Source organism: Streptomyces sp. NPDC002886, assembly GCF_042888445.1.
Lineage (GTDB): Bacteria > Actinomycetota > Actinomycetes > Streptomycetales > Streptomycetaceae > Streptomyces.
The window spans coordinates 57672-173014 of sequence record NZ_JBIAPV010000001.1 but is presented as its reverse complement, the minus strand read 5'-3'; the positions used below and the strand labels follow the sequence as shown (position 1 = coordinate 173014).

Below are 115343 nucleotides of genomic sequence, written 5' to 3'. Positions count from 1 at the left end.
CCGGCCCGTCCGCGTGGACCACGTGGAACTGCGCGAGGACCTCGCCCGGGGGCAGCGCGTGGACGGCCACGAGGTCTGGGCGGACGGCCGGCTGATCGCCTCCGGCCACACGGTGGGGGTCCGGCGCGTGCACCGGGTGGAGCCCCTCACCGTGCGGGAACTGCGGATCCGGCTCACCGGAACCGGGGCCCGGCTGGCCTCGGTGAACGCGGCCGGACCGACAGCGGGACCGGCGGCCGGACCGGCGGCCGGACCGGCCGCCGGTCCCGCCGCCGGGGTCAGCTGATCTGCCAGCGCTGGTAGACCGAACCGGCGTTGGCCTGCTGGCTCGCCAGGGCCCCGTCCGTGCCGGACGCGGTGGTCAGGAGCAGCCCGCTCCTCTTGTTGGCCACCGTGTAGTCGCCGGAGCCGAGCGGAGTGAGCACCCAGCGCTGGCTGTCCCCGCTGCCGCAGGCGCTCTGGACCACGGCCGCGCCCGCGGCGGTGGAGCCGCCCGCCACGTCCACGCAGAGCCCGGACGTGCCGTTGGCCAGGGTGTAGCCGCCGTCGGCGGTCAGGGTCAGCCGCCACTGCTGGTTGGGGCCGCCGTGCGGGGTCCAAGTGATCAGCTGGGTGCCGGAGGCGGTGGAGCCCGCCGGGTCGTCGAGCGCCTTGCCGGCCGCGGTGAGGGTCCGGGTCCCGCTCAACTGGCCGCCGTACACCTCGAACTCGAACAGCGAGTAGCCGTAGGTGGTGCCGCGCTGGGTGCCGTACACCCGGATGTAGCGGCCGGAGCCGGACAGGCCGGTCAGGTCCTGGACGCCGCCGGTGCCCGTGGTGGTGGAGTACAGGGTGCGCCAGGTGCTCTGGTCGTCGGAGACCTGGACCTGGAAGCCCTTCCCGTACGCGGCCTCCCAGCGCAGCACCACCCGGTTGACGGCCTGGGCGGACCCGAGGTCCACCTGCAGCCACTGCGGATCGGTGTACGCGCTGGACCACCGGGTGCCGGGATCGCCGTCGGTCGCCAGCGCGGCCGGGAAGTTCGCCGTCTCCGTGCTGGACGCGGTGGTGGGACGGTTGCGGGCGAGGTTGCCCGGCTGGACGGCCCCCGGCCAGCCGGGATGGTGCCCGATCGCGGCCACGATCGGCGTGAACGCCGCGTAGGTGGCCACCGGCTTGGGCGAACCCCAGGTCTGCTGGGCGAGTGCGCGCAGCGGGTACATGATGCCGGCGGCGATCTGCGTCTCCGTCTCGGCGTTCGGGTTGTCGCACCACACGTGGATCAGCGAACCGCGGTTCTTCGCGGGGTCGGTGATGGTGTTGCCGCCCTCGAACCGGTCCGGGGTCCAGGTCTCGTACATCCACTTGGTGTCCGGCTTCGCGCCGCCGAGCACGTAATAGGTGGGCGTCCAGGACTCGTTGGCGATCGTGTGCCCGGCGTTGACCAGCTGCTGGGGGGTGAGCCCGTAGCTGTACCAGTACTCGACGAGGATGCGGGCGTCGGGGGAGAGCGTCCCGTCCCCGGCCTTGATGCCGTCGTTCCACATCCGGGTGGTCTTGCCGGCCGAGCGGACCAGGGCGTCCGACCAGTTCACGAACCCGTAGTAGGTGTCCTTGGCGGTGGCGTTCGCGCCGTAGTGGGTCCGGGCGTAGCTGAGCAGCTGCGGGTACCTGGCGTAGTCGGTGACGTACTCGTCGGCGCCGATGTGCCAGTACGGGGCGGGGAACAGCGGCAGGTACTCCTCGACCAGGTCCTTGATCAGGGTGTACGAACCGGGCAGGGACAGGTCGATGAACTCGGAACTGACCGCGCCCGAGCTGTCCTTGAGCTTGAGCTCCGGGTGGGCGGCCAGGATCTGGTTCATGTGCCCCGGGGTGTCGATCTCGGGCACGATCGTGACGTGGTACTTCTGCCCCAGCGCGATCAGGTCCGCGATGTCCTGCTTGGAGTAGTGGTCGGCGGAGACGATCTCCGGGTGCGTCGCGCTCTCCAGCCGGAATCCGAAGGTGTCCGACAGGTGGAAGTGGAAGTAGTTGAGCTTGAGGTAGGCCAGCTCCTTGATGTGCTGCTTGACCCAGTCGACGGTGAAGAACTTCCGCCCCTGGTCGATCATCAGCCCGCGCTCGGCCTTGGCCGGCCAGTCCACGGCCGTTCCGGCCGGTACGGAGGCCGACTGGCGCAGCAACTGCAGTACGGTGCGCGTCCCGTTGAACGCTCCGGCATCAGTCCCCGCCTGGACGGCGAGGGACGTGCCGACGGTCATCCGGTACCCCTCGGCGGGCAGCGAGCCGTCGCCCAGACTCAGGGAGATGTCGCCGGGGGAGGCGCTCCCGGTGACGACGGCCACCGGACGGCCGGCGAGTGCGCCCAAGTCCTCGGCGAACGTGGCCGCTTCGTCGGAGAGCTGCGCGGTGTGGGCGGGATCGACGACGATCCGGCTGGTGCCCGTGAAGCCGTACGTCCCGCTGCCGGCCGTCCACTGCCGCAGGGCCGGCACGGTCTGCGGCGCCGCGGCGGCGACGGCCGCCCCGGCCCGCAGGGGCTCGGCCCCGGCGGCGGACGGCAGGGACAAGGCGGCTAATGCCAGGGCGGAGGCGGTCAGCGATCTGAGCAGACGCATGGCGAGTCCCCAGGTGTTCACGGGTGTTCACGACGGCATCTCCCTCCGGCCGTGACTGCCGGAGGGAGTGGCCACAGTGCAACGCACTGTCAGGTCTATGTCAAGAGATGCTCGAAGTGCCGTCCGAATGAGCATCATCGAGCATCACCGCGCGTCGGTCGCTCCCGAAACCGCCACCGGCGACGATCCGCCCGCGACGGACATCCGGGGTGCTCCGGTGCCGTCGGCGGGGACGGTCCAGACATCGCTCGCGCGACCTTCCGCGCCCGGCAGGGCGTAGGCGACCGTCCCGTCGTCCGTCCAGGCCGCCTGGTCGTCCACGTTCCGCGTCTCGGCGAGCGCGGTCTCGGCCATCGTCCGCAGGTCGAGGACGTACAGCCGCCAGGGTGCGGCGGGGTCGTCGGACACCTTCTTCTTGAAGGCGAGCCGCGTGTTGTCGGGCGACAGGGAGGGGCATTCGACGTTCTCCCGCAGCGTCTTCGCCGACCAGTCGGACATGTTCCCCTCGACGAGGTACGTACGCCCCTTGGTGGAGACGGTCGCGTAGAAGCGGCTGTCGTCCCGGGCGAAGCTCACGCCCCAGTAGTTGACGTCGGGGGAGTGGTGGCGGACGCCGTCGATGGTGAGCGGTATCTCCTCCAGGGACTTCACCAAGTACCCCGTGCGCAGGTCGAGTACGGCCGTGCGGGTGGAGAAGCCGGTGGTGGAGTACGAGTCCCCGGTCGCGAACACCGTCCAGGCGAGCATCTGCCCGGACGCGGACACCCGGGCCCGGGTCGGAACCCCCGGCACGGTGGTCCGGCTCACTTCGCGCAGCTGCCGGTCGAGGACGACGGCGTACGTCTTCGGCAGTACCCCCGGCTCGGCGCGCAGGCACAGGGCGGTGCCCCCGGCGGCGTGGAACCGGTCGCAGACGGGGCCGCCCCCGGTGCGCTCGGCGCCGCCCGCCGTCGCGGGGAGGGGCCGGTGTGCCACCCGTCCCGTGGCGGTGTCCCGGAAGTACAGGGCGGGACCGGTGAGGGCGAAGGAGGCGTCGGCGACGCCCCGTTGGCCGGCCGGCCGGTGTCCCGCGTGCAGGGCGTACCCGGCGGTGGAGCCCGCGAGGAGGACGACCGCGGCGACCGTGAGGGCGGTACGGGCCCGGGCGGCGGGCCGGCGTGCGGGAGCCGCCGGCTCGGTGAGCTGTGTGGTCATGGGGTGCTCCGCTCACTGGTGGGGGACTGTACGGACTCCACGGCTACGGCTCCCGGCGTGCCGGAATCGCGCGGCAGCAGCGCCCGGCCGCCCGCCAGCGCGGCGAGCAGCACCGCCGCGGCCCCCCACAGCGCGGGGCGCGGCCCCCACACCGTCCACGCGGCGCCGAAGCCCGCCGCGGCGAGCATCCGGGCCAGGGCCTGGCCGGTCTGGAGCACGGCGAGCCCGCCGGCCCGGCCCCCGGCGGGCAGCGCCGGCCCGGCGAGGGCCATCAGCACCCCGTCGGTGGCCGCGTAGAACACCCCGAGCAGGGCGAGGACGGCCGCGAGGAGGAGGGGGGCAGGCCAGCCGGCCGGGGCGAGCAGGACGAGGTAGGCGCCGAGCAGGGCGAGGTGTCCGTAGAGGAACGGCCGCCGGCGTCCGACCCGGTCGGCGATCCGGCCCACCGGGACGGCCAGGAGCAGGTAGCCCGCGGCCGCTCCGAGCGGCAGCAGCGGGAACCAGCCGGGGTCCAGGCCCAGTCGGCGCTGGAGCAGGAGGTAGACGAAGGCATCGCCGATGGTGGCGCCGCCGAGCAGGGCCGCGGCCCACAGGATCCGCCGGAAGGCGGGGTCGCGCAGCGCCGCGAACGCCTTGCTTCGGGCCGGAGCCGGGCCGGTCCGGGCGGTCGTGGCGGCCGGTGCGGCCGGGCGGTGGTGGCCGGGGACGTACAGGACCAGGATCAGCACGCCGAGCAGACCGGCGCAGAAACTGGCGACGAACACCGCGTCGTACGCGCCCGCGGTCGCCCAGAGCAGGGCGAAGGCGGCGAGCGGGCCGAGCAGGGCGCCGGTCGTGTCCATGGCCCGGTGCACGCCGAAGGACCGGCCGAGCTCCTCGGGAGGGCTGCTGAGGGTGATCAGGGCGTCGCGGGGCGCCGTGCGGATGCCCTTGCCGACCCGGTCGGCGGCCAGGGCCGCCGCGATCCCGCCGGTGGCCCCGCCCGCGAGCAGCAGGCCGAGCCGGGAGCCGGCCGAGACGGCGTAGCCGATGCCCGCGACCTGCTTGTACCGGTGGCCGCGGTCGGCGAGGTGCCCGCCGAGCAGCCGCACGACGGCGCCGGCTGCTCCCATCAGACCGTCGAGGAAGCCGAATTGGAGGGGGGAGAGGCCCAGACCGAGGACGAGGTAGAGCGGCAGCACCGCACTGACCATCTCGGAGGAGACATCGGTGACGAGGCTGACCGTACCGAGCGCGAGGACGGCGGCGGGGACACGCCGGCCCGCCCCCGTGGTGGGGGGCGGGGCCGACGAGGCCCGGCGGCCTGTGGTGGCCAGGTACATCAGTGGCAGGTGTACTTCGGGCTGGTGTCCTTCGTCGTCCCGTCGGTGGCGACGTAGCTCCAGCTGTAGCCGGCGTCGGTGAGGTCCAGCTTGAGGACCCCGTAGGTACCGCTGATCCGCTTCTGGCTGTTGGGCTGGACGTTCTCGATGTCGTAGGGCTCGGCGCCGCCCATGCCGCCGACGATCTCGGTGATCCCGTCCGCGGTGGCCTTCCCGCTCGGGTCCTGCGGGGCGAACCGCTCGTAGTGGTGGTCGTGCCCGTTCAGCACGAGGTCGGCCTTGGCCCCGTAGAGGATGTTCCAGACCGGCTTGCTCACCGGGTCGTTGCCGTGGCCGCCCGAGGAGTACAGGGGGTGGTGCCAGTAGGCGGCGATGCAGCCCTTGGAGTTGGCGGCGAGGTCGGCCTTGAGCCAGTCGATCTGGGCCTTCTGGTCGAAGGAGTTGGAGTCGAGGGCGATGAAGTGCCAGTTGCCCTCGTCGAAGCTGTAGTAGCTCTTGCCCTGGGGGTAGGCGATGGCGCCGAAGTACGCCTTGTAGCCGGCGAGGGAACCGGCCGGGTCGTAGGTCTCGTGGTTGCCCGGCACCGGGCGGGTCTTGTCCTTGAACGCGCCCCACGAGGTGTCGTAGTAGGCCCGGTAGTCGGATATCCGGGCGTCGTCGTACTGGTTGTCACCCATCGTCAGATAGAACTTCGGGTTGATCTTCTGGGCCTGCGCCGCCGTCTTGGGGTGGGCGCAGGAGCTGTCCGAGGCGGTGCACTGGGCGGCGATGTCACCGGCGGCGACCACCGTGAAGGCGCCACCCGGAGGGGGAGTCCCTCCGTCGGGGGTGCCGTACACCTCCACCTCGTACAGGGAGTACCCGTAGGCGGTGCCGCGGGCGGTTCCGTACACGCGCAGGTAACGGCCCTTGCCGGACAGGCCGGTCCAGTCGTCGGTGCCGCCGTTCCCGGCCGTCTCGTTGGCGAGGCGGGTCCAGGTGGCGCCGTCGGCGGAGATTTCGACCCGGTACGTCTTGGCGTACGCGGCCTCCCAACGCAGCGCCACCCGCGTGACGTTGGAGTTCGCCCCGAGGTCGACGCGGATCCACTGCGGGTCCTTGCCCTCGGCGCTGGCCCACCGGGTGGTGGAGCTGCCGTCGAAGGCGTTCTGCGGGCCGAAGCCCGAACTCTCGGTGGAGGAGGCGGTGGCGGTCTTGCCGCGCGAGATGAGCGGGTCGGCGGCGGCGCCGGCCCGCTCGGGGTAGGCGAGCAACAGGCCGCCTACGAGAAGGAGTACGGCGGCGAGGACCACGCCGACCGTGCGGGGTGATGTGGAAACATGGGGTGTGCTGGGGGTGTTCAGGCGCATTCCTGACTCCCTGGCCTGGTGGGTGGCGAGAGCTGGCACCGGTACGAGACCCCGTGCCCCTGCCCGGGTGCGGGCAGGGGCGGGCGTGGTCACAGCGGCCGGGTCAGAGCTCTCGCTGAGCGCGTCATGCCCGTGGGTACGGGCACCGCGCCGAGCCGCCGAAGCGGGATGCTAGCAAACAGGAAACTTTCCTACCAGACGTGGGGAAGGGTCTTCCACGGCCGTTCAGGAGATCGCGTACCACTGGCTGGCCCAGCCGGTGTTGATCGTGCTGGTGGACTGCTCGGCGAGGTTCACGGTGGCCGGGAGCGAGCTCTGACCGGTCAGGACGGTGCTGTAGCGCAGACTCGGCGGGTTCAGGCCCGCGTTCACCGAGATCCCGGCGCCCGTGGCCTTGAGGGTGAGGACGTTCGTGGCCCAGTCGCCGTTGAGGAGCAGGGCGACGAAGTAGGTGCCGGGGGCCGCGGGGAACGGCTTGGCGAGGGGGAACGGCTTGGCTATCGCGTCCGTCATGAGCTGCGGGGAGATGTCGGCGGTGGACGCGACCAGGGTGCCCCGGGCGTCGTACACGCCGAGGTAGCAGTTCGACAGCCGGGCGTTCGGGTCGATGCCGGCCAGCCCCAGCCAGATGTTGGACCAGGTGAGCTGCTCGCGCAGCACCATCCGGACCAGGGTGACCCGTCCGCCGACCCCGGCCGCGGACTGGGCCGTGACGTGCCCCGCGTCGTTCGGATCCCCGGTCCAGGCCAGCAGGTTCTGGTCCTGCGGCCGCGGCCCTTGGTACCCGCCGCCGCCCGGCACCGCGGGGGACGCCGGTGCCGAAGGACCGGTCCCCGCCCCCTTCCCGGGCTTGCTCCCACCGGGCGACGCCGAGCAGCCGGTCAGGACGAGGGCTGCCGCGAGCAGGGCGGCGAGGCCGGCCGAGGCGGTGGTGGTACGGGTGCGCATGGTCCCCCCATGAGGTGCTGATGTACGAAGGAAGCCATGGTCACACGGGTTGCGCCCGTACCCCTCAGAGGGCCAGGAGGACCAGGATCAGCAGGGCGGGCGGCAGGAACAGGGTGAGCAGGTGGACCACCGCGGTCCGGGTCATCCCCAGGGCGAGGAACAGCACCAGCCCGCCCGCGAGCCAGCAGCCGAAGACACGGATCGCGAGCTCCTGCGCCGAGGTTTCCTGCGCCCGCGTCGTGGCTTCGAAGAAGGGTCCGCCGATCGCCATCGAGAACAGCGCGCAGCTCAGGAGCAGGTTGACCGCACCGACGGCGACCGAGGAGGGGTCGTCGCCCCGGCGCGCTCGTCTCCACAGCTCCATGACGCTCATGAGGCGAAAGCCTATCCAGCCACCCGCGGCCCGGTCCCGGTCGACCGGCCACCGGCCGACCGGCCCCCGACCGGCCCGCCCCCGGTCACTGGCCGACCCTCCCGTCGACGCACTCGCGCAGCAGGTCGGCGTGCCCGCAGTGCCGCGCGTACTCCTCGATCCGGTGCACCATCAGCTCCCGCACCGAGATCCGGTCCTTGCCCAGCCGCTCGCCCAGATCCGGATGCTCCGCCAGCGCGGCGTCGGTCGCGCCCTGCTCGCGCTCCAGATCGGCGTACGCGCCGTCGACCACGGCCTGCTCGGCGACGGCTCCGTCGAAGTCCCCGTCGCGCTCGCCGTACAGATTCGGCAGCGGATCGCCCTCGGTGATCCAGTTCTGCCAGTCCCGTTCCACCTCGGCGAGGTGCCGCAGCAGGCCGAGCAGCGACATCGTCGACGGTGGGACCGACCGGCGGGCGAGCTGCTCCGGATCCAGGCCCTCGCACTTCATGCGCAGGGTCAGGCGGTAGTCCGAGAGGAAGTCGCGCAGGGTCGCGAGCTCGCCCTCCGCGCTGTTCGCACCGCTGTTGCGGGGGTCGTCATCCGGGTCCGCCCACATGTCGGGGTAGATGGTCGACCGGGTCCATCGCTCGCCTTGATCGTTCATGCGCTCCATGCTGGCCCACGAGGGAACCGGCTCGCCAGCTGATTTCTCCCGGGAACGCAGAATGGCAAGGAGGTTTCCTCACTCCTTGCCACTCTCAACTTATAGCGCACCGGGGGGCTTGCGGCAAGACCCTGGTGGTGACGCAGAATCACTGGCCGATGGCGAAACCTGCGGAAACGGTGACTGCGTGATGACTGAAGTACCCCACACGACCGACCTGAAGGACGTGACGGACGTGACGGACGCGACCGACGTGGCCCGCACGACCGACGCGACCGACACCACCGACGTGATCGTCGTCGGCGGTGGACCGACCGGCTTGATGCTGGCCGCCGAGTTGCGCCTGCACGGTGTCGGCGTCGTCGTGGTGGAAAAGCTGACCGAGCCGAGCGGAGAGTCACGCGGCCAGGGCCTGCACACGCGCAGCGTGGAGCTGATGGACCAGCGCGGCCTGCTGGACCGATTCCTCGCGGCGAGCGAGAAGTTCCAGGTCGGCGGCCTGTTCGGCGGCATCATGAAGCCGTGGCCGGACCGGCTCGACACGGCGCACCCGTACGGCCTCGCCATCCCGCAGCCCGTCACCGAGCGGCTGCTCGGCGAGCACGCCCTCGAAGTCGGTGCCGAGATCCGGCGCGGCCGCGAAGTCGTCGGCCTGAGCCAGGACGAGGACGGGGTGACCGTCGGGCTGGCGGACGGTACGCGGCTGCGCTCGCGCTACCTCGTCGGGTGCGACGGCGGCCGCAGCGCGGTGCGCAAACTGCTCGGCGTCGGCTTCCCCGGCGAACCCGCCACGGTCGAAACCCTGTTGGGCCACATGGAGGTGACCGCGGATCCGGAGACGATCGCCGCGGTCGTGGCGGAGGTCAACAAGACCCAGCTCCGCTTCGGCGTCCACGCGGGCGAGGACGGATCGTGCCGCGTCATCGTCCCCGCCGACGGCGTGTCCGAGGACCGCAGCGCGCCGACCCTGGAGGAGTTCAAGCAGCAGCTACGGGCCTTCGGCGGCACGGACTTCGGCGTGCACTCGCCGCGCTGGCTGTCCCGCTTCGGTGACGCGACCCGGCAGGCCGAGCGCTACCGGGTCGGCCGGGTCCTGCTGGCCGGCGACGCGGCGCACATCCACCCGCCGACCGGTGGGCAGGGCCTCAACCTCGGTGTGCAGGACGCCTTCAACCTCGGCTGGAAGCTCGCGGCCACGGTCAACGGCTGGGCCCCGCAGGACCTCCTGGACAGTTACCACTCCGAACGCCACCCGGTGGGCGCCGCCGTACTGGACAACACTCGCGCACAGATCACTCTGATGGGGAGCGACGCGGGTCCCACCGCGCTGCGGGCGCTGTTCGCGAAGCTGATGGACTTCGAGGAGGTGAACCGGTACGTGACGGGGTTGATCACCGCGGTCGGGGTCCGCTACGACTTCGGCGAGGGCCACGAACTGCTCGGCAGCAGGCTGCGGGACGTGGAACTGAAGGGCGGGCGTCTCTACGCGCTGATGCACACCGGCCGTGGACTCCTGCTCGACCAGACCGGCCGGCTCTCCGTCTCCGGGCTGGCCGACCGGATCGATCACGTCGTCGACACCAGTGAGGAACTGGACGTGCCCGCCGTGCTGTTGCGCCCGGACGGCCACGTCGCATGGGTCGGCGAGGACCAGCGGGACCTCGACGCCCACCTGTCGAAGTGGTTCGGCGCCGCCACCATCTGAGCCCGCCCGGCGACCGGCGGCCGCGTCGCCCCTCCCCGGCCGGCCGCTGCTACCGGTACTGGTTCCGGTACTCCTCGCCCGTGGGGCCGAGGTCCATGAAGGGAGTGGCGAAGAACGCGACGAGGAGGAGCAGGCCGAGGATGCCCGCGGACAGGGGGAGGATCCCGGGTAGCCACCGCCCCGTGCCGTCGGCGCGGACGGCCTTGTCGGGGTCACGCGGGTCGTAGCTGACCTCGACGCTGGGACGGCCGCTCGAATCGAGGTACCTCCGGACGTTCCCGTCCAGGTCCGAGTACAGGTAGAGCCACGGCTGCGCGGAGTCGCGGGCGTGGTCGGCCGTCACCGTGATGCCGTGCCGGGGCAGGCGCCAGGGCCTGAGGCCCTCCGGCGCCAGCAGCCAGGCCGCGATCGTGAACGTGAAGCCGACACCGCCGGAGAGGACGGTGAAGACGATGTTGACGGGGTCCGCGACGAACCCGACGAGCACGCTCATCGCGATGATCGCGAGGAACGAACCCGCCACGAGCCACTTGAGCTTGCGGTACAGCGCTTCCCTCGGGGTCCTGGCCTCCGGCCCGCGCTCGGCGGCGCGGATCCTGACAAGGGTGGACCCGTCGACCACGACGGAGCCGACGGCCGGCGGGAGCGCGGCGTTCACCGCTTCGGCGAAGACGGAGGCGGCCGCCTCGCTGACGTCTTCGACCCGGTAGACGGTCGGCGCGGTCGCGGCGGGCGCCGTGAGCCTGATCTCCACGGCCCGCCCTTCCGCGTGGACGCGCGCGATCGCCGGGAAGGGGATGTGGTGTTCCTGGTGGTGCGCCCGGCGAAGGATCAACTCCTCGTCGCGGACGCGGAGATCGGTTCCTTTCCTGCCGTGGAGGATGGGTATGGAAGGTGTGATCGACATGGCCGGATTCTATGCACGCGCCGTACTCATCCGGCTGCGGACGGCCGCGGACGGCCGGTGCCGGATCGGTCCGCTGACGCTCAGTCGTCGGCGATCTGCAGGGCCAGCGCGAAGTGCTCGCCGTCCGTTCCCGCGAGCAGGCTGTCGAGCAGTGGGGTGAGCCCGTTCACGGCGCCACACCCGGCGTCGTGGTTGGTCCACCAACTGGCCTCCGGTCCGAGCAGGGACACCACCCGCTCCGCCGCGCGCGCGGCGGCCTCGACGGGCAGGTGCAGGTGATCCGGCCAGAGCAGGTCGACGGCCGCGATGCCGGCCAGGAACGCGGCGGCCCCGTGCGTTTCGACCGGCTCCAAGGCGGCGCAGATCTCGGGAACGGACGGCGGGGCGTACCCGGGCAGGAAGCGCCGCCAGGCCTCGTCCGCCGCGACCCCGGCGAGCAGTGTGCGGATCCGGGCCGCCAGCTCCGGCAGGTCGGGGTCCGGCTCGGTGAACCGCCCGGCCGCCACGTACACCCGCGTCGGCGTCGACAGCTCCGCCATGGCGGCTTCCAGCCCGGTCGGTACCCCCGTGGACGTCACAGCCGGATTCTGTCGTACGTCCTCACGGCGTTCCCCACGGCGTTCCCCCCACGGTGTTCCCCGCGGCCTTCCCCACAGTGGGGTCGGCTGCGGGAAGCGGAACGGGCGGGAACGGTCCGTAGTGCCTGCTCCACCTGGCGTAATGCCTTGACGTGCATGTCGAACAGACTATCGAATACGGTCTACGCTGGAGAGACCGGACGGGGAGTCGGGTGTCGACGATCGGGGGGCTGATCAGGAGCTGGAGGTGGTGACGCGATGTTCGCGCACCTGCACGTCGCCTCCGGCCATTCGGTGCGCTACGGCGCCGCGCTGCCCGGCCGGCTGGCCGAGCGGGCGGCGGAGCAGGGCCTGCGGGAGCTGGCGCTGACCGACCGGGACACGGTGTCCGGGGCGGTCCGGTTCGCGCAGGCCTGTGCGAAGTCCGGGATCCGACCGCTGTTCGGCGCGGATCTCGCGGTCCCACTCCTCGGCCCGGCCGGCCCGGCGCCGGCGAAGGGCCGGACCCCGGCCCGGGGCGGTGCCTTCGTCGCGGACTCCGCGCCCCGGGTCACCCTGCTGGCCCGCGACGCCACCGGCTGGGCCAACCTGTGCGCGCTGATCACCGCCGCCTGGGCCGCCCGGCAGCAGGCCGGCGGCGGGCAGCCGATCGTCCCCTGGCCCGCGGTCCAGCGGCACGCCGAAGGGCTGACCGTACTGCTGGGACCGGCCTCCGAGCCGGTACGGGCGCTCGCCGACGGCCGCCCCGACCGGGCGGCCGAGCTGCTCGCACCGTGGCGGGAAGCCTTCGGACAGCACCTCCGGCTGGAGGCCGTGCACCACCGCCGCACCGGCTCGGGGCCCGGCTCGCTCCGGCTGGCCGCCCGTACGCTCGGGCTGGCCGCCGACCTCGACCTGCTCGCCGTCCTGACCAACGCGGTCCGCTACGCGACCCGGGACCAGGCGCCGGTCGCCGACGTACTGGACTCGGCCCGCCTGCTTACCCCCGTCCGGCCCGGCCACACCTGCAACGGCGAGCGGTCGCTGAAGAGCGCCACCGAGATGGGCGAGCTCGCCGAGGAAGTCGCCCGGGCGGCCGGACAGGAGAACGGCGGGGCCGCACACCTGCTGGCCACCACCACCCGTACCGCCTCCGAGTGCCGCCTCGACCCGTACGCCGACCTCGGGATCGGCCGGGTCCACTTCCCCGAGGAACACGTCATCGGACTGGCCCCCGGCACCTCCGCCCGGACCCTGCGCGAACGGTGCGAGGCGGCGATGGTCCGCCACGGCTACGACCGCTCCGCCGCCATGCGGACCCGCCTGGAGGAGGAGCTCCGGGTGCTGAACACGCTCGGCTGGCCCTCGTACGCCCTGACCGTCGCCCAAGTCGTCGACGACATCCGGGAAATGGGCATCCGGGTACAAGCCCGGGGCTCCGGCGCCGGTTCCCTGGTGGTGCACCTGCTCGGGATCTCCTTCGCCAACCCGCTGGAGCACGGGCTGCTGATGGAGCGGTTCGTCAACCTGCGCCGCCGCACCCTGCCCGACATCGACATCGACGTGGAGTCCGCCCGCCGCCTGGACGTCTACCGCCGGATCATGGACCGGTTCGGCACCGAGCGGGTCTGCACCCTCAGCATGCCGGAGACCTACCGGGTGCGGTGGGCGATCCGCGACGCCGGGCTGGCGCTCGGCCTGCCCCCGGACGAGGTCGGACGCCTGGCCAAGGCCTTCCCGCACATCGCCGCTCGCTCGGCCCGCATCGCACTGCGCGAACTCCCGGAACTGCGGCAGGTCGCCGCCCACGCGGAGCGTTACGGGCGGCTGTGGGACCTCGTCGAAGGCCTCGACGCGCTCCCGCGCGGCACCGCGATGCACCCCTGCGGCGTCATCCTCTCCGACGCCACCCTCCTCAAGCGCACCCCCGTCGTCCCCACCGCCACCGAAGGCTTCCCCGCCACCGTCTTCGACAAGGAAGACGTGGAAAAGGACGGCCTCGGACTCCTGAAGCTCGACGTCCTGGGCGTGCGGATGCAGAGCTCGATGGCGTACGCGGTCCGCGAGATCGAACGCACCACCGGCGAGCGGATCGACCTGGACGACCGCACCCAAGTGCCGCTGGACGACCCGGCCGCCTACGAACTGCTGCGCGAAGGCGAATCGCTGGGCGTCTTCCAGCTGGAATCACCGGGACAGAAGGACCTCCTCGGCCGCCTGCAGCCGGAGAGCTTCTCCGACCTGGTCGCCGAGATCTCGCTGTTCCGTCCGGGCCCGGTCCAGGCGGACATGATCCGCCCGTTCCTCCTCGGCCGGCACGGCAAGAAGCCCGTCACCTATCCCCACCCGGACCTGGAGCACTGGCTGAGCTCCACCTACGGAGTGGTCATCTACAACGAGCAGGTGGCGGGCCTGTTCGCCACCATGACCCGGAGCGACCTGGCCATGGGCGAGGAAGCGCGCCGCGCCCTGGCCCAGCCGGAGCGCCTGGCGAACCTCCAGACCTGGTACCGGGAGAGCGCCACCGCGGCCGGCTACCGGCCGGAGGCGATCGACAGGGTGTGGCGGATGCTGGAGAACATGGGGGCCTACGGCTTCGCGAAGGCGCACGCGACCGCGTTCGCCCTGCCCACCCTGCAGTCCGCCTGGCTGAAGGCGCACTACGCGGCGCCGTTCTACGCCGGGCTGCTCGAGCACGACCCCGGCATGTACCCGAAGCGGCTGGTGCTGTCCGACGCCCGCCGCCGCGGCGTGCCGATCCTGCCGCTCGACGTCCAGTACTCCGCCACCAGCTACCGCACCGAACGCCTCCCGGACGGCAGGCTGGGCCTGCGGGTGTCGCTGGCCGACGTCCGCGGCATCACCGAGGAGCAGGCGGCCCGGATCGAAGCGGGCCGTCCGTACACGGACCTCGCCGACTTCTGGGCCCGCTCCCGGCCCGCCCACCCGGTGGCCGATCGCCTCGCGCGGATCGGCGCCTTCGCCACCCTCGCCCCCGGAACCGGCCGCCGCGACCTGCTCCTGCAGATCGAGGAGCTCCACCGCCACCGGCGGACCTCCACGGGCGCCGGTCAGCTCACCCTCACCCCGGCCACCGCGGGCCCGTACCCCGGGCCGAGCGGTCTGCCGGTGATGACGCCGGGCGAGGAGCTGGACGCCGAGCTGGAGGTCATCGGCATGGACGCCTCCCGGCACCTCATGGAACCGATGCACCCGCTGCTGGCCGAGCTCGGCGTCACCCCCTCCCACCGGCTGAAGGACCAGCCGTCCGGCGGGACCGTGCTCGTGGCCGGCGCGAAGGTCGCCATCCAGACCCCGCCCATGCGCTCCGGACGGCGCACCATCTTCGTCTCCCTGGACGACGGCAGCCCTGCCGGTCAGATCGACCTCACCTTCTTCGACGACACCCACGAGCAGGCCGCACACCCGTTGTTCCACCACTTCCTGCTGCTCGCGCGCGGCACCGTCTCCCGTCGCGGCAAGTCCGTCACCGTCATCGGCACCCACGCCTGGAACCTCCAGGACATCGCCGACGCCCACCGCGACGGCGGTCCCGCCGCCGTCCGCACGCTGCTCGCCGGCGAGCCCCCGCACTCCGACGGCGACGCCGTTTCGGCAGCCAGGCCGGCTCCCGGCGGGCAGGGCGGCGGCGGTGCCGGGCGGCTGTGGCACGCCAGCCAGGGGAGCGCCGGATGACCAGTACGAGCACGAGCACGAGTGCCGGTACCGGTACCAGGGTGACCACCGTCCACCTGCGCTTCCACCGCGTCGGCTTCGAGACCTACCGCGAACTGTTCACGGTGCTCGGCGACATCACCCCCGTCGTCCAGGCGCTCCCACCGGACGGCGCGCTGCTGGACCTGGCCGGTGCCACGCGCTATTTCGGGCAGTCCCCGGCTCAGCTCGCGGACCGGCTCCAGACGCGGCTCGCGGCCCGGTACGGGCTGGTCAGCACGGGCGGGATCGGCCCGAACCGGATCCTGGCCACCCTCGCCGCCGACACCGCCCCGCCCGGCACCGTCCGGGTGCTGCCCGACGATCCGGCCGAACAGGAGCGGTTCCTGCACGGCTGCCGGGTGCGGGCACTGCCCGGGGTCGGGTCCGTCCTGGAGCGCTCGCTGCTCCGGTACGGGATCGAGACGATCGGTGACCTGGCCGCGCTCCCGCTGTCCACGGTGCAGCGGATCGCCGGCGCCTCCGCCGGCCGCCTCCTGCACGAGCGGGCCCGGGGGATCGACCGCCGCACCGTCACCCCGGCCGGACCTCCCGCCACCATCGCCAGCGCCCGGCGCTTCGACCGGGACGTCCTCGACCCGGCCGAGATCCGCCGCGCCCTGCTCGGCGCCGCCACGGACCTCGGAGCCCGGCTACGGATCGCCGGGCAGGTCGCCCGGACGGTCGAGCTGCAGGTCACCTACGCCGACCGGTCGACCACCACACGCTCGCGCACCCTGCCCGAACCCACCGCCCACACCCCCTCCCTCCAGCAGACGTTGTACGGATTGTTCTCCGCGCTCGGGCTGCAACGGGCGCGGGTGAGGGCGGTGTCCGCCCGGGTCGGCGAGCTGACCGGCTCGGCCGGCGCCGCCGAGCAACTGACCTTCGACCGGCCCACGGAGAACGCCCGCGCCCTGGAGCCGGTCATCGACCGGGTCGGCCGGCGCTTCGGCGCGGGCGCCGTACACCCGGCCTCGCTCCTGGCCCCGAGGCCGGCGCCGCGGCGGGCCTTATCGGAGCCGTCCGTCCGGCCGGCCGCACGTCGGGCGCGAAGCGGAGCGGAGCCTGGAAGCGGGCCCGGCTCCCCGGGGGCTCAGGCCGCCGGCGGTGGCCAGGGGCCGGCGAGCAAACGCCCGGCCTCCGCGACGATGGCTCCGGCCAGTTGCCCACGTGCGCCGCGGCGGACCGCCTCCCAGTCGTTGTAGGCGTCGACCGTGTCGACCAGCGGGCGGAGCGACCGGGGCCGGGCCAGTGCGCCCCAGCCCTCGTACGTGATCAGGTCACCGCCGGCCCCGGGGGCGAGACTCCCGTTCACGATCAGTCGGAGCCACCAGCGCACGAGTTCCCAGCGTGCCGCCTCCCAGGGCAGATCGGTGTCATCGGCGGGAAGGCCCTCCGGTAGCCCCAGCTCGGCCAGCACCCGGTCGAACAGCGCATCGGCGTTCTCCTGCTCGGCGCGCGACAGCCCGGCGAGCAGCGGGAGCGACTGCGTCTCGACGTCGAGGAGCAGTGCCGTGAGCCCTGCCTCGATCAGCTGGTGCGGGTGGTGGCGGCGGCCGATCAGGCGTTCCAGCGCCAGCATCCGCAGGCACTCGACGGCCTCCTGCGCGGTGACGGCGTAGGGGGTGTGCGGGGTGGGCAGGTCGGTGTCGGTGCCGGGACCGCCGTGGAGGAAGTACGACCAGAAGCCGACGGTCGAGTGGGCGGGAGGGCCGCTCGCCCGGCCGGTGAACTCGTGCCGGACGTAGTCGGCGAGGTCGTTCCCGTAGAAGATGACGTCGGTCTGCTGGACGGACAGGACGGGGTGGCCGTGCTCGCCCGCCGTGCCGGGCAGATAGCGGTGGCTGTAGACGGGGACCAGCTGCGGGACGGCCGCCAGCTCGGTCCGTGCGATCCGCAGGGCCTCGGACGTCCCCGTGGGCTTCGGACTCCAGGCGGGGTGCCAGAAGCCGTTGTGCTCCACGTCGAAGAGGACGCCCTCGACCGGTCGGGAGAGCCGCCCTGCCAGGTCCTCGGGGTCGCCGCTCCGCCAGTCGGGCCAGTTCCGGGACCCGCGCGGAAGCCCGGCGGACAGGAAGACCCTGTGGTCGGCGGAGAAGGTGAACCCGAATCGCCTCTCGACCGCGTCGAGTTCCCGCTCGCCGAGGCCGGGCCCGATCTCGGCGCGGAGCATGTTCTGAAGGTCCCGGGCGGCTTCCAGGGTCAGCGGAGGGGGCGACGGTGCGGTCATTCCGGCAGCGTAGTGACCGTTTTTGGACGAACCGTCGGCGGGCCAGGCGCTCAACAGGCTTTCCCTACAACTCGTTCGTCCCGATCGAGCCGGGCTCCGGGAGGAACCCGCCATTTCCGTCCGGAGGAGGTCCGGGCGGGCCGGTGCGAGGTTAGCGTCCCTCAATGTCTTCGAACACACAGACGCATTCCGCCGGTTCGCCCAGCCGTCGCGTCCTCCTGCGCACCGCCCTGGCCGGCACCGCGGTCGTCGGCTCCGCCGGCTCCGTCATCGGGCTGGGCTCCGTCTTCCCCGCCTCCGCCTCGGAGGCCTCCGCCGAACTCCTGGACGGGGCACGTCCGCAGACCCCGCAGGAGGCGCTGCGCCGCCTGGCGGACGGCAACCGGCGCTGGGCTGCGTACCGCCAGCGGCATCCGCACGAGTCGCGCTCCGTACGGCTCCAAGTGGCGCGGGAGCAGCACCCCTTCGCGATCGTGCTGGGCTGCGTCGACTCCCGGGTGCCGCCGGAGCTCGTCTTCGACCAGGGGCTCGGTGATCTGCTGACCGTACGCGCGGCGGGCGAGGTGCTGGACGAGGCCGTGCTCGGCAGCATCGCGTACGGGGTCCTGGAGCTCGACGTCCCCCTGGTCCTTGTCCTCGCCCACCAGTCGTGCGGGGCCGTCGGCGCCGCGGTGCACGCCGACGAGACGGGTGCCGAGCTGCCCGCCCACATCCAGTACCTGGCCGACCGGATCCGGCCCTCTATCGACCGCGGTCAGCACGGCGAGGCCCGCGTCGCCGCCACCATCGACGCCCACGCGCGCCGGACCCGGGACCTGCTGGCGGCGGAGCCGGACCTGGCCCGGAGGATAGCCACCGGCCGGCTCGCCGTGGCGGTCGCACGCTACGACCTCGTCGATCAGAGGGTCCGCATGCTGCGCACCGAGTGAATACCGCCGCTCTATCGGCACCACGCAAAAACACCCCGGACCGATTGACGGCCGGGGTGTTTGTCTGCGTATATTTGATGTTTCACATTGAGGCTGAGCCGGAATGTGAAGAAGCTTATGAGGACACCGTACCGCGTCAGGAGTGGAATTGTCAACCGAGTCACCCGAGTCGCGTGAGCCGACCGATTCGACCGAGCCGACCGAAGAATTCCGGAATGAACAGCAATTCATCACGGCTCTCTACGTACGCCTCGATGACCTGCGAGAGCAGGCCGATCGTGCCGTGCGGGGCGCGCTCGGCGAGGCCGGCAGCGGGTTCCAGGCGAGGCTGGAACGGGACATCGTGGTCGCCGAACAGTCCGGTCTGCTTTCCGCTCTGAACTCGGGCGAAAGCGGCCTGTGTTTCGGCAGGCTGGAGTTCTCCGACGGTTCGGACCACCACATCGGCCGCATCGGAATCAGGCAGGACGACCGGGAGCGCACCCCTCTCGTGCTCGATTGGCGGGCGGATGTCGCACGCCCGTTCTATCTCGCGACCGGCCATTCCCCCATGGGGCTGCGCAGGCGCCGCCACATCACCACCCGGGGCCGCGAGGTCACGGCCCTGCACGACGCGATCCTCGACCTCGCCGACACGGAGCGCACCGGCCACGAGGGCGCCGACGCGGACGCGGTGCTGCTCTCCGCGCTCGACGCGGCCCGGACCGGCCGGATGCACGACATCGTGCGGACCATCCAGGCCGAGCAGGACCGCATCATCCGCTCCACCCACCGCGGCGTCCTGGTGGTCGAGGGCGGCCCGGGCACCGGAAAGACCGCCGTGGCCCTGCACCGGGCCGCCTACCTGCTCTACGCGCACCGCGAGCTGCTCGCCAAGCGCGGCGTACTGATCGTCGGGCCGAACCCGGCCTTCCTCGGCTACATCGGCGAGGTCCTCCCGGCCCTCGGCGAGACCGGGGTCCTGCTCGCCACCCCGGGCGAGCTGTTCCCCGGCGTGCGCGCGAGCGCCGCCGACCGCCCCGGCGCCGCCGCCGTCAAGGGGCGCGCCGAGATGGCCGGGATCCTCGCCCGCGTCGTGAGCGACCGCCAGGCCCTGCCGGACACCGTGCCCGCGGGCAGCGGCGAGGACGCCGACGTGGTCCCCGAACCGGCCCTGGTGATCGACCACGACGACTACGGGACGCTGCTGCTCGACCGGACCATGGCCCACGAGGCCCGGGACCGGGCCCGCGCCACCGGACTGCCGCACAACCTCGCCCGCCCCTACTTCGCCTTCCGGGTCATCGACGCGCTCACCGAACAGCTCGCCGACCGGCTCGGCGCCGACCCCTACGGCGGCCCCAACCTGCTGGGCCCCGACGACATCGCCCAACTGGGCAAGGAGATCGCGACCAGCGCCGAGGTGCACACCGCCATCGACACGCTGTGGCCCCCGCTCACCCCGCGGCAGCTGATCTCCGACTACCTCGCCGAGCCCACGTACCTGTCCGACGGGGACGCCGCGCTGATCCGGCGTTCGACGACGGGCGAGGCGGACTGGACCCCGGCCGACGTCCCGCTGCTCGACGAGGCCGCCGAACTGCTCGGAGCGGACGACACCGCGCGGCGCGCCGCCGAGGAGCGCGAGCGCCTCGAACGCGTCGCGTACGCGCAGGGCGTCCTGGACCTGTCGGCCGGCTCGGACTCCTACGAGTTCGAGGACATGGAGAACGAGTTCCTCGCGGCCCACGACATCATCGACGCCGAGCGGATGGCCGAGCGGCAGGAGGAGGCCGACCACCGCAGCGCCGCCGAACGCGCCGCCGTGGACCGCACCTGGGCCTTCGGGCACGTGATCGTGGACGAGGCGCAGGAGCTGTCCGCCATGGCCTGGCGCCTGCTAATGAGGCGCTGCCCGACCCGTTCCATGACGCTGGTGGGCGACCCGGCCCAGACCGGCGACGAGGCCGGCTGCGGTTCCTGGCAGCAGATCCTGGCGCCCTATGTGGAAGACCGCTGGGAGCTGGTGCGCCTCGCCGTCAACTACCGTACGCCCGCCGAGATCATGGAGCTGGCGGCAGCCGTTCTCCGGGCCCGCCACCCCGGTTTCGAGCCGCCGGCCTCGGTCCGCTCCACGGGGCGCCGCCCCTGGGTGGCACGGGCCGACGACCTGGCCGCGGCGGTCGCCGACGCGGTACGGGAGGGCGCGCCGGCCGGGGGCCGCCTGGCGGTCATCGCCCCGCGCCCGCTGCACGAGGCCCTGGCGGCCGCGCTGCCCGGCGTCCGGGCGGGGGAGGAGCCCGACCTCACCCACCCCGTGGTCCTGCTCGCCCCGCGGCAGGCCAAAGGGCTGGAGTTCGACACGGTGATCGTCGTGGAACCCGCGGACCACGAGCCCAGCGATCTCTACGTCGCCCTGACGCGCGCGACCCAGACCCTGGGAGTGCTGCACACCGGCCGGCTGCCGGAGGGGCTGGACGAACAGCCGTAGCCGGGACGGGCCGGGGGCCGGAGGGCCGGCCGCATCAGGGGCCGGGGCGGGCCCTACGGGAGGAACTCGCCCGGCCACCCGGGTGAGTTCAGGAGGAGATCCCTGCGGCAAGGGTCCCGGTCCCGCTACAACCGGGGCGTGACCGAGAAACAGACGGCGCGCGGCCTGTCCGTGCTCGCCGCGACCCTGACGGCCGTGCTCGCGGCGGCCCTGACCTCCGGCCCCGTGCGTGCGGCCGAGGGGCCGCCCCGTACCGGCTTCGAGGCCACGGACGGTACGCACTGGACCAGCGAGTCCCAGGAGCGGGAGCTGCTCCACGCGATCGGCCGGCCCGGCGGGCGCGCCACCGTCCGGACCATCGGCGAGACCCCGCGGGGCCGCCCGCTGCACCTGGTGAGCCTGGGCCGGGGCCCCGTCACCGTCCTGCTGGTGTGCAGCCAGCACGGGGACGAACCGGCGGGGCGCGAGGCCTGCCTGACCACCGTGCGGGACCTCGCCCACGCCCGGGACGCGGCGGCCCGGCGGCTCCTGGAAGCGGTCACCCTGCTCGTGGTCCCGACGGCCAACCCGGACGGGCGGGCGGCCGGTACCCGTGCCAACGCCGGGGGCACCGACATCAACCGCGACCACATGGCCCTGACTTCACCGGAGGCACGCGCGATCGCCGCCGTGCTGCGCGACCACCGGCCGCACCTCGTGTACGACCTGCACGAGTACCGGGCGACACCGGGGACCTACGACAAGGACCTCTTCGACCTCTGGCCGCGCAACCTCAACACCGACCCGGCGGTGTACGCGCAGTCCCGCGCCCTGTCCGAAGCCTACGTACGCGGCGCGGCCCACGCGGCCGGCCATTCCACCGGGACCTACGGCATCCGCACCGACCCCGTGACCGGGGCCCCGGTCGGGCAGTCCGCCGGTGACGGCCAAGAGCGGATCCTGCGCAACACGGCGGGTGTCAAGCACGCGGTCGCGCTGCTGATCGAAAGCCGCGTCGAAGCACCCTCGGGCCCGGCCGGGGAAGCCGAGCGGGCCGACCCGGCCCTCAACCACCGCCGCCGGGTCGGCTCCCAACTGGCCGCACTGAGCGGGCTGTTCGCTTACGTCTCCACGCGTACGGGCCCCCTGGCGGCGGCCTCGGACGGCGCGCGCCGGGCAGCCGGGAGCGCGGTGGGCCCGGTCCTGCTGGGCGGCGCGGACAACGCTCCCGCGACAGTGGGGGAGATCCTCGCCGACCCGCCCTGCGGCTACCGGCTCACTCCCGCCCAGTACGCGCGGACGGGCAGCCTCCTGGCCCTGCACGGCGTACGGGCGGTACCCGCCGCGGGCGGCGCGTTCGTTCCGCTGAACCAGCCCCTGCGGGCCCTCGCGGTGCTCCTCCTCGACGGCCGGGCCCCGCACCGGATCACAACAGGGCAGTCCGTACAAGGCTGCTGACGTTCCATCAGGCGGTGTGGCCGTCGCGGAGCCGGTGCGCGCCGAAGGGCGCCGCGCGCGTCCGTGCGGCCTGCCGAGCGGGGAAGCACGCTGGTCAGCCGGATGCCGTGAGCTATGTTGGGATCACGGAGCGGCACGAAAGGGAGGACCGCCGGTGTCATCGGGGCAGCAGGCGCGCGCACAGGCGGCGGCGATCACGCCGGGCGGGCAGCCGGTCGACCACGAGCGGGCCCCGGCGGACCGGGTCCGGGCGCTGTTCGACGGGTACCCGCTCTCGCCGGGCCAGCGCCGGATCGCACAGTACCTCGTCGACCACCTCACCGAGGCGGCGTTCCTCTCCATCACCGAGCTCGCGGAACGGGCCGGCGTGAGCCAGCCCTCCGTGACCCGCTTCGCCGCCGCCCTCGGCTTCAGTGGCTACCCGGCTCTGCGCGAGGTGCTCCAGCCGATCGCGCTCAGCGCGGTGGCCGGCGCCCCCGACAGCCCCGCACAGACCCGGCGCAACGAACTGCAGGCAGCCGTCGACGCCGAGATCGAGAACCTGCGCACCGTCCGCCAGCTGCTCGCCGACACCGACCAGGTGCTCGACATCGGGCGCGAGCTGGCCCGGTCGGTGCCGCTGACGATCCTCGGGCTGCGGATCTCCGTCTCGCTCGCGGAGTACTTCGCCTACGCGGCCCGCCGGATCCACCCCGACGTGCGCCTGGTCACCGGCGGCGGCAGCGTCGCCTCCGACGCGCTGCTGCAGGCCCGGGCGGCGGGCGGCAGCTGGGTCCTGGCCTTCGCGATGCCCCGGCACGCCAAGGAGACCCTCGCCGCGCTGCGGGTGGCCCGCGGGGCGGGGCTGCGGATCGCGCTGATCACGGACCGCACGCTCGGGCCGCTGGTGGACGAGGCCGACGTGGCGCTGACGGCGGGCACCGGATCGCGGCTGGTCTTCGACTCCTATGCGGCGCCGGGCGTCCTGTCCGCGGCGCTGCTCCAGGCGATGGCGGACGCGGACCCCGAACGGACGCAGACCCGGCTCGAGAGCTATGAGCAGGCCGCGGACCAGCACGGCTTCTTCCTCTAGCCCTCAAGCCCTCTAGCCCTCCAGCCGCCGAGCCCCCGTCCGGCGGCAGGCGACCGCCGCCGCCCACCGTCACGGGCGCCGTGGCCGTGGTCCGGCGGCGGCTCCGCCCGCGCCCCACCGGACTACTCGCCGAGCTCGTAGTCGAACCAGATCCGGTGCGTGCTGTCCGCCTCGACCGCGAGGCCGCCGCTCCCGGTGATCCCGGCCAACGCACCCGTTCCACTGGTCGGCACGATGGCGAAGAACTCCTGCTGCCTCCCTTCGCCCAGGGTCGTCGCGGAGTGCGCGAAGTTGAACGCGCCCGCCCGCCCGTGGAGCGTCCCCTCGAAGGACTCCATCGCGACGTACGTCCCCGCCCCGGAGGACTGGTCGAACGCGGCGGTGAACAAGGTGGCGGAGCGCCCGGTGACCTCGCCCCCGTACGTCTTCCGCATCGTGGCGACACCGACCGGCAGCGCCGTCTCGATCTCGGTGCCCGGCACCGGCGCCGGGGTGAAATCGGCAACTTCGAACGTTCCTGAGGCTCGCATCCCCGGATCGTATGCCGCACTACCGACATCGCCACCGCGCGCTCCGCCCGCGATCCGCCGAACACGAGACAGGCGGGATCTTCTCCATGGATCCACCCGTGACCTCATGAAGTGGCACGAGGTGTCATATTCACCCGACCCTCACACATGAATATTTTCATACCCTTGCTTACTCAACGGTATATATGTTTACTGATGGCGGCGCGGTCATCCGTCAAGATGCCGAGGGCGGTGTCCCCACACCGTCTTTGAACAGACACCCGACGTGACGTTTCTCCTCCTCACGTGACGCCTGGTGTCCCGTCCGGCTTTCGGATCCCGCAGCGCCTCTGCGGCCTCGGCCAACCCCTGGGCCGAGGCCGCGCCATACGTCTCCCTCGGCGTTCGACACCTCGTGGAAGCGGCAAGAATGTCTCAGACGGCTCTCAGCACCCGCACTCAGGACTGGCCCCAGCAGGTCAAGAGGCCCGGGAACCACGACTGGGAACGCACGGCCACCAACTGGCTGCGCGATCTCCTGCCGGCCCGCTACGCCGGCTACGCGACCCTGACCCGGAGCCCCGTACTCCTCGCGCGCCACGCCCAGCTGCAGGTCCAGCACGAGATGCGGGCCGTACGGGTGGCCCTGGAAACCGGCCGGGCCCAGCTCCCCTCCCTCGGGGTGACCGAAGGGGTCATCGAGACCTCGATCCGGATGTACGCCGCCGAGCTCCAGCAGCTCTCCCGGCTGGCCCGCGCCATCCGCGTCGTCGCCGAGGCCCTCGCCGCGGGCGCGGGCGCGGCCCGCGCGCGCTGAGCCGGGCCCGGCCGACGCGGCGCGCCCCGCGGTCCGATTCGTCCGATCGGTTGGCTCTCGGCCCGGCCCGGCCCTGTGGCGGGACAGACGGGCGGCGCCTCTCTAGGTTCGATGGTGCTCAGTGCCGCCACCCGAACCTTCCGAAAGGTGCATCCATGCGTTCCGTACGCTCCGTGCTCTCCCTCGTCGCCGCCGGTGTCATCGTCCTCGGCTGCGCCTCCGCCGCTTCCGCCGACGTGACGGTCAACGCCCCGTCCGAGAAGTCGTACACGATCGTCTTCGGCGACTGGCTGCAGTTCGCCGCCGACGACGTGTTCAACGCGGGCCTCAACAACACGGTGGGCTCCAACAACTGAGCACGGGCCCCGCTCCACACCCGGGTCCCCGTTCGTCCGGCCTCCCGCGCCGGACGGCCGGGGACCCGGCGCGTACGGTGGCCCGGTACGGGAGGTACGCCACCACACGCAGGGGAGCCGGGCCATGAACGCGGTCGACTACCGGGGCCAGACCACACTGATCACGGGCGCGAGCTCCGGTCTCGGCGAGGAGTTCGCCCGCCGGCTGGCCGCCCGCGGATCCGGCCTCGTCCTGGTCGCCCGCCGCGCCGACCGCCTGGAGCGGCTGGCCGCGGAGCTCTCGGCGGAGTACGGGGTCCAGGCCACGCCCGTCCCGATGGACCTCGGAGCGGACCGGATCGGCGATGCGCTCCTCGAAGAGCTGGAGCGGCGCGGCATCACGGTCACGAGCCTGGTCAACAACGCCGGCTTCGGCACCTTCGGCCCGCTCCACCAGGAGGATCCCGCACGGCTGCGCCAGGAACTCGCCGTCAACGTGGGCGCGGTGGTCGACATCAGCCGCGCCTTCATCGGCCCGCTGCGCGCCCACGGCAAGGGCGTCCTCGTCAACGTCGCGAGCATGGCCGCCTACCAGCCCATTCCCCAGATGGCCGTCTACGGCGCGACCAAGGCCTTCGTACTGAGCTTCACCGAAGCGCTCTGGCACGAATCCCAAGGCACCGGACTACGGGTGCTGGCGCTCTCGCCCGGCGCGACGAAGACCGAGTTCTTCGACGTCGTCGGGACCAGCGAGGTGGGCGGCGGCACCCGGGTCCAGACGCGCGAGGAGGTCGTCCGCACGGCGCTGGCGGCGCTCGACCGCAGGAATCCGGGCCCGAGCGTGATCTCCGGCGCCCTCAACCGGGTGTTGGCCGTCGGCGGCCGGCTGCTCAGCCGCCGGCAGATGGTCAACTCGGTCGGCCGGCTCATGCCCGCGGCAGAGCCGGCCTCCTGAGTCTCCCTAGCTTCCGGGGTCTCCTGACCTTCAGCCCGTGGTGACACCGGCGAGCTGCTCCGCGATGGTGTCCGCGGAGGGGAACCTCATGCCGAGGGTCCCGACGTGCTTCCAGTGCAAGGTGCCGTCCGGGGCGATGACGAAGACGGAGCGCCGCAGGCCGATCACGGGAGCCGCGATGCCGAAGGCGCGGGCGACCGCGCGGTCGGTGTCGGCGAGCAGCGGAATCCGCAGGCCCCGGGCCCGGGCGAAGGCCTCGTGGCTGTCCACGTCCTGCGGGCTGATGCCCCAGACCTGGGCGCCGCACGCGGAGAGCGCCTCCAGCCCGTCGGAGTAGGAGCACAACTGCGTCGTGCAGACCGGGGTGTTGTCGCCGGGGTAGAAGGCGAGAACGACCGGGTTCCCGCGCTGCTCGCCGAGCGTGTACCGCCCGCGCGTGAAGGCGTCCTCGCTCAGCAGGCCGCCGGGGAGCGAGAACTCGCCCACCACATCGCCCACGTCCGGGATTCGGGTCACGATGGCCGCACCTCTCTGTCGTCGAGGGGCGTACGGTACCCGACCGCGGCGGCTCAGCGGCGGTGCATCGTGTGCAGGGCCTCGAGGAGCACCCGGGGATCGTGGCCGCCCTTGTAGACCGGCGGCGGCTGCCGGTCCAGGTGCAGCAGCCGGGCCACGGCGGTCCACGCGGTGCGCACCGAGTACTCGACGGTGAACACCACGTCGTCGGGGACCTCGGCGTACTGGCCGATGAAGGCCAGGTTGGTGGAGCCCTCCGGGACGACCTCGGGCCGGTCGCCGCCCTTGCGCACCAGGAACTGGCTGGTGATGTACGGCATCAGGGCCGGCACGACGATGGAGGACTCCAGGATCTGCTCGCTCTGTTCGAGGCGCAGGTGCCCGAGCACCTCGGTGAGGATCTCGCGGCCCGTGCACTCGGCCATCGTCTTGCCCACGTGGTCGCCGGCCTTGTCGGGGAAGAGGGCGTACCCCCACCAGACGTAGGTTCCCTCGGGCTGCTCGTGGAAGTGCGGCTGGTGGTTGAGGACGATGGTCAGCAGCCAGCCGGAGTCCTTGAAGGTGATCAGGCCGCCCTTGCCGGCCTCGCTGCCGGAGAACTCCTCCATGGCCTTGAAGAAGGTGGGGTCCTGGCTGGTGACGGTGAAGGAACCCCAGGTGGAGTCCGAGACGGAGGAGTCGAACACCGAAGGGTCGCCCAGATGGGGGCGCTTGGCCGCCAGGGTCTGCCACAGGCGCCAGGAGGCGTCCGGCGCGGAAGTGTCCAGTACGGCGGGGGTGTCGGTGGATCCCAGGGTCGAGTTCGCGGTCATCGACCCGTTGGTGACGAACACCAGGTCCTCGGCGGCGACCGGGATCCGCAGGTCAGCGCCCTCCCGGGTACAGGCGAGGGCGGTGACGGTGGTGCCTTCGCCGTCGGCGAGCTCCACGTCGGTCACGGTGGTGTTCATCGTGAACACGACGCCGTTGCTCCACAGCCAGCTCTGGAGCGGTCGCACGATCGAGTCGTACTGGTTGAAGCGGGTGCGGTAGATGCCCGACATGGTGTCGAAGGTCTTGAAGAGGTGCACGAACCGGTTGAGGTAGCGCCGGAACTCGATCGCCGAGTGCCAGGGCTCGAAGGCGAAGGTCGTGCACCACATGTACCAGAAGTTGGTGGTGAAGAACTCGGGGGTGAAGCAGTCCGAGATGCGCTTGCCGTCGAGCCGGGACTCGGGCGAGGCCACGCACGCGACCAGGTCCAGGCGGTCGCGCTCGGAGAACCCCATGGAACGGGTGTCGACCCGCAGACCGGCGGAGTCGACCAGGCGGGCCTTGTCGTTCCAGGCGAAGTCCTCGTGGAAGGCGAAGGTGTCCTCGGTGACCGAGGTGCCCGGAGCGTCCAGCGAGGGGATCGAGCGCAGCAGGTCGTACGTGCACTCGAAGTGCAGCTCGAACATCCGGCCGCCGCGCATGGTGTAGCCGTTCTCGGGGTCTCCCGTGGCGTCCAGGCTTCCGCCGGTACGGCCCTGGGCTTCCAGGATCGTGATGTCCGAGCCCGCGAACCCGCCCTCCCTGATCAGCAGCGCCGCCGCCGACAGGGAAGCGATGCCGGCACCCACCAGATAGGCCTTGGCCACGACGTGTCTCCTCACCCCGGCCGCACGGGCCCCGGTCGGCCGCACGGTCACCCGGCCAGACCATCACCCCGCCGGGCGGGTCGCGACCGGGGTGCGCCATTGGGCGGGCTCGGGTCGAGGGGCGCGTCCGTGGTGTGCGTCCGTGGTGTGCCTACGCGGTGTGCGTGCGCGGGGTGCCCCCGATCCGCTTGCAAGAGATTTGCGCCCGTGGGACTGTTTTTTGCGCACCCGACTGGTAGCTTGACCGCGTGAGCACCCAGAGGCTAGCCCAAGTGGCCGAGATGGCCGGCGTCAGTACGACTACGGTGAGTCGCGTCCTGAACGGCAACAGGGACGTGGCGCCCGCCACCCGCGAGGCGGTCCTGACGGCCGTGGACGTGTGCGGCTTCGAGCGCCCGGCGGAGTTCCGCAGGGAACGGGCCCAGCTGATCGGACTGGTGGTCCCCGACCTCCAGAACCCCGTCTTCTCCGCGGCCGCGGAGGCGCTCGCCGGGCTCCTCAACGGCCAGGGGCTGGTCCCCGTGCTGTGCACGCGCACGGCCGACGGCGTCTCGGAGTCGCACTACGTGGACATGCTGCTCGGGCAGAACGTCGGCGGGATCGTCTTCGTCGGCGCCAGCTACACCGACATAGGCGAGGCCCAGGGGCGCGAGCTGCGCCGCCGCGGGATCCCGGTCGTCCTGGTCAATCCGGCCGACGAGAACCCCGGCGTCGCACAGGTCTCGGTGGACGACGCCGGAGCCGCCGAACAGGCGCTGGAGCACCTGTCGGCGCTCGGCCACGAGCGGATCGGCATGATCGTGGGCCCCTCCGGCCACGTCCCTTCGGTCCGTAAGCTCGCTGGTTACGCGGCTTTCAACGCCCGGCGCGGGGTCCCGGCCCAGGAGTGGCGGCCGCTGGTCGCCCACGCGCTCTTCTCGATGGAGGGCGGCGCCACGGCGATCACCCAGCTCCTCCCGCACGGGGTGACGGCGGTCGTCTGCGCCAGCGACGCCCTCGCCCTCGGCGCCATTCGCGGGGCGCGCCGGCGGGGGCTGGAAGTCCCGGCCCGGCTGTCCGTCGTGGGCTTCGATGACTCCCTCTTCATGGTGGCCACCGATCCGCCGCTGACGACGGCCCGCCAGCCCGTCGCCGCCATGGCCTCGGCCGCGGTGCAGTTCCTGGCCGAGCAGATCCGTACGGGGGTGGGCCTGTCCTCGGAGATCCTCTTCGACACCGAACTCATCGTCCGCTCGTCCACCACGCGCCCGTCTTCGGGGCGCTGACCGGGGGAGCGGGGGACGGCGCGAGAAAAGAGGGCCCGGCGGTCGCCGGGCCCTCTTTTCGTGTCCGCTGCTGCCGTCAAGGTGACAGCGGCCCCGTCACGATCCGTCACATAGCTGAATCTCTATGCGTAATGTCTTGCGTAACATTATTGACTTCTTGCGTTCACGGCTTCTACTGTCACGCCATCGAAGCCCGACCCGCCCGGAAGGCCTGTTCCCATGGATGGCATCACCAGACGTCGTGCCCTGTTCCTCTCCACCGCCCTCGTGGCGAGCCTCGGCCTCACCGCCTGCGGCGGCACACCCGCTCCGGCCGGCGACAAGGCCGGCGGGGTGGTGACGATCACGGTCAACGGCATGCCGGCCAAGACGCAGGCCGACGACCGCAAGGACTTCGAGGAGCTGGTGAAGCAGTTCGAGGCGGCGCACCCGAAGATCAAGATCGATGCCCGCGAGGGCCAGATGGATCCCAAGACCTTCGCGGCCAAACTCGCCGGGGGCCAGCTCGAAGACGTCTACTACGTCTACTTCACCGACCCGGCCGGGCTCATCCAGCGCAAGCAGGGCGCCGACATCACCCCCTACCTCGCCGACGTCCCGTACCTGTCCGACATACGCCCCGAGCTCCAGAAGGTGTTCAAGGACAAGGAGGGCAAGACCTACGGGCTGCCCACCGGCAACTACTCCATGGGACTCGTCTACAACCGCGAGCTCTTCCGCAAGGCCGGACTCGACCCCGACAAGCCCCCGACCACCTGGGAAGAGGTCCGGGCCGCCGCGAAGAAGATCAGCGAGCTCGGCGAGGACACCGTGGGCTACGCCGACTACAGCAAGAACAACCAGGGCGGCTGGCACCTGACGTCCTGGCTGTACTCCATGGGCGGCGAGGTGGCGACCGAGGAGAACGGCAAGTGGAAGGCCGCCTTCGACAGCGACGCGGGCCGCAAGGCGCTCCAAACCCTGCACGACATGCGCTGGACCGACAAGAGCATGGGCACCCGCCAGCTCCTGGAGATCGGCGACGTCCAGAAGATGATGGGCTCCGGCAAGCTCGGGATGTACATGGCCGGACCCGACAACATCCCCACCATCGTCAAGCAGTTCGAGCGCAAGTACGAGGAGTTCGGCCTCGCGGCCCTCCCCGGCACGGCCACCCTCGGCGGCGGCGACGGGTTCATGTTCAACCCCAAGGCCACACCCGAGAAGATCAAGGCCGGCCTGCAGTGGGTCCAGTGGAAGTACCTCAACCCCGACCGGGAGGAGGAGAACGTCACCAAGTTCTCCGGCCTCGGCGTCCCGATCGGCCTGCCCCAGCCCAACCTCTTCGGCGGCGCCGCCCAGCAGAAGATCGACGCCATCCACATCGCGCACGCCAACGTGCCGCAGGCGAACTACAAGCCGTTCGTCGACCGCAGCCCCCAGGTCGAGGTCAAGGTCGAGCCGCCGAACGCGCAGCAGATCTACACCGTCCTGGACGGTGTCATGCAGTCCGTCCTGACCAAGGAGGACGCGGACATCGACACCCTGCTCAAGCAAGCCGCCGCCCGCACCGACACCATCCTCGCCACGGTGAAGTGACATGTCCGCACTCCCCACCCCCGCGGCCCCGGGCCGGCGCGCACGCCGCCTCCGGGACCTCCGGCGGACCGGAGCCGAGGGCGAGACCCCGGCCGCGAGCCGGGTGCCGGCCGCCGGCCGGGCCCGCCGGCTGCGGGAGAACCTCGTCGCCTACCTCTTCCTCTCCGCCGCGCTGATCTGCTTCGCCCTCTTCGCCTGGTACCCGATCGTCCGCGGCGTCCTCCTGGGCTTCCAGCAGGTGACCTTCGCCCAGCCGGCCGAGTGGGTCGGCCTGGACAACTTCCGCCGCCTCTTCGCCGATCCGCTCTTCGCCACCGCCTGGCGCAACACCGGCTACTTCACGCTCCTGGCACTCGTCTTCGGCTTCGCCGCCCCGTTCGTCACGGCCGTCGTCCTGAACGAACTGCGCCGCGGCCAGTCGTACCTGCGGCTCACCGTCTACCTCCCGGTGATGCTCCCGCCCATCGTCACCATGCTGCTGTGGCGCTGGTTCTACGATCCCGGCCCCGGCCTCTTCAACAACGTGCTCGGCGTCCTGCACCTGCCCGCCCAGCAGTGGCTGGAGTCGGAACACCTCGCGATGATCTCCCTGGTCCTCGTCTCCACCTGGGCCAACATGGGCACCACGACGCTCATTTACCTGGCGGCCCTCGGCGGCATCCCCGGGGAGCTCTACGAGGCGGCCGAACTCGACGGCGCCTCCATCCGCCGGCGCCTGTGGCACGTCACGATCCCGCAGGTCAGGTTCATCCTCCTGATCACCCTGCTGCTTCAAGTCATCGGCACGATGCAGGTGTTCGTCGAACCCTTCGTCCTCACCGGCGGCGGCCCCGACGACGCCACCGTCACGATCCTGCTGCTGCTCTACCGCTACGCCTTCGTCTACAACGACTTCGGCCTGGCCAGTGCCATGAGCACCCTGCTCTTCGTCGTCCTGGGCCTCTTCGCCGGCCTCTACCTGCGGCTGACCCGGACCAAGGACTGAAAGGAGGACCGCCATGGCCGCCGCCGAACCCCGCTCCCGCACGCTCATCGCGCCCGCCGAACTCACCCGGCCCGTGGGCCGGTTCCTGCACCGCTTCGTCCTGGGCGCGACCCTGACCGGCTTCACCCTGGCCTTCGTCTTCCCGCTCTACTGGATGACCACCGGCGCCCTGAAGAGCTCCGCGGAGCTGGCCGAGCCCCATCCGACCCTGCTCCCGAGCAGCTGGCATCCCGAGAGCTACACCGAGGCCTGGACCAACACGGGACTCGCCGGCTACTTCCTCAACACCGTCCTGCTCGCCTTCGGAGCCCTGCTCTTCCAACTCGTCATCGACGTCTGCGCCGCGTACGCCCTGTCCAAGCTCCGTCCGGTGCTGGGCAACGCGGTGCTCGCGATGATGCTGGCCACCCTGATGCTGCCGGTCTCCGCACTGCTCGTACCCGTGTACCTCACCGTCGTGGACGTTCCCCTCGTCCACGTGAACCTGATCAACACGCCGTTCGCCATCTGGCTGCCGGCCGCGGCGAACGCCTTCAACGTCTTCATCCTCAAGCGGTTCTTCGATCAGATCCCCACGGAACTGCTCGACGCCGCCCGGATAGACGGCGCGGGCACGGTACGGATCCTCGTCTCGGTGATCCTCCCGCTGTCCCGCCCGGTGCTCGCGGTGGTGTCCATCTTCGCGGTCGTCGGTGTCTGGAAGGACTTCCTCTGGCCGATGCTCGTCCTGCCGGACGAGACGAAGCAGCCGCTCACCGTCGCACTCAACCGCCTGGCGGAGTTCATGCCGGCCAACCAGCTCCTCGCCGGCATGGTCATGGCGAGCCTCCCGCTGCTGGTCCTCTTCCTCCTCTTCCAGCGGCACATCATCTCCGGCCTCACGGCGGGAAGCCTCAAGGGCTGACCGGCCGCGTCACCCCGACCCACCACACCCCGCTTCACCCCGCCCCACCACACCCCCCTCCCCACACCTCTCCTCGACACCGCCGCAGCGACGGACCGCCGCGGCGGCCCCCACCGCGCCCTCCCGCCCCCGCGCGCGGGGCGCGCCTTCAGAAAGGACACGCCGCCGTGTCTTCTTCCCGAGGAATCCGCACCAGAGGCGCACGCCTCATCTCCCCCCTCCTCCTCACCGCCTTGGCCACCACCGGCCTCACCGGCACCCTCGCCACCGGGTCGTACGCCGCCGCCGTCACCCTGGAGGCGGAATCCGCCGCCCTGTCGGGCGGTGCCCGCGTCGAGTCGGAGCATTCCGGTTACACCGGGACCGGCTACGCGGGTGGTTTCACGGACGGCAACAAGGGGGCCGCTTCGGTCTCCTTCGCGGTGCGGTCGGCCGCGGCCGGTACGGGTTCGGTAGCGATCCGGTACGCCAACGGCACGGGCTCGCCGCAGACGTTGAGCCTCTACGCGAACGGGGTCAAGGTCCGTCAGATCTCCCTCCCGGCCACCGCGAACTGGGACACCTGGGCCGTCCGCCAGGAGCCGCTGCCGCTGGCCAAGGGCGCCAACACGGTCGCGCTGACCTTCACCACCGCCGACTCCGGCAACGTGAACCTCGACCACGTCGCCCCGGCCGAAGCCGGCCCCACCACCCCCTCGACCGGCCTGGAGGCGGAATCCGCCGCCCTGTCGGGCGGTGCCCGCGTCGAGTCGGAGCATTCCGGTTACACCGGGACCGGCTACGCGGGTGGTTTCACGGACGGCAACAAGGGGGCCGCTTCGGTCTCCTTCGCGGTGCAGTCGGCCGTGGCCGGTACGGGTTCGGTAGCGATCCGGTACGCCAACGGCACGGGCTCGCCCCAGACGCTGAGCCTCTACGCGAACGGGGTCAAGGTCCGCCAGATCTCCCTCCCGGCCACCGCGAACTGGGACACCTGGGCCGTCCGCCAAGAGCCGCTGCCGCTGGCCAACGGTGCCAACACGGTCGCGCTGACCTTCACCACCGCCGACTCCGGCAACGTGAACCTCGACGCCATCACCCCCACCGGCCCGACGACCACGCCCACCGACCCGCCGCCCGGCTCCCTCAGCCACGAGGCCGAGACCGCCTTCGCCTCGGGCGGCCCCGTGACCGCCTCCGCCGTCGCCGGCTTCAGCGGAGCCGGCTACCTGACGGGCTTCACCGCCACCGGTGCCCGCGCCGTCTTCTCCGTCTCCGCGCCCACCGCCGCCACCCGGCAGGTGGCCGTGCGCTACCGCACCCCGGGGGCCAACCCCGCGACCGTCACCCTGACGACCAACGGAGCCCCCGTACGCCGACTCACCCTCCCCGCCACCTCGGGAGCCTGGGCCTCCTTCACCACCGACGCGCCCCTGCGCGCCCAGCTCAACACCCTCACCCTGCGCACGGAGGCCGGGGACAGCGGCGACCTCCAGCTCGACGGCATCGAGGTCACCGGCTCCACTCCGAACGCCACCCGCGGCGCGAGCCTCCCGTACACCGCCTACGAGGCCGAGGCCGGCGCGACCAACGCCTCCGTCACGGGCCCGGACCGTGCCTACAAGACCCTGGCCTCCGAGGCCTCGGGCCGGCGGGCCGTCGTACTCGACCAGACGGGGGAGTACGTCCAGTTCACCCTGGCCAAGGCCGCCAACGCCGTGACCGTCCGCTACTCGATCCCGGACAACGCGGCCGGCACGGGGAACAGCGCCACCCTCAGCCTCTACGCCAACGGCGCCCACACCAAGGACCTCGCCCTCACCTCCAAGTACAGCTGGGTCTACGGCGCCTACCCCTACGGCAACGACCCCTCCCAGGGCGACGCCCACCGCTTCTTCGACGAGACCCGCACCCTCACGGGCGAGTTCCCCGCCGGCACCGTGCTGAAGTTCCAGAAGGACGCCGGTGACACCGCCGCCTCCTACGCCATCGATCTCGTCGAGACCGAAACCGCCCCGGCGGCCGCCACCATGCCCGCCACCGGATTCGTCTCCGCCACCACCCTCGGCGTCACCGCGAACGACGGCGGTGACGACACCGGCGCCCTGAACGGCGCACTGTCCACCGCCACCGCCCAGGGCAAGGGCCTGTGGCTGCCCGCCGGCACCTACGACATCTCGGGATCCGTCAACCTCACCGGAGCCGTCCTGCGCGGCGCGGGCGAATGGCACACCACCCTGCGCGGCAAGAACGGCAAGGGCGGGCTCTTCGGCCGCGGTGGCACCAGCACCGTGCAGGACCTGGCGGTCACCGGAGAGTCCGATCACCGCGACGACGCCAACAGCGACGCCGCCGTAGAGGGGGACTTCGGCTCCGGCTCCACCCTGCAGAACCTCTGGATCCAGCACAGCAAGGTCGGCCTCTGGATCGACGCACCGACCCGCGGCCTGCTCGCCACCGGCCTGCGCATCCGGGACACCTACGCCGACGGGGTCAACCTGCACAAGGGCACCTCGGGCAGCGAGGTCTCCCAGAGCAGCATCCGCAACACCGGCGACGACGCCCTCGCGATGTGGTCGGAGGCCCAGGCCGTCACCGACTGCGTGCTCCGCTTCAACACCGTCCAGCTCCCGCTGCTCGCCAACGGAGCCGCGATCTACGGCGGCGGCGGAAACCGGATCGAGGACAACCTGGTGTCCGACACCGTCACCGGCGCCGCCGGAATCGCGGTCAGCACCCGCTTCGGCATCCCCTTCAGCGGACCGGCGACCGTGCAGCGCAACACCATCGACCGGGCCGGCGGCTACGAGCCCAACTGGGCGAGCAAGCTCGGCGCCCTGTGGGTGTACGCGGACACCTCGGAGATCACCACCCCGGTGCTCCTCCAGGACAACGACATCCTGGACAGCACCTACAGCGGCCTGCTCGTCTCCTGGCAGAAGAACATCGGGAACCTGACCGTGAAGAACACCCGGATCGCCAAGGCCGGCGGCTACGGCATCGAGATCAACGCGGCCGGCTCGGGCACCTTCAGCGGGGTCACGGTCACCGACGCCGCATCGGGCGGACTGAGCCTCGCGGGCGGGTTCGCCGTCAACCGCGGAGCCGGCAACTCGGGCTGGTAGCCCCGGCCGCAGGACCGCACGACCTCACCACCGCGCCACTCCCCGGAACCGGGGCCCGGTCACCCCAGCCACCCCGCCGCCCGACCGGGCCCCGCACCCCGGCGCCTCACCCCACCCCGCGCCCGTGTACGCGTACGCCCCCACCCCACCAGGAGACCCCGTGACCCAGCGCACCCCGCACCCCGCAGCCTCCCCCTGGTGGCGGCACGCGGCGATCTACCAGATCTACATACGCAGCTTCGCCGACGGGAACGGCGACGGCACGGGCGATATCGCCGGAGTCCGCGCCCGGCTGCCCTACCTGCGGGAACTCGGTGTGGACGCCCTCTGGTTCAACCCCTGGTACGTCTCTCCCATGGCCGATGCCGGCTACGACGTGGCCGACTACCGCGACATCGACCCCCTCTTCGGCACGCTCGCCGAGGCCGAGGAGCTCATCGAAGAGGCCCACGCCCACGAGCTGCGGGTCATCGTGGACCTCGTCCCCAACCACTGCTCCGACCGGCACCCCTGGTTCGCCCGGGCCCTCGCCGCCGGCCCCGGATCCCCCGAGCGCGAGCGCTTCTGGTTCCTTCCCGGCCGCGGCACACACGGCGAACTGCCGCCCAACGACTGGCACTCCTACTTCGGCGGCCCCGCCTGGACCCGGATCACCGAGGCCGACGGCACCCCGGGCCCCTGGTACCTGCACATGTTCGCCCCCGAACAGCCCGACCTGAACTGGGAACACCCCGACGTGGCAGCCGAGTTCGAGGACGTCCTGCGGTTCTGGCTCGACCGCGGGGTCGACGGCTTCCGCATCGACGTGGCGCACGGCCTGGCAAAGAAGCCCGGTCTGCCCGACGTCGGCGCGAACCCCGACCCCACCGACCTGCCCTACCAGGACGTGGACGCCGTGCACGCCGTCTACCGCGCCTGGCGCAAGATCCTCGACACCTACCCGGGCGACCGCGTGTTCATCGGCGAGGTCTGGCTCCCGGAGGCCGCGCAGTTCGCCCGCTACCTGCGCCACGACGAACTGCACTCCGCCTTCAACTTCGACTACCTGTGCGCCCCCTGGGACTCCGGCGCCCTGCGCAAGGTCGTCGACTCCACGCTCGCCTCGCACGAACCGGTCGGCGCCCCGCCCACCTGGGTGCTCTCCAACCACGACACCATCCGCCACGTCACCCGCTACGGACGCGCCGACACCTCCTTCGACATGGGCGACAAGCGGCTCCTCGACCCCAGCGACGCCGCACTCGGCCGCCGCCGGGGCCGCGCCGCGGCTCTCGTGTCCCTGGCCCTGCCCGGCGGGGTCTACGTCTACCAGGGCGACGAACTCGGCCTGCCCGAGGTCCAGGACCTGCCCGACGAGGTCCTCCAGGACCCGACCTTCGTCCGCTCCGGCGGCACGGACCGCGGCCGCGACGGCTGCCGCGTCCCCCTGCCGTGGGAGTCCGACGGCCCCTCCCTCGGCTTCTCCGCCCAGGCGCCCGGCGACCCCGGGACCGAACCGGCCGCTCCCTGGCTGCCCCAGCCCGAGCGGTGGGCCGCTCTCAGCGCGGCGGCGCAGCAGGAGGACCCGTACTCCGTGCTCACCCTCTACCGCGAGGCCCTCGCCCTGCGCGGCGCCGAACTGGCCCGGCTGCCCGAGACGCTGGAGTGGGTCGACGCGGGACCCGACACCCTGTGCTTCGAGCGCCCCGGCGGCTTCCGCTGCCTGACCGCCTTCGCGAGCCCGGTCCCGCTTCCCGGGGGCGCCCGGGTCATGCTCGCCAGCGGCCCGCTCGACACCGGCGCGGACGGCGCGCCCGTACTGCCCCGCGACACCACGGTCTGGCTGCGCATGCCCGGGTAGGCATCACCCGTGAGCCCGGAGGGCCCCATGGCGCGGGCCATCCGCATCGTGAGATGCGATGTCACATGTCGGCGGCGGCGTGCCAGACTCTTCCGCATGCGCCAGCAGAAGATTAGCGCCGGCGTGCCGGCCCCGGAGCTGAACTGAGACCACCCCAGCAGCCCACCGCCCGCACGCAGACCTCTCGCATCCGCGAGGGGTCTTCTTGTTTTCCGGGACCACGCACCTCCCCAGGACAGGAGTCCACCCCCTCATGACCCGCAGCGATGTTCTCCCCGCCGTCGACGAAGCCGTGCGTACCGGCGACACCGCCTGCCACACGCTGACCGTCACCGTCCGGGACGGCGGCCACGCCCTCACCCGCATCTCCGCGCTCCTCAACAACCTGTCCGTCAGGAGGCTGTCCTTCAGGGCCGCCGACGGCGGCGGGCTTGCGGTGTGCGAGATCGTGGTCCCCGTGGCCGACTCGCCCCGCGCCCAGGCCAAGCTCCGGCGCTGCGTCGAAGTGGTCGACCTCAGCGCCCACCCGGCGGGGGAGACCCGGACCATCTGAACGAACCGCACGGATTACTTGACTGACCGTTCCAGTATCCGTAGAGTACGGGATGTGGCCAGGACCAAGGAATTCGATCCGGACGCCGCGCTGCAGTCGGCTCTGGAGCTGTTCTGGCGGCGCGGCTACGAGGCGACGTCGATGGCGGACCTCGTCGAGGCGCTCGGCATCGGGCGAGCCAGCATGTACGCCACCTTCGGGAACAAGCGCGAGCTCTACCTGAAGGCGCTGGACCGCTACAGCGAGCACCTCGACCCCGACCTGCTGCGCGAGCTGTCCCAGCCGGGACCCGCGCTGCCGGCCGTGCGCACGGTGGTACGCCGCTTCGCCGCCGAGTCCAGCGTCGGTGACCTGCGGCAGAACGGCTGCTTCGTGACCAACACGGCCGCGGAGCTGGGGGCGCACGACCCGGCGGCGGCCCGCAAGGTCGAAGCGAGCTGGAACCACATCGAGACCCTGCTGCGCTCGGCGCTCACCCGGGCCCAGGCCCAGGGCGAACTGCCCGCGGACCGCGATCCGCGCACCCTCGCCAGCATGCTGCTGGTGCTGATGCAGGGCATGCGCGTCGTGGGCAAGGCCTCGCAGGACCCGGGCCGGGTCCGGGCGGCGGCGGAGCAGGCCCTGAGCCTGCTCGACTGACCGGACGCACGAGAACGCCTCCCTTCGGGGAGGTTCTTTTCACACTTCATTCTGGAATGTACGATCCAGTTCATATTTCGAGGGGGAGTCATGACCGTCACGCAGACCGCACGCACCACGCAGACGCTCACCGCGTCCGGATCAAGGACATCCCGACCGGCGCCCGGCCCGGCCTTCGCGCTGCTCGGCACCGTACAGATGACGCTGATCTTCGCGCTCACCTCGCTCGTGGTGCCGCTGCCCACGATCGGCCGCGAACTCGCCCTCGGCCGGGACGACTTGCTGCTCCTCAGTGCCGCCTACGGGCTGAGTTTCGCCGGCCTCCTGCTCTTCGGGGGCCGCCTCACCGACCGGTTCGGCGGGCGCCGGGTGCTCACCGCCGGACTGCTCGTCGTCGCCGTGGCCTCCCTCGCCGCACCCTTCGCCCAGGGACCGGGGGTCCTGCTCGCCGCCCGCTTCGCCCAGGGGGTGGGGGCCGCGCTCACGGCACCGGCCGCCATGGCCGTACTACGGGCGGTCTTCCCCGAACCCGCCGCGTTCGGACGGGCGATGGCCACGTGGGGCGGACTGTCGGTGCTCGGCGCCACCGCGGGCAACCTGCTCTCCGGAGTCATCTCGGCGCTGGCCGGCTGGCGGTTCTCCTTCACCGTCCCGGTCGTGGTGGCCGTCGCCGCACTGCTCCTCGCACCCCGGCTGCTGCCCGCCACCCCGGCGGGCGAAGGCCGCTCCCTGGACCTGCCGGGCGCGCTGCTCGCCACCGCCGGAATCAGCCTCGTCAGCTACGGCTTCGTCCTCACCGACGTCCGGTCCTGGGGATCGACGAGCGTCCTGGTCACCCTGCTCACCGCGGCCGTGCTCCTGCTGGCCTTCCCGCTCGTCGAGCGCCGGGTCCGTGACCCCCTGCTCCCGCTCGCGTTCCTCCGCGACCGCCGCCGGGCCCTCGCTCTCACGGCCATCGGCCTCACCGCCGCCGGAACGACCGTGACCTTCGTCCTCCTCTCCCTCCACCTCCAGCAGGAACTCGGCTGGTCGGAGCTGCGGACCTCCGCCGCGTTCCTGCCCTTCGCGGTGGTGCTGCTCGTGTCCGGTCGGGTCGCCGGTCCCCTCGTGGGCCGGTACGGGGCGCCCCGCGTCACCACCGCCGGCCTCGTGGTCGCCGCGGCCGGACTCGGACTCCTCGCGCTCACCGGCCTGGCCGCGCAGATCCCGTACGCCTACGGCCTGCTCCCCGGGCTGATCCTGCTGCCCGTCGGTACGGCGGCCGCCTTCGCGGGGGCCGCGGTCCTCGCGACCGACGGGGTGGAGCCGCACCAGGCGGGACTCGCCGGCGGGGTCATGAACACCGCCATGGAGCTCGGCCCGACGGTCGTCTTCGCCGCCGTGCTCTCCCTGGGCTCCGACACGGTCTCGCTGGCCGCTACCGCGCTCGCCTTCGGCGCGGCCGCCTTCCTGCACACCCGCACCAAGTAGCCGACAGACCACCGATCAACCGCACGACCGAACAACCGACAGACAACCGAGTAAGGGATCACCACCATGTCCGCACGTTTCATCGGCAAGAGCGTCCTCGTCACCGGAGCCGGTTCCGGCATCGGCCGGGCCGTCGCCCTCGCCTTCGCCGCCGAGGGAGCCGCGATCGTCGTGGCCGGCCGCACCGCGGCGCCGCTCGACGAGACGGTCGAGCTGATCGAGAAGGAGGGGGGCAAGGCGGTCGCGGTGACCGCGGACGTGACCCGCTCCGAGGACGTACGAGCCCTGGTGCGCAGCACCGTCGAACACTTCGGCAGCCTCGACGTCGCCGTCAACAACGCGGGCGTCTTCCGGGGCGGCGGCCCCGTCGCGGACCTGGCGGAGGAGGACTGGCGCGGCATGCTGGACATCAACGTCACCGGCGTCCTGCTCAGCCTTCAGGCCGAGGTCGCCGCGATGCGCGAGCAGCCCGGCGGCGGGGCGATCGTCAACATCTCCTCGAACCTCGGCGCGCACACCCGCATCCCGGGAGCCGCCGGCTACCTCACGACCAAGGCGGCCGTCTCCGCCCTGACCCGGGCCGCGGCCCTCGACCACATCGCGGACGGTGTCCGCATCAACGCGGTCAGCCCCGGCGCGACCGCCACCACGATGTCCCTGCGCCCGGGGGAGGGGGACGCCGAGCGTGCGAAGAGGATGAAGGACGAATCGCCGGTGGGCCGGGTGTCCTCCACCGCCGAGGTCGCGGCGGCCGTGCTCTACCTGGCCTCGCCGGACGCGGGCTCGGTGGTCGGCACCGACCTGGTGATCGACGGCGGAGTGGCCGCCTGACCCCGGAAACGACTTCGGCCCCCTTGACGCCTGGGCGTCAAGGAGGCCGAAACCTTTCGTAGCGGGGACAGGATTTGAACCTGCGACCTCTGGGTTATGAGCCCAGCGAGCTACCGAGCTGCTCCACCCCGCGTCGTTGTGAACATCACTGTACGGGATCCCGGACCGGCCTCCGACCACCACCGAAAATCCAGGTCCGCCGGGACGGAAAAACGAACACGGCCGAGTGAGAATTTCAGCGGGAGCGGAAGTGGTGGATTTTATTTCCCCGCCGGGCCGACCGCACCGTGCTACTGTGGTTTGAGTTGCAGTTGTGGTTCCCAAAATTTCGAGCACCTCATACCCACTCCTCCTCGGAGGAGCAGAGACGAGTGTTCTTGTTTTTCCGGCGTTTTCCGGGCTGGGCAATCATCGGCGACTTGAGATTCGCACAGTGCGTATCTCTGGGCTGTGCCCCGAAGGAGTAAAAAACATGGCTAATGGCACCGTGAAGTGGTTCAACGCGGAAAAGGGCTTCGGCTTCATCGAGCAGGAGGGTGGCGGTCCTGACGTGTTCGCCCACTACTCGAACATCGCCTCGCAGGGCTTCCGTGAGCTTCAGGAAGGCCAGAAGGTCAGCTTTGACATCGCGCAGGGCCAGAAGGGCCCGACCGCCGAGAACATCGTCACCGCCTGACGTTCACGCGTAACCGCGTAGCTGGGGCCCGCACCTTGGGTGCGGGCCCCAGCTCGTTGCGTTTTTGGATCTGCGGGCCGGCTCGGCCCGCGTGAGCGGCGCGACGGGGAAACCCCGTCCCAGCGCCCCACCGTTCGGCCGATGGACACGCTCCTCGGCTCCCCACCCCGCATGCGGCGCATATTTCGCCGACACATAGGGTGATAATCGTTAATCTGACGTCGATCGAAGTTCGATTCGACTTCGTCATATTTTTTATGCTCCGGCTCATTCTTGTGAATCCTCGTGCGGCCAGATTTCCGCTGCCGAGAACTCCTCGATGTGCGCCGTATCGAGGAAGGTTCTGCATGAACCGCACGACCCGCATGAATGACCGGTCTTCGTCCTCCCGTACGGGTGGATCCAACAGCTCCTACGGCTCTTACGGCGGCTCCTCGGGCTCCGCCGGCCGCTCCTCCGGCAGCCGCTTCGGCTCTTCCGCCCCCAGCCGCTCCGGCGGTCCCAAGCGCTCGGGTGGCGGCGGCTACGGCGGGCGCCGTCCCGCCGCACCGCAGGGCGAGTTCGCCCTGCCGGTCACCGTGGTCCCCGCGCTGCCCGCCGTGGAGGCGTTCGCCGACCTGGCGATGCCGTCCCAGCTGCTCGCCACGCTCACCCGTGAAGGCATGACCACCCCGTTCCCCATCCAGGCGGCCACGCTGCCGAACGGTCTCGCGGGCCGTGACGTCCTGGGCCGTGGCCGCACCGGCTCGGGCAAGACCCTGGCCTTCGGCCTCGCGCTGCTGGCCCGTACGGCCGGCCAGAGCGCCGAGTCGGGTCAGCCGCTCGCGCTGGTCCTCGTACCCACCCGTGAGCTCGCCCAGCAGGTCACGGCGGCCCTCACGCCCTACGCCCGCGCCGTGAAGCTGCGGATCGCCACCGTCGTCGGCGGCATGCCGATCCACCGCCAGGCCGGTGCGCTGCGCGGCGGGGCCGAAGTGGTCGTCGCCACCCCGGGCCGCCTGAAGGACCTCATCCAGCGGGGTGACTGCCGGCTGAACCAGGTCGGGATCACCGTCCTGGACGAGGCCGACCAGATGGCCGACATGGGGTTCATGCCCCAGGTGACCGCGCTGCTCGACCAGGTGCGCCCCGAGGGCCAGCGGATGCTGTTCTCGGCCACCCTGGACCGCAACGTCGACCTGCTGGTGCGCCGCTACCTGACGGACCCGGTCGTGCACTCCGTCGACCCCTCGCAGGGCGCGGTGACGACCATGGAACACCACGTCCTGCACGTGCAGAACTTCGACAAGCAGGCCGCCACGACCGAGATCGCCGCCCGTGAGGGCCGCGTGATCATGTTCCTGGACACCAAGCACGCCGTGGACAGGCTGACCGAGCACCTGCTGAGCAGCGGGGTCCGCGCCGCGGCCCTGCACGGCGGGAAGTCGCAGCCCCAGCGGACCCGGACCCTCACGCAGTTCAAGAGCGGGCACGTGAGCGTCCTGGTGGCCACGAACGTCGCGGCCCGCGGCATCCACGTGGACAACCTCGACCTCGTCGTCAACGTGGACCCGCCGACCGACCCCAAGGACTACCTGCACCGCGGCGGCCGCACCGCCCGCGCCGGTGAGTCCGGCAGCGTCGTCACCCTGGTCCTGCCCAACCAGCGCCGCGACATGGTCCGTCTCATGCAGGCCGCGGGCATCACCCCGCAGACCGCCCAGGTCCGCTCCGGCGAGGCCGAGCTGAGCCGGATCACCGGCGCCCAGGCGCCGTCCGGCGTCCCGGTCGTCATCACGGCCCCCGTCAGCGAGCGGCCGCGGGGAGCCGCCGGCGGCGCCTCCCGTGGCCGTCGCAGCCGGCCCGCACAGGACCGCCGCAGCAGGTCCGCGGCGACCGCCCGGGGGCCGCAGCGCCAGTCCCCGGCCACCTCGGCGGCTTAGGCCGTCCCGTTCGGATCGTGCCTGACCCGGTTCTCTTCTTCCTGTGAGGCAGCATGCGCTTCGTCATCGCCCGCTTTCCGTTCGATCTGACCAAGGCCGGGGTCCTGGAATCGATGAAGGGCGTCAAGCCCGAGCCGATCACCGGTGACTCGGTGGTCATAGGGCGTCGTTCCTACCCCGTGAAGCAGGTCGGCGCCGTCGTCACCCGGCAGGACCGCCGTGACTTCACCGCCGCCGAGGTGATCAGGGCGCTGACCGCCCTGGGCTTCACCTGCCGCCCGCTCGAAACGGTCCCGGCGCCCGCCGTCGGCCTGACCCCGCTCGAGAAGGCGTCGGCCATGCTCGGCGCCCCCTCGGACGGGTAGCGGGAGCCGCGGGAACCACGCGTACGGAGCCCGGGGGCCCGGTCGGCAGTTGCCGACCGGGCCCCCGGGCCTTTGCGTGCCACCCCGGGTCCCGCCCGGCTCATGCCCGGGTCCAGCGCGGGCGCGCCGCCGCGGGGGCGGGCGGGGATTCGGCTCCGTCCAGGCGCAGGCTGCGCAGCGTGGCGTCCGTCTCGCGCTGGAAGTGCGCGTAGGTGATCAGCCGATCCCACAGCGGGTCGGGACGGCCCGGGACGGTGGCCCCGCGCGCCTCCCACTCGCGGGCGAGCTGCTCGTAGACGACCGCCCCGCCCGAGGGGGCGGCGCCGCTGCCCGACTGCTGCCGGGGGATGCCCCGCGCCATCGCGGCGGGGGTGCGCTCGGGTGCCCGGTGCCGGGCCGGGGACGGGGAGACGGCGTGTGGAGTGCCCATGCCCGCCCCAACGATTCTGCGGGGTCCCCGGGTACGCCTGCCGGGCCGGCGGGATGGAGCGCGGGGCTTCGAGCGGGGACCCGCCGGCTCGATCCGTCGGCCCGATCCGTCAGCGAGATCCGTCAGCGCGGCCGGTCAGCCCAGCCGGGTGGGCGATGACGCCGCCGGAGCCAGCAGGCTCGGGGTTCCGGTGCCGTCCGCCGGGACCGTCCAGAGGTCCGTGGTGTCCACGGAGCCCTCGGCGGGCAGGGCGTAGGCGAGGGTCCGGTCGTCGAGCCAGAGCGCCTGATCGTCCACGCTGCGCTTCTCGGTCAGCGGCTGCTCCCGCAACGTCCGTAGGTCCAGCACGTGTTCGCGCCACAAGGACGCACCGCGCTGTACCCGCTTCTTGTACGCGACCCGGGTCTCGTCGGGGGAGAGGGACGGGCACTCGACGTTGGAGGCGAGGGTGGTGACGCTGCGCCGCGCGAGCGAACCCTTCACCAGGTACGTCTGGTTGCCGGTGGCGAGGGTGGCGTAGAAGGTGTCGTCGTCCTTGGAGAAGGTGACGCCCCAGAAGTTGGCGTCGCTCGCGCTGTAGGGGCGGCCGTCCAGCTCGATGGCGAACTTCTCCAGGTCGGGTTCGAGCGCCCCCGTACGGGTGTCCACGATAGAGGTCCGGGTGGAGAAGAACGCGGATCCGTAGGACTCCCCGGTGACGAAGACGGTCCAGGCGGCGAAACGGCCGCTCGGGGAGACCCGGGCCCGCGAGGGGGTGCCCGCGAGCGGGAACTCGCGCCGCGTGCGCAGTTCCGAGTCGACGATCAGGGCCCGGTTCTCCTGGGCGAGCGCGCCCGGCACGGAGCTCAGGCAGACGCCGGTGCCGGCCGCGGCGTGGAACCGCAGGCAGGTGAGGCCCGAGGCGGTCCGCTCGTCCTGCGGTGAGCGGTCCGGTACGGAGACGAGGGCTCCGCGGTGCGGGCCCTGCGCGCCGTTGAGGAAGGCCAGGCCGCCGCGCCGGTCGAGCGTGACCTTGCCCGGGGCGGCCGTCGGGTCGCCCGCGCGGGTCTGCTCCGAGCGGGCGGCGGCGCGCACCACCAGCACGCCGGCCACGCCCCCGAGGAGCAGCACGGCCAGGGCGAGTACGAGCAGCCGGCGTGAGCGCGTCATCGATTTCCTCGGGAGCTTCGGGGGTGCGGGGCCCCGGCGGCATCGCCGTCCGGGGCCGTGGGACGGAGTACGAAACCGGCGACGGCCGCGCAGCAGCACAGGCCGGCCGCGGCGGCGGCGAGCGCCGGGCCCGAGCCCAGGACCGTCCACGCGGCGCCGAAGGCCAGTGAACAGCCGAACCGGGACAGGGCCTGGCCGGTACCGACGAGGGCGATGCCGGTGGCCCGCAGCTTCGCGGGGACGGTCGCGGCGACGGCGGCGGGCAGCACCCCGTCGGTGGCGGCGTAGAACATGCCGTGCAGGGCGAGGACCAGGTAGGGGAGCGCGGGCAGGCCGGGGGCCCACAGGAGCAGCCCGTAGCCGGCCAGCAGGAGGGCGTGCCCGGTGAGGAACACGGTGCGGCGCCCGATGCGGTCCGCGAGGGCGCCCGCCGGGACGGCCAGCAGCAGGAACACGGCCGCGGTCCCCAGGGGGAGCAGCGGGAACCAGCGCTCGCCGATGCCGGTGCGGTCCTGGAGCAGCAGGTACAGGAAGGCGTCGCTGACGGTGGTGAGTCCGAGGAGGGCGGCGCAGCCCGCCAAGGCGCGGAGCCGGGGCAGCCGCAGCAGGCCCAGCGCGTCGCGCAGGTTCACCGCGTCCGGCTTGGGGGAGGCGGCTTTCCCGGGGGGAGCGGCCTCCCGCGGAGCCGGTACGGGCGCCGGGGGAGCGGCGTACTTCGGCCGGGCCGGCCGTGGCTCGGCGCCGGACGGGACGAACAGCAGGAGCACCACGACACCCAGGGCGGCCACGCAGGCGCTGACCCCGAAGACGGCGTCGTACCCGTCGACCGTCAGGCTCAGGATGAAGAACGCGGCGAGCGGCCCGAGCAGGGCCCCGGTGGTGTCCATGGCGCGGTGCACCCCGAAGGCCCGCCCCTGCAACTCGGGCGGCGTGGAAAGGGAGATGAGCGCGTCGCGCGGGGCGGTGCGCAGGCCCTTGCCGGTGCGTTCCAGGGCCAGGATCAGCGCCACCGGGCCGAGGCTGTGGGCGAGCAGCAGCAGCGGCTTGCAGACGGCGGAGAGCCCGTAGCCGATGCCGGCGATCAGCTTGTGGTTGCGGATCCGGTCGGCGAGGTGGCCGCCGGTCAGCTGAACCAGCGCGCTGACCCCGTTGTACAGGCCGTCGAGCGCGCCGAAACCGAGCGGGCTCAAGCCCAGTCCGGCGACGAGGTAGAGCGGCAGGACGGCGGTGACCATCTCGGAGGAGACATCGGTGATCAGGCTGACCGAGCCCAGTGCGAGGACGGTCGAGGCGACCGCGGGTCCGCGGACGGGGGATCCGTCGGCGCTGGTCTTCGCGTCCTCGGGCGCGGAGCGGTCCGCGAGGTACATGCTTTCGAACTCCCGGTCCGGCGTCTGAACTGAACGGTGAGCCAGTCGTACGTGCGAGTGGCACCCTAATGGTTGTACGGGACAACTGGGTCGCGCAGGGCGGGATTCGGCCGCTCAGCCCTGGCGGCTGCTCTCGTCGCGCAGCCAGGTCGAGAAGTCCCCGCTGCTGATGGCCTTGCGGGACCCCCGGCGGGCCGCGAGGGCGGCCACGACGAACACCACCACCCCGGGGAGCAGCCGGGGCTGGGCCCGGAGCAGCGCCCGCAGGTCTCCCGTGCCGGTGCGTGCCGACGGCGGGGTCTCCTGCGGTCCGGACGCCCGCGCCGCCTGGAAGCGCTCCAGTTCGGCGGAGGAAGTGGCCGCCCGCACCCGGCGTTTGATCAGGTCGCCCCAGGTGCGCGGCGGCAGCACCACGACCCTGGCCGACTCCACCACCCGCCGCTCTCCCGGCGCGAAGGCCAGGGACGCGGCCAGATCGTCGGCCATCAGCGGCGGCAGGGCGGCGAGCCGGGCGTGCCCCGGTTCGGACACCGCGATCACCCCCCGCCCGAACAGCCCCTCGCGGACGGCCGGGAGCAGTTGCCAGACCCGGTAGTACGCCCGGACGGGCCAGGCGCAGGCGCCAAGCGGAATGTCCCGGCCGGGGGCCGCGGCCAGGAGGGCCGGGCTGCCGGCGAGGGCTTCGGCGAGGGCCCGTACGTCGGCCGCGCCGACCACCACGTCGGCGTCCACGTAGAGGCGGGGGAAGCCGCGCGCGTGCTCGTCTCCCACCCGAAGTGCCGTGTGTTTGGAAGGAGTCGGTATCTCGACGACCCGTACGCGGGGTCCCCGCGCCGCCGCCACCGCGGCGGTGTCGTCCGTACAGCCGTTGCACACCACGACGATGTCGGTCCCGGAGGCCGGAGTTCCGGACGGATCGGACAGGAGCGCGTCGAGGAGCCGGCCGATGACCCGGCCCTCGTTGTGGGCCGGGATCACGATGCTGGTCACACGGGAAGTATGCATGGTCGAACGCCCGTACCGACCGTTTCCTCCAACTCTCCCCGGGCGTACGCCCGGTGGTCTAGATTGAACGCAGCCGACCGGATTCGGCGTGGTTCGGCAATGCCGTGACTCGCGCCGTGGTCCATTCGGCGCAGGGTAGTTGGGGCAGGTTTACGGGTTCGGCGGCTTGGGGGAACAGGCCGCCTGTCCGTGGCCGGCCGGCGCTAGGGGTGCCGGACGGCCGGGGGGCGGAAGTACGTGCAACACGTACGGCATCGGTCGTGGGGGCCATCACCGTCGGCGGGTCACGCACGGGTCGCGCAGGCGCCCGGCTTGCCCTCGGCGGCACCCCCCTCCTTCGCACGCGTCCCGGCCATGGGTCGTCGACACGCCCGCGGGCGTGCGCGGAAGGAAAGGGAATGCTGTGAAGGACACCGCGAAGGACGCCGGGCGGGACGCCGCGGGCGCAGGTGCGGGGCGGACCGAGCCGTTAGGGGTCGCCGTCGTCGGAGCGGGCTACTGGGGCCCCAATCTCGTCCGCAACTTCCAGTCCAGTCCGGAGTTCAGGCTCCGCTGGCTCTGTGATCTGAATGTCGACCGGGCCCGGCAGGTGCTCGGCACTTACTCGACGGTCCAGGCGACCGCCGACTACGCCGCGGTCCTGGCCGACCCCGAGGTCGAGGCCGTCGCCGTGGCCACCCCGGCCGGAACCCACCTCGACGTGGCCCTGGCGGCCCTGCGCGCCGGCAAGCACGTGCTCGTGGAGAAGCCGCTCGCCGCCACCTACGAGGACGGGCTGCGGCTGGTGAACGAGGCCGAGGAACGCGGCCTCACACTGATGTGCGACCACACCTACTGCTACACCCCGGCGGTGGCCCGCATCCGGGACATGGTCCGCTCCGGGGAACTCGGCGACATCCAGTTCGTGGACTCCGTCAGGATCAACCTCGGACTGGTCCAGAAGGACATCGACGTCCTGTGGGACCTGGCCCCCCACGACCTCTCGGTGCTCGACTTCATCCTCCCGGACAACGTCCACCCGGTCGCCGTCGCCGCGCACGGGGCCGACCCCATCGGGGCCGGCCAGTCCTGCGTGGCCTATCTGACGCTCCAGCTCAACACGGGCGCCATCGCGCACGTCCACGTCAACTGGCTCTCCCCGGTGAAGGTCCGCACCACCATGGTCGGCGGCTCCAAGCGGACCCTGGTGTGGGACGACCTCAACCCCACCCAGCGGGTCGCGGTGTTCGACCGGGGCGTCGACCTCACGGCCCCGCAGGAGATCGGCGCGGACGAGCGCCGCGACATGCTCGTCTCCTACCGGACCGGCGACATGGTGGCACCCGCGCTCGGCGAGAAGGAGGCCCTGCGCAGCATGGTCGAGGAATTCGCCGCGTCGATCAGGACGGGGCGGGCGCCGCTCACCGACGGCCGGGCGGGACTCCAGGTCCTCGACATCCTCGAAGCCGCCTCCCGCAGCCTGGAGTTCAAGGGTGCCGTCGTCGGACTGCGCACCGGACGTTGAGCGTTGACGGCATCGCCCGGGACGCGTGCGGCGCGCCGGGCACAGCAGGAAAGACCATGACCGACTCAGTAGGGGCAGGGCGTTGAGCAGCGTACGAGGCAAGAGGATTCTGGTCACCGGCGGAGCGGGCACGATCGGCTCGCACCTGGTGGACCTGCTGGTGGACAACGGGGCACGCGAGATCGTCGTGCTCGACAACTTCGTACGGGGACGCCGCGCCAACCTGGCCCGCGCCCTGCCCAGCGGGGTCGTGGACCTGGTCGAGGGCGACATCCGGGACATAGCCGCCGTCCGCAAGGCGACCGAGGGGGCCGACTTCGTCTTCCACCTGGCGGCGATCCGGATCACCCAGTGCGCCGAGGAACCGCGGCTGGCCAACGAGGTGATGGTCGACGGGACGTTCAACGTGCTGGAGGCCGCCGCGGCCGCCGGCGTGGGCAAGGTCATCGCCTCGTCCTCGGCCTCGGTCTACGGGATGGCCGAGTCCTTCCCGACCACCGAGCGCCACCACGCGTACAACAACGACACCTTCTACGGGGCCGCGAAGGCCTTCAACGAGGGCGTGCTGCGCAGTTTCCACGCCATGTACGGGCTGGACTACGTCGCGCTGCGCTACTTCAACGTGTACGGCCCCCGGATGGACATCCACGGGCTGTACACCGAGGTGCTGATCCGGTGGATGGAGCGGATCGCCGCGGGCGAGCCGCCGCTGATCCTCGGCGACGGCACGCAGACCATGGACTTCGTCGACGTCCGGGACATCGCCAGGGCCAACCTGCTGGCCGCCGAATCGGACCTGACCGACGAGGTGTTCAACGTCGCGAGCGGCTCCGAGACCAGTCTCCTCGACCTGGCGAACGGGCTCCTCGAGGCCATGGGCGCCGATGGCTTGGCGCCGGAGCACGGACCGGCCCGCGCCGTGAACGGGGTGACCCGTCGGCTCGCGGACACCTCGCAGGCCGCCGAGCGCCTCGGCTTCACGGCCGGGATCGACCTGCGCAGCGGGCTGCGGGACCTGGTCGACTGGTGGCGGGCCGAGCGTGCGGCCGACGCGGAAGCCGCCGCCGTGGAGACCGGCACCGTGGAGGCCGGCCGATGAGCGCCCAGGACGCGGGCGCCGCCCCGGCCCCCGCCCCCGCCCGCATCCCCGTCATGATCCCGTGGCTCGGTGAGGACGAGGCACGGGCCGCCGCCGACGCGGTCCTGTCCGGCTGGGTGGCCCAGGGACCCAGGGTCGCCGAGTTCGAACGGGCCTTCGCCGAGCGGGTGGGCGCGGAGCACGGCATCGCGGTGAGCTCGTGCACCACCGCCCTGCACCTCGTGCTGATCGCGCTGGACCTCGCGCCGGGCGACGAGGTCGTCGTCCCCTCCCTTTCCTTCATCGCCACGGCCAACGCGGTGCGCTACGTGGGCGCCCACCCGGTGTTCGCGGACGTCGAGGAGGCCACCGGCAACCTGACCGCGGCCACCGTGGACGCCGTCCGGACCCCGCGCACCAAGGCGGTCATCGCCGTCCACCAGGGCGGGGTCCCGGCCGACGTGCACGCCCTGCGCGCGGCCTGCGCCGACTGGGGCATCGCCCTGGTGGAGGACGCCGCCTGCGGGATCGGCGCCACCGTCGGCGGCAAGTCGGTCGGCCAGGGGGCGCTGCTGGCCGCCTGGTCCTTCCACCCCCGCAAGGTGATCACCACCGGCGAGGGCGGCATGGTGACCACGGACGACGCCGCCTGGGCCGAGCGGCTGCGCCGCCTGCGCGAGCACGGCATGAACGTGTCCGCGGCGCAGCGGCACGCGAGCAGCAAGCCGATCGCCGAGAGCTACCTGGAGGTCGGCTACAACTACCGGATGACCGACATCCAGGCCGCGGTCGGGCTGGTGCAACTGGGCAAGCTGGACGAGATCGTGGCCCGCAGGCGGTTCCTCGCCGCCCGGTACGGGCAGCTCCTCGCCGGTGTCCCCGGCCTGACCCCGGTCAAGGACCCCGGCCACGGCGAGGGCAACTTCCAGTCGTACTGGGTGCTCCTGGCCGAGGACTTCCCCGTCGGCCGCGACGAACTGCTCGCGGTGCTGGCCGAGGCCGGGATCTCGGCCCGGCGCGGGATCATGGCCTCCCACCTGGAGCCGGCGTACGCCGGTCACGGCGCGGCGGCCCTGCCGGTGACCGAGCGGATCACCCGCGACTCGCTGATCCTGCCGCTGTTCCACACCATGACAGAGGAGCAGCAGGACCGGGTGGTGACGGTGCTGCGCGAACAGGCCGACGGAGGATGAGCGGGCCCCACGGTCCCGCGACCGGAACGGCGCCGACCGAAACGGCGCCGACCGAGGAGCTGCTCATCGTCGGCGCGGGCGGCTTCGCCCGGGAGACCGCCCAGGCCGTACGGGACGCGGAGGCCGCCGACCTGGCGGCCGGCCGGGCCCCGCGCCGGCGGCTGGTCGGGCACCTGGACGACGACCCGGCCCTGCACGGACGGGAGGTCGACGGGGTGCCCGTCCTGGGCGGCACCGGCCTGGTGCACGAACGCCCGGCCGCCCGCGTGGTGGTCTGCGTCGGCAGCCCCCGCGACTACGGGGTACGGGCCCGCCTGGTGCGGCGCCTGGCCTTGCCCGAGAGCCGGTACGCCACCGTGGTCCACCCCACGGCGGCGCTCTCCGGGTCCTCGGTCCTCGGACCGGGCACGGTGCTGCTCGCGCACTGCGTCCTGACGGCCGCGGTACGGGTGGGGGCCCACGTGGCGGTCATGCCGCACGTGGTCCTCACCCACGACGACGAGGTCGGGGACTTCGCGACCCTGGCCTCCGGGGTCCGCCTCGGCGGCGGGGTACGGCTGGGGCGCGGGGCCTACGTGGGCGCCGGCGCACTGGTCCGGGAGTACATCGAGGTCGGCGCCTGGTCGCTGACCGGGATGGGAAGCACGGTCCTGGCCGACGTACCGGCCGGCGAGGTGTGGGCCGGAAGCCCCGCCCGCCGGCTGCGCGAGGCGGGGGGCCCGGCGCTCGACGAGCTCCGGGCCGATGAGTTGGAGAACGGCCTCGAGCCGGAGACACGGATGGGGAGCACAGCCGCATGAACCAGATACCGCTCGTCGACCTGAAGGCAGCGCACGCCGAGGTCGCGGACGAATTACGTGCGGGATTCGACCGGGTCCTGGCCGACACCGCCTTCATCGGCGGCGAGGAGGTCCGGGCCTTCGAGCGCGAGTACGCGGCCTTCGCCGGAGTCGGACACTGCGTCGGCGTGGCCAACGGCACCGACGCCCTGGAACTGGCCCTGAGGGCGAGCGGCGTGGGCGTCGGCGACGAGGTCGTGCTGCCCGCCAACACCTTCATCGCCACCGCCGGAGCCGTCGCCCGGATCGGCGCCAAGCCGGTGCTGGCAGACTGCCTCCCCGACACCCTGCTGCTGGACCCGCAGGCCGCGCTCGACGCGGTCACCGGGGCCACCCGCGCGGTGGTCCCGGTCCACCTGTACGGGCAGTGCGCCGACACCGCCGCGCTCGCCGCGGCCCTGCCCGCGCACGCCAAGCTCGTCGAGGACGCCGCCCAGAGCCAGGGAGCCTCCCGCGAGGGCCGCACCCCCGGCAGCGGCGGGATCGCCGCGACCAGCTTCTACCCGGGCAAGAACCTCGGCGCCTACGGGGACGCGGGCGCGGTGGTGACCGACGACGAGGAGAGCGCCGACCTGGTCCGGGCGCTGGCCAATCACGGCGGCGTCGCCAAGTACCGGCACGACGTGGCCGGTTTCAACAGCAGGCTCGACGGTCTGCAGGCCGTCGTGCTGCGGGCCAAGCTGGCCCGGCTCGCCGACGGGAACGAGGCCCGCCGGGCCGCCGCCGCCCGCTACGACGCGCTGCTCGCGGACCTGGCGGCCACCGGACGGCTCACCCTGCCGGTCACGGCGCCGGGCAACGTCCACGTATGGCACCTGTACGTCATCCGGGTCAGCGGCGCTGACCGCGACGCGGTCGTGGGCAAGCTCAACGCGGAGGGCATCGGCGCCGGCGTGCACTATCCGGCCCCGGTCCACCTCACCCCGGCCTTCGCCCACCTCGGCCACGGCAGCGGGGCCTTCCCGCACGCCGAGCTGGCCGCCGACCGGATGCTGTCCCTTCCGCTTTTCCCGCAGATCACCGCCGCCCAACAGCAGCGGGTCGTGGACGCGCTCTCAGCAGCGCTGCGCTGACGCTCCGGCGTCGAATCACCAAGCCCCTCCCAAATGAGGTTCGGATGAACAGAAGGACAAGGCTGCTGCGGTACGGGCTCTTCACCGTAGTGGCAGCCCTGATGGCGGCGGCGCTCCCGCCATCGGTGGCGGTCGCGGCGGACCCGTGCGGCCCCGGCTCCAACGCGATCGTGTGCGAGAACTCGAAGGCGGGCACGCCGATGTCCGACTGGTTCGCACCCAGCGCCTACGGCGACATCAAGGGTTTCCCGGCCCAGACGAGCGTGCAGGCGGGCGAGACCCTCCAGTTCAAGATCCAGTCGCCGACCGCCTACAAGGTCTCGGTGTACCGGCTCGGCCACTACGGGGGTGACGGGGCCCGGCTGATGTCCACCGCGGCCCAGGCCGCCCAGACCTACCCGGCCAACTTCCCCCAGAACGGCAATCCGGCGGCCTGCACCAAGAAGGCCTCCACCGGGCTGGTCGACTGCGGCAACTGGCCGGTCACCGCGACCTGGACGGTGCCCTCCGACGCCGTCTCCGGGCTCTACATAGTCAACTTCGACCAGGCGGACGGCAACGGGGTCATGCCCTACCCGTTCGTGGTCCGCAACGACGCCAGCCACTCCGACATCGTCGTGCAGACCAGTGACCAGACCTGGCAGGCGTACAACAACTACGGCGGCCAGGACCTGTACGACGGCGCCGGACCCGCCCCCGACGGCCGTGCCTACGAGGTCAGTTACAACCGGCCGATGGACATCGGCGGCGAGAACGGGATCTACGGATCCGAGTACCAGATGGTCGCCTGGCTGGAGCGCAACGGGTACGACGTCAGCTATATGTCGGGCATCGACATGTCGACCAAGGGCGCCACCCAGCTGCAGAACCACAAGGTGTTCATGTCCTCGGGGCACGACGAGTACTGGACTCAGGACCAGTTCACCAACGCCCTGAACGCACGCCACGCGGGCGTCAACCAGACCTATTTCGCGGGCAACGAGGTCTTCTGGAAGACCCGGCTGGCGCCCAGCATCGACGGGGCCAACACGGCCAACCGGACCCTGGTCTGCTACAAGGAGACCAAGCTCTCCTTCCCGCAGCCCAACGGCATCCCCGACCCGAGCGGGATCTGGACCGGCACCTTCATGGACCCGGCCAGCGCCACGAACGGCCGGCCCTTCCAGCCGCAGAACCAGGTCACCGGCTCGCTGTTCAGCGTGAACGGCTACCGCAGCGACGCGATCACCGTCCCCGGCGCCTACGCCAAGATGCGCCTGTGGCGGGGCACCACCGTCGCGAACCTGACCCCCTCCCAGACCGCCACCTTCCCCGTCGGCACGCTCGGCTACGAGTGGGACAGCGACGTGGAGGACGCGGCGCGCCCGGCCGGGCAGATCGCGATGTCCTCCACCACGGTGGACATCACCGACGGCAAGTACCGCCTGGACTACGGCAACACGTACGGCAACGGGACCGCGACGCACAGCCTGGTCGCCTTCCGCGACCAGACCTCGAACGCCCTGGTCTTCGGCTCGGGCACCGTGCAGTGGTCCTGGGGCCTGACCAACATGCCGACCGGAAATCCGGACGACGCGGTGGTCACCGAGGACAAGCGGATGCAGCAGGCGACGGTCAACATCTTCGCCGACATGGGGGTCCAGCCCAAGTCCCTGCAGACCAACCTGGTGGTGGCCACCGCCTCCACCGACCACACCGGCCCGGTCATCACCGTGACCAGCCCCGCGGCGAACGCCACCGTGCCCGCCCTGCGGCCCGTGACGATCACCGGCACCGCCACCGACAGCGGCGGCGGAGTCGTCGCCCGCGTGGAGGTCTCCACCGACGGCGGAACCACCTGGAAGGCCGCCACGGGCGTCGGGTCCTGGAGCTACAAGTGGACCCCGATGACCCCCGGCTCCGCGCAGATCAAGGTCCGCGCGGTGGACGACAGCGTCAACATCGGCGCCACCACCACCGTGCCGCTGACCGTGGGACCCCAGCAGTGCCCCTGCACCGTATGGCCCGCCGCGGCCGTGCCGGGCACGGTGAACGCCGGAGACGGCAGCGCCGTGGAACTCGGCGTCAAGATCCGCTCCTCGGTGCCCGGTTCGATCACGGGCGTCCGCTTCTACAAGTCCCCGGCCAACACCGGCACCCACACGGGCAGCCTGTGGAGCAGCTCCGGCCAGCGTCTGGCCACGGGCACCTTCACCAACGAGACGGCCTCGGGCTGGCAGCAGCTCAACTTCTCCTCGCCGATCCCCGTCAAGGCCAACACCACCTACATCGCCTCGTACTTCGCCCCCAACGGCGGATACTCCTTCGACAGCACCTTCGCTTCGGCCGGCGCGGGGCTGGCTCCGTTCACCGCGCTGCAGAGCGGCACCGACGGCGGAAACGGCGTCTACCGCTACAGCGGCACCGGCGGCTTCCCCTCCACCGCCTCCTCCGGCAGCAACTACTGGGTGGACGCGGTCCTGGACACCGCCACCGCGAGCACGACGCCCCCGACCGTCACCTCGACCAGCCCGCAGTCCGCGGCGACCGGCACCGCGATCACCGCGACCGTGAAGGCCACCTTCAACTCGGCCGTGGACGCCGACACCCTGGTGTTCACCGTCAAGGACCCCGGCGGCGCCACCGTCCCCGGAAGCAAGGTCCTCGAGGTCTCCAACAGCGCCACCTTCACCCCGTCCACCGAACTGGCTTTGAACACCACCTACACGGCATCGGTGCAGGTCGCCGACCTGTGGGGCAACGCCATGGCCGCACCGGTCACCTGGACCTTCACCACGAGCACGAGCCCGCCGGCGGTGAACTGCCCCTGCACCCTGTGGGGTCCGAACGCCACCCCGACCACCGCCAACGTCGGTGACGACACCAACTCTGTGGAACTGGGCACCCGTTTCCAGTCCACGGTCGGCGGCTACGTCACGGGCATCAGCTTCTACAAGGGACCCGGGAACACCGGAACGCACACCGGCAGCCTCTGGAAGGCCGACGGCACGCTCCTGGCCACCGGAACCTTCGGCAGCGAGACCCTGTCCGGCTGGCAGCAGCTGCACTTCACCACCCCGGTGGCCGTCACCGCGAACATCGAGTACGTGGCCTCGTACCACGCGCCGAACGGCAAGTACTCCGTGGACGGCGGCTACTTCGGCGCCGCGCACCGCTCCTACCCGCTCGTGGCCCCGGCCGACGGCGGCGGCGCGGGCAACGGCAACGGCCTCTACAAGTACGGGGCGGCCACGGTCTTCCCGAACAACACCTTCGGATCGGTGAACTACTGGGTCGGTCCGGTCTTCACCACCACGGCCCCCGCCCCGCTCGCGGAGGGATCCACGGAGGTGTCCGGCCAGTGAGCACGGTCAGCGTGGTGATCCCCTGCTACAAGTACGGCCACTTCCTGGCCGACTGCGTCAAAAGCGTCCTGGACGAACAGGAGGGCGTCGACGTACGGGTACTGATCATCGACGACGCCTCCCCCGACGACTCCGCGGACGTCGCGCGCGCCCTCGCGGCCGCCGACCCCCGGATCGAGGTCCGGGTGCACGAGAAGAACCAGGGCCACATCGCCACCTACAACGAGGGCCTGCTGGAGTGGGCGGACGGGGACTACGTGGCCCTGCTCTCCGCCGACGACCGGCTGGTCCCCGGCGCCCTGGTGCGCGCCGCGGCCCTGCTCGACGCGCACCCGCGGGCCGGCTTCGCCTACGGCAGGCCGCTGCGGTTCCAGCACGGCGGGCCGCTTCCCGCGGCCCGCACCCGGTCCACCGGCTCGGCGGTCTATCCGGGCCGGTGGTGGCTGGAGCGGCGCTTCCGGGAGGGCACCGGGTGCATCACCTCACCCGAGGTGGTCGTGCGCACCAGCCTGCAGCGCAAGGTCGGGGGCTACGACCCGGACCTTCCGCACGCCGGTGACATCGAAATGTGGATGCGGCTCGCGGCCCACGCCGACGTGGGCTACGTCCGCGGCGCCGACCAGGCCTTCTACCGGGTCCACGGCAACAACATGTCCACCACGGACTTCGGCGGGCAGCTCGACGACCTCCGCCAGCGCCTCGTCGCCTTCGACTCGGTGCTGGAGAAGTGCGGCGACCTGCTCCCGGAGGCGGGCCGGCTGTCCACGGCGGCCCGCACCCGGCTCGCCCGGTACGCACTGCGGCGCGCCTACCGGGCCTACGACCGCGGGCGCACCGGGGTGGTCCCGGTCGAGGAACTCGAGGCCTTCGCCGCCGAGTGCCTGCCGCGCTACACCTCGCTCGCGGAGTACGGGGCCCTGCGCCGGCGCCGGCGGATCGGGGCCCGTGTGATGCCGTACCTCCAGCCGCTGGTGCTCTCGGCCGTCGCCGACCGGGGGCGCGAGTGGCTCTGGTGGCAGTCCTGGAAGCGCCGAGGGATCTGATGACACCGCACCACCGCCCCGAACCAGGGGCGTTGGCGGCCGGGCGGCCCGCTGTCTCAGCGGGCCGCCGCGGTCGCCGGCACGGGGCTCGTGTCCCGTGCCCGTCCACCGTCCCCGGCGTCGGCGCGTTCGCGCCGGCGCCGGGCGCGGCCCGCCAGGAACCGATCGGTCCACAGGGCGCAGGCCACCCCGGCGACCAGGGCCAGCAGGGCCGTCCCGGCCAGTCCGCGGCTCTTGGTCCCGAGCTGCGCCACCGCGGACGGCGGGACGAGCAGCGTGACGCTCATCCGCCCCGCCGCCGGGATCTTCTGCTCGGCCTGCATCTCCGAGAGGTGCTTCCCGTAGATCTCGACGATCTTCAGCACCGAGCGGTCGGCCGTGGCCGGGTCCGTGTGCTCCGCCTGGATCTGGAGGGAGGGGATCAGATAGCGCGGGGTGACGCTCGTGCCGCTGTTGCGCGGGATCAGTCGGTAGGTGCCCGCCACCCCGGCGGCCCGCAGTTCGCCCGCCCCGTCCGAGGAGTCCAACTGCTGTACCGCGGCGAGGGAGACGGCCGCCAGCGGCGGCTGCAGATTGGCCAGCTGGTTCGGCTGGTTGCTGGTCACCGGCGGCTTGAGGACGACGATCGCGGTGCTCACGTAGGTCGTGGTGGGCCGGAGCACTTGGAGCGCCCCGGCAGCCGCGAGCACTGCCGCCAGGACCAGTACGTACCAGCGGCGGCGCAGCGTGCGGAACAGCTCACCAGGCGACACAGGATTCCTTCCGTCGTGTTCGATCTTCCCAGGACGCCGGGCAACACGCCAACGGTTCCCGGGCAGTTGCGAGGGAGCGTTAGTGAACATCGGTGAGATAGCAGCGGTACTGCGGCGCCGCTGGTACGTCATGGCGCCCCTGACGCTGTGCGGAGTCCTCGCGGGCGCACAGCTGTACCAGTCGGTCCCGGTCTCCTACCAGTCCCAGAGCTCGGTGGCCCTGCTCGACTCCACGGCCGTGGCCCAGCTGGCCCCCACCTTCGGCAACCCCATCGCGAACGCGGGCGGTTCGCTCGTGGTCACCGCCGACGTGCTCATCAGGACCCTGTCGGGCGCCGACGCGGCCCGCGACCTGCACGGCCTCGGGGTGACCGACCCCTACACGGTCGGTTTCGCCGCGAACGCCTCGGGCCCGATGCTCACCCTGACCGTCACGGGCACCAACCGGGCGAAGGTGCTCAAGGAGACCACCACGCTCACCAATTTCGCCGGGGAGCAGCTCGACGCGCTCCAGGCGGCGGCGAAGGTGAAGCGCCAGTACTACGTGCAGGCCGCCCCCGTGGTGCTGCCGCAGACCCCGAAACCGCAGCTCAAGGCCCGGTACCAGCAGGTCCTCGCCATGCTGATCGCCGGACTGGTGGCCGGTTTCACCGCCTCCTTCGTCCTGGAGAGCCTGCTGGCGGGCCGCCGGCGCCGGCGCGAGGCGGCCGCGGCCGCGGCCGGTACGGCCCCGGCGGGCGTGCGCAGGCGCACCCGCCACCGCGAGCTGGACGCCACCGCCCTGCTCACCGGCTATCTGGGGCTGGCCTTCTTCATCCCCTCGAACCTGACCCTGCCGGGCCTCGGCGGCGTGGGCACCCCGGCCAACGTCTTCGCGCTCCTCGCCCTGTTCTGGTACCTGGCGACCTGGCTCACCGGCCGGATCAGACCGGCCCCCGGCACCCGGCTGCCCCGGATCGCGATGTGGCTGCTGGCCGTCTCGGTCCTGGCCTCGTACCTGGCGAACGCCTCCCGGGGCAGTTCGCACAAGGAGGTGCTGGGCGCCGACCGCGGGCTGATCGGACTGCTGGTCTGGGTGTCCCTGGTGGTGCTGATCTCCGCCGGGATCCAGGACCGGGCCCGGCTGGACGTGCTGCTGCGGCGGGCCGTCGTGATGGGGGCGGTGGTCGCAGCCATCGGCTACTACGACTTCTTCACCGCGACGAACATCGCCGAGAAGATCAGCATCCCCGGGCTCCAGTCGAGCGTCGCGCAGATCACCACCCTGGACCGCGGGGCGTTCACCAGGCCGCGCTCGACCACCGCGCAGCCGCTGGAGTTCGGCGGCATGCTCGCCCTGCTGCTGCCCTTCGCGATCCAGCAGGCCTTCGATCCGGTCCGGGCGCACCTGAAGCGCTGGCGCCGCTGGGCGCCGGTGGCGCTGATGGGCGGCGCGCTGCCGCTGACGGTGTCGCGGACCTCCATCATCGGTGCCCTCATCGTGGTCCTGGTGATGGTGCCGCGGTGGAAGCCGCAGCGCCGCTGGACCACCTTCGGCCTGCTGCTCGGCTCGGTGGCCGTCTTCAAGGTGATGGTCCCCGGACTGATCGGCACGATCACCACACTGTTCGCCTCCTTCGTGTCGAACTCCGACAGCAGCACCCAGGCCCGCACCGTGAAGTACAGCGCGATCGTGCCCTACCTGGAGGAGCGCCCGCTGTTCGGCCGGGGGCTGGGCACCTTCACCCCGGACCTCTACTTCTTCACCGACAACCAGTACATGCTCACCCTGGCGGAGATGGGTCTGCTGGGTCTGCTCGCGCTCCTGGCGCTGTTCCTCACCGGAATCCACCAGGGCGGCGCGATCCGCCGTCTCGCCGCCACCGAATCCGACCGGGAGCTGGGCCAGGCCTTCTTCGCCTCGGCCCTCGTCGCCCTGGTCAGCGCGGCCACCTTCGACGCCCTCAGCTTCCCGATGTTCGCCGGGATGTTCTTCCTGACGATCGCCGCCGGCGGCAGCTACCTCGGCTTCATACGGCGCGCCGCGCCCGAGCCCCGAACCTTGGAGAACCCGTGTCATCCGACAGCACAGCTTCCGGCCCAGCAGCCGACCGCCGCCCGGACCGGCAGGATGCAGCCGGCCCCGTAGCCGTCCTCGTCGTCACCTGGAACAGCGCCAAGGTGATACCCGGGTTCCTCGCCTCCCTGCCGCAGGGCATGGCCGGGACCGACTGGCGGCTGGTCGTCGCCGACAACGACTCCGCCGACGACACCGTCGAGCTGATCCGCTCGCTGGCGCCGGACGCCACGATCGTCCAGACCGGCCGCAACGCCGGCTATGCCGCCGGGGTCAACGCGGCCCTGGAGGCCGCCGCCGGATGGGAGGGAGGCTTCAGCGCCGGCCTGGTCTGCAACCCGGACCTACGGATGCGGGAGGGCTGCGCGCGGCAGCTCGTCGGCGCGCTCGGCGCCTCCGTCGGCGGGGCGGGCGGGGCCGGCGGGGGCCGGGTCGGGATCAGCGTCCCGCTGCTGTACGAGGAGGACGGCACCCTCCACTACTCGCTGCGCCGGGAATCGCGGGTGACCCGCGCCCTGGGCGAGGCCGTGATCGGCAACCGGCGCGCGGGACGCTTCCCGCGGTGGAGCGAGCTGGTCACCGATCCGGCCGCGTACCGGAGCCGGACGGTCGCCGACTGGGCGTCCGGCGCCATGATGGCGCTCTCCCGGGAGTGCCTGGACGCTTGCGGAGCCTGGGACGAATCGTTCTTCCTGTACTCGGAGGAGACCGAGTACTGCCTGCGGGCCGGGGACCACGGCTTCGTCACCCGGCTCGAACCGGCGGCCTCGGCCGTCCACCTGGGCGGGGACTCGCAGGTCTCCCCGCGCCTGTGGACCCTGCTGACCCTCAACCGCGTACGCCTCTACGGCCGCCGGAACTCGGCGCCGGCCACCGCGGCCTTCCGCGCCGCCGTGCTGCTACGGGAAACCTCCCGGGCGGCGCTCGGCCGCCCGGCGAGCCGGGCCGCGGCGCGGGCCCTGGCCAGCCGGACCGCACTGCGCGCCACCCCGGGGCCCTGAGCGGGCTGGTCTAGACGGCGGGGGAGGACCCGGTGGGCGCCGGGCCCTCCCACGCGGTCCAGAAGCTGTCCGGGTTCACCAGGTAGCGGACGGTGGGCCGGGGCAGGTGGCGGACCTCGTGCCGCCGGCTGTAGCGGCGCACGAGCTCCCAGTCCTCCCGGGGCAGGACCTCGGGGGTGCGCCGCAGGCGGCTGAAGTGCAGGGCCGGGGTGCGGCGCGCCACGAAGGCGTTGGTGTCCAGGAAGGCCTCGTGCGCGGAACGGCGGCGGTCGAAGGGCACCGACAGCACGTCCCGCTGGGTTCCGTCGGGAAGCACCCTGCGCAGCGCCGTGTACACCGCGTCCGGTCCGCCCGGCGACTCCAGGACCGTCAGGGCCTGCTCCAGATGGTCCGGCTCCCACAGGTTGTCGTCGTCCAGGAAGGCCACGTACCGCGAGCGGCTCAGCCGTATCCCGACGTTGCGCACGACTCCGGCGGTGGCCGTGTTGCGGGCCAGCGACACCGCGAACAGCCGCGGATCAGAAGGCAGTTCCGGCAGCCCGGCACCGTCGTCCACGACGAGGACCACCTGGTCGGACACGGTCTGCGCCAGGGCCGAGCGCACGGCCGCGCGCAGGGCCTCGGGACGCCGGTGCGTGGCGATCACGGTGGCCACCAGGGCGGACGGCGGCCGCTCCAGGAGCGAGCCGAGCCGGCTGGTCTCGGCGTTCTCGAAACGGCGCAGCCGCACGGCCGAAGGGGCCAGCAGGAGCTTGTTCCTGGCCTCGAAGAGCACCAGCCAGCCGAAGGCCCGCTTGAGCAGCTCCCAGGGGGCCCGGGCGATGCGGCGCATGTCATGTCCTCTCGGTGGTCAGGGGGAGGGCTCGGGTACGACGGGGCGCCCGTCCGACATGCGGTTGCCGCGCCACACGTTCCCCGCGCCGCCCGCGTTCCACGCGGCGACCGCACCGTAGAGCCCGCTCTTGGGGTGGTACTGGGTGGAGAACACGTTGTCCGTGACCAGGATTCCGGTGGCTCCCGGGCCGCCCCCGTAGAGCGCGTACGCGCCCCCGGCCAGCCAGTTGTTGTCGACGATCACGTTGGAGACCACGCCGGTGTCGGCGAAGAGCCCGAGTGCGGCGCTGGCGCCCTTGTCGATGGGGACGGAGTTCAGCAGGGTGTTGTGGCGGACCGTCAGCCGGCCCTTGTTGCCGCCGCCGCTGATCACGGCATCGGTGTGCTGCCACTCCCCGCCGAGGTTCCGGAAGGCGACGATGTCGTGCACGTAGTTGTCGTGCAGGTCGCCCTGGCCCATGGAGAGGGCGTTGCCGAACACCGAGACGTCGCACCAGCCGACCTCGACGGAGCTCTCGCCCATGTTGGACACCGCGTAGTTGACGCCCCCGTTGTCGGGGCCCTTGCCCGGTACGGCGGTGATCGTGGTGTGCAGGACCCGCAGGCCCTTGAAGCCCGGACGCAGGTTGACGCCCCACCAGTTGGTGGAGGTGATCCGGCTGTCGATGATCGTGACGTTGTCGGCGTACACGTCCAGCGAACCGTAGATGTCCCAGCCCTTGATGACCGTTCCGTCGGTCTTGATGGACATGTTCCCGGTGTCGTGCCGCTTCAGCGCGATCCGGGGACCGGTGGAGCGGGAGTCGGGGAAGCCGCAGGCGCCCGGCGAGGTCGCGTTGCAGGCGGGGCCCGGCGCGGATGAGGGCGGCGGTGCACTGCTGCCCGGCGGGGGAGTGGGCGACGGGGAGGCCGGGGTCGCGGAGGGACTCGGGCTCGCGGACGCGGAAGGTGAGGCGGAGGGCTCGACGGGCACGGGCAGGGGGAGGGGCTTCTCCTCGCCGGGGCATTCGAGGGCGCTCTCCGGGCAGGAACCGGCCACCGGCTCGCTGCGCCCCGTCCGCTCGGCCTGGTAGAGCGTCAGGGCGGCGATCGTTAAGAACCCGGCCAGGAGCCAGGCCCACAAGCGTCTGCGAAGGCGTGCCATGGGTGTCAGTCCTTCATCGTCGTTTTCGGAGCCGCCGCGGCGGCCGGTGCGGTGCCGCGGAGGAAGCCGAAGCTCGGCAGGACGCACACCGCGTAGGCCAGGGTGGCGGCGGCCCCCGTCGCGAGGAGCGCGAGGACGCCGTCGCCGAGGAGCCGTTCCAGCCCGAGGACCACGCCGGTCATCACGACCCCGGCCAGGAAGGGCCAGGCGCAGGCGCGCGCCACGGTGCCCAGCCCGACGCCGCCCCGGTGCAGGGCGACGAGGAACACCGGCACCACGACGGCCCCGGCGACCAGAACGTGCCCTTGGGCCACGCCCTCGATCCCGTTCGCGCCGGCCCCGGCCACCAGCACCGGGACCAGGACGGCGAGCCACAGCCCCTGGACCCCGATGAGGGAGCGGCGGTGCCCGATGGCCACCAGGCAGTCGTAGGCCAGTTCGCAGCCGATCCGGACCAGTCCGAGCCCCATCAGCCACGGCAGCGCGGCGGCGGCGGGCAGCCAGCGCTCCCCGTAGACCAGCTCGACGATCGGCCCGGCGAGAACACTCAGCAGCACGCAGAGCGGGACCGTGCCCGTCATCACCACGCCGAGGGCGCGGCCGAAGCCGGCGGCCAGTGCGCCGGGCCCCCCTCCGGTGCCGCTGTCCGCCAGCCGGGAGAACCCGGCGAAGGAGACCCGGCGGGCCGCCTCGGAGATGATCCGCACGGGCCAGCCGGAGATGTTGAAGGCGAGCACGTAGAACCCGAGGGCCAGCTGGTCGAGGGAGGAACCCACCACCATGGTGTCCACGTTGACGACCCCGAGCGCCAGCATGCTGGCCCCGGCGAGCGGGAGGCCGAAGCGGAGCAGGGCCCGGGCCTGCTCCCGGTCCCAGCCGAACTTCAGGGTGCCGGGCGCGGCCAGGCAGCAGCCGGCGAGCGCGGCCACGTTGCCCGCGACGGAGCCCCAGGCGAAGCTCATCGCCCCCCAGCCCTGGACGGCCAGCAGCAGGGTCACCGCGGTGCTGAGGACGAAGTTGACGGCGTCGATGGCCATCCGCCGGCCCTGCTGGAACTCTCGGGTGAGGAAGCCGGCCGGCACCTGCGAGAGCCCGTCCAGGACCACGCACACGCACATCACGCGCAGCACCCCGGAGGCCTCGGGGGAACCGAGCACCCGGGCCACCAGGGGGGCCGCCGCGAACAGGACCGCGTACAGCAGCAGGCTGGAGGCGGCGCTCAGGGTGAGGACCGTCGGGGCGAAGCGGCGGGGGTCGCCCTCCCAGCGCACGATGGCCAGGGAGACGCCGAGCTCGTTCGCGGAGAGCAGGACCAGCAGGACCGTCTGGGCGATCCCGTAGACGCCCCAGGCCTCGGGGCCGAGGAAGAAGCGGGCGAGGATGATGCCGGTGACGAAGTTGCCCAGCCGCATCACCATGGTGTTGACCAGGCTCCACCGGGCGGCGGATCCCACCTTGCGCCCCAGGGAGGGCGCCCCGGGAGAAGCCTCCGGAGGGCCCCCGGAGGGTTCCTGGGGGCCCGCGTCCGTGGTGGGGGCGCTCAACGGGGTGCCTTGGAGGGGAAGGCAGACGAGGGCAGGACCTTGAGCGCCATGGTCGCCGTGGGATCGAGGGTGCCGCCGAGGTCCTCGGGACCCGGGTTCCCATGCTGCTCCGGGTCATCCTCTACGGACCCCCGCCGGCCGGGCTTGTCGGCCTTGCGGCGCCGGGCCTCGACGAAGAAGGTGGCCACCAGGCTGAGGACGAAGCCCAGCGCCCCCGCCATGACCAGGTACTGGAGCCGGGTCTTCGTCTGCGCCTCGGGCTTCTGCGGCGGCACGATCGTCGCCATGCGGATCATCGCCTCGGGGGTCACCGACTGCTGGGCCTGGAACTCCAGGAGCCGCTTCTCGGCGTACGCGGTGAAGATCTTGTCGGAGTTCAGGACGGCGGCCGGGTCGGTGCCGGTGACGCTCAGCCACATGAAGGGCCCCTGGGCGTTGTCGGCGATCTTCGCCTCGTACACGCCGGTGAGACCCTGGGCTTTGAGATCGGCCTTGGAATCGTCGGAGTTCAGGTTCCGGGCCAGCCCGTCGGCCATGCCGGTGAGCGAGGCCTGGGTGCTCAGGAAGGGGTTGCCGTCGAAGGCTACGGTGGCCTTCTTCGAGTTCAGGAGGGTCACGGTGCTCTGCGACCGGTACTCCACCGGGACCAGCAGGTACACGCCGGTGATGAGCGCGGCCGTGAGCAGCAGCCCGGGCAGCAGCACGTACCAGCGCCTGCGCATGACCCGCCAGATCTCCGCGAGGTCCATCAGCCTTCTTTCGATCCAGGTGGAACGGGGGTGGAAACGGTGCCGTGGCGGGAGGGGTTCACCGGGACGCGGTGAACCCCTCCCGCCACGGCGCTAGAGGACGGGCGCGGTGCCCGCGAGGAGGTCGGTGGGCCGCGGCCGGGTGGCCGCGCTCCCGCCCTCCAGGAGCACCTGCGCGATGCGCTCGCTCGCGCGGCCGTCCCACAGCTCGGGGCAGCGGGGCGCGGGCGGATCGTCGAGCACCCGGTGCACCGTGGCGGTGATGCGCTCCGGGTCGGTGCCCGCCAGGACGTTGGTGCCCTGCTCGACGGTGATCGGGCGCTCGGTGTTCTCCCGGAGGGTCACACAGGGCACGCCGAGCGCGGTGGTCTCTTCCTGGATGCCCCCGGAGTCGGTGAGGACCACGCGCGCCGAGTCCTGCAGGGCGATGAAATCGAGGTATCCGGCGGCCGGCACCAGCCGGATGCCGCCGGGGACGCCGATCTCGGACAGCCGCTCGGCGGCCCGGGGATGCACCGGCAGCAGCAGCGGGCAACGGCCCGCGATCTCGCCCAGCGCCTTCAGCAGGCCGCGCAGGGCGTCCGGATCGTCCACGTTGGCCGGCCGGTGCAGGGTGACCAGTCCGTACCCGCCGCGGGTGAGCCCGTGGCGGGCCAGGACGTCGGAGCGCCGGGCCCGGTCCAGGTTGGCGAACAGGGTGTCGATCATGACGTTGCCGACGACGTGGATCTGGTCCTCCCGGTACCCCTCCGACCGCAGGTTCGCGGCGGCGTCGGGGGAGGGGGCCAGCAGGTAGTCGCTGAGCCGGTCGGTGGCGACCCGGTTGACCTCCTCGGGCATGCTCCAGTCCCGGCTGCGCAGACCGGCCTCCACATGGGCCAGCAGCGGCCCGGCCTTCGCGGTGACCAGGGCGCAGGCCAGGGTGGAGTTGATGTCCCCGACGACCACGACCGCGTCAGGGACCAGCTCGTCGAGCAGCGGCTCGAAGGCCTCCATCACCCGGCCGGTCTGTACGGCGTGGCTGCCGGACCCGGCGCCGAGATAGCGGTCGGGGGAGCGGATGCCGAGGTCGCGGAAGAAGACGTCGTTCATGGACTCGTCGTAGTGCTGGCCGGTGTGGACGAGGACGACCTCCGCGCCGCGCGCCTCCAGGGCGTCCATCACCGGTTTGATCTTCATGTAGTTGGGCCGGGCCCCGGCCACGCAGATGATTCTGGGCATGGAGTCAGAGCACCTCCACCGTCGGTCCCGACAGCCGGTTGCGGCAGTCGAGGATCAGCGAGGCGTGCTCGGTGATCATCGGGTAGTCGAAGGAGTCGTGGTCCGTGAGCAGGACGACCACGTCGGCCGCGGCCAGTTCCTTGCGGGTCGGCTCCACCCGCGAGAGGCGGGCGTCGACCTTGATGCTCTCCACCACGTGGGGATCGGCGGCGCGCACCTTGGCACCCATGTCCAGGAGCAGCTGGGAGACGCGTACCGCGGGAGACTCCCGGGCGTCGCCGGTGTTCTTCTTGTACGCCAGCCCCAGCAGCAGGATCCGGGAGCCGTTGACCGAGCGGCGCTTGGCGTTGAGCGCGTCCATGACGCGGCGCGCCACGTACTCGGGCATGTGGCTGTTGATGTCGTTGGCCAGCTCCACGAAGCGGAAGTTCTGGCCGAGTTCGCGCTGCACCCGCCACGACAGGTACGAGGGGTCGATGGGCAGGCAGTGCCCGCCGACGCCGGGGCCCGGCGTGAACTTCATGAAGCCGAACGGCTTGCTGGAGGCGGCCTCGATGGTCTGCCACACGTCGATGTCGAGGTGCCGGGCGAACATCGCTATCTCGTTGACCAGGGCGATGTTCACGTGCCGGAAGGTGTTCTCCAGCAGCTTCGCCAGCTCGGCCTCCTTGGGGGAGCGCACCGGCACCGTGGTGTCGACGAGTCCCGCGTAGAAGGTCTCCACGGCCTTGAGCGAGAGGGGGTTGACGCCGGATACCACCTTCGGCGTCTGCTGGAAGCCCCACACCTTGTTGCCGGGGTCGATGCGTTCCGGGCTGTAGCCGAGGTGGAAGTCCACACCGGCCGTGAGACCCGAACCGTCCTCCAGGATCGGGCCGAACAGCTCCTCGGTGGTGCCGGGGTAGGTGGTCGACTCCAGGACGACGGTGGCTCCCGGCCGCAGGAACCGGGCCAGCGTGTGCGCCGACTCCTCGATGTAGCGCAGGTCGGGGGCACCGTCCTGCAAGGGGGTCGGGACGGTGACGACCGCGACGTCGAAGCCGCCGCAGTCCCGGGCTTGGTCACTGGCCTGGTACGTGCCCAGCTCCAGGGCCTTGGCCAGCCGCGCGGAGGTGACGTCCTCCACGTACGACTCGCCGGAGGCGAGGCTCTTGACCCGCCGCGCGTCCACGTCGTAGCCGACCACCTGGTGTCCGACCTCGGCGGCCCTGATGGCCAGCGGAAGGCCGACGTATCCCTGTCCCACGACGACGACGCGCATCAGTGACTCCTCTTCGCGGAACCGGAAGGCGGTGTGGAAGACGGTGTGGACGGTGTGCGGCGGATGAGTTCCCGGACCGTCATGAGGAGGAAGGCAGCATTGGTGGTGAGGTAGCGCTTGCCCAGGCGGCGCGGTTCCTGGAGGGCCCGGTAGAACCATTCGAGCCCCATCCGCTGCCAGACCAGGGGGGCGCGCTTGGTGATGCCGGCCAGGATGTCGAAGGAGCCGCCGACGCCGTGCACCACGTCGGATCCGGTGCGCTTGCCGTAGCCGGCGGTGAAGATCTCCTTCTTGGGCGAGGTCATGCCGAGGAACAGCATGCGGGCCCCGCTCTCGGCCACCGCGTCGGCGATCCCGCCCTGTTGGGAGTCCTCGAAGTAGCCGTTGCGGCTGCCCGCCACGTTCAGTGCGGGGAACCGCTCGGCGATCCGGCCGAGCATGAGGTCCATGACGTCCTGCCGCGCGCCGAGCAGGTAGACGGGGATCGAGGCGGTCTCCGCCGCGGCCAGCAGCCGCATGAACAGATCGATTCCCGCGACCCGTTCGGGCAGCCGGACGCCCAGCACGCGGCCGGCCCAGACCACGGCCTGGCCGTCGGCCAGGACGAGGTCGCAGCCGGCGACCGCCGCGGCGAGGCGGGGGTCGCGGCGCATGTTGACCAGTTTGGCGGCGTTGACCATGCCGATCTCGATCTGCTCACCGCGCTCGACGGCGTCGAGGCAGCGCTGGACCGTCTCGTCCATGGTCAGGGGGTCGAGCGACACTCCGAAGAGCGACTGTCTGTGCTTCATCCGCCGAGCCCCCCGAGCCAGGCGTGGAGCAGCCAGCCGAACTCGTAGGGCCTGCACTCGCGGTCCACCGCCAGGGGGCGGAAGATCCGGTCGAGCGGGGCCAGCCGGGCCCGCGGGGCGACCCGGGTGGTGAGTCCGCGGGCGGCGCGCACGGCCTTCGCGGGGTCGCCGCGGTAGACCTTGCGCCAGGTGACCCCGAATTCCTCGCGGATCATGGATTCGCGCGGGGTGCCGTCGGGCCCGCTGATCTCGGGCACCTCCGTCATCCAGCGCAGACCCCGGCGGATCTCCGCGCCGAAGTCGGTGCCACCCGCTTCGGCCAGGTCGAAGAGGGCCGTCGGGGCCATGGCGTGCTGGTGCACGCTGTAGACGGGGTAGCCCTCCACCACGCCGCCCGTGCGGGCGTCGTAGTGCCACCACCACTGTCCGCCGTCCCCCTGCAGGGCGCAGATCCGGGCGGCGCAGGCGTCGGCCGCGGCCAGGGCCTGAGGGTCCGGGCTACTGGCGTGCAGCCGGGCCAGGGCCTGGAGCGGATAGGTCTGGTCCGCGAAGCAGGCCACGTGGGAGCGGTATCCGGGGACCAGCCCGGGCCCGGTGGCGTGCGGGAACAGCGGGCCGTCCCCGACCCGGGCCGCCAGCAGGCGGTCACGGGCGGCGGTCAGCCGGTACTCGACGTCCACCGCGGTGCGGGCCGCGGTGAGGGCGGACAGCACCCAGGCGGCTTCCACCGTGTACTGCGGACGCCCGGGGACGTCCAGTTCGGCCACCCTCGCCACGGCGTCCGCGAGCTTGGGATGGCCGGTCTCGGCCGCGGCCCAGGCGATGAGCGCGGCGTCGCCGAGGTTCGTCACCGCGGGCAGCCGCTCCACCAGGAGCGCCGTGAACTCCCCGGCGCTGAGGCCGCCGAAGAGGGGGCGCTGCCGCTCCTCGGGGAGGAACCGCGCGCCGAGCGCGGTGATGGCCGCGTACCGGGTGCTGGTACCGCGCCGCTCCACGCGCCTCGCGCCGTCGGGGGAGACGGTCCCCACGCGGGTGAAGACGAAGGTCTCCGCGCCCGGCAGGTACATCTCGGGCAGCCCCGCCTCTGCCAGTGCGAGCAGCCGCTCGGCAAGGGCGTGCAGCGACGGGTCCTCGTGGGCCAGTGCTGCTAATCGTCTGGCGGTCACCGGGATCCCACCCCGGTTCCGCGTACGTCCTGCTCGCCGTGTATGTCCGAGCTGTAGCCGTACTGCTCCAACACACCTACCCCCTCTGAAAAGTCGTTCCTAGGACAGACCCGGCGGTCGTCGTCCGGTGGAGGGGACTGCGCATGACGCTGCGCGTGCCTACGGTGTGATCCCCCCGATGGCACGAGCGTCCGGGTCCGCTGGATCCCCCTCCAACGGATTCCGGATCGGCGCGCGCGGACGGCGGCGGCGGATGGGCGCATGGTCCCGCGCCGGCCGTCACCTCGTCCGTGGTTGCCCTCGTCGTGTACAACCCCCCACTGAACACAGCCTGTTGCCTGCTCAGATCCCGTGTACAGGGACAAGGTATGCCCAAGGATGTTCGTTGATTGTGGTTTTGAGGAAATGCCATTGACCCAAATCGCCGACGTTGCGTCAGCTGCGCTCGGCCAGGCTTCCGTCGATCTCGTCGTGCAGGGCGCCGGTGCGCGGGCACTCCCAGACGCCCGGCTCGCCATTCCGTTCCACGAGGCGGACCCCGGCCCGGCCCACCCAGCCGATGCGCCGGGCCGGCACCCCGGCCACGAGCGCGAAGTCCGCTACGTCCCGGGATACGACCGCGCCCGCCGCGACCAGCGCCCACCGCCCGATCCGTACCCCCGCGACGCACACCGACCGGGCCCCCAGGGAGGCTCCCTCGGCCACGACGACCCCGGCCGCCTCCCAGTCGCCGCCGCGCTTCTGCCGGCCGTCGGGGTCGACGGCCCGCGGGTAGAAGTCGTTGGTGAGCACCGCGGCCGGGCCGATGAACACCCCGTCGCCGAGTTCGGCGGGCTCGTAGACCAGTGCGTAGTTCTGCAGTTTGACGTTGTCCCCGATCCGCACGCCGGGACCGACGTACGCACCGCGTCCCACGATGCAGTCGCGGCCGAGCGTGGCGTCCTCCCGCACCTGTGCCAGATCCCAGATGGTGGTCCCCTCCCCGAGCTCGGCCGTCTCGTCGACCTGGGAGGAGGGTTGAATTCGGACACTCACGGGGCGGTCCCCTTACGGCTCGCGAGGCGGTCGGATGCGGGTCGGACGGATGTACGTCGCATTGAGGTACGGAGGGAGCATATGCGGCAGCGGCCGCGCGCGCCCCGAAGATCAACCGACTGTTCACGGAGTGGACTTGACGGAGCCTCGGCCGGAGCGGGCCCGCGGTCTCGAGGCGGCCGCCTTAAGGTCGCCCGATCGCTTCCTTAAGTGGAACCTAAGGTTCGCCACCACCACCCCGAATCGATCAAATGTCCGTTTCGGGACGGCTAGCGTGCTGCCGCACCCCGAACTCCCCAGCAACGCAGAGGCAGGCACGCCATGGGCAGCACGACCGGTCACCGGCGCAGAGCGAGCAAGAAGGCCAAGGCCGCGGGCGGGACGGCGGTGGCCGTGCTGATCGCTGCCGCCGCCTTCGCCTTCACCGGAACGGCCCAGGCCTCCTCGGTCGGCGCGGTGTACACGAAGTCGAGCTCCTGGAGCGGCGGTTACACCGGCACGTACGTGATCACCAACAACAAGGCCCGGACGCAGACTGGTTGGACCCTGGAGTTCGACCTGCCCGCGGGCACGACGATCGACTCCCTGTGGAACGCCTCGCACACGGTCACCGGCCGCCACGTCACCGTGAAGCCGGCGGCCTGGAACAAGGAGCTGGCCGCGGGTTCCTCCGTCACGATCGGCTTCGTCACGAGCGCGAGCGGCACCCCGGGCAACCCGAAGGCCTGCCGGATCAACGGAGCGAAGTGCTCGGCGGACCAGGGCCCGACACCCCCTCCGGGCGGCCGCCCCACCACCGCCCCCACGGGCGCCCCCACCACCGCGCCGACGGCGGCGCCGACGCCCGGTACGAGCGCTCCCGCGAGCCCCAGGCCCCCGGCGCCCTCCGGGCGGCCGACCACGCCCGCCCCGCCCACCGCGACGGCCACCGCCACGACCCCGCCGCCGACCGGGAACCCGGCAGGCGGCGCACGCTTCGCGCCGTACGTGGACACCTCCCTGTACCCGGCCTACGACCTCGTCGACACGGCGGCCCGGACCGGCGTCAAGGAGTTCCACCTCGCCTTCATCACCTCCGGCGGCGGCTGCGCCCCGCTGTGGGGCGGGGTCACCGGGCTCGGCGACGACAAGGTCGCCGCGCAGATCGGGGCCCTGCGGGCGAAGGGCGGGGACGTGCGCGTCTCCTTCGGCGGCGCCGCCGGGCACGAGCTGGCCCTGAACTGCCGCTCCGCCCAGGAACTGGCCGCCGCCTACGGCAAGGTCGTCGACCAGTACCGGCTGACCAAGGTCGACTTCGACATCGAGGGCGCGGCCCTGCCCGACACCGCGGCCAACACCCGCCGCGCACAGGCCATCGCCCTGCTCCAGGGCTCCCACCCCGGACTCGACGTGGCCTTCACCCTGCCCGTGATGCCCGAGGGCCTCACCCAGCCCGGCGTGGCCCTGTTGGCGGACGCGAAGAAGGAGGGCGTGCGGATCCACGGCGTCAACATCATGGCCATGGACTACGGCCCTGCCTACAGCGGCGACATGGGCCAGTACGCGATCCAGGCCGCCACGGCCACGCAGGCCCAGATCAAGGGCGTACTGGGCCTCTCCGACGCGGCGGCCTGGAAGGCGGTCGCCGTCACCCCGATGATCGGTGTCAACGACGTCACGACGGAGATCTTCACCGTCGCCGACGCCACCCAGCTCGTGGACTTCGCGAGCGAGAAGGGAATCGGCAGGCTCGCGATGTGGTCCGCGACCCGCGACCGGCAGTGCCCGGCCGGGGTCGTGAACTACGCGGACGCGACGTGCAGCTCGATCCTCCAGCAGCCGCTGGCCTTCACGAAGGCCTTCGGAGCCTTCCGCTAGCACGGCGGGCCACCGAGAGCGGCGGGCCGGGCTTACGGCCGCCCGCCGCTCCGGCAGCCGGTTCAGGAGCTGGTGAGGATGACCAGGCGCTGGGTCGCCCGGGTCATCGCGACGTAGCGGTCGACGGCGCCTTCGACACCCTCGCCGAAGGTGTCCGGGTCGACGAGGACGACCAGGTCGAATTCGAGTCCCTTCGACAGCGTCGGCGTCAGCACGCGGACCCGGGCGTCCTCCGAGGTCGCCGCCGGGAGCGTGACGGCGCCGACGTCGCCGGCGATGACGCAGGCGACCCCGTCGGCCTGGGAGCCGAGCCAGCCGTCGAGGACCGCGGACAGCTCCGCGACGCGGCCGTGCGTGACCGGGATGCCGCTGCTGCGGACGGAGGCGGGCACGTTCGCGTCGGGGAGCGCGGCGCGGATGGCCGGCTCGGCCACGGCCATGACCTCTTCCGGCGTGCGGTAGTTGACGCCGAGGGAGGCCATGGCGATCCGGTCGAGCCCGGCGCGTTCGAGCCGCTCCCGCCAGGACTCGGTGAACCCGTGCCGGGCCTGCGCGCGGTCCCCGACGATCGTGAAGCTCCGAGAAGGGCAGCGGGCCAGCAGCATCTGCCATTCGGCGTCGGTCAGTTCCTGCGCCTCGTCCACGACGATGTGGGCGAACGGGCCCGCGAGCAGGTCGGGTTCGGCGCCGGGCAGCGCGTCCCCGTCGATCAGGGCGTCCTGCAGGTCCCGTCCCCGCAGCATCCCCACCGCGCCCTGGCTCTCGTCGATATCGGAGTCCTGGAGCAGCCGGTCGATGACCTCGGACCGGCGCGCCCGCTCGGCGGCCACCGCGGCTTCGTGGCGGCGCTTGCGCACGGAGGCCTCGGCGTCGCCGAGCCGCCGGCGGGCCGCGTCCAGGAGCGGCAGGTCCGACACCGTCCAGGCCTGGGCGTCGGCGCGCTGGAGGAGGGACACGTCTTCGGGCCCGAGCCACGGAGCGCACTTGCGCAGGTAGGCGGGCACCGACCAGAGGTCTCCGACGAGCTCGGCCGCGTCGAGCATCGGCCACGCGCGGTCGAGGGTGGTGATCAGGTCCCGGTCCTGGAGCAGCGAACGGCGCAGCAGTTGGGGCGAGACGTCGCTGTCGTCCTGCTCCATCAGGATCGTGAGCAGCTCCTCCAGGATCTGGTCGCGCGCCTCGTTGTGCGGGGTGCCCGGTTCCACCGCCTCGAACGCGGCCGCCCAGTCCTCGGCGCTCAGCCAGAGGTCGGACCAGTGGCTGGAGACGGTGATCCCCTCGGTGGGGGGCTCCTCGTAGATGCGCACCGCCGCCTCGATCGCCCTCACCAGGCCGGCGGACGATTTGAGGAGGGCCACCCGCGGATCGGGCTCGACCGTCGCGGCGGCTCCCTCGGTGACGAGGTCGTGCAGGGTGCAGGTCTGTACGCCCTCTTCGCCGAGGCTGGGCAGCACGTCCGAGACGTAGGCCAGGTAGGGCCGGCTGGGACCGACGAAGAGCACGCCGCCGCGCCGGTGGCCGAGCCGGGGGTCGGAGTAGAGCAAGTGGGCGGTGCGGTGCAGGGCGACGACGGTCTTGCCCGTACCCGGTCCGCCGTCGACGACCAGGGCACCCCGGGATCCGGCCCGGATGATGGCGTCCTGGTCGGTCTGGATGGTGGCGAGCACGTCGCGCATGCGGTCGGACCGGTTGCCGCCCAGGCTCGCGATGAACGCGGACTGGTCGTCGAGCGCGACGCGCCCTTCGAGCCCGTCCGCGCGGAACACCTCGTCCCAGTAGTCGCTGATCCGCCCGCGGGTCCAGCGGTACCTGCGACGGCTCGCCAGACCCATCGGGACGGCGTGCGTCGCCGCGAAGAAGGGCTCGGCGGCGGGGGAGCGCCAGTCCAGCAGCAGTCGGTCGCCCGCGCTGTCGGTGAGGCCGAGGCGTCCGATGTACACGGGCTCGGAGCCGTCGGCGGGGACGATGTGCCCCAGGCACAGGTCCAGCCCGAAGCGGCGCAGGGTGCGCAGCCGGCTGGTCAGGCGGTGGATCTCCGCATCGCGGTCCATCGCGCCCCGGCCGACGCCGCCGGGCGCCTTGCGCGTGGCCTCCAGGCGGTCGGAGAGTTCGGCGATCGTCTGCTCCAGGCAGTGCGCGATGGCCGCGAAATGCCGTTCGTCGCCCTCGATGAGAGCCGGGTCGGCCTTGGGGGAGAGGTGGTCGGGAAGTTCGAACGCACTGGTGGCGGTCGCCATCGCCTCGACGGAACCGTGTACTCCAAAAGCTGACATATCAGCACGCACTGATCGAATCTCCCATTTTTCGGCAAGTTCTGGCCTCGATCCGCGATTTTGCCCCAGGCCGGGGGCCTTGCCGCAAGCCCCCCAGTGCGCTATATGTTGTAAGTGGCAAGGAGTGTGAATTCCTCCTCGCCCCTCTCTTCCCACCCGTTGCCCCTCCTCCAGCGGCCCGGTGCGGCCCGATTCGGCGCCATGAGGCCCGGCGGGGACGGCTGGTTACAGTACGGCCATGACGTCCCAGGCCATACCCCTTCACCTCGCGAAGCCCGCTCCGGCCCATGTGGTGGCCGTACTCGCCTTCGACGGCATGGCCCCCTTCGAACTGGGCGTGGTGGTCGAGGTGTTCGGCCTCGCCCGCCCCGAGCTGGGGGACCTGCCCTGGTACGAGCTGCGGGTCTGCTCGGCGGAACCCGGCCGGGACCTGCGCGTGGTGGGCGGGTTCACGCTCCGCGCCGAGCACGGGCTCGACGCCCTCTCCGCCGCGGACACCGTGATCGTCCCCGGAGTCTCCCCGGCGGGGGGCGCCATCGCGCCCGCGCTGGTCGACGCCCTCCTCAAGGCCCATGCCAGGGGTGCGCGCCTGGTCTCCATCTGCTCCGGTGCCTTCGCACTCGCCGCGACCGGTCTCCTCGACGGCCGCCGGGCCACCACCCACTGGCGCTACGCCCGCACCCTCGCCGAACAGCACCCCGAGGTGGAGGTCGACGCGGACGTCCTCTACGTCGACAACGGCGACGTACTGACCAGCGCGGGCAGCGCCGCCGGCATCGACCTCTGTCTCTACCTGGTCCGCGCCGATCACGGCGCCGCCGTCGCCAACACCGTGGCCCGCCGCTTCGTGGTACCGCCCCATCGGGAGGGCGGGCAGGCCCAGTTCATCGAGGCGGCGGTCGGGGAGATGGGCCCCGACGGCGCCGACGACGGGATCTCCCGGAGCATGGCCTGGGCCCTCCAGCGGCTGTACGGTCCGCTCTCCGTCCCGGCCCTGGCCCGCGCGGCGAACATGTCGGAGCGTTCCTTCCTCCGCCACTTCACCCGTCGCAACGGCGTGAGCCCGATCCGCTGGGTGGTCTCCCAGCGGATCTCGGCGAGCCTGCCGTTGCTGGAGTCGGGCGAGGGGACGGTGGACGAGGTGGCCGCGGCGGTCGGCTTCGATTCCACCGCCACGTACCGCCACCACTTCACCCGGCAGATGCGGACGACGCCGACGGCCTACCGGAAGGCGTTCGTCAGGGTCACCGAGGCGCCGGCGGGACACCTGGCGGGATCTTGACGAGTGAAGGCGTTTACGCCACTCGTAGCGGGAGTGGCGGGCGCAGAGGATGGAGTCATCGCCGCAAGGGGGTCCACCCGGCCGGCGAGCCCCGCCCTTCACCCCGTACGAGGAGTTCCCCGATGTCCGCGACCGTCCTGCCCACCGTCTCCGCCGAGATCGCCGCCGAGATCGCCCCGTCCGAGACCGCCCAGTCCGAGATCAGCAGCGCCGTCCTCTCCGTCCCGGCCGCCGCTCCGGGTGTCGCGGCCGCCCACTACGCGGCCCGGCTCGCCTTCGAGGCGGACGTCTCGGACGTACGGGCCGACCTGCTCTCCGGTGTCCCCGGCCTGGTGGTGGTCGACTCCCGCAGCGAGGCCGCCTGGGACCAGGGCCACATCCCGGGGGCGCTGCACCTTCCGACCGCGCGGATCGCGGAGCTGGCGCCTTCGCTGATCGATCCGGCGCTGACGGTGGTCACGTACTGCTGGGGACCCGGCTGCAACGGTGCCACGCGGGCGGCGCTGGCCTTCGCCCGCCTGGGCTACCAGGTCAAGGAGATGCTCGGCGGATTCGAATACTGGGTCCGCGAGGGCTTCGCCTTCGAGACGGCTCAGGGCACCGACCAGCGGGCGATCGACGATCTGACCGCCCCGCGCTCGGGCATCTCCTGCGCCTGCTGACCGCCGCGCGGTCCGGTTTCCGGGAAGGGCCCGTGTTCCGGGAAGCGCTGGTGTCCTCGGAGGGGCCCGTGTCCTCGGAGGGGCCCGTGTCCTGGGAGGGCCCCGTTCCTGGGGAGGCCCCCGCCCTCAGACGGCCAGCGCCGTGGTGATCACCAGCGGGGGTCCGGCCCGTTCGGCCGCCCAGCCGCGGCCGGCGGCGAGGTCCGGGTCGACGAGCCCGGGGATGCCGAGGGCCTCCTCCACCGTCGGGCGGTGCTGGACGAGGAGGGTGAATCCGGCCCGCTCGAGCAGGGCCGGGTAGAAGTCCACGGGCCAGGCGTGGTTGGGCATCACCTGCCAGCTGCCGTCCGTACGCCGGAGCCGGACGGGCAGCTCGTCGCCCGGGCCGTACGCGGCACCCGCCTCGCCGATGCTCAGCGAGGCGTACTCCGTCCCGCTGCACGCGGGATCGGTGGCCAGCAGCACGAACGGGCCGCCCGGGCGCAGGATCCGGCGGATCTCCCGGAACACCGAGAGCACCGCTTCCTCGGTGGGGAGCGAGGCCAGGACGTGGTTGCACATGACGGCGTCGGCGCCGCCGTCCGCCAGGCAGGCGGCGCGCCCGTCCGTGACCAGGTGGAACTCGGCGACCGCCGTCCCCGCGCCGCGGGCCAGTGCGAGCATCTCGGGGGAGGTGTCCACGCCCAGCACCTTCGCTCCGAGCAGCCGGGCTCCGTGGTCGGCGACCTTGCCGGGCCCGCATCCGTAGTCCACGAGGACGGATCCGTCGCCGACCCACCGGGCCAGGGCCCGGAAGACGAAGGGATACCCGAGCAGCCAGTCCGTGGCCGCCTCCACGGAGGCGAAGGCCCGCGCGCCCTCCGGCCCGGACCAGGCGACGGGCTCCTGCCCGTCGCCGTGGTCCGCGCCGCCGGACCCGGTTCCCCCGGGTCCTTCGGCTCGTCCGGTTCCCTCCGGCCAGTCGCTCACAGTTCCCACTATCGGTCCGTGGCGCCCCGGTCCGCATCCCGTTCCGCCGCCTCGGCGATCCGTTTGACGGCTGCCAGCCGCCGGTCCCAGTCGGCTGCGAGGGTGGCCATCCACCGTGCCGTCGAGTCCAGCGCCGCGGGCCGCACGGTGTACCGGACCTCGCGTCCGACCCGGCTGCCGGAGACCAGCCCGGCCGCGTCCAGGACGGCGAGGTGCTTGACCACGGCCTGCCGGGAGACGGGCAGCCCCTCGGCGAGGGTGGTCGCGGTGACCTCGCCGTGAGCGGCGAGCAGGCCGAGCAGCCTGCGGCGGGTCGGGTCGGCCAGTGCGACGAGGACCTGGTCGACCGCCTCGTCGGCCGAGGGGGGTTCCTCGCTCACGCGGCCGGTTGTTCGACGCGCTTCTTGAAGGCGTCGAGCACCTGCGGCCAGCCGCCGGTGTTGTCCTTGAGCGCCTTGTCGCGCAGTTCCTCGGACCCGGCCAGGGCCGCGAACCCGCTCTCCACGACGCGCAGCCGCGTCTTGTCGCCCTCGCGGCTCAGCGTGAACTCCACCAGGGTGCTGTTGTCAGCGCGCAGCTCCTGTCCGGGGAAGGCGCTGGCCCACCGGTACGCCAGGTAGGTCGGGGGGTCCACCTTCTCCACCCGTACCGGGAACTCGCCGTACTCGCTGTTCTTCGCCACGACCGACTCGCCCTCCCGGGCCACCGTGCCGGCCAGGCTCCCTTCGTCGGCCACCCAGAAGCCCGGCTCGGCCACCAGGGACCAGACCCGCTCCAGGGACGCTTCGATCAGGGTGTCGCGTTCGATCCGGTCCGCGTTCATCAGGGACTCCTTCGTCGCAAGCCATCGAGTGATTCGGTGCAACTCCAGGGTTGCACGTCCTCTGTCGTCCTGCAACCGTGGAGTTGCGCCAGGAGGGGTCGCGCGGGTTCGCCTAGGCTCGGACCCATGGTGCAGAGCCGGGCTGAAGACGTGGACGCGTACCTCGCGGAGGTTCCCGAAGGGCGCAGGGAGGCGCTGGTGCGCCTGCGCGAGCTGTGCCGTACGGAGCTTCGCGGATTCACCGAAGCGATGGCGTACGGGATGCCCGTGTACGAGCGGGACGGCGTCGGGGAGATCGCCTTCGCGAGCCAGAAGCAGTACGTCTCCTTCTACCTGATGCGCGAGGAGGTTCGCGAGGCCTTCGGGGAGCGGCTCGCGGACCACGACGTGGGCAAGGTCTGCCTGCGCTTCCGTACACCGGAGAAGATCGACTTCGCCCTCCTGAGGGACCTGCTGCGGGCCACGGCCGCCGCCCCCGGGAAGGCCGGCTGACCGGCGCGGCCCCGGTCGCCGGGAACGACGGAAGAGGAACTCCGAGTACAACCCCTCATAGCCGTCGGGTGTCTTGTGTCCGGAACCTCGAAACGAAGGAGACGGACCCATGGCCGAGAACACCCGGGTTCCACATCACCGACGGACCGGACGCGCAGCTCAAGGAGCCGGTGTGCGAGGGCATCGCGCCGCCGAACAGAAGGCTTGAGACGAGCGGTACCCGAAGCGGTACCGACGGAACCCGATGGAACATGACGGCATGTGACGGAAGAGAATCAGCTGTGGACATACCCCCGCAGGCCCCCGATACCGCGACCGAGACCTTCGTCGCCCACCGCAACCTGCTCTTCACCGTCGCCTACGAGATGCTCGGCTCGGCCGCCGACGCCGAGGACGTGCTGCAGGAGACCTGGCTGCGCTGGGCGGGAGTCGACCTGGACACGGTGAGCGACCTGCGCGCCTACCTGGTGCGGATCACCACCCGTCAGGCGCTGAACCGGCTGCGCACCATGAGCCGCCGCAAGGAGGCCTACGTCGGCCAGTGGCTGCCGGAGCCGCTGCTCACCACCCCGGACGTGGCCGAGGACGTGGAACTGGCCGAGAGCATGTCGATGGCGATGATGCTGGTCCTGGAGACGCTCGGGCCGACCGAGCGGGCCGTGTTCGTGCTCCGCGAGGTGTTCGGCCTCGACTACGAGGAGATCGCGGCAGCCGTCGACAAGACGCCGGCGGCCGTCCGGCAGATCGCGCACCGGTCCCGCAAGCACGTCGACGCGCGCCGCCCCCGCCAGGCCGTCTCCGCGAGCGAGGCGCGGGTGGCCGTGGAACTGTTCCAGCGGGCGTTCGAGACCGGGGACCTGCAGGGCCTCCTCGACGTGCTCGCCCCCGAGGTCGTCTACATGGGCGACGGCGGCGGCATCAAGCACGCCGCACTGCGGCCGGTCGTGGGCGCCCTGCATGTGGCCCGCCTGTTCACCGGCATGACGGGCAAGGCCGGGAAGGCCGGGATCGGGCTCTCCTTCGTCCACACGATGGTCAACGGCACTCCGGCCCTGGCCGTCCACGTGGACGGAGAACTCGACGGAGTCATCGCCGTCCGCGTCGAGGACACCCGCGTCACGGGCCTCTACTTCGTCCGCAACCCGGAGAAGCTGTCCCACGTCGACACGGAGACCACACCCACCCTGCGGTGAGGGGTGGGTGGTTGCCGGGTGGTGGGCGCCCGGCGGGGGAGGGCTGGCAGCATGGCGTCCATGCCGTCCCTCCCCTCCATGGGCTCCGATCCCGCCGCACCCGTACCCCTGCCGGCCGAATCCGTACCGGCCGTGCCCGCCGATCCCGCCGGACCCGTCCGGCACCAGGACCACGGCACGTGGCTGGTCCAGTTCACCGGCCGGGTGCTCGTGGTCTGTCCGCGGTGCGGCGGCCGTGCGCTCGTCCTGCCGCGGCCCGGCCTCGCGAAGCCGAAGTACTTCAGCTCCCTGCTCTTCCAGCCCCGCAGGCTCGCCTGCGCGGCATGCGGAGCGACGGCCGACTGGTCGGCCCAGGAGCGGGGCGCCGGGCTGGTCGGGGTCTCGGTCGGAGGCACCGAGGACCCCTTCTTCCGGCGTCCGCTCTGGCTGCAGACCCGCTGTGCGGGACGGATCCTGTGGGCCTACGACGAGGAGCACGTCGACGCCCTCGCCGCCTACGTGGGCGCCCGGCTGCGCGAGCGGCACACCTCTCCGACCCTGTCGATGTTCGCCAGGATGCCCGCCTGGATGAAGTCCGCGGCACGCCGTGACGAGGTCATGGCCGGTCTGGAGACCTTGCGGACCCTCGCCGGACTCGCGGCCCCCGCCGACCGTTCCGACGCGGCCCACGAACGGGGCGACCGCCCTCGCCACCAGGGCAGCGTGCTGTTCCGCGGCGGCCCCTACTAGACGCGGCCCCGTGGCGCGGGCCGCGGCCGGCCCGGCGGGGTGGCCGGCCCGGCGGGGTGGACAGCCGCGGCCACCGGCCGAATGCGGTGCGCCGGGGGACCGTACGTGTGGCGGTGGGAGGGGAAGCCGGGGTGCGGGGTCGCGACGCGGGTACCTCGCATCCGAACCCCAACGCAGGAGGAACCCGTGCTCGGTACCGACTACCGCCCCGGCTCGCCCAACTGGATCGACCTCGGGAGCCCCGACATCCCCCGGGCCGCGGCCTTCTACCGGGCCGTCTTCGGCTGGGAGTTCCACCTCCTCGGCCCCGAGACCGGCGGGTACGGGTTCTTCCAGGCGGACGGGAAGACCGTCGCCGCGGTCGGGCAGCTCGACCCCGGGGCCACCTCCGCGTGGACCGTGTACTTCCGGACCGGCGACGCGGAGGCCACCACCCGCGGCGTACGCGACGGCGGGGGCGCCGTCCGCGTCGAGCCGATGGACGTCATGGGGGAGGGATGGCTCGCGCAGTACACCGACCAGCAGGGCGCCGACTTCGCCGTCTGGCAGCCGGGCCGGACACCGGGACTGGAGCTGACCTCCGTCGACAACGCGCTGTGCTGGGTCGAACTGCACGTGCCGGACCCGATGGCGGCGCTCGCGTTCTACGGAGCCCTCTTCGGGACGCGCTCACGGGCGATGGACGCGCCCGGCATGACCTACCAGGTCCTCAGCACGGCCGACGGGGACCAGGAGGACGCGTCCTTCGGCGGGGTGGCGCCCCTGCGGGAGGGGGAGACGGACGCGCGCTGGGTGCCGTACTTCGCGGTCGCGGACGTGGACGCCGTGGTCAGCACCGCGCGGACCAGCGGCGGCGCGGTGCTGTTGCCGGGCGCGGACGTGCCCGACGTCGGGCGGATCGCCTGGCTGGCGGACCCGAGCGGGGCGGTGTTCGCCCTGCTCGAAGCGGCGCGGCAGCAGGCGGGCTGACGCCGGACCGGACGGTCGGCGTCAGCCGGTGAAGGCTTCGATGAGCGTCCAGACGGCCAGCGCTGCCATGCACAGGGCGCCGAAGCGCTGAACGGTCTTGAGCGGGACCCGCTTGGCGATGAACCGGCCCACGATCAGGGCGAGGGCGGACACCGACATGAGGGCTGCCGCGGAGCCGATGGCGGTCGGCAGCCAGCCGTTGGTCGCGGCGAGGTTCGCGGTGGTGATCTGCGTCAGGTCGCCCCATTCGCCGATGAAGACGGCCATGAACGCCGTGGTGAAGACGGGCCAGAAGCCGGTGACGGCCTTGGCCGCGGAGTCCGCCTCGTCGTCGTCTCCGCCGGAGCGCATCATGACGATGGCGCCGAAGGCGAACAGGGCGGCGGAGGTGAGCTTGACGGCCATGTTCGGCAGCATGCTCAGCAGACTTCCGGCGCCGACCGCGATGGCCACGTGCACGATGAACGCGGTGGAGGTGCCGAACCATACGTACAGCGGCCGCATCCGGGTGCCCATGGCCAGCGAGGCGAACATGGTCTTGTCGGGGAGCTCGGCAAGGAAGATCAGACCGAAGGCGGTGAAGATCGCCACGGGGTCGAGAGCCATTCCGGGTGCTGCTTTCTGCTGGAGCCGGGCTCTGATGGCTCGGATCGGCACCCAGCGGGAGGCGACGGGAAGAACCACTCGGCCCGGCACGACGAAGCGGCCCACACGGTGATGTGGGACGGGTCATGCCTTGGCCGAAGGTCTCGTCCGCCCCGCGCCTGAAGCGCGGTGGCCCGGTGGCCGGGACCCGTCGGGGCGTCCAGTATGTCGACCAGCGGTTTTCGGGACTACTCCCCTTCGCTGCCCACAACTGTAACAGCGCCGGCGAGTGCCCCGGCAGGGGCGAAGGGCCCGGGAGCGGCCAGCGGCTCGCGTCCGGCGGCTCCCGGCCCGTGGTTATCCGAAACGCACCGGGAGGTACTTGACCCCGTTGATGAAGTCCGAGCGCAGGCGGCGGACCTCCCCCGTGAGGGAGACCTCCGGATGGCGGCGCAGGAGCTCCCGGACCAGGGCCTTGATCTGGGTGCGGGCGAGGCCGGCCCCCAGGCAGAAGTGGGGGCCGCCGCCTCCGAAGGTGAGGTGGTCGTTCGGGGTGCGGCGGATGTCGAAGGCGAAGGGGTCGGCGAAGACCTCCTCGTCCCGGTTGGCGGAGGTGTAGTAGGTGACCACCTTCTGCCCCTGGGCGACGGGCCGGCCGTGCAGGACGGTGTCACGGGTGGCGGTGCGCCGGAAGTTGTGGATCGAGCCGCCCCAGCGCAGGAACTCCCCCGTCGCCGAGGTCCACAGGGCCTCGTCCGCGGGGGCCGCGGCCAGTTCGGCGCGCGCCGCGGGGTGGTCGATCAGGGCGATCAGGGCGCCGGAGAGGAGATTGCGAGTGGTCTCGTTCCCGGCGACGCAGAGCAGGACGAAGAACATGTTGATCTCGTCCGGCGACAGCCGGTCCCCGTCGACCTCGGCGTGCACCAGCGTCGAGAGGATGTCCTCCCGCGGGCGGGCCCGCCGCTCGTCGGCCAGTGCGTCGCAGTACGCGTAGATCTCGGCGGCCGCGAGATCGCTGTCGTGTTTGCCGGCCGACAGCTCGGGGTCCTGGGAGCCGGCCATCCGGTTGCTCCAATCGAAGATCAGCCGCTCGTCCCCCTCGGGGACGCCGACCATCTCGCAGATCGTCTGGATCGGCAGCCAGGCGGCGACCTCCGCGACGAAGTCCATGTCCCGCCCCGGGGTGACCGCCCGCTCCACCAGGGCGACCGCCCGCTCCTGGATCCGGGCCGCGAGCCTTCGTACGACCCGGGGCGTGAACCCCGCGCTGACCAGCGAGCGGTACCGGGAGTGGCGCGGGGCGTCCATGCCCAGCAGGACCAGGCGCAGGGTCTCGAGGGACTCCGGGTTCTGGTCCCGGATCATGAACGAGCCGAGTTCGGTGGACCACAGCTCGGGGTCGCGGCTGACGGCCTTGACGTCGGCGTGGCGGGTGACGGCGTAGAAGCCGGCGTGCGGGCCCGGCACCTCGTGCCAGTGGACCGGGTCCTCCCGGCGCAGCCGGGCGAACTGGGCGTGCGGGACCTCACGGGCCCAGGTGTCCTCGAGGAGGTCTATCTCGCCGGTGGGCAGCACGGGGCGGTTCCCTTCGTCGGACGGTTCGGGGTGGTGCGGATCGTCGGGTCGGACGGTTCGGGGTGGTGCGGGGCGCCGGGTCGCCGGGGCGATGGTTGGGGGTGGTGCGGGTCGGAGCCGTGGTGCGCGGCTCGGCGGGTTCCGCGTACGCGGCTCAGCGGGCTCCGCCGAGGCCCAGGACGGCGCTCAGGGCCCCGACGACGAGCCCGTCGGGGACGGCGGCCGATTCGAGGTGGTGCTGCATGGCGAGTCCCAGGAGGATGCCGAGGACGAGGGCGCCGGTCTCCTCCGGCGTACGGGTCAGGGGAGTGCCGGTGGCCTCGGCCCAGTCGGCCAGCCCCTCGCCGAGCTGGGCGCGGATCTCGGTGTACCGCTGGGCGAGCCGGTCTCCGATGAGGGGGCCGCGGGCGGCGTGCAGCCACAGCTCCGTCTCCAGGAGCAGCCAGGAGTCGCCGTGCTCGGGGTGCGGGCGGGTGAGGCTGCCCCACATCGCGGAGAAGTGCACGGCGGGGTCGGCCGGGTCCCCGGCCGCGATCTCGGCGGCGAGCTCCTCGCCGGTGCGCTCCTTCCAGACCTCCAGGAGCGCCAGCAGCAGGCCCTCCTTGCCGCCGAAGTGGCTGTAGAGCGCGCCCGTGGTGCGCCCGGCCGCCTCGGCGACGGCTTCGGCGGAGACGCCGTGGAACCCCTTGCGGGCGAAGAGGTCGGCCGCCGCGTCGATGAGGCGGGCGCGGCTCTCGGACTTGCGCTGCGCCTGCGGGACACGGCGCCGCGCGGGCTCCTGGGGGGACGGCTCCACCGGGCCTCCTGGGTCCTGGGCGCTGGTCTCTTATATCGGGTCGCCGATATAAGTTGCGCCCTCCCTGACGAAGTGTCAAGCGGTACCGCAGGACCGACCGGGCGCCCGGTGGGACGCTGAGAGGGTGCGCGCCGTACTGAAGGAGCTCCGTACGGGCACCGGCCCCTGGCCGGCGGCCGCCCGGCGGGCCGTCCGGGTCACCCTCGCCGCCGGGATCGGCTTCTACGCGTTCCTGTACGGGCTGGACCGGCCCGTCGAGGCCACCTACGCGCTCTTCGCGGCCGTCGCGCTGGCCGGGCTCTCCCGGATCCCGGGCAGCGGACACCTCCGGGCCAGGATGGTCGCCCGCGTGCTCCCCGTGGCGTGCGCACTGGTGGTCCTGGGCACCTACCTGTCCGTGCGGACCTGGGCGGCCGTGGCGGGCATGCTGGTCATCGGCTTCTGCGTGGCCTTCTCCTCGGCGGCGGGACCCCGCCTGGGGGGCGCCGCGCCAGGGCTCCAGCTGCTGTACATCCTGCCCAGCTTCCCGCCGTACGCCCCCGACACCCTGGGCCAGCGGCTGACGGGCACCGTCGCGGGGGTCCTGCTGCTGATCGTCGCCGAGGCCACCGTGCTGCCCGACCCGGCCGTCCCCGGTTACCGGGACCTGGCGGCTTCGGCCGCCGCCGAGGCGGCCCGCTGCGCCGAGGTGCTGGAGCGGCCGCCCTACGCCCTCCCCGCGGCGGAGACCGCCCGGGCGACGGAGCGGGCGCAGGCCCTGCGGCCGTCCCACGTCGACGAGGCGCAGCGGCCCTCGGGACCCGGCGTACGGGAACGCGCGCTGGCCCACACCGGGCTGGCGGCCCGCACCCTGTTGGCCCGGCTCCGGTCCCTGCCCCCGCCGGAGTCCGGCATGCCGGCCGGAGCGCCGGGCGGGCCCGAGCTCGTACGGGCCGTGCGCGAGTCGGCCGCCGGGACGGCCGGGCTGCTCGGGGCCGGGACCCCGCCCGCGACGGACTCCACCGGGCTGCGGAACCTCCAGGTTTCCCTGGCCCGGACCCCCGTGGCCGGACCCGGGCCCGGATACCGCAACGCCGCCTTGGTGGAGCTGGCGGACGCCGCGCTCGTCCTGCGCGGCGCCGCCGGGATCGCCGTAGGGGGGCGTGCGGGGGCCGTGGACGCGGCCGGGCCGGGGGCGGGGCCCGTCGCCGGGCCCGCCGACCGGTTCTGGTACGCCGGGGAGGGGCCGCTGCGCCTGTGGTGGTACCGGCTGGCCGGGAACTCCGGGCCCCGGTCCGTTCACTTCCAGAACGCGGTCCGGATCGGCGTGGCCCTCGCCGTCGCCCGGGCCGTCGCCGGGGTGGACTCGCTGCCGCACGGCTTCTGGGCGATGCTCGCCGTCCTCAGCCTGACCCGCACCAACGCCGAGCAGACCCGGGCCACCGTCCGGCTGGCGCTGATCGGCACCCTGGTGGGCGCGGTCGCCGCCGGCGGGGTCCTCGCGCTGGCCGGGGAAGCGAGCACGGTGTACGCGATCGTGCTGCCGCCGCTGATGCTGTTCGCGTTCTGCGTGGGGCCCGTGCGTGGTGTGGGCTGGGCGCAGGCCATGTTCACGCTGGTGGTGGCCATGGCCTTCGCCCAGCTCGCACCCGTGACCTGGGAGTTGGCGGAGGTCCGGTTCTTGGACGTACTGGTCGGCAGTGCGATCGGGATGGTGTGCGGGCTGCTGGCCTGGCCGCGCGGCGCCCACGACGAACTGGGGCGCGCCGTCGCCGAACTGCTGCGCGCCGCGGCCGACGACGTCCAGGCGGCCACGGCCGCCTTCGGGCGGCCCCGTGCGGTGGAGCCCGACCAGCGGGTGCGCCACGCGCTGGCCCTGGCGGAGAGCGCGTACGCCCAGTACCAGTCGGAGCGCCCGCATCCGGCCGCCGCCGCGGGCGAGGACTGGCAGGCCGCCATGATGACCGGCCACCACGTCCTCTGGGGCGGCCGCAGACCGCCCGGCGCGCCGCCCGGCCCGCGCGAGGAGGCGGTGGTCCGGGAGTACGGGGCCTGGGTGGCGGCCGGCCTGCGCCGGGCGGCGGCGGCCTCCGATCCCGTGCACCGCGCGGGGCCCACGGATCCCGGTCCCGTCGGCCCGGCCCCGGGGCGGGCCGGGCCCGAGGGCGCGCCGCCGGTGTTCTACACCGCGATGGCCTGGCTGGACGCGCTGACCGTGGACCTGGCGCTGCTCGACCGGGGGGCCGGTGGTGGTGCCGGTGCCGGTGGTGGGCCCAGTGGTGGGCCCTCGGTCTCCGGTCGGGCCTGAGCGCGCGGCGGTGCGGCCGGGGCGGGGCTCTGCGATCGTGGAAGCAGGGGTACCGGCTCCGCCGGCAGGGGCGTGTGGTGAGGAGCGGTGATGTCCGGACTGTTCGAGGCGAGCGTCGAGATCGACCGGCCCGTCGCCGAGGTGTTCGCGTACCTCGCGGACGGGCGCAACGACCCGGAGTTCAGCCCGCGAGTCCAGCGGATCACCCGGACCCCGGACGGCCCCACCGCCATCGGCACGGTCTTCCGCAGCACGGTGAAGGACGCCGGGATGAAGACCGGCAGGGAGTTCCGGATCACCGAGCTCGACGCGCCGGGGCGGATCCGCTGGACGGAGCTGAGCCACAACCTGGTCACCGCCGAGGGCGGCTACGACCTGGCCGAACTCCCCGGCGGACGGACGCGGTTGCGCGTCTTCAACACCCTGACCGGGCACGGGTTCGGCCGCCTCCTGGTCGGCCTGGCCTTGAGCGCGGCGCGCAAGGACGCCCCCGCCTTCGGCCGCCGGATCAAGGCGGCGGCGGAGGCGTCCCCACGGCCGGAGTGAGGACCGGGGACCGGGCGGGGCCGCCCGGTCCCCGGTCCCCGGGGTCACGCGGTCAGAAGCGTCCGGGTCCGGACGGAACCGGCAGCGACTTCACCGGGGACGGCGACGCCCCCTTTCGCTCCGCGCCCGGTGACGGCGTACGGCAGCTGATGTCCTTGGCCGGCAGCCGCCCCGTGGCCAGGTACGCGGTGACCGGCGCGGCGGCGCAGGAGGAGGGATCGGCCAGGTACACGCCGTGGCCCTCACCGCCCAGGGCCAGCACCATCCGCGAGCCCTTCAGCGCCCGGTGCAGGGCCAGGCCGCTGGCCAGCGGGGTCTGCGAGTCCCACTCGTTCTGCACGGTCAGCACGCGGGCCGGCGTCTTCATCGGGGTCTGTGCCTCGAGGGGCCGCGGCCAGAAGGCGCAGGGCTTGATGTTCGAGGCGAAGTCCCCGTACAGGGGGTACGCGGCCTTGTCCCGGATCGCGTCGCGCCGGTAGCGCTCGGGATCGCGCGGCCAGCTGTCCGTGTCCCCGCAGACCACGCTCCAGAGGACGGCCACGTCGTTGTCGGAGGCGGGCTCCGCCGCGGCCCCGGACCGGCCGGCGAGCGCCCGCTTCATGGAGAAGTCCGGCCCGGAGGCGCCGGGAGCGACGGCGGGCTTCCCGTCGGCGGCGTCTTTCAGGGCCACCACCAGCGGGGTGACCGTCGCCGGATAGAAGAACAGGGCGCGTGCGCCCCGGATGTCGTCTCCGTTGATCTTCTCGCCCTGGAAGACGATCGGATCCCGGTCGGCGCGCGCGACCAGGTCCCAGAAGGTCTTGGACACGGCGGCCGGGCTCTCGCCGAGGTGGTACTCGCCCGAGCGTTCCGCCGCCCATCGCGTCCACCGGGCGAAGGCCGGCTCGGCCTCCGTGGCCCAGGTCTGGAACATGCCCCGCCAGATCAGCTCCGGGTCGACGCCGCTGTCGAGCACGAAGCGGTCGGTCCGGCCGGGGAACATCTGCGCGTACACCGCGCCGAGGTACGTCCCGTAGGAGTAGCCCAGGTAGGAGAGCTTCCGCTCGCCCAGGACGGCCCGGATGACGTCCATGTCGCGGGCGGTGTTGCGGGTCGTGATGTACGGGAGCACCGAGCCGGCCTTCTGCCGGCACTTCTCGGCGATGGTGCGCGCCCAGGTCACGTCGGAGGGGAAGGAACCGGGCCGGTACGGCCGGTCGATGCCCAGCTCGGCGTCGGTGAGCCCGCAGCTGATGGGGCTGCTGGCGCCGACTCCGCGCGGATCGAAGCCGATCAGGTCGTACCGCTCGCCCACCTCCGGCGGGACCACCTCACCGAGGGCCAGGGGCAGATCGAGCCCGGGCCCGCCCGGTCCGCCCGGATTCATCAGGAGAACCCCGTGGCGTTTGGCCGGGTTCGTGCTCCGCACCCGGGATATCGCCAGGTCGAGGGTGCGGCCCGCGGGCCGCCGGTAGTCGAGCGGCACCTTGATGGTGGCGCACTCGAACGAGGCCGGCTGTTCGGCGCTGCACCGGTGCCAGGCGGGCTTCTGCCTCAGGTACGTGGCGTCCGCCTGGACGGCGGCCGTGTCGACGGCGGTGGTCGTGTCGGTGGCGGAGGCCTGGGCGGCGGCGAGCAGTGGCACGGTGCTCGCGAGGAGGCCTGCGGCGGCCAGGAGGGACGCCAGTCGTTTCTTGCGCACGGGGGCCGTTCCTTTCGGGTGGGCGGTGGTCCGCACCCACCCTGGGTCACCCCGCGGTCCGGGCGAATCCACCTGAGGGGCGGCGCCCTCTACTCCTCGCGAATGACCGGAAAACCGGACAACTGGCCGACGCGCCGGAGTTTTTGCCGTCGTGTCAGACCCGGGGGCGTGGGCCGCACGGGGGCCGGGCGGGGGCCGGGCGCGGGCCGGGCGCGCGGCACCGTAGCAGTCTTTCGGGGGCCCGCCCCGATGTTTGTCCGGTCCGGATGGGCCTTCGGCGGGGGAGCCGGAGACGGCGCTAGCGTCCCTTGGCACCCGGGCCGTCCCGGGAGTCAAGGAGGCACAGTGCTGTCAATCCGTCGGACGAACCTCGGCGGCATGTCGGTCGCTTCGCGGCACGTGATGGGCACGGGCATCGTCATCGGCGCCCTCGCCCTCACGCTGATCGCGCTGCTGATCCCGGTGCGGAGCTTCGGCGGCACGAGCGCCGCGGCCGCCCCGGGTCCGTCGCCCGCCCCCAGCGGCCCGCCCGCCGCGGCCCCCGGCTCCGCCTCCGCTCCCGCGGACGACGACGGCGCCGGGGTGATGAACACGGCCTTCGGGCCGCTGACCCCACAGGACCGCGAGTTCGTGCGCAAGGTCCGACTCGCCGGCCTGTGGGAACTCCCCGCGGGCCGGCAGGCCCAGGAGCGGGGGACCCGCAGGTCGGTGCGGACGGCCGGCGAGCACCTCGTGGAAGGACACACCGAACTGGACCGGCGGGTCGTCGAGGTCGGCGAGGCGCTCGGCGTGGAACTGCCGGACCGGCCGTCAGGCCAGCAGCAGGCCTGGCTCGACCAGCTCGACCGGGCCCAAGGTGCCACGTACGAGAAGCTGTTCGTGCAGCTGCTGCGGCGGGCGCACGGCAAGGTGTTCACGCTCGTCGCCCAAGTGCGGGCGCAGACGCGCAACTCCGTGGTCCGCGAGCTCGCCACGGACGCCAACACCACGGTCCTGGACCACATCGCGGTCCTCGAAGCGAGCGGCCTGGTCGATTTCGAAGGCCTCGCGGACAGCCCGCCCGCCGCCGTCCCTCCCGCAGGCCCCTCTCCCAGCGATACCCGACCGAGGAAGTGAAGTGATCACATGCGCGACAACGACTCCACGGAAGGCCCGGCACGCCGGGACCGGGCCGGAGGACACAAACGCAGGACGCGTCCCCTGTACAAGGCGCTCGCCGCCGCCTCCGCACTGGTCCTGGGCGGCGGCGGGGTCGTGATCGCGAGCCAGGCCGCCTCCGCGGGCCAGGACTCACCGCGCCGGGCACCGGTGACGGCCACCATCGACTGCCCCGACGTGGGTGACCGGCTGCGCGAGGTCCCCGTTCAGGCGCGCGGAGATGTGGACCGGGAGCTCGCCGGGCTCGATACCCAGATCGCCGAGGCCTACCAGCGGCTCGCCACCGGCAAGGCTCCGGCGGACGCGCTGCTCGGGGAACTGAAGGAGCGGCGCGACGTCTCGATCGGCCGGGTCTCCGAGGCGATCGGGCGCACCGCCGCCCGCCCCGACGGGCTGGCGGAGCTGAGCGCCTGCGCGATGCGGGAGGCGCCGGCCGCCGAGGAGGAAACGGCCCGGGGCGGCGCGGGCGACGCCGCCCTGAAGGGGGGCCCGGCCCGCGCCGACTTCGTCCCCATCGGCTCGGTCAAGCCGAACGTGCGGCGCCCGGCCCCCAAGGCCGGTGCCTCCAAGGGGTCCCTCTCGGTGCAGTGCGGCCGCAACGAAGAGCGCCACCTCAACCCCGACAACGTGATCGTCGCCCCTGGCGTGAGCAACGGCGCCCACCACATGCACGATTACGTCGGCAACAAAACCACGGACGCCTTCTCCACCAACAACAGCCTCGCCGCTTCCGGGACCACCTGCACGAACGGCGACCTGTCCACCTACTACTGGCCGGTGCTGAGGCTGCGCGACGGCAAGGCCGAGAAGGACGCGGGATCCCCCGGCGGCGGCCAGGACGCCAACGTGGGCACGATCCTGCGACCGAAGCAGGTGACCATCGAGTTCAAGGGGAGCCCCGTCTCCCGCGTCACCGCCATGCCCCGCTTCCTGCGGATCATCACGGGCGACGCGAAGGCCTTCACCAACGGCCCTGCCAACGCCAACGCCTCGTGGAGCTGCACCGGCTTCGAGAACCGGCAGCTGAAGGACAAGTACCCGATCTGTCCCAAGGGGACGGACGTGGTGCGGACGTTCGCCTTCCAGAGCTGCTGGGACGGAAAGAACACCGACAGCGCCAACCACCGCACGCACGTGGCCTTCGCCGGCCGTGACGGCTCCTGCCCGGCGGGCTTCAAGGCCGTGCCCCAGCTGGTGCAGCGGATCGTCTACGCGACGCCCCCCGGAGCTCGCTTCGCGGTGGACAGCTTCCCCGAGCAGCTCCACAAGCCGGTGACCGACCACGGGGACTTCATCAACGTCATGCCCGACGAGCTGATGGCCCGGGCGGTGCGGTGCGTCAACGGCGGACGCACCTGCCGCTGAGCAGACGAGGAGGCGGTGCCGGCCGGGAGCGTGCTCCCGGCCGGCACCGCCTCGTGTGCCGCTTCCCTACAGGCCGTTCACGCGGGCGATGCGGTCGTCGCCCGGGGTCGGGCGGAAATCGGCTGCCACCAGGCGCGCCCGGCGGCCGCCACGGACCGGACGCAGTCGGACCTGGGCCATCAACCGGCGGCTGCGCAGCGCGAGTTCCAGCTCGAAGCGGGTGCGCGGGTCCCGCAGGCCGGGTCCGAAGAGCTTCTCCAGCTGGCGCATCCGGTAGCGGACCGTCTGCGGGTGCACGCTCAGCGCCTTGGCCGCCTCGGGCGCTCCACCGCCCTCCAGCCAGGCGAGCAGGGTCACTTCGAGGCGCTCGCTCTGGCGCGGGGTGAGGTCGGCCAGCGGCCGCAGCCAGCGCGCGGCGAGCGCGTGGGCCAGCGGCTCGTCCTGGAGCAGCAGCAGGGTCGAGAGGTGGTCGTCCACATAGACCGTACGGGCGTCCGGGCCGGACCGGACCTGGGCAGGGACCAGCGCGAGCAGGCGGACCGCCCAGCGCAGGGAAGAAGCGGTGTCGCCGGGGGCCACCGGGTGGCCGACCACCGCGAGCCGGCCGCGCAGCGCGCCGTCCAGGGCGGTACGGTCCTCCGGGTCGGCGGTGGGAACGAGCAGGCAGGGCTGGCCCGCGACCATTCCGCCGAGGCAGTCGTCGAGGAGGGCCGCGAGCTGCTGGGTCTCGCCGGGCGAGGCCAGGGCGACGGCCCGTACGGCGACGGGCAGGGGCCAGCCGGCCGGACCGGCCAGCTCGGCGAGGGCGAGTTCGCGGTGTGGGGCGTCACCCGTGAGCAGGGCGAAGATCTCGCGCCGGGCGTGCTCGCGGACCGAGCCGAAGCGCTGTAAGGGGACGGCTTGGAGCGGTGGCGCCTCCCCGCCCCGGAAAACGGTGTGCGGGTGCGTGTGGGCGTGTGGGTGGGGCCGGGCGTGCTCGGCCTCGAGGTCGGCGGCCGTCGGGGTGGCCGGTCCGGGGCCGGATCCGGGCCGGGGCTGCCCGTGGTGGTCCGAAGGCTCCAGTTCGTGGCGCGTGCCGGCTCCGCCGGCTGCCTCCGTCTCGGCGGCCCCTTCGATGCCCGGGCAGCCGACGCCGGCAGCGCCCTCGCGGTAGCCGAGGACGGTGAGCAGGGCCCCTTCCATCCTCCGTCTGACCACCTCGTCGCCGATGTCCTCGACGAGCGCCGAGAATCCGGGGACGGTCTCCCGTAGTTCTTCCACCAACCCCGCAGCCACCGTGGGCAGTTCTTTGCGCAGGACCCGGGTCCACTCGCCGCGGGGGCGGGACCAGATGCGGTTCAGAAGTTCGCACATTGTTACCTCGTTCAAGCCGGGGTATGGCCTGCACCGTGGGACGGTGGCAAGCCCGCAGTCCCGCGGCATCGGCTCGATCGCCGTCGGGGAGGTGCGGCGGCGGATCAGGCGTCAACCCCGTCGCAACCGCACCACTGGAAGGGAATCTTCCGGGGATGTTCGATGCGATGGCTGTGCGAGGGCCAGAAATTATCACGTTTCGATAAATCTCGTGGACGGCTTGCATACCTCCACGATGCTTCTGCACTCCGGCCCCCGCTCCCGGCCGGCCCGGTGGGTCAGTTGCCCATCTCCCGCCCGCCGAGGAGCGGTTACGACGTCGACCCCCGGGCGCCGAGCGCGAGGTGGAAGTGCTCGGGTCCGGACGTATGGGAGACCACATGCCCCTGCTCCAGCCCCGCCTGTCCGGCCGCTCGCACCGGGCCCGCCGTACGAGAGGCCGCACCCGGCGCCACGCCGGAGCGCCGGCTCCCGCACCATCCGGCCCGGAGTCCTGGGCGGTGTCCCCGGCGGCGTCGAAGCCGGCGACGGCGAGCGCCTCCGGGCGGCGGGCGGTGCGGCGTCCGCCGCTGCTGTCCGCCGCCGGGGGGCCACACCCGGCCGCCCTGGGAGCGGCGGCCCTCGCGGCCGCGGCCTCCCTGCTGGTGGCGGCCCGCGCCGGCGCACTGACCCGCCTGTGGGACTTCCTCGACTACGGCGCCGGGGTGCTCTCGCTGGTCTGCCTCACCGGCGCCGTCCTGTGGGGCCTGGCGGCCACCGACCGCAGACTGCTCGCCTCCGGGCACCGGCTCGTCGCCCAAGCCGTGCACCGGGGCCTGGCCGTCGCCGGACTGGGCTTCCTCCTGCTGCACGTGTGGATCAAGGTCGGGCGGTCCCGGACCGACGCCGGCGCCGTGGTCCTGCCCTTCACCGACGGCCGGCAGCCCCTGCTCATCGGCCTCGGCAGCCTGGCCGGCTACGGGTTCGTCGCCGTGGCCGTCTCCGGCGCCGTCCGCGGTGCCTTCGCCACCCGGGGGCGCTCGCTCTGGTGGCGGGCCCTGCACATGGCCGCGTATCCGGCCTGGGGTGCCTCGCTGGTGCACGGGCTCAAGTCCGGGCGCCCCGCCAGTGGTTGGGTGACCGCCGGGTACGCCCTGTGCCTGCTCGGCGTCGCCGGTCTGCTGGCGCTGCGGCTGCGCGCGAAGCTCCGTACGCTCGCCGGCGCGGGGCCGCGCACGCGGCCCGGTACGCCGCTGCGCCCGGACCCCGGGCGGCCCTCGGGCGGACCGGCCGCACCGGCGGCGCCGCCCGCGCAGTCCCCGCCGCGCGTGCCCTCCGTACCCTCCCGGGCACCGGGGCAGGCGCCGCCGCACCGGCCGGCGCCCTTCGTGCGCAGGCCGGCGGAGTGGGCGGCGGAGCTGCTGACCGCGCGCCTGACCCGGCAGCCCGGCGCCACGGTGTTCCCCGGACCCCCGGGAAGGGCCGCGGACCCGTCCGCAGGGCCCTCCGCCGAACCGCTCGACGGCGTACGGAGCGGACGGTGAGCGGCTCCGGGACGCGGCCCGCGCTCGGCTGCGTCGGAGGACCGCGCCTGCTGGCCGGACTCGACACCTCCGAGCGACTCGACCGGGCCGGCCATCTGAGCGTGCACGGCCCGCTGCCCCGCTACCCCGCCGAAGGGCTCGTCGAACTCGCCGAGGGCATGGCCCTCGGCGGGCGCGGGGGAGCGGGCTTCCCCTTCGCCCGCAAACTCCGGGCCGTCACCCGGTCCGCCCGGGGCCAGGACGGGCGCACCGCGGTGGTCGTCAACGGGACGGAGGGCGAGCCGAGTTGTCTCAAGGACGCCGCCCTGCTCCTCTACGTTCCGCACCTCGTGCTCGACGGCGCGCTGGTGGCCGCCGCCGCCCTGGGCGCCGAGGACGTGGTCGTCGGCGTCACCCGGCCCGACGTGGAACGCTCGCTCACCGAGGCCGTCGCGGAACGGGGCCCGTCCGGGCGGCGCGTGCGCGTCGTGCGGCTCCCCGAACGCTTCGTCACGGGCGAGGGCAGCGCCCTCGTGAACGGCCTGGACGGCGGGCCCGCCGTACCCTCCGGGCACCGGACCCGGACCAGCGAACGGGGCCTCGGCGGCCTGCCCACCCTGCTGTCCAACGCGGAGACGTACGCCCAACTCGCGGTCGGCGCCCGCCTCGGCGCGCCCGCGTACGGCACCGCAGGGCTGCCCGACGAGCCCGGCACCACCCTGCTGACCGTCGCCGGGAGGACCGTCGTCGAGGTACCGCTGGGCACCTCCCTGGCGTACGTCCTGGACCTGTGCGGCACGGTGCCCGGACAGGGCGTGCTGGTCGGCGGCTTCCACGGCCGCTGGCTGGACCCGGGGGCGGCGCGCGAGGCACTGATCTCGCGGAAGTCGCTGGCGGCGTACGACGCGGTGCTGGGCGCGGGCGCGGTGCTGCCGCTGCCCGAGGACACCTGCCCGGCGGGCGAGGTGGCCCGGGTCGCGCGCTGGATGGCGCGGGAGTCGGCGGGCCAGTGCGGCCCGTGCGTGAGGGGCCTGCCCTCGCTCGCCGACGCGGTGGAACGGCTCGTGGCCGGCGGAGGCGGCGCGGCCCTCGACGCGGTACAGGCCCGGATGCGCGGGGTGCGCGGCCGGGGAGCCTGCTCGCACCCGGACGGCACCTCCTCGTTCGTGGCCTCCGCGCTCGCCGTCTTCCCCGACGAGTTCCGCGATCACGCGCTCGGCAGCGGTTGCGGACGCCGCGTCCTGGGCGCCCTGCCGCTGCCCGCGGACGAGAGCCCAGAACGGCTCGTCGTGGACTGGACGTTGTGCAAGGGCCACGGCCTGTGCGTGGACCTCCTGCCTGATGTGGTGCGGCTCGACGAGGACGGCTATCCGGCACGAGGAGTGATGCCGGTGCCCGGTCCGCTGCGGCCGAAGGCGCTGCGCGCGGTGCGCCGTTGCCCGGCACTCGCGCTCCGCATCCAGGAATGAGTTCACTCTTTGGCGTGATCTGACAAATTCCCGCTCCCTTGAATGCTGAGGCCTCCGCAGCCCTTATGAATATCCCGACGGAATTGCTCCGGATGGAAACCGAAGGAGAGAACCATGGGCAACAGGAACCGGGCGACCACGGCCGCCGCGGGATCGGTGCTGACGGTACTTCTGCTCGCGTCGGGATGCGGTAGCGGTGATGACGGACCCCGTACGGTGACGGTCCAGGCGGCGGGAGCGGAACGGGCGGTGGGCCACGACGCCGCGCCCGGAGCCGGAGCCGGGTACGGCGAGGAAGCGGGCGAGGAGTACGACGCGGGGTCGGAGGCGGACGGGGACGCCGGCACGGATGCGGGCGCGGACCGGACTCCGGCCGGCACGCTGGCGGTCCGGGAGATCCCCGAGGTCGGCAGCGTGGCCACGGACGCGGCCGGAATCACCCTCTACCGGTTCGACAAGGACACCGCTCAACCGCCCCGCTCGAACTGCGAGGGAGCCTGCGCCGACCTCTGGCCCGCGGTACCGGCGGACGGGGCCCAGGCCCCGGCCGGCGCGAACGCGGGGCTGCTCGGCTCGGTCGAGCGGCCCGACGGCACCCGTCAGCTCACGCTCGGGGGGTGGCCCGTGTACCGCTACGCGAAGGACACCCTGCCGGGCGAGGCGAAGGGCGAGGGGGTCGGCGGCACGTGGCACGCGCTGGCGGCGGACGGCAAGAAGGCGGTGGATGCCGGAAAGGGCGGTGCCGGAAAGGGTGGTGCCGAAAAGGATTCTGCGCCGCTCTCGGCCGTGGACGACGCGAAACTCGGAAAAATCCTGGTGGACGGAGAGGGGCGCACCCTCTACCGGTTCGGAAAGGACAGCGCCTGGCCGATGAAATTCGGCTGCCTCGACGCCTGCTTGGACACGTGGAAGCCCGCCGCACCCGTGGAAGCGGAAAAGGCCGTCGGAATTCCCGCAAAGCTGGTCGGTTCCGTCGAACGCCCCGACGGAACGCGCCAATTGACGATCGACTGCTGGCCGGTCTATCTCTTCACCGGCGACACCGCACCGGGCCAGACCAACGGGCACGGCCTGCAGGGCCTCTGGTTCGCGGTGAACGACGCGGGCAAGAAGATTCCGGCGAAGGGCTGACCGGCCGTGCCCGACACGGGAAAGCGGCTGCCCCGACCACCCCGAGCACTCCGACCTCCCCGAGCACCCCGACCACCCCGAGCACGCCGGGCGACCCGCGCGATCGCCCTGCTCGCCGCCCTCCTCGGCGCGGTAGGCGCGGGGTGCACGGCAGGCGCCGGCGGCGCGGACGGGGTGGACAGGGGGCGGGCGGCCTCCCCGCCGCCCGCCCCCGGCCCCGCCCCCGAGCCGCTGGACCGGATCGCGGCCGCCCTGGGCTGCGGCAGCCCCGAGGTGACGGTCGACGCGCAGGAGGTCCGTGAGGGCGCCTGCGCGGTGGGCGCGCAGGCCTTCCGGCTCGCCACCTTCAGCACCGAGCAGGGCCGCGCCGCCTGGCTGTCGGAGTCACGTCAGTACGGGGGCACGTACCTCGTGGGCGAGCGCTGGATCATCACGGCGCCCTCGGCGGACGCCCTGACCCCGGCCCGGGACCGCCTCGGCGGAACCCTGGACTCGGCCCCCGAGCACACCCACGGCGCCGGCGCTCACCCCTTGGTGATCCTGACCACGCCGGTCTCGGTGCCCTGGTAGAGGGTGCCGTCCGGGCCCGTGGTGCCGGTCATCTGCAGCGGGTTGTAGACCAGCCCGATGCCCAGGAACGAGCTGGTGAGCTGCGCTCCGGTCGCCGGGTCGAGCACCGCGTGATGGTACGAGGCGAAGGTGTTGAGGCCCGCGCTGCCCGTGGGCCCGGTGACGGAGACGGTGTAGATCTTGCCGTCGGCCACCGAAAGCCGGGGCAGGGCAGCGGACTTCACCGAGCTGTTCCACACCAGGGTGCAGCCCGTTCCCGCGGCGTTGACGTCGACCCGGCTGAGGCCGCCGTCGAAGTTCGCGGACGACGGGCTGCTCGCCGGAGCGCCGGCGGGCAGGGCCGGGTAGGGGTAGCCGTAGGTGTTGGTGACGAAGACGCTGCGGCCCGAGGCGATGACGGCGTCCTCGGTCCCGCTGTTGGCGTACTGGGTGAGTACCGGAGTGGAGCAGATCGGCGCCGGCCCGCCGTCCACCCGGTAGACGAGCAGGTTCTCGTGCGGGGCGGCGTTGTCCGTGATGGTGACGTACTCGGTGCCGTCGCCCGGCCCGAAGAAGCTCGGGGTGGCGCCGGTGCCCCAGCTGAGCTGGCCGGGCTTGCGGCCCGGGCCGCGGTCGTACGGGGCGCGCCAGTCGATGACGGGGCTCCCGTCGGGCGCCTCGGAGAGGAGGTACAGCGCGTGGTCGGTGGCGACGGCGGTGTGGCCCGGAACGGTGGAGATGCTGTTCTGCACGCCTTCGCCGGTGGCGAGGGTACGGACCGTCCCCGTGTCGGTGTCCGCGGTGCCGATCACGCCGCCGGCGGTGGCGAACCAGACCTTGCCGTTCCAGGCGGGGGCCAGGCCCACGATGTTGTCACCGGCCGGCACGGCGCCCGTGAGCGAGGTGGACTGATCGACCGTCAACGCCCAGCCGCCGCTCGCGGTGCGGTGGTGGCCGACGCGGACGAGGTTGCTGTTGCCGTCCACGGCGACCAGCCGGTCGTTGTTGTCGAGGTAGGAGTAGACACCGCCGAACAGGCTGCCCTTGGGCAGGGCCAAGGAGGCCAGGTCGGCCCCGCTCGCGGGATCCAGCAGGTGCACGGTCGGGGTCTGCCCGAAGATGGTCGTGCAGAGGGTGACCACGTAGCCGTCGGCGCCGACCACGATCGTCGGGCAGGCGGAGGCCAGCGCGGTCCGGGAATAGGCGATCTTCCCCGTGCCGGGGCCCGGGTAGGGCGTGGTGTCGCTGGACGCGCTGTCCCCGTGCATGCCTGCGGTGCCGTTGCCCGCGGTGGCGGGGTTCCGGGGCGGCAGCGGACCGAACACCGTGGCATCGGCGGAGGCGGTGGCGGCCGTACCGCCCAGTGTGCTCAGCGCCACGGCGAAGGTGAGGGCGAGCGCGGCAAAGCGCCCGCCCGCGGGTAGGGAAAACGGCATGGGGAAGTCCTAGAGCCGAGGGGGAAAGGAGACGAGGGGGAGGGAGGTGCGGTCAGCTGACGCGGCTGCAGCCAGTCGTGGTGGCCCGGGCCGTGCTCCGTACGGCGTGGCTCACCGGTACGGCTCCAGCAGCGACGCTAACGGCGCGCCCACCGCCGGACCAGGCCTCCCCGCCACACCGCATGCCATGTTCATGCCCCCGCAGTACCCGCGCAACAGTCGGCCGTCACCGAGGGGCGGAACGGGGGCGCGACGCGCCGCCGACGCCGCAGAACACGGATGCCGCACGCGAGGTACGTACCGTCGGAGCACTCGTCCACGCCCCGTCACTCCCACGCCCCCACCCCCACGCCACGGCAGCACCCCGACCCGCGCGCACGGCCGCCGCGCTGCCGAACCCGTGCGCGCGAGCCCCCTCGCCCCGCCCGTCGTTGAGCGGAGACTCACAGATGGCACAGCCCACCCCCCTCGCCCTGAAGCCCGGTACGGCCTGGGCCGATGCCTGGCGCCGCGCGCTCGCCGCTGCCCCGGAGGCCTTCCGGGAGGACCGCGTCCTGAACCTCTGGGCCGGCGACTGGCAGAGCGACGGCCGGGCCCTGCCCGCCACCAGCCCCGTGGACGGCAGTCCGATCGCGGGCCCACCCCGGCTCGACGCGGGCACCGCGGCCAAGGCGGTACGGGCCTCCCTCGACCAGCACCGCGCCTGGCGGCAGGTTCCGCCCGCGGAGCGCGGTGCCCGGGTCAGCGCCGCCCTCGACGCCCTCACCGAACACCGCGATCTGCTCGCCCTGCTCCTGGTGTGGGAGATCGGCAAGCCCTGGCGCCTCGCGTGCGCCGACGTGGACCGGGCCATCGAGGGCGTGCGCTGGTACGTGGACCACATCGACGCCATGCTGGTGGGCCGGAAGCCGCTGGACGGCCCGGTGTCCAACATCGCCAGCTGGAACTACCCCATGTCCGTCCTGGTCCACGCGATGCTGGTGCAGGCCCTCGCGGGCAACGCCGTCATCGCCAAGACCCCCACCGACGGGGGCCTGGCCTGCCTCACCCTCGCCTGTGCGCTCATCCACCGCGAGAACATCCCGGTGACCCTGGTCAGCGGCAGCGGCGGCGAACTCTCCGAGGCGCTCGTCCGCTCCCCGGAGATCGGCTGCGTCTCCTTCGTCGGCGGCCGCGACACCGGGGCCCGCATCGCCACCTCCCTCACCGACCTGGGCAAGCGCCACATCCTCGAACAGGAGGGACTCAACACCTGGGGCATCTGGGAACACACCGACTGGACCGCCCTGGGCACCGCCATCCCCAAGCTCTTCGACTACGGCAAACAGCGCTGCACCGCGTACCCCCGGTTCGTCGTCCAGCGCACCGCCTTCGCCGCCTTCCTCGCCGCCTACCTCCCCGCCGTCTCCGCCGTCCGCACCGGACACCCCCTCGCGGTCGCGCACCCCGGGGACCCGCTGCCCGAGCTCGACTTCGGCCCCCTCATCAACGCCTCCAAGGCCGCGGAGCTCACCGCCCACGCCGCGGAGGCCGTGGACCGCGGCGCCGTCCCCCTCTTCCGCGGCACGCTGGACCCGGCCCGCTTCCTGCCCGGCCAGGACACCTCCGCCTACGTGGCCCCGCTGACCCTCCTCAGCCCGCCGGCCTCCTCGCCCCTCTACCACGCGGAGCCCTTCGGGCCGGTCGACACGATCGTGCTCGTCGACACCGAGGCCGAGCTGCTGGCGGCCATGAACGCCTCCAACGGAGCCCTGGTCGCCACCCTCTCCACCGACGACCCCGCCACCTTCGACCGCCTCGCACCCCAGATCCGCGCCTTCAAGACCGGCCACGGCAGGCCCCGCTCGCGCGGGGACCGGGAGGAGCTCTTCGGCGGGTTCGGCGCCTCCTGGCGGGGCGCCTTCGTCGGCGGCGAGCTCCTCGTCCGCGCGGTCACCCTCGGGCCAGCGGACGAACGGCTCCCGGGCAACTTCCCGGAGTACCAGCTCATGCCCTGACTGGGCGCGGAGCAGGCGCCGAGGAGGCGATGCGCCGGGGCCCGGGCGGTCTGATTACAGTGAGGTCACCGCCGTGCCGCGCGGAACGCCAAGGGGGCGGGCCGCCGCGGTCCGGCTAGAGCCTGGAATGGAGCCGCAGATGGAGAGTCCCAGCCGTACCGCGCTGATCGAGGACCTTATGGGGCGCTTCCCGCACGTGCCCCGGGAAGCCGTGATCAAGGAAGACCTCCTGCGGGGCGGCATGGCCTTCGACGAGTCCGCGCTCAGCGGGGGCGCCGACGGGACTTCGGGCGACGTCAAGCCGAAGTCCTACTTCATCTTCTCCTTCGACCACCGCACCCTCCCCGAGCTCGGCGCCGCCGCGCTGAACCGGCCCCCGGAGGAGATCGTGCTGACGGGCGGCCCGTACGAGCTGCGCCGCACCGTGGTCTCCGTACGGGTCAACCCGGACTCCCCGTACGTGGTGCGCGGCGGCGAGGACGGCTCGCTCGGCCTGTACCTGGACGGCGTACGGATCTCGGACGTCGGCCTGCCGCCGATGCCGGAGTACTACAAGCACAAGCTGTCGAACGGCAAGTCCGTGATGGAGGTCGCGCCGACCATCCAGTGGGGCTACCTCATCTACCTGACGGTCTTCCGGGTGTGCCAGTACTTCGGCGCCAAGGAGGAGTGCCAGTTCTGCGACATCAACCACAACTGGCGCCAGCACAAGGCGGCCGGCCGCCCCTACACCGGTGTGAAGCCGGTCGAGGAGGTGCTGGAGGCGCTGGAGATCATCGACAAGTACGACACGGCGGGCATCTCCCGGGCCTACACCCTCACGGGCGGATCGATCACCTCCCAGGTCGGCGGCCGCGACGAGGCCGACTTCTACGGCCAGTACGCCCAGGCCATCGAGGAGCGCTTCCCCGGCCGCTGGACCGGCAAGGTCGTCGCGCAGGCCCTGCCCCGTGATGCCGTGCAGCGCTTCCACGACCACGGCGTCAAGATCTACCACCCCAACTTCGAGGTGTGGGACGAGTACCTGTTCAAGCTCCACTGCCCCGGCAAGGAGCGCTACGTCGGCCGCGACGAATGGCACCGCAGGATCCTGGACTCCACCGAGGTGTTCGGCCCGCGCAACGTGATCCCGAACTTCGTGGCGGGCATCGAGATGGCCGAGCCCTTCGGGTTCACCAAGGTGAGCGAGGCGATCGCGTCGACCCAGGAGGGCCTGCGGTTCTTCATGTCGCACGGAGTCGTCCCGCGCTTCACCACCTGGTGCCCGGAGCCGACGACCCCGCTGGGCAAGGCCAACCCGCTGGGCGCGCCCCTGGAGTACCACGTCCGCCTGCTGGAGACCTACCGCGCGACGCTGGAGGAGTTCGGCCTGAGCTCCCCGCCCGGCTACGGCCCGGCCGGCCCCGGGCGCGCGGTGTTCTCCGTCTCCTCCTTCATGGACAGCCTGGAGGGGCTGGAGCAGAAGGAGGAGACCACCAGCTGACGGGTCCCGCCACCTGACGGGTCCCGCTCAGATGTCGAGCACCAGGTCCGAGGTGGGCAGGGACTGGCAGGTCAGGACGTCGGTGTCGGGCAGGTCCTCCGAGGGGGTCACCAGGTGCGCCGCCGTGCCCTTGAGCACGCCGCACGCACAGCTCTCGCACTGCCCGACCCGGCAGCCGCTCGGCATCGCGACCCCGGCCGCCTCGCCGAGGGCGAGGAGCGGGCCGTCGTTCTTGCGCCAGACGGCGCTGCGTCCGGACCGGGCGAAGGTGACGGTGTACTCGGCGTCGTCGGGCACGGTCACCTCCCGCCGGGCCGGGCGGAACTTCTCGCTGAACACCTCGAAGCGGGGGACACCCCGAGCGATCAGGGCAGTGGTGAGGGCGTCGAGCATGGGCTGCGGTCCGCACAGGTAGAAGCGGGCGCGGCGGGCGATGAGGCCGGGGTCGATGTCGTCGGCGGTGATGAACCCGGTGCGGTCGTGGTCCCGGCCGAGCACGTCGTCCGGCCCGGGCGCGGCGTAGTGGTCGACGATCGTCAACGCCGGTATGCGGGAGGCCAGTTCGCGCAGCCGATCGCGGAAGGGGTGGTCGGCCGCGTTGTTGTTGCCGTAGTGCAGGACGACCTCGGGGACCGTGCCGCCGGTGGCCGCGAGGGTTTCGAGGTAGCTCAGGAACGGCGTGATGCCGATGCCGCCCGCCAAGAGCACGACCGGGTTGCCGGTGTGCGTCGGGATGGCGAAGACACCTCCCGGGCTCGCCAGGTGGAGCCGGTCGCCCACCCGGAGCTCCTCGTGGACCCGGGTGGAGAAGGCTCCGCCGGGGATGTGGCGTACGGCGAGCCCATAATCGGTGCGGCCGGCCGCCAGGGCGGGTCCGGTCAGGGAGTAGCTGCGGCCGTCCGAAGGGTCCTGGAGGGTGCCGTCCGGGTGTTCGGCGCGCACGGTCAGGTGCTGGCCGGGCCGGTAGTCGGGGAGGGCCCCGCCGTCCTCGGGGGCCAGGCGCAGGGCGCGGATGCCGGTGCTCACCTCGGTGAGGGCCGTGACGGTGAAGGGGCGGGTCCCCGTCCAGGTGCCGTCGCTCCGCACGGGGCCGATCCGGCAGGCGGCCGCCCGCATCGGTGCGGAACCGCTGAGCGGGTCGGTCTCGGCGTGGTCGACGAGCCGGTTGAAGTTGCTGCCCGTGGCCGCGGTCGGGTCGGAGCCCGGGAGGGCGAGGTCGGCGGCCTCCTGCCACCAGCCGTACTCGCCGACGACGACGGAGGGGTGGAGGGAGTCGTCGAAGCGGGCGCGCAGCCGGATGGAGCCGCGGCGCGTGGCGAGCTCGACCCATTGGCCCTCGCCGATGCCGTGGGCGGCGGCCGTCCGCGGATGCAGGTCGACCGAGGGGTCTGTCGCCCGGCGGCGCAGCGAGGTCAGGGACCGCTGCTGGCTGTGGACGAAGTACCCGTGCTTGGCGCAGGTCAGCACGAGCGGGTACGCGGCGTCCGTGGGCGCGGGGTCGTGGTGCTCGGGCACCGCCGGGTAGCCGTGCTCCAGCAGCCGCTCGGAGTACAGCTCCACGCGCCGGGTGGGCGTGGCGAAGCCGGTCACGGCGTCATCGGCCCCGGACCCGTCGCCCGCTACGGGGGCGGCGTACTTGCGGTACGACTCCTCGCGGGGCACCCGGACGCCGCCCGGGCGCCGGCGCAGCTCCTCGACGGTCAGGCCCAGGGGTTCGAGCTGCCAGTTCCAGGCGGCCTCGATGTCCCCGTCGAAGAACTCCCCGCCCATGCCCAGTCGGCAGGCGAGATCGAAGACGAACTCGGTGTCGCTGCGGGACTCGCCCTGCGGCTCGACCATCCGGGGCCGGAGCTGGACCTGCTCCTGGGCCCGGTGGCTGACCTCGAAGCCGAAGCGCAGGGCCTCGTGCTCGTAGGAGCTGTTGACCGGCAGGACGATGTCGGCGCTGCTGCTGGTGGGGTTGTGGAAGAGGTCCAGGTGGACCTGGAAGTCGAGCGTGCCCAGCGCCCGCGCCGTGCGGTCCGAGTCGGGCTGGGCCACGACGAGGTTCGACCCGAAGCCGATGAGGGCGCGGACGGGGTACGGGTCGCCCGTCTCGATGGCGGTGCACAGGTCGCCGGAGTTGATGTAGCCGAAGGCCGGCGGGCCCAGCGGGTGCTTGTCGAGGCCGAGAGCCTTGGCGCGCTGTTCCGGGGCGAACTGGCCGAAGGAAGCGGCAGGGTTGTAGGGCGGGGCGGAGACCACGTGGTTGCCGCCGGGTGCGTCGTAGGAGCCGGTCAGCGCGTACAGGGTGGCCAGCGCCCGCTCGGTCTGTGCGGCGTTCGCGCTCTGCCCCACTCCGGTCCACCCGTAGTAGGTGACCGAGGGCGCGGCGGCGATCTCCGCGGCGAGGGCGCGGATCTCCCGCTCGGGGATCCAGGTGGTGGCCGCGACCCGGTCCGGAGTCCAGGCCGCGCAGGCGGCGGCGTACCGCTCGAAGGCGGGCGCGCAGTCGACGACGGATCCGTCGCGCAGGGTGATCGGCCGGGTGCCGCGCAGCGCGAAGCGCTCGGGGCGGTGGGCGGAGCGCGCGGTGTCGTACGCCTCCGGCCGGCCGGTCTCCTCGTCGAAGACGGCGAAGGCCGTGGGGGCCGCGAGGGGTGTGCCGGGGAGTTCCGCCGCGCGCAGGAAGTGTCCGGTGTCGGCGCGGACGAGGAGGGGGCCGTTGGTCCAGGCACGCACGAAGGCCGCGTCGTAGCCCTCGTCGGCGATGAGGAGGTGGGCCAGGCCCAGGGCGAGCGCGGCATCGGTGCCGGGCCGGACCCGCAGCCAGTGGTCGGCCCGCAGCGCGCTGGTGGAGCGGCGCGGGTCCACGACGGCGAGCTTGGTGCCGGTCGCCTGGGCGGCGGAGAGGGCGGCGGACTGGGCGAGCCAGGTCTTGGCCGGGTTGAAGCCCCAGAGGAGGGCGAGGTCGGCGTGCGCGTAGTCGGGCGGCGGGATCGGGGAGCCGAAGGTGAAGGCGTGCGCGAAGTCCTTGTGCCAGTTGCAGATCTCCGCGCTGTACACCGTGTTCGGGCTGCCGAAGAGGCGTACGAAGCGCTCGATCCACTCGGTGGCGTCCGACACCATGGTCCCCGAAGGCGTGGCCACGGCGAACGCGACCGATTCGGGGCCGCTCTCGGCGGCGATCGTCCCGATCTTCTCGGCTATCTCGGCCATCGCCTCGTCCCAGGAGACGGGCACCCAGCCCGGGTCCGGGTCGGACTTCGGGTTGGTCCGGCGCAGCGGGGTGGTCAGCCGGTTCGTACTGTGCGCGAGCTCGGGGGCGGAGCGGCCCTTGGGGCACATCGCCGCGCCGGTGGGATGGTCGGGGTCCGGTCGCACGCCGGTCAGGCGGCCGTCCTCGATGGTGAAGATCGCGCCGCAGCGCGACTTGCAGAGGGTGCAGAAACCCCTCTTCTCTTCGGACATGGCCGCCTCCTGCTTTGTGGACCTCCTTCCATTGGACAGTCCGTGGCAGGGCGCTCACCAGCGGCGATGGTCTTGACCGGGGACGCGGATGTCCCGGCCGGCCAGGGCCTTTCGGCCCCGGAACCGGCCGGGTCGTACGGCCCGCGAGGGGCGGCTCAGGGATGCCGGGCCTGCACCAGGCGGAAGGCGGCGTAGAAGACCGCGGCGGCCAAGGCGAGAAGGATGGACGTTTCGATGAGCTGGGTCGGCCAGTAGTGGGAGGCCGGGTGGAAATCGGCGTACGAGGCGGTGACGTCCACGTCGTCGCGGCAGATCCCCCGGGTCCCGGGTTCCGGGGGACAGTAGTACCCGGAAAAGCGCTCGCCCGAGGTGCTGACGAGTCCTGTGCCCATCCGCTTGGAGGAGGGCGGCAACAGCGACTCCGCGTCCACGGTGTAAGGGGCGGTAACCCCCACCACGGGAAGGAACGACCACCGCAGCGCGCCGAGGATGAGCAGCACCAGACCCGTCAGGATGCCGGTGACCGCCATGGCGGGCAGGGTGCGCCGGATCAGCTGTCCGACCAGGGCACCGAAGGCCACGCCGAGGAGGCAGTAGCCGACGAGCACCGGGCCGGTGGCCTCGTATACCCCGCGGTCGTACCAGTAGAGCGAGTACGTGTCGGTGACCCGGGACCATCCGAGGCGGTAGATCCCGATCAGGGCGAGGGAACCGAGCACCGAGACCGCGGCCGCTACCAGGACCTTCGAGCCGAGCCAGGCCTTCGCCGTCGTCGACTGGGTGAGGGCGAGCCGCCAGGTCCCGCTCTCCAGCTCGCGGGCGACCATCGGGCCGGCGACGAAGGCTCCCACCAGCAGCGGGAGGAAAGGCAGGGTATCGCTCGCGGAGTGCATGAGACTCCGGAGCAGGTCGTATCCGTACTCATGGATCGGCCGGTGCAGCGCGTCGTAAGTCGGGTAGTCGCTCCACACGCGCAGCGCGACCACCACGACGAGCCCCAAGCCCACCAGCGCGGGCACCGCCCACAGCACCCTCCGGTGCTGCCGGACCGTCACCCAGTACGGCCCCTTCAGCGTCAGCGTGCTCATGCCGGCACCCCCTCGGTGACGGCGGCGTCCACGGCGAACGCCGGGGCTTCGGGCGCGCGCAGATGGGCGAGCAAGAGTTCCTCCAGGGACGGGTGGGTGGTTTCCCAGGTGCCGCTGTCGACGGGACCCCGCGGCCGGACGAGCGCCGTGAGCTGGCGGCCCGTCGTGCGGGCCTCGACGAGGGTGTGCACGTCGAGCGAGTCGCGGGCGGCGGCGGGGCCGGTGAGCAGCAGGTGCGCCGCGACGATCTCGTCGAGGGGGCCGGCGAGGCGGACGCGGCCGCCGTCCACCAGGAGCAGGTGGTCGCAGGCGCCCTCCAGCTCGGTGAGGATGTGCGAGGACATCACCACGGAGGTGCCGTTCTCGGCGGCGTCGGCCATCAGCGTGCCCATGAGCCGGTGCCGGGCGAGCGGGTCGAGATCGGCCATGGGCTCGTCGAGCAGGAGCAGGCTGGGGCGTTTGCCGAGGGCCAAGGCCAGGGCGACCCGGGTGCGCTGGCCGCCGGAGAGGGTGCGGACCTTCGCGTGCGGGTCGAGGTCGCCCGCCTCCACGATCTGCTCCGCCCTGTTCGCGTCCCAGCGGCCGGGGTTGAGTTCGGCGCCCATGCGCAGCGTGTCGCCGACGGTGAGCTGCGGGTAGAGCGGCTTGTCCTGGGCCACGTAGGCCAGTTCCTCGCGCGGCACCGAGCGGAGATGACCCTCCGTCGGGGAAACGAGCCCGGCGGCGATGGTCAACAGGGTCGACTTTCCAGCCCCGTTGGGTCCCACCAGTGCACAGACCCGGCCCTCGGGCAGCCGGAAGGAGCAGTCTTGCAGCGCCCACTTCCCCCGGCGTCCGTAGCGCAGGCCGAGGCCGTCCGCCTCGATCACGGTGTGCGTCATACGTCTTCGTCCCCCTTGAAGTGCTCTTCCAGTACGGCCGAGAAGAGCGCGGCCGCGTCGTCCCGCTCCATCCCCGCCTCCCGTGCCCGCCGTGCCCAGTCGGCGAGTTCGGTGCGCAGCGGGGATTCCGCCGGAGCGCCGCCCAGGGACTTGCGGATGAAGGTGCCCAGGCCCCGCTTCGCCTCGACGAGCCCTTCGCGTTCCAGTTCGCGGTAGGCCTTGAGGACGGTGTTCGGGTTGATGGCGGTGGCCTCGACGACCTCGCGTGCGGTCGGCAGTTTGTCGCCCGGCTCCAACAGGCCCAGGCGCAGGGCCTGTTTGGTCTGCTGGACGATCTGCAGGTACGTGGCGATGCCGCTGCGACGATCGATGCGGTACTCCAGCACGACAAACACCACCCTTTCACTAGGCAAGTAGTGGAAGGGTGGTGCAGGGGAGTGCTTCTGTCAACTCTCCTTCGCCGGATCAGGCGAAGGCGGGGTCCGGAATCGAGCGGCGCAGCGTCGGCGCGATGTCCGACTGGAACAGCGCGAGGGAGTCGCGGTGCTGGGTCTCGGTCAGCCCGCCCGGCTCGGCCTGGAGGTGCAGGACCGTGTGGCCGAACTCCTCGTGGTAGCGGTGCACCTTCTCGATCACCTGCCCGGGGCTGCCGATCAGGGCCGAGCTCCGCTCGACGAAGTCCTCCAGGGTCGGGAACACCGGATCCAGGCCCTGCGCGGCATGGGCGGCGAGGTAGCGCGCGAAGGCCGGCCGATAAGCGGCCACCGCGCCCTGTGAGGTGGGCGCCGTATGGAAGCCCGCCGAGCCGGCGCCCACGACCGCATGGGCCGGATCGTGTCCGTAGTGCTCCCAGCGCTCGCGGTAGTGGCGGATCAGCTCGGCGTACGGGCCGATCGGGTGGGTGACGTTGGCGGAGAACAGCGGGTCGCCGTAGCGCGCCGCGAGATCCACGGACTCCCGGCTCGTGGCGCTGCCGTGCCACACGCGCAGCGTCCGCTGGTACGGCCGGGGCAGCACCTCGGCGCCGGTCAGCGCGGGCCGGAAGCGGGGCCGCGCCGTCACCTTGTCCTCGCTCCAGATCCGGCGGAACAGCTCGTAGCCCTCCGAGTTGCGCTCCCACTGGTCCTCGGAGCTGACGTCGAACAGCTCGCGCTGCGCGGTGCCGTTCCCCTTGCCGATCATCAGCTCGAGCCTGCCGTCGCTGAGGTGGTCGAGCGTCGCGTAGTCCTCGTACGCCCGCACCGGGTCGAGCAGGCTCAGGGTGGTCACGGCGGTGTACAGCCGGATGCGCCGGGTCAGGGCCGCGATGTGGGAGAGCACCACGGGCGGCGAGGACGACAGGAACGGCCGTTCGTGGCGCTCCCCGACCCCGAACCCGTCGAAGCCGAGCTCCTCCGCCTGCAGTGCGGCGGCGACCACCTGCCGGAACCGTTCGCGCGTGGGGGTGGGGGCGCCCGTCACCGGATCGGTGCCGTCCGTGATCAGGGTGATGGCCAGGAATTTCACGTCGGCTCTCCTGGGAAAGTGCATGCCCGGAATGCGGGATGGGGAAATGACGGGAGTGTGAAAAGGAACTCGGAATTGTTAAAAGCGTGTGGCGGCAAGGGAATCAGCATCGCCGGGCGCCCGGAAGGACAGGAAGAAAGGCCTGTGGCGCACGGTGAAACCGATCGACTCGTAGAGGCGGACCGCATCGGTGTTCTCGGCGGCGGTGTGCAGGAACGGGACGTCGCCCCGGTCCTGGATGCCCGCCGCGACGGCACGGACCAGGCGCGTGGCCAGGCCCCTGCCGCGGAAGCCGGGATGGGTGCAGACCGCGCTGATCTCCGTCCAGCCGGGCGGGCGCAGCCGCTCCCCGGCCATGGCGACCAGCCGGCCCCGGTGGCGGATGCCCAGGTACGTGCCCAGCTCGATGGTGCGGGGCAGGAAGGGCCCCGGCTTCGTCAGCTCGATCAGCTCCAGGACCTCGGGCACGTCCGCCGCCCCGAGCCGCACCGCCTCGGGGGCGGGCTCGGCGCGCAGCGAGGTGTCGACGAGCTGGACCCCGCGCCCCGACCAGAGGGTCTCCCAGCCGGGGGGCGGGGTCAGGACCCCGGAGAGCGAGACGGTCCCGCCGGGGCCGACCAGGGAGCGCAGCCCGTCCCAGGAGCGGGCGTCGGCCGGATCCGCGATCGCGGAGAAGACGGCTACCTCCGGGTCGTAGCGGGCGGCGTGGGCGCCGGCCCGCACGGCGAAGGCCGCGTGCGCGCCGGACAGCGAGGCCCAGGCGGGGTTGTCGAGCACGTGCGGGGGCACCGGGATCGCCGGGCCCGCCGGGATCGCCGGGGTCACGTGGCCGGGAGCCGGACCGGGGCTGGTGGTGCTGGTGATGGGCATGGGAGCGGAGCCCTCCTTCCGTGGGATGCCTGAACGGGCCGGGGACGGCCGGCCCGCGGGGTCAGGAGTTGGTCGTGGGCAGCCCGGGCGGGTTCACCAGGGAGGTGGGCACGGCCTCGTTGGAGAGGTTCCAGGCGGTCAGGAGCTTCGGGTACTGGCCGCTCTTGGCGAGGTGGTTGATGGCCTCGGCCACGGGCGCGGCCAGCCCGCTGTCCTTCTTCGCGGTCGCGGCGATCAGCCCCTGGAGGGTCTCACCGGCGCCGGAGAACGAACCGGCGTTGCGCGTCGGGGCGTTGCCGCTCGCGGTCTGGGTGATGTGGTAGGCGATCGAGGGGTTCGGGCCGAAGTTGAGGTCGATCTTCTTGCCGCTCAGCGCCAGGTAGACGCTGTTGGCGTCGGGGAAGTACTTGACGGTGATGTCCTTGCCCTCGGACTGGAGCTTCTTCTGCCACTCCAGGAGGATCTTCTCCTGGTTGGTGCCCTTGCTGACCGACACCGTCTTGCCCGCCAGCTTGCGGTAGTCGCCGCCGAACTCCCAGGTGTTCTCCTTCAGGGCCTCGAAGGCCAGGTTGTCCTGCCGGTAGGAGGCGAAGTCGTACTTCTTCTTGCGCTCCTCGGTGACCGTGACGTTGGAGAAGGCCACGTCGACCTTGCCGCTGTCGATGCCGACGAAGAGGTTCTCCCACGTGGAGTTCTTCACCACGGGCTTCAGGCCCAGGGTCGCGGCGACGAGTCGGCCGAGGTCGGGCTCCGCGCCGGTGAGGGTCTTCTGGTCGGTGCCGACGTAGGCGAGCGGCGGGAAGCCGGCGGGCAGGGCGCCGACGCCGATGACCAGCTCACCGCGGTCGCGCACCTCCTTCGGGAGCTTCGCGCGCAGGGACTCGACGACCGGGACGGACAGTTCCGCCTGCTGGGCGGCCCCGTTGGAGACGGCGCCGATGGTCACCTTGTCCGAGCCGGAGCCCGAGCCCGAGGAGGTGCCGGTGGCCTTCGCGTCACCGCCGCACGCGGTGAGTCCGGCGGCGAGGGCGACGGCGGCGGTCGTGGCGCCGAGGCCGCGGAGGAGTCTGTTGCGAAGGAGGGGCGGGCGCTGCATGGTGTTGCCTTTCGGATGTTCGGTGATGCGGAGAAGGCCTGAACGGGTCAGGCCGGGACAGGCCGGGGCAGGGTGCTCAGAGCACCTTGCTGAGGAACTCCCGGGTGCGCGGGTGCGCGGGGTGGTCCAGCACCTGTGCGGGCGGGCCCTGTTCGACGATCCGGCCCTCGTGGAGGAAGACGACCTCGTCGGCGACCTCGCGGGCGAAGCCGATCTCGTGGGTCACGATCACGAGGGTGGTGCCGCCGGTGGCCAGGTCCTTGATCACGGAGAGCACCTCGCCGACCAGCTCGGGGTCGAGCGCCGAGGTGGGTTCGTCGAAGAGGATGACCCCCGGCCGCAGGGCCAGGGCCCGGGCTATGGCCACCCGCTGCTGCTGGCCTCCGGACAGCTGCCGCGGGTAGGCGCCGCCGCGGTCCCCGAGTCCTACGCGGCGCAGCAGATCCTGCGCCAGGGCCTGTGCCTGCGGCCGGGACAGCCTGCCGGTGGCCACCGGGGCCGCGGCGATGTTGTCCAGGACCGTCAGGTGCGGGAAGAGGTTGAAGTTCTGGAAGACGAAGCCGATCCGGCCGCGCTGGGCGAGGATCGCGCGTTCCCGCAGCTCCTTGAGCCGGCCTCCGTGCCGTTCGACGCCGATCAGCTCGCCGCCGATGCTGACGTGACCGGCCTCGGGCCTCTCCAGGTGGTTGAGCACCCGCAGCAGGGTCGACTTGCCGGATCCGGAGCGGCCCAGGATGACGGTGACCGTGCCCGGAGCGACGGTCAGGCTCACCCCGTCCAGGACCCGCCGGCCACCGAACCACTTGTGCACCTCGTGCACCTCGATGGCGGCGGGCCGCGCGCTCGTGTCGGTCGCGGTGTTCGTGCTGCCGGTCATCGGGCCGTCTCCTTCCGGTAGCGGATCCGCAGGTCGCGCAGGCCCGTCCGGGCCCGCTGGAGGGGAGTGGGCACCGGGGTGCGCAGCGCTCCACGGGCGTAGTGGCGCTCGACGTAGTACTGCACGACGGAGACCAAACTGGTCAGGACCACGTACCAGACGGTCGCCACCAGCAGCAGCGGCACCACGTCCCCGGGATAGGTGCTGCCCAGGCTCTGCACCGAGCCGAACAGGTCGAGCAGGGACACGTAGAAGACCAGTGAGGTGGCCTTGAGGAGGCCGATCAGTTGGTTGACGTAGGAGGGCACGATCGAGCGGAGCGCCTGCGGGAAGACGATCCGGGCGAACTGGTACCGCTTGGGCAGTCCCAGGGCCGCGGCCGCCTCGTGCTGGCCCTGGTCGACGGAGAGCACGCCGGCCCGGACGATCTCGGCGGCGTACGCGGCCTCGCTCAGGCTCAGGCCGACCACGGCGACCGCCATGTCGGTGGCGAGCCGCGACTCGTCGAAGGTCACGAAGGCGGGGCCGAACGGCACGCCGATGCTGAGCGTGGGGTACAGGGCGCTGAGGTTGTACAGGAAGAGCAGGACGACGATCAGCGGCACGGAGCGCAGCAGCCAGACGTAGGTCCAGCTCACCGACCGCAGCACCGGGCTGCCCGAGAGCCGTCCGAGGGCCAGCAGGACGCCGCCGGCCAGGCCGAGGACCGCGCTGTACGCGGCCACCTGGAGGGTGATGAGCAGCCCGTCCAGGATCACCGGGCGGGCGAACCAGTACGCGAACCGGTCCCATTGGTAGAAGGGATTGGTGATCAGCCCGTGGGCGGCCTGCGAGACCAGCACCAGGACGACGATGCCGGCGACCCACCGCCCGGGCCGGCGCAGCGGGAGGACCCGCTCGGCCGGCCCGGGAGGCCCGGGCGGCCCGGAGGGGCCGGCGGGCGCGGAGAGGAGCAGTGATTCGGTCAAGGACACTCCACGGCTTCGAATAGGCGCAGAATCGAAAAGCAGCCGTCAAACAGGACTGGAGAGGCCGCCGATATCTCTTTATCTGCGGCGTAAGCTAGGCAGCCCGGAGAAGTGGTGTCAACGGCCTGGATATCGGGATGCGCGAAATCGTGTTCCGATTTCATCCGCCGTACACACAACGCCTCTTCGTGAAATGAAACTCAGCGGCCGTCGGGCGCCGTCGCCGAGTTCAGGCGGCCGCGCAGGGCGGCGAGCCGGATGCGCAGCAGCCGCAGCGGCGTGGGCGGAAGGCTTCGCGAACTGCCGCGCGCGTAGTACCGCTCGACGTGGTACTGGCCCGCGCTCAGCACGGTGGTGACGGCGATGTACCAGAGGGTGGCCACCATCAGCAGCGGGATGACCTGGTAGTTCTGGTTGTAGGTCAACTGGACCGAGTACAGCAGGTCGTGCACGGCCAGCACGCTGACGATGCTGGTGCCCTTGAGCGTGCCGATGAGCATGTTCCCGGCGGTCGGCACGATCGA

The 115343-nt window shown here is 72.4% G+C and carries 98 protein-coding genes and 1 tRNA gene (2 of these 99 cut by a window edge); 50 read left to right on the top strand and 49 right to left on the bottom strand.

What is annotated here, in order from left to right; translation table 11 throughout:
• On the top strand, positions 1-286 hold the final stretch of the coding sequence (locus tag ACFYYB_RS00705; protein ID WP_389432364.1) for an alpha-L-fucosidase. Its footprint begins 1016 nt before the window's first position; only the last 286 of its 1302 coding nucleotides appear in the window; its start codon lies beyond the left edge, outside the window; it ends in the stop codon at positions 284-286.
• Here the strand turns inward: ACFYYB_RS00705 and ACFYYB_RS00700 are convergent.
• From ACFYYB_RS00700 to ACFYYB_RS00670, 7 genes are all read right to left on the bottom strand, one after another.
• Entirely contained in the window at positions 279-2600 is a 2322-nt protein-coding gene (locus ACFYYB_RS00700; RefSeq protein ID WP_389432363.1) for a family 20 glycosylhydrolase, read from the bottom strand. The two genes, ACFYYB_RS00705 and ACFYYB_RS00700, sit on opposite strands and share 8 nt — an antisense overlap.
• Before the next feature lie 144 nt (positions 2601-2744).
• Complete coding sequence (locus ACFYYB_RS00695; protein ID WP_389432361.1) at positions 2745-3794, bottom strand: hypothetical protein; 1050 nt, start codon at positions 3792-3794, stop codon at positions 2745-2747.
• Positions 3791-5116, bottom strand: a complete 1326-nt coding sequence (locus ACFYYB_RS00690) for an MFS transporter (protein WP_389432360.1) — start codon at positions 5114-5116, stop codon at positions 3791-3793. Before ACFYYB_RS00690 ends, ACFYYB_RS00695 begins: the two co-directional genes overlap by 4 nt.
• Complete coding sequence (locus tag ACFYYB_RS00685; RefSeq protein ID WP_389432358.1) at positions 5116-6465, bottom strand: discoidin domain-containing protein; 1350 nt, start codon at positions 6463-6465, stop codon at positions 5116-5118. The genes ACFYYB_RS00690 and ACFYYB_RS00685 overlap by 1 nt, the downstream gene beginning before the upstream one ends.
• Positions 6466-6690: 225 nt before the next feature.
• The gene (locus ACFYYB_RS00680) at positions 6691-7413 is read right to left on the bottom strand and encodes a hypothetical protein (RefSeq protein ID WP_389432357.1); all 723 of its coding nucleotides are present in this window, start codon (positions 7411-7413) and stop codon (positions 6691-6693) included.
• Between the two features lie 64 nt (positions 7414-7477).
• Complete coding sequence (locus ACFYYB_RS00675; RefSeq protein ID WP_389432355.1) at positions 7478-7786, bottom strand: hypothetical protein; 309 nt, start codon at positions 7784-7786, stop codon at positions 7478-7480.
• An 85-nt stretch (positions 7787-7871) separates the two neighbouring features.
• Positions 7872-8432 (bottom strand): DinB family protein, encoded by a 561-nt coding sequence (locus tag ACFYYB_RS00670; protein WP_389432354.1) that lies wholly within the window; start codon positions 8430-8432, stop codon positions 7872-7874.
• Between the two features lie 190 nt (positions 8433-8622).
• Between ACFYYB_RS00670 and rox the strand changes: the two genes are divergently transcribed.
• Positions 8623-10137 carry a rifampin monooxygenase gene (gene rox / locus ACFYYB_RS00665; protein WP_389432352.1) on the top strand — a complete coding sequence of 505 codons (1515 nt, stop codon included), beginning with the start codon at positions 8623-8625 and terminating at the stop codon, positions 10135-10137.
• A gap of 49 nt (positions 10138-10186) precedes the next feature.
• Here the strand turns inward: rox and ACFYYB_RS00660 are convergent, their stop codons facing one another.
• Both ACFYYB_RS00660 and ACFYYB_RS00655 read right to left on the bottom strand, forming a co-directional pair.
• On the bottom strand, positions 10187-11044 hold the full coding sequence (locus ACFYYB_RS00660) for a hypothetical protein (RefSeq protein ID WP_389432350.1): 858 nt from the start codon (positions 11042-11044) through the stop codon (positions 10187-10189).
• Positions 11045-11124: 80 nt separating this feature from the next.
• The gene (locus ACFYYB_RS00655) at positions 11125-11622 is read right to left on the bottom strand and encodes a hypothetical protein (RefSeq protein WP_389432349.1); all 498 of its coding nucleotides are present in this window, start codon (positions 11620-11622) and stop codon (positions 11125-11127) included.
• Positions 11623-11880: 258 nt separating this feature from the next.
• On the opposite strand from ACFYYB_RS00655, the gene ACFYYB_RS00650 reads away from it, so the two are divergent.
• Together ACFYYB_RS00650 and ACFYYB_RS00645 are read left to right on the top strand one after the other, a co-directional pair.
• A complete protein-coding gene (locus ACFYYB_RS00650; RefSeq protein WP_389432347.1) occupies positions 11881-15297 on the top strand; it encodes a DNA polymerase III subunit alpha in 3417 nt (1138 codons plus the stop codon).
• Complete coding sequence (locus ACFYYB_RS00645; RefSeq protein WP_389432346.1) at positions 15294-16523, top strand: hypothetical protein; 1230 nt, start codon at positions 15294-15296, stop codon at positions 16521-16523. The genes ACFYYB_RS00650 and ACFYYB_RS00645 overlap by 4 nt, the downstream gene beginning before the upstream one ends.
• Here ACFYYB_RS00645 and ACFYYB_RS00640 read toward each other — a convergent pair.
• Positions 16412-17548 (bottom strand): hypothetical protein, encoded by a 1137-nt coding sequence (locus ACFYYB_RS00640; protein WP_389432345.1) that lies wholly within the window; start codon positions 17546-17548, stop codon positions 16412-16414. The genes ACFYYB_RS00645 and ACFYYB_RS00640 overlap by 112 nt on opposite strands.
• Positions 17549-17712: 164 nt before the next feature.
• Between ACFYYB_RS00640 and ACFYYB_RS00635 the strand changes: the two genes are divergently transcribed.
• Complete coding sequence (locus ACFYYB_RS00635; RefSeq protein WP_389432343.1) at positions 17713-18477, top strand: carbonic anhydrase; 765 nt, start codon at positions 17713-17715, stop codon at positions 18475-18477.
• A 160-nt stretch (positions 18478-18637) separates the two neighbouring features.
• On the opposite strand, the gene ACFYYB_RS00630 is transcribed toward ACFYYB_RS00635, so the two are convergent.
• Positions 18638-19021, bottom strand: coding sequence for a hypothetical protein (locus tag ACFYYB_RS00630; protein ID WP_389432342.1), 384 nt, complete (start codon positions 19019-19021; stop codon positions 18638-18640).
• A gap of 6 nt (positions 19022-19027) precedes the next feature.
• On the opposite strand from ACFYYB_RS00630, the gene ACFYYB_RS00625 reads away from it, so the two are divergent.
• The 3 genes from ACFYYB_RS00625 to ACFYYB_RS00615 all read left to right on the top strand — a co-directional run bounded on the left by ACFYYB_RS00625 (position 19028) and on the right by ACFYYB_RS00615 (position 23456).
• Complete coding sequence (locus ACFYYB_RS00625) at positions 19028-20947, top strand: HelD family protein (protein WP_389432340.1); 1920 nt, start codon at positions 19028-19030, stop codon at positions 20945-20947.
• Between the two features lie 138 nt (positions 20948-21085).
• Entirely contained in the window at positions 21086-22384 is a 1299-nt protein-coding gene (locus ACFYYB_RS00620; RefSeq protein ID WP_389432339.1) for a M14 family metallocarboxypeptidase, read from the top strand.
• Between the two features lie 154 nt (positions 22385-22538).
• Positions 22539-23456, top strand: coding sequence for a MurR/RpiR family transcriptional regulator (locus ACFYYB_RS00615; RefSeq protein WP_389432338.1), 918 nt, complete (start codon positions 22539-22541; stop codon positions 23454-23456).
• Between the two features lie 122 nt (positions 23457-23578).
• Here ACFYYB_RS00615 and ACFYYB_RS00610 read toward each other — a convergent pair whose 3' ends face one another.
• Complete coding sequence (locus ACFYYB_RS00610) at positions 23579-23986, bottom strand: DUF3224 domain-containing protein (RefSeq protein ID WP_389432337.1); 408 nt, start codon at positions 23984-23986, stop codon at positions 23579-23581.
• Between the two features lie 409 nt (positions 23987-24395).
• On the opposite strand from ACFYYB_RS00610, the gene ACFYYB_RS00605 reads away from it, so the two are divergent.
• The 3 genes from ACFYYB_RS00605 (at position 24396) to ACFYYB_RS00595 (ending at position 26072) form a co-directional block, all read left to right on the top strand.
• On the top strand, positions 24396-24782 hold the full coding sequence (locus ACFYYB_RS00605) for a hypothetical protein (protein WP_389432336.1): 387 nt from the start codon (positions 24396-24398) through the stop codon (positions 24780-24782).
• A gap of 155 nt (positions 24783-24937) precedes the next feature.
• Positions 24938-25138 (top strand): hypothetical protein, encoded by a 201-nt coding sequence (locus ACFYYB_RS00600; RefSeq protein ID WP_266883522.1) that lies wholly within the window; start codon positions 24938-24940, stop codon positions 25136-25138.
• Between the two features lie 124 nt (positions 25139-25262).
• On the top strand, positions 25263-26072 hold the full coding sequence (locus ACFYYB_RS00595) for an SDR family NAD(P)-dependent oxidoreductase (RefSeq protein WP_389432335.1): 810 nt from the start codon (positions 25263-25265) through the stop codon (positions 26070-26072).
• Between the two features lie 30 nt (positions 26073-26102).
• On the opposite strand, the gene ACFYYB_RS00590 is transcribed toward ACFYYB_RS00595, so the two are convergent.
• Together ACFYYB_RS00590 and ACFYYB_RS00585 are read right to left on the bottom strand one after the other, a co-directional pair.
• A complete protein-coding gene (locus ACFYYB_RS00590; protein WP_389432334.1) occupies positions 26103-26588 on the bottom strand; it encodes a peroxiredoxin in 486 nt (161 codons plus the stop codon).
• Between the two features lie 53 nt (positions 26589-26641).
• The gene (locus ACFYYB_RS00585; protein ID WP_389432333.1) at positions 26642-28207 is read right to left on the bottom strand and encodes an oleate hydratase; all 1566 of its coding nucleotides are present in this window, start codon (positions 28205-28207) and stop codon (positions 26642-26644) included.
• Between the two features lie 248 nt (positions 28208-28455).
• Here ACFYYB_RS00585 and ACFYYB_RS00580 point away from each other — a divergent pair, with 248 nt between their 5' ends.
• The 10 genes from ACFYYB_RS00580 (at position 28456) to ACFYYB_RS00535 (ending at position 41376) form a co-directional block, all read left to right on the top strand.
• Complete coding sequence (locus tag ACFYYB_RS00580) at positions 28456-29472, top strand: LacI family DNA-binding transcriptional regulator (protein ID WP_389432332.1); 1017 nt, start codon at positions 28456-28458, stop codon at positions 29470-29472.
• Positions 29473-29691: 219 nt separating this feature from the next.
• Complete coding sequence (locus ACFYYB_RS00575) at positions 29692-31050, top strand: ABC transporter substrate-binding protein (protein WP_389432331.1); 1359 nt, start codon at positions 29692-29694, stop codon at positions 31048-31050.
• 1 nt (position 31051) lies between these two features.
• Positions 31052-32035 carry a carbohydrate ABC transporter permease gene (locus ACFYYB_RS00570; RefSeq protein ID WP_389432329.1) on the top strand — a complete coding sequence of 328 codons (984 nt, stop codon included), beginning with the start codon at positions 31052-31054 and terminating at the stop codon, positions 32033-32035.
• A 13-nt stretch (positions 32036-32048) separates the two neighbouring features.
• Positions 32049-32939 carry a carbohydrate ABC transporter permease gene (locus ACFYYB_RS00565; RefSeq protein ID WP_389432328.1) on the top strand — a complete coding sequence of 297 codons (891 nt, stop codon included), beginning with the start codon at positions 32049-32051 and terminating at the stop codon, positions 32937-32939.
• A gap of 167 nt (positions 32940-33106) precedes the next feature.
• A complete protein-coding gene (locus ACFYYB_RS00560; RefSeq protein WP_389432326.1) occupies positions 33107-36043 on the top strand; it encodes a carbohydrate-binding protein in 2937 nt (978 codons plus the stop codon).
• Positions 36044-36203: 160 nt separating this feature from the next.
• Positions 36204-37883: a glycoside hydrolase family 13 protein gene (locus ACFYYB_RS00555; protein WP_389432325.1), complete on the top strand. Its 1680-nt coding sequence runs from the start codon at positions 36204-36206 to the stop codon at positions 37881-37883.
• 253 nt (positions 37884-38136) lie between these two features.
• Complete coding sequence (locus ACFYYB_RS00550; protein WP_389432324.1) at positions 38137-38436, top strand: hypothetical protein; 300 nt, start codon at positions 38137-38139, stop codon at positions 38434-38436.
• Positions 38437-38490: 54 nt separating this feature from the next.
• Entirely contained in the window at positions 38491-39075 is a 585-nt protein-coding gene (locus tag ACFYYB_RS00545; RefSeq protein WP_327302469.1) for a TetR family transcriptional regulator C-terminal domain-containing protein, read from the top strand.
• 90 nt (positions 39076-39165) lie between these two features.
• Positions 39166-40545, top strand: coding sequence for an MFS transporter (locus ACFYYB_RS00540; RefSeq protein WP_389432323.1), 1380 nt, complete (start codon positions 39166-39168; stop codon positions 40543-40545).
• Between the two features lie 66 nt (positions 40546-40611).
• Complete coding sequence (locus tag ACFYYB_RS00535; RefSeq protein WP_389432321.1) at positions 40612-41376, top strand: SDR family NAD(P)-dependent oxidoreductase; 765 nt, start codon at positions 40612-40614, stop codon at positions 41374-41376.
• 59 nt (positions 41377-41435) lie between these two features.
• On the opposite strand, the gene ACFYYB_RS00530 is transcribed toward ACFYYB_RS00535, so the two are convergent.
• Positions 41436-41509: transfer RNA gene (locus tag ACFYYB_RS00530), tRNA-Met, on the bottom strand.
• 339 nt (positions 41510-41848) lie between these two features.
• Here ACFYYB_RS00530 and ACFYYB_RS00525 point away from each other — a divergent pair.
• The 3 genes from ACFYYB_RS00525 (at position 41849) to ACFYYB_RS00515 (ending at position 44339) form a co-directional block, all read left to right on the top strand.
• Complete coding sequence (locus tag ACFYYB_RS00525) at positions 41849-42052, top strand: cold-shock protein (RefSeq protein ID WP_053678014.1); 204 nt, start codon at positions 41849-41851, stop codon at positions 42050-42052.
• Positions 42053-42399: 347 nt separating this feature from the next.
• Positions 42400-43974, top strand: coding sequence for a DEAD/DEAH box helicase (locus ACFYYB_RS00520; protein ID WP_389432319.1), 1575 nt, complete (start codon positions 42400-42402; stop codon positions 43972-43974).
• Positions 43975-44027: 53 nt separating this feature from the next.
• The gene (locus ACFYYB_RS00515; protein ID WP_389432318.1) at positions 44028-44339 is read left to right on the top strand and encodes an SCO5918 family protein; all 312 of its coding nucleotides are present in this window, start codon (positions 44028-44030) and stop codon (positions 44337-44339) included.
• Positions 44340-44439: 100 nt separating this feature from the next.
• On the opposite strand, the gene ACFYYB_RS00510 is transcribed toward ACFYYB_RS00515, so the two are convergent.
• The 4 genes from ACFYYB_RS00510 to ACFYYB_RS00495 form a co-directional block, all read right to left on the bottom strand.
• Complete coding sequence (locus ACFYYB_RS00510) at positions 44440-44769, bottom strand: hypothetical protein (protein WP_389432317.1); 330 nt, start codon at positions 44767-44769, stop codon at positions 44440-44442.
• A gap of 135 nt (positions 44770-44904) precedes the next feature.
• Positions 44905-45918, bottom strand: coding sequence for a TolB-like translocation protein (locus tag ACFYYB_RS00505; protein ID WP_389432316.1), 1014 nt, complete (start codon positions 45916-45918; stop codon positions 44905-44907).
• Complete coding sequence (locus tag ACFYYB_RS00500) at positions 45915-47288, bottom strand: MFS transporter (protein WP_389432314.1); 1374 nt, start codon at positions 47286-47288, stop codon at positions 45915-45917. The genes ACFYYB_RS00505 and ACFYYB_RS00500 overlap by 4 nt, the downstream gene beginning before the upstream one ends.
• A 114-nt stretch (positions 47289-47402) precedes the next feature.
• The gene (locus ACFYYB_RS00495; protein ID WP_389432312.1) at positions 47403-48278 is read right to left on the bottom strand and encodes a glycosyltransferase; all 876 of its coding nucleotides are present in this window, start codon (positions 48276-48278) and stop codon (positions 47403-47405) included.
• Between the two features lie 418 nt (positions 48279-48696).
• Here ACFYYB_RS00495 and ACFYYB_RS00490 point away from each other — a divergent pair, with 418 nt between their 5' ends.
• From ACFYYB_RS00490 to ACFYYB_RS00460, 7 genes are all read left to right on the top strand, one after another.
• Positions 48697-49797, top strand: coding sequence for a Gfo/Idh/MocA family protein (locus ACFYYB_RS00490; RefSeq protein ID WP_389432311.1), 1101 nt, complete (start codon positions 48697-48699; stop codon positions 49795-49797).
• Positions 49798-49879: 82 nt separating this feature from the next.
• Complete coding sequence (locus tag ACFYYB_RS00485) at positions 49880-50896, top strand: NAD-dependent epimerase/dehydratase family protein (RefSeq protein WP_389432310.1); 1017 nt, start codon at positions 49880-49882, stop codon at positions 50894-50896.
• The gene (locus ACFYYB_RS00480; RefSeq protein ID WP_389432308.1) at positions 50893-52068 is read left to right on the top strand and encodes a DegT/DnrJ/EryC1/StrS family aminotransferase; all 1176 of its coding nucleotides are present in this window, start codon (positions 50893-50895) and stop codon (positions 52066-52068) included. Before ACFYYB_RS00485 ends, ACFYYB_RS00480 begins: the two co-directional genes overlap by 4 nt.
• Positions 52065-52868 carry a NeuD/PglB/VioB family sugar acetyltransferase gene (locus ACFYYB_RS00475; RefSeq protein WP_389432306.1) on the top strand — a complete coding sequence of 268 codons (804 nt, stop codon included), beginning with the start codon at positions 52065-52067 and terminating at the stop codon, positions 52866-52868. The genes ACFYYB_RS00480 and ACFYYB_RS00475 overlap by 4 nt, the downstream gene beginning before the upstream one ends.
• Entirely contained in the window at positions 52865-53980 is a 1116-nt protein-coding gene (locus ACFYYB_RS00470) for a DegT/DnrJ/EryC1/StrS family aminotransferase (protein WP_389432305.1), read from the top strand. Before ACFYYB_RS00475 ends, ACFYYB_RS00470 begins: the two co-directional genes overlap by 4 nt.
• A gap of 44 nt (positions 53981-54024) precedes the next feature.
• The gene (locus ACFYYB_RS00465) at positions 54025-57324 is read left to right on the top strand and encodes a DUF4082 domain-containing protein (protein ID WP_389432304.1); all 3300 of its coding nucleotides are present in this window, start codon (positions 54025-54027) and stop codon (positions 57322-57324) included.
• Positions 57321-58367, top strand: coding sequence for a glycosyltransferase (locus ACFYYB_RS00460; protein ID WP_389432303.1), 1047 nt, complete (start codon positions 57321-57323; stop codon positions 58365-58367). The genes ACFYYB_RS00465 and ACFYYB_RS00460 overlap by 4 nt, the downstream gene beginning before the upstream one ends.
• A gap of 56 nt (positions 58368-58423) precedes the next feature.
• On the opposite strand, the gene ACFYYB_RS00455 is transcribed toward ACFYYB_RS00460, so the two are convergent.
• Complete coding sequence (locus ACFYYB_RS00455; RefSeq protein ID WP_389432302.1) at positions 58424-59119, bottom strand: hypothetical protein; 696 nt, start codon at positions 59117-59119, stop codon at positions 58424-58426.
• An 82-nt stretch (positions 59120-59201) separates the two neighbouring features.
• Here ACFYYB_RS00455 and ACFYYB_RS00450 point away from each other — a divergent pair, with 82 nt between their 5' ends.
• Positions 59202-61247 carry an O-antigen ligase family protein gene (locus ACFYYB_RS00450; protein WP_389432301.1) on the top strand — a complete coding sequence of 682 codons (2046 nt, stop codon included), beginning with the start codon at positions 59202-59204 and terminating at the stop codon, positions 61245-61247.
• Positions 61172-62176, top strand: coding sequence for a glycosyltransferase (locus tag ACFYYB_RS00445; RefSeq protein ID WP_389432300.1), 1005 nt, complete (start codon positions 61172-61174; stop codon positions 62174-62176). The genes ACFYYB_RS00450 and ACFYYB_RS00445 overlap by 76 nt, the downstream gene beginning before the upstream one ends.
• 10 nt (positions 62177-62186) lie before the next feature.
• Here ACFYYB_RS00445 and ACFYYB_RS00440 read toward each other — a convergent pair whose 3' ends face one another.
• From ACFYYB_RS00440 to ACFYYB_RS00400, 9 genes are all read right to left on the bottom strand, one after another.
• Complete coding sequence (locus tag ACFYYB_RS00440) at positions 62187-63008, bottom strand: glycosyltransferase family 2 protein (protein WP_389432299.1); 822 nt, start codon at positions 63006-63008, stop codon at positions 62187-62189.
• Positions 63009-63026: 18 nt separating this feature from the next.
• Positions 63027-64154 (bottom strand): hypothetical protein, encoded by a 1128-nt coding sequence (locus tag ACFYYB_RS00435; protein WP_389432298.1) that lies wholly within the window; start codon positions 64152-64154, stop codon positions 63027-63029.
• A 5-nt stretch (positions 64155-64159) separates the two neighbouring features.
• Entirely contained in the window at positions 64160-65608 is a 1449-nt protein-coding gene (locus ACFYYB_RS00430; protein ID WP_389432297.1) for an oligosaccharide flippase family protein, read from the bottom strand.
• 86 nt (positions 65609-65694) lie between these two features.
• Positions 65695-66447, bottom strand: coding sequence for a chain length determinant protein (locus ACFYYB_RS00425; protein ID WP_389432295.1), 753 nt, complete (start codon positions 66445-66447; stop codon positions 65695-65697).
• Between the two features lie 93 nt (positions 66448-66540).
• Entirely contained in the window at positions 66541-67668 is a 1128-nt protein-coding gene (gene wecB / locus ACFYYB_RS00420; RefSeq protein ID WP_389432293.1) for a non-hydrolyzing UDP-N-acetylglucosamine 2-epimerase, read from the bottom strand.
• A gap of 4 nt (positions 67669-67672) precedes the next feature.
• A complete protein-coding gene (locus tag ACFYYB_RS00415; RefSeq protein WP_389432291.1) occupies positions 67673-68929 on the bottom strand; it encodes a nucleotide sugar dehydrogenase in 1257 nt (418 codons plus the stop codon).
• The gene (locus ACFYYB_RS00410) at positions 68929-69720 is read right to left on the bottom strand and encodes a WecB/TagA/CpsF family glycosyltransferase (RefSeq protein WP_389432290.1); all 792 of its coding nucleotides are present in this window, start codon (positions 69718-69720) and stop codon (positions 68929-68931) included. The genes ACFYYB_RS00415 and ACFYYB_RS00410 overlap by 1 nt, the downstream gene beginning before the upstream one ends.
• Positions 69717-70886, bottom strand: coding sequence for a hypothetical protein (locus ACFYYB_RS00405; protein ID WP_389432288.1), 1170 nt, complete (start codon positions 70884-70886; stop codon positions 69717-69719). The genes ACFYYB_RS00410 and ACFYYB_RS00405 overlap by 4 nt, the downstream gene beginning before the upstream one ends.
• Before the next feature lie 435 nt (positions 70887-71321).
• Positions 71322-71921 (bottom strand): acyltransferase, encoded by a 600-nt coding sequence (locus ACFYYB_RS00400; RefSeq protein ID WP_389432287.1) that lies wholly within the window; start codon positions 71919-71921, stop codon positions 71322-71324.
• A 321-nt stretch (positions 71922-72242) separates the two neighbouring features.
• Here ACFYYB_RS00400 and ACFYYB_RS00395 point away from each other — a divergent pair, with 321 nt between their 5' ends.
• Positions 72243-73778 (top strand): cellulose binding domain-containing protein, encoded by a 1536-nt coding sequence (locus ACFYYB_RS00395; RefSeq protein ID WP_389432286.1) that lies wholly within the window; start codon positions 72243-72245, stop codon positions 73776-73778.
• A gap of 62 nt (positions 73779-73840) precedes the next feature.
• On the opposite strand, the gene helR is transcribed toward ACFYYB_RS00395, so the two are convergent.
• A complete protein-coding gene (gene helR, locus ACFYYB_RS00390; RefSeq protein ID WP_389432285.1) occupies positions 73841-76015 on the bottom strand; it encodes an RNA polymerase recycling motor ATPase HelR in 2175 nt (724 codons plus the stop codon).
• 274 nt (positions 76016-76289) lie between these two features.
• Between helR and ACFYYB_RS00385 the strand changes: the two genes are divergently transcribed.
• Positions 76290-77333, top strand: a complete 1044-nt coding sequence (locus tag ACFYYB_RS00385; protein WP_389432284.1) for a helix-turn-helix domain-containing protein — start codon at positions 76290-76292, stop codon at positions 77331-77333.
• Between the two features lie 122 nt (positions 77334-77455).
• Positions 77456-77995, top strand: a complete 540-nt coding sequence (locus tag ACFYYB_RS00380) for a rhodanese-like domain-containing protein (protein ID WP_389432283.1) — start codon at positions 77456-77458, stop codon at positions 77993-77995.
• A gap of 126 nt (positions 77996-78121) precedes the next feature.
• Here ACFYYB_RS00380 and ACFYYB_RS00375 read toward each other — a convergent pair whose 3' ends face one another.
• The 3 genes from ACFYYB_RS00375 to ACFYYB_RS00365 are packed head-to-tail and all read right to left on the bottom strand — an operon-like array spanning position 78122 to position 79787.
• Positions 78122-78964: a class I SAM-dependent methyltransferase gene (locus tag ACFYYB_RS00375; RefSeq protein ID WP_389432280.1), complete on the bottom strand. Its 843-nt coding sequence runs from the start codon at positions 78962-78964 to the stop codon at positions 78122-78124.
• Positions 78965-78972: 8 nt separating this feature from the next.
• Entirely contained in the window at positions 78973-79344 is a 372-nt protein-coding gene (locus ACFYYB_RS00370; RefSeq protein WP_389432279.1) for an ArsR/SmtB family transcription factor, read from the bottom strand.
• Positions 79341-79787, bottom strand: a complete 447-nt coding sequence (locus ACFYYB_RS00365; RefSeq protein WP_389432278.1) for an SRPBCC domain-containing protein — start codon at positions 79785-79787, stop codon at positions 79341-79343. The genes ACFYYB_RS00370 and ACFYYB_RS00365 overlap by 4 nt, the downstream gene beginning before the upstream one ends.
• Before the next feature lie 126 nt (positions 79788-79913).
• Between ACFYYB_RS00365 and ACFYYB_RS00360 the strand changes: the two genes are divergently transcribed.
• The 4 genes from ACFYYB_RS00360 to ACFYYB_RS00345 all read left to right on the top strand — a co-directional run bounded on the left by ACFYYB_RS00360 (position 79914) and on the right by ACFYYB_RS00345 (position 83170).
• Positions 79914-80279, top strand: a complete 366-nt coding sequence (locus ACFYYB_RS00360) for an iron chaperone (protein WP_389432276.1) — start codon at positions 79914-79916, stop codon at positions 80277-80279.
• A 287-nt stretch (positions 80280-80566) separates the two neighbouring features.
• On the top strand, positions 80567-81472 hold the full coding sequence (locus tag ACFYYB_RS00355) for an RNA polymerase sigma-70 factor (protein WP_389433428.1): 906 nt from the start codon (positions 80567-80569) through the stop codon (positions 81470-81472).
• Positions 81473-81532: 60 nt separating this feature from the next.
• Positions 81533-82201 carry a hypothetical protein gene (locus ACFYYB_RS00350; RefSeq protein WP_389432274.1) on the top strand — a complete coding sequence of 223 codons (669 nt, stop codon included), beginning with the start codon at positions 81533-81535 and terminating at the stop codon, positions 82199-82201.
• Between the two features lie 186 nt (positions 82202-82387).
• The gene (locus tag ACFYYB_RS00345; RefSeq protein WP_389432273.1) at positions 82388-83170 is read left to right on the top strand and encodes a VOC family protein; all 783 of its coding nucleotides are present in this window, start codon (positions 82388-82390) and stop codon (positions 83168-83170) included.
• Between the two features lie 21 nt (positions 83171-83191).
• Here ACFYYB_RS00345 and ACFYYB_RS00340 read toward each other — a convergent pair whose 3' ends face one another.
• From ACFYYB_RS00340 to ACFYYB_RS00330, 3 genes are all read right to left on the bottom strand, one after another.
• Entirely contained in the window at positions 83192-83776 is a 585-nt protein-coding gene (locus ACFYYB_RS00340; protein WP_389432271.1) for a TMEM165/GDT1 family protein, read from the bottom strand.
• Between the two features lie 336 nt (positions 83777-84112).
• The gene (locus ACFYYB_RS00335) at positions 84113-85330 is read right to left on the bottom strand and encodes a cytochrome P450 (RefSeq protein WP_389432269.1); all 1218 of its coding nucleotides are present in this window, start codon (positions 85328-85330) and stop codon (positions 84113-84115) included.
• Positions 85331-85484: 154 nt separating this feature from the next.
• The gene (locus ACFYYB_RS00330; RefSeq protein ID WP_389432267.1) at positions 85485-86126 is read right to left on the bottom strand and encodes a TetR/AcrR family transcriptional regulator; all 642 of its coding nucleotides are present in this window, start codon (positions 86124-86126) and stop codon (positions 85485-85487) included.
• Between the two features lie 124 nt (positions 86127-86250).
• Here ACFYYB_RS00330 and ACFYYB_RS00325 point away from each other — a divergent pair, with 124 nt between their 5' ends.
• Both ACFYYB_RS00325 and ACFYYB_RS00320 read left to right on the top strand, forming a co-directional pair.
• Positions 86251-88413: an FUSC family protein gene (locus ACFYYB_RS00325; protein ID WP_389432266.1), complete on the top strand. Its 2163-nt coding sequence runs from the start codon at positions 86251-86253 to the stop codon at positions 88411-88413.
• A gap of 90 nt (positions 88414-88503) precedes the next feature.
• Positions 88504-88959: an SRPBCC family protein gene (locus tag ACFYYB_RS00320; protein WP_389432265.1), complete on the top strand. Its 456-nt coding sequence runs from the start codon at positions 88504-88506 to the stop codon at positions 88957-88959.
• Between the two features lie 52 nt (positions 88960-89011).
• Here the strand turns inward: ACFYYB_RS00320 and ACFYYB_RS00315 are convergent, their stop codons facing one another.
• Positions 89012-90640 carry an alpha/beta hydrolase gene (locus tag ACFYYB_RS00315; protein ID WP_389432264.1) on the bottom strand — a complete coding sequence of 543 codons (1629 nt, stop codon included), beginning with the start codon at positions 90638-90640 and terminating at the stop codon, positions 89012-89014.
• 345 nt (positions 90641-90985) lie between these two features.
• Between ACFYYB_RS00315 and ACFYYB_RS00310 the strand changes: the two genes are divergently transcribed.
• Both ACFYYB_RS00310 and ACFYYB_RS00305 read left to right on the top strand, forming a co-directional pair.
• On the top strand, positions 90986-91756 hold the full coding sequence (locus ACFYYB_RS00310; RefSeq protein WP_389432263.1) for a DUF4142 domain-containing protein: 771 nt from the start codon (positions 90986-90988) through the stop codon (positions 91754-91756).
• A gap of 9 nt (positions 91757-91765) precedes the next feature.
• Positions 91766-93163, top strand: coding sequence for a DUF1996 domain-containing protein (locus ACFYYB_RS00305; protein ID WP_389432262.1), 1398 nt, complete (start codon positions 91766-91768; stop codon positions 93161-93163).
• Positions 93164-93229: 66 nt separating this feature from the next.
• Here ACFYYB_RS00305 and ACFYYB_RS00300 read toward each other — a convergent pair whose 3' ends face one another.
• Positions 93230-94516, bottom strand: coding sequence for a PucR family transcriptional regulator (locus tag ACFYYB_RS00300; RefSeq protein WP_389432260.1), 1287 nt, complete (start codon positions 94514-94516; stop codon positions 93230-93232).
• Between the two features lie 380 nt (positions 94517-94896).
• On the opposite strand from ACFYYB_RS00300, the gene ACFYYB_RS00295 reads away from it, so the two are divergent.
• From ACFYYB_RS00295 to ACFYYB_RS00280, 4 genes are all read left to right on the top strand, one after another.
• Entirely contained in the window at positions 94897-96039 is a 1143-nt protein-coding gene (locus tag ACFYYB_RS00295) for a cytochrome b/b6 domain-containing protein (protein ID WP_389432259.1), read from the top strand.
• On the top strand, positions 96036-97487 hold the full coding sequence (locus ACFYYB_RS00290) for an NADH-ubiquinone oxidoreductase-F iron-sulfur binding region domain-containing protein (RefSeq protein ID WP_389432258.1): 1452 nt from the start codon (positions 96036-96038) through the stop codon (positions 97485-97487). The genes ACFYYB_RS00295 and ACFYYB_RS00290 overlap by 4 nt, the downstream gene beginning before the upstream one ends.
• A gap of 114 nt (positions 97488-97601) precedes the next feature.
• Positions 97602-98618, top strand: a complete 1017-nt coding sequence (locus ACFYYB_RS00285; protein WP_389432257.1) for an SCO0930 family lipoprotein — start codon at positions 97602-97604, stop codon at positions 98616-98618.
• Between the two features lie 174 nt (positions 98619-98792).
• On the top strand, positions 98793-99188 hold the full coding sequence (locus ACFYYB_RS00280; RefSeq protein ID WP_389432256.1) for a hypothetical protein: 396 nt from the start codon (positions 98793-98795) through the stop codon (positions 99186-99188).
• Here the strand turns inward: ACFYYB_RS00280 and ACFYYB_RS00275 are convergent.
• Positions 99143-100603, bottom strand: coding sequence for a hypothetical protein (locus tag ACFYYB_RS00275; RefSeq protein WP_389432255.1), 1461 nt, complete (start codon positions 100601-100603; stop codon positions 99143-99145). The genes ACFYYB_RS00280 and ACFYYB_RS00275 overlap by 46 nt on opposite strands.
• A 449-nt stretch (positions 100604-101052) precedes the next feature.
• On the opposite strand from ACFYYB_RS00275, the gene ACFYYB_RS00270 reads away from it, so the two are divergent.
• Positions 101053-102600: an aldehyde dehydrogenase family protein gene (locus ACFYYB_RS00270; protein WP_389432253.1), complete on the top strand. Its 1548-nt coding sequence runs from the start codon at positions 101053-101055 to the stop codon at positions 102598-102600.
• A gap of 139 nt (positions 102601-102739) precedes the next feature.
• Complete coding sequence (locus ACFYYB_RS00265) at positions 102740-104083, top strand: radical SAM protein (RefSeq protein ID WP_389432252.1); 1344 nt, start codon at positions 102740-102742, stop codon at positions 104081-104083.
• Positions 104084-104110: 27 nt separating this feature from the next.
• On the opposite strand, the gene ACFYYB_RS00260 is transcribed toward ACFYYB_RS00265, so the two are convergent.
• The 10 genes from ACFYYB_RS00260 to ACFYYB_RS00215 form a co-directional block, all read right to left on the bottom strand.
• Complete coding sequence (locus ACFYYB_RS00260; protein ID WP_389432251.1) at positions 104111-107533, bottom strand: molybdopterin-dependent oxidoreductase; 3423 nt, start codon at positions 107531-107533, stop codon at positions 104111-104113.
• 155 nt (positions 107534-107688) lie between these two features.
• Complete coding sequence (locus ACFYYB_RS00255; RefSeq protein WP_389432250.1) at positions 107689-108621, bottom strand: ABC transporter permease; 933 nt, start codon at positions 108619-108621, stop codon at positions 107689-107691.
• On the bottom strand, positions 108618-109502 hold the full coding sequence (locus ACFYYB_RS00250; protein WP_389432248.1) for an ABC transporter ATP-binding protein: 885 nt from the start codon (positions 109500-109502) through the stop codon (positions 108618-108620). Before ACFYYB_RS00250 ends, ACFYYB_RS00255 begins: the two co-directional genes overlap by 4 nt.
• Complete coding sequence (locus ACFYYB_RS00245; RefSeq protein WP_389432247.1) at positions 109499-109888, bottom strand: GntR family transcriptional regulator; 390 nt, start codon at positions 109886-109888, stop codon at positions 109499-109501. Before ACFYYB_RS00245 ends, ACFYYB_RS00250 begins: the two co-directional genes overlap by 4 nt.
• Positions 109889-109967: 79 nt before the next feature.
• Entirely contained in the window at positions 109968-111008 is a 1041-nt protein-coding gene (locus tag ACFYYB_RS00240; protein ID WP_389432245.1) for an LLM class flavin-dependent oxidoreductase, read from the bottom strand.
• A gap of 78 nt (positions 111009-111086) precedes the next feature.
• Positions 111087-111878 (bottom strand): GNAT family N-acetyltransferase, encoded by a 792-nt coding sequence (locus tag ACFYYB_RS00235; RefSeq protein WP_389432244.1) that lies wholly within the window; start codon positions 111876-111878, stop codon positions 111087-111089.
• A 61-nt stretch (positions 111879-111939) separates the two neighbouring features.
• Complete coding sequence (locus ACFYYB_RS00230) at positions 111940-112974, bottom strand: transporter substrate-binding domain-containing protein (protein ID WP_389432243.1); 1035 nt, start codon at positions 112972-112974, stop codon at positions 111940-111942.
• Between the two features lie 76 nt (positions 112975-113050).
• A complete protein-coding gene (locus ACFYYB_RS00225; protein WP_327302408.1) occupies positions 113051-113851 on the bottom strand; it encodes an amino acid ABC transporter ATP-binding protein in 801 nt (266 codons plus the stop codon).
• Positions 113848-114807 carry an amino acid ABC transporter permease gene (locus ACFYYB_RS00220; RefSeq protein WP_389433427.1) on the bottom strand — a complete coding sequence of 320 codons (960 nt, stop codon included), beginning with the start codon at positions 114805-114807 and terminating at the stop codon, positions 113848-113850. Before ACFYYB_RS00220 ends, ACFYYB_RS00225 begins: the two co-directional genes overlap by 4 nt.
• 212 nt (positions 114808-115019) lie before the next feature.
• Positions 115020-115343, bottom strand: the 3' end of a protein-coding gene (locus ACFYYB_RS00215; RefSeq protein ID WP_389432242.1) for an ABC transporter permease subunit. The gene runs 681 nt beyond the window's last position; only the last 324 of its 1005 coding nucleotides appear in the window; the start codon falls outside the window, past its right edge; the stop codon is at positions 115020-115022.

Bases quoted from the DNA above. Each gene is read 5' to 3' on its own strand.
- ACFYYB_RS00550 (WP_389432324.1), top strand. From the start codon at position 38,137: ATGACCCGCAGCGATGTTCTCCCCGCCGTCGACGAAGCCGTGCGTACC.
- ACFYYB_RS00610 (WP_389432337.1), bottom strand. From the start codon at position 23,986: ATGCGAGCCTCAGGAACGTTCGAAGTTGCCGATTTCACCCCGGCGCCG.
- ACFYYB_RS00525 (WP_053678014.1), top strand. From the start codon at position 41,849: ATGGCTAATGGCACCGTGAAGTGGTTCAACGCGGAAAAGGGCTTCGGC.
- ACFYYB_RS00320 (WP_389432265.1), top strand. From the start codon at position 88,504: ATGTCCGGACTGTTCGAGGCGAGCGTCGAGATCGACCGGCCCGTCGCC.
- ACFYYB_RS00265 (WP_389432252.1), top strand. From the start codon at position 102,740: ATGGAGAGTCCCAGCCGTACCGCGCTGATCGAGGACCTTATGGGGCGC.
- ACFYYB_RS00350 (WP_389432274.1), top strand. From the start codon at position 81,533: ATGCCGTCCCTCCCCTCCATGGGCTCCGATCCCGCCGCACCCGTACCC.
- ACFYYB_RS00340 (WP_389432271.1), bottom strand. From the start codon at position 83,776: ATGGCTCTCGACCCCGTGGCGATCTTCACCGCCTTCGGTCTGATCTTC.
- ACFYYB_RS00635 (WP_389432343.1), top strand. From the start codon at position 17,713: ATGTCTTCGAACACACAGACGCATTCCGCCGGTTCGCCCAGCCGTCGC.
- ACFYYB_RS00510 (WP_389432317.1), bottom strand. From the start codon at position 44,769: ATGGGCACTCCACACGCCGTCTCCCCGTCCCCGGCCCGGCACCGGGCA.
- ACFYYB_RS00660 (WP_389432350.1), bottom strand. From the start codon at position 11,044: ATGTCGATCACACCTTCCATACCCATCCTCCACGGCAGGAAAGGAACC.
- ACFYYB_RS00285 (WP_389432257.1), top strand. From the start codon at position 97,602: ATGGGCAACAGGAACCGGGCGACCACGGCCGCCGCGGGATCGGTGCTG.
- ACFYYB_RS00230 (WP_389432243.1), bottom strand. From the start codon at position 112,974: ATGCAGCGCCCGCCCCTCCTTCGCAACAGACTCCTCCGCGGCCTCGGC.
- ACFYYB_RS00435 (WP_389432298.1), bottom strand. From the start codon at position 64,154: ATGGCACGCCTTCGCAGACGCTTGTGGGCCTGGCTCCTGGCCGGGTTC.
- ACFYYB_RS00595 (WP_389432335.1), top strand. From the start codon at position 25,263: ATGAACGCGGTCGACTACCGGGGCCAGACCACACTGATCACGGGCGCG.
- ACFYYB_RS00235 (WP_389432244.1), bottom strand. From the start codon at position 111,878: ATGCCCATCACCAGCACCACCAGCCCCGGTCCGGCTCCCGGCCACGTG.
- ACFYYB_RS00380 (WP_389432283.1), top strand. From the start codon at position 77,456: ATGTCCGCGACCGTCCTGCCCACCGTCTCCGCCGAGATCGCCGCCGAG.
- ACFYYB_RS00225 (WP_327302408.1), bottom strand. From the start codon at position 113,851: ATGACCGGCAGCACGAACACCGCGACCGACACGAGCGCGCGGCCCGCC.
- ACFYYB_RS00565 (WP_389432328.1), top strand. From the start codon at position 32,049: ATGGCCGCCGCCGAACCCCGCTCCCGCACGCTCATCGCGCCCGCCGAA.
- ACFYYB_RS00690 (WP_389432360.1), bottom strand. From the start codon at position 5,116: ATGTACCTGGCCACCACAGGCCGCCGGGCCTCGTCGGCCCCGCCCCCC.
- ACFYYB_RS00625 (WP_389432340.1), top strand. From the start codon at position 19,028: ATGGGGCTGCGCAGGCGCCGCCACATCACCACCCGGGGCCGCGAGGTC.
- ACFYYB_RS00575 (WP_389432331.1), top strand. From the start codon at position 29,692: ATGGATGGCATCACCAGACGTCGTGCCCTGTTCCTCTCCACCGCCCTC.
- ACFYYB_RS00650 (WP_389432347.1), top strand. From the start codon at position 11,881: ATGTTCGCGCACCTGCACGTCGCCTCCGGCCATTCGGTGCGCTACGGC.
- ACFYYB_RS00300 (WP_389432260.1), bottom strand. From the start codon at position 94,516: ATGTGCGAACTTCTGAACCGCATCTGGTCCCGCCCCCGCGGCGAGTGG.
- ACFYYB_RS00540 (WP_389432323.1), top strand. From the start codon at position 39,166: ATGACCGTCACGCAGACCGCACGCACCACGCAGACGCTCACCGCGTCC.
- ACFYYB_RS00475 (WP_389432306.1), top strand. From the start codon at position 52,065: ATGAGCGGGCCCCACGGTCCCGCGACCGGAACGGCGCCGACCGAAACG.
- ACFYYB_RS00480 (WP_389432308.1), top strand. From the start codon at position 50,893: ATGAGCGCCCAGGACGCGGGCGCCGCCCCGGCCCCCGCCCCCGCCCGC.
- ACFYYB_RS00415 (WP_389432291.1), bottom strand. From the start codon at position 68,929: ATGCGCGTCGTCGTCGTGGGACAGGGATACGTCGGCCTTCCGCTGGCC.
- ACFYYB_RS00500 (WP_389432314.1), bottom strand. From the start codon at position 47,288: ATGTACCTCGCGGACCGCTCCGCGCCCGAGGACGCGAAGACCAGCGCC.
- helR (WP_389432285.1), bottom strand. From the start codon at position 76,015: ATGGCGACCGCCACCAGTGCGTTCGAACTTCCCGACCACCTCTCCCCC.
- ACFYYB_RS00440 (WP_389432299.1), bottom strand. From the start codon at position 63,008: ATGCGCCGCATCGCCCGGGCCCCCTGGGAGCTGCTCAAGCGGGCCTTC.
- wecB (WP_389432293.1), bottom strand. From the start codon at position 67,668: ATGCCCAGAATCATCTGCGTGGCCGGGGCCCGGCCCAACTACATGAAG.
- ACFYYB_RS00630 (WP_389432342.1), bottom strand. From the start codon at position 19,021: ATGGCCGGTCGCGAGATAGAACGGGCGTGCGACATCCGCCCGCCAATC.
- ACFYYB_RS00305 (WP_389432262.1), top strand. From the start codon at position 91,766: ATGCGCGACAACGACTCCACGGAAGGCCCGGCACGCCGGGACCGGGCC.
- ACFYYB_RS00535 (WP_389432321.1), top strand. From the start codon at position 40,612: ATGTCCGCACGTTTCATCGGCAAGAGCGTCCTCGTCACCGGAGCCGGT.
- ACFYYB_RS00410 (WP_389432290.1), bottom strand. From the start codon at position 69,720: ATGAAGCACAGACAGTCGCTCTTCGGAGTGTCGCTCGACCCCCTGACC.
- ACFYYB_RS00680 (WP_389432357.1), bottom strand. From the start codon at position 7,413: ATGCGCACCCGTACCACCACCGCCTCGGCCGGCCTCGCCGCCCTGCTC.
- ACFYYB_RS00255 (WP_389432250.1), bottom strand. From the start codon at position 108,621: ATGAGCACGCTGACGCTGAAGGGGCCGTACTGGGTGACGGTCCGGCAG.
- ACFYYB_RS00260 (WP_389432251.1), bottom strand. From the start codon at position 107,533: ATGTCCGAAGAGAAGAGGGGTTTCTGCACCCTCTGCAAGTCGCGCTGC.
- ACFYYB_RS00520 (WP_389432319.1), top strand. From the start codon at position 42,400: ATGAACCGCACGACCCGCATGAATGACCGGTCTTCGTCCTCCCGTACG.
- ACFYYB_RS00670 (WP_389432354.1), bottom strand. From the start codon at position 8,432: ATGAACGATCAAGGCGAGCGATGGACCCGGTCGACCATCTACCCCGAC.
- ACFYYB_RS00470 (WP_389432305.1), top strand. From the start codon at position 52,865: ATGAACCAGATACCGCTCGTCGACCTGAAGGCAGCGCACGCCGAGGTC.
- ACFYYB_RS00605 (WP_389432336.1), top strand. From the start codon at position 24,396: ATGTCTCAGACGGCTCTCAGCACCCGCACTCAGGACTGGCCCCAGCAG.
- ACFYYB_RS00515 (WP_389432318.1), top strand. From the start codon at position 44,028: ATGCGCTTCGTCATCGCCCGCTTTCCGTTCGATCTGACCAAGGCCGGG.
- ACFYYB_RS00570 (WP_389432329.1), top strand. From the start codon at position 31,052: ATGTCCGCACTCCCCACCCCCGCGGCCCCGGGCCGGCGCGCACGCCGC.
- ACFYYB_RS00505 (WP_389432316.1), bottom strand. From the start codon at position 45,918: ATGACGCGCTCACGCCGGCTGCTCGTACTCGCCCTGGCCGTGCTGCTC.
- ACFYYB_RS00645 (WP_389432346.1), top strand. From the start codon at position 15,294: ATGACCAGTACGAGCACGAGCACGAGTGCCGGTACCGGTACCAGGGTG.
- ACFYYB_RS00250 (WP_389432248.1), bottom strand. From the start codon at position 109,502: ATGACGCACACCGTGATCGAGGCGGACGGCCTCGGCCTGCGCTACGGA.
- rox (WP_389432352.1), top strand. From the start codon at position 8,623: ATGACTGAAGTACCCCACACGACCGACCTGAAGGACGTGACGGACGTG.
- ACFYYB_RS00640 (WP_389432345.1), bottom strand. From the start codon at position 17,548: ATGACCGCACCGTCGCCCCCTCCGCTGACCCTGGAAGCCGCCCGGGAC.
- ACFYYB_RS00395 (WP_389432286.1), top strand. From the start codon at position 72,243: ATGGGCAGCACGACCGGTCACCGGCGCAGAGCGAGCAAGAAGGCCAAG.
- ACFYYB_RS00695 (WP_389432361.1), bottom strand. From the start codon at position 3,794: ATGACCACACAGCTCACCGAGCCGGCGGCTCCCGCACGCCGGCCCGCC.
- ACFYYB_RS00385 (WP_389432284.1), top strand. From the start codon at position 76,290: ATGACGTCCCAGGCCATACCCCTTCACCTCGCGAAGCCCGCTCCGGCC.
- ACFYYB_RS00465 (WP_389432304.1), top strand. From the start codon at position 54,025: ATGAACAGAAGGACAAGGCTGCTGCGGTACGGGCTCTTCACCGTAGTG.
- ACFYYB_RS00295 (WP_389432259.1), top strand. From the start codon at position 94,897: ATGCCCCTGCTCCAGCCCCGCCTGTCCGGCCGCTCGCACCGGGCCCGC.
- ACFYYB_RS00365 (WP_389432278.1), bottom strand. From the start codon at position 79,787: ATGAACGCGGACCGGATCGAACGCGACACCCTGATCGAAGCGTCCCTG.
- ACFYYB_RS00270 (WP_389432253.1), top strand. From the start codon at position 101,053: ATGGCACAGCCCACCCCCCTCGCCCTGAAGCCCGGTACGGCCTGGGCC.
- ACFYYB_RS00700 (WP_389432363.1), bottom strand. From the start codon at position 2,600: ATGCGTCTGCTCAGATCGCTGACCGCCTCCGCCCTGGCATTAGCCGCC.
- ACFYYB_RS00425 (WP_389432295.1), bottom strand. From the start codon at position 66,447: ATGGACCTCGCGGAGATCTGGCGGGTCATGCGCAGGCGCTGGTACGTG.
- ACFYYB_RS00675 (WP_389432355.1), bottom strand. From the start codon at position 7,786: ATGAGCGTCATGGAGCTGTGGAGACGAGCGCGCCGGGGCGACGACCCC.
- ACFYYB_RS00600 (WP_266883522.1), top strand. From the start codon at position 24,938: ATGCGTTCCGTACGCTCCGTGCTCTCCCTCGTCGCCGCCGGTGTCATC.
- ACFYYB_RS00360 (WP_389432276.1), top strand. From the start codon at position 79,914: ATGGTGCAGAGCCGGGCTGAAGACGTGGACGCGTACCTCGCGGAGGTT.
- ACFYYB_RS00275 (WP_389432255.1), bottom strand. From the start codon at position 100,603: ATGCCGTTTTCCCTACCCGCGGGCGGGCGCTTTGCCGCGCTCGCCCTC.
- ACFYYB_RS00685 (WP_389432358.1), bottom strand. From the start codon at position 6,465: ATGCGCCTGAACACCCCCAGCACACCCCATGTTTCCACATCACCCCGC.